The sequence below is a fragment of the Nocardia sp. TBRC8007 genome (assembly GCF_056629435.1).
Genome location: NZ_JBWSOR010000002.1, coordinates 229,917 through 345,259, shown reverse-complemented (window position 1 = coordinate 345,259; position 115,343 = coordinate 229,917). Strand labels below are relative to the sequence as shown.

At 64.0% G+C, this 115,343-nt stretch carries 104 protein-coding genes and 2 tRNA genes (2 of these 106 cut by a window edge); 30 read left to right on the top strand and 76 right to left on the bottom strand.

The genetic code is table 11. The features are described 5' to 3' along the window. A protein-coding gene (gene hrpA, locus ACX4ZE_RS04195) for an ATP-dependent RNA helicase HrpA (protein WP_480271921.1) crosses the window boundary here: on the top strand, positions 1 to 3,537 show its 3' portion. It extends 567 nt beyond the left edge of the window; only the last 3,537 of its 4,104 coding nucleotides appear in the window; its start codon lies off the left edge, out of view; its stop codon occupies positions 3,535 to 3,537. A gap of 1 nt (position 3,538) precedes the next feature. Here the strand turns inward: hrpA and nrdR are convergent, their stop codons facing one another. After that, positions 3,539 to 4,009 carry a transcriptional regulator NrdR gene (gene nrdR, locus ACX4ZE_RS04190; RefSeq protein ID WP_480271920.1) on the bottom strand — a complete coding sequence of 157 codons (471 nt, stop codon included), beginning with the start codon at positions 4,007 to 4,009 and terminating at the stop codon, positions 3,539 to 3,541. A gap of 411 nt (positions 4,010 to 4,420) precedes the next feature. Further along, complete coding sequence (locus tag ACX4ZE_RS04185) at positions 4,421 to 4,930, bottom strand: hypothetical protein (RefSeq protein WP_480271919.1); 510 nt, start codon at positions 4,928 to 4,930, stop codon at positions 4,421 to 4,423. Between the two features lie 293 nt (positions 4,931 to 5,223). On the opposite strand from ACX4ZE_RS04185, the gene lexA reads away from it, so the two are divergent. Next, complete coding sequence (gene lexA, locus ACX4ZE_RS04180; protein ID WP_480271968.1) at positions 5,224 to 5,934, top strand: transcriptional repressor LexA; 711 nt, start codon at positions 5,224 to 5,226, stop codon at positions 5,932 to 5,934. A gap of 72 nt (positions 5,935 to 6,006) precedes the next feature. On the opposite strand, the gene ACX4ZE_RS04175 is transcribed toward lexA, so the two are convergent. The 7 genes from ACX4ZE_RS04175 to ACX4ZE_RS04145 all read right to left on the bottom strand — a co-directional run bounded on the left by ACX4ZE_RS04175 (position 6,007) and on the right by ACX4ZE_RS04145 (position 13,757). After that, entirely contained in the window at positions 6,007 to 7,152 is a 1,146-nt protein-coding gene (locus tag ACX4ZE_RS04175; RefSeq protein ID WP_480271918.1) for an acyl-CoA dehydrogenase family protein, read from the bottom strand. A 337-nt stretch (positions 7,153 to 7,489) separates the two neighbouring features. Then, a complete protein-coding gene (locus tag ACX4ZE_RS04170; protein WP_480271917.1) occupies positions 7,490 to 8,386 on the bottom strand; it encodes a lysophospholipid acyltransferase family protein in 897 nt (298 codons plus the stop codon). 287 nt (positions 8,387 to 8,673) lie between these two features. Next, complete coding sequence (gene hflX, locus ACX4ZE_RS04165) at positions 8,674 to 10,239, bottom strand: GTPase HflX (protein ID WP_480271916.1); 1,566 nt, start codon at positions 10,237 to 10,239, stop codon at positions 8,674 to 8,676. 54 nt (positions 10,240 to 10,293) lie between these two features. Continuing rightward, a complete protein-coding gene (gene dapF, locus ACX4ZE_RS04160) occupies positions 10,294 to 11,184 on the bottom strand; it encodes a diaminopimelate epimerase (RefSeq protein WP_480271967.1) in 891 nt (296 codons plus the stop codon). A 46-nt stretch (positions 11,185 to 11,230) separates the two neighbouring features. After that, positions 11,231 to 12,067, bottom strand: coding sequence for a TrmH family RNA methyltransferase (locus ACX4ZE_RS04155; RefSeq protein ID WP_480271915.1), 837 nt, complete (start codon positions 12,065 to 12,067; stop codon positions 11,231 to 11,233). Next, on the bottom strand, positions 12,064 to 13,023 hold the full coding sequence (gene miaA / locus ACX4ZE_RS04150) for a tRNA (adenosine(37)-N6)-dimethylallyltransferase MiaA (protein ID WP_480271914.1): 960 nt from the start codon (positions 13,021 to 13,023) through the stop codon (positions 12,064 to 12,066). The genes ACX4ZE_RS04155 and miaA overlap by 4 nt, the downstream gene beginning before the upstream one ends. Beyond that, a complete protein-coding gene (locus ACX4ZE_RS04145) occupies positions 12,993 to 13,757 on the bottom strand; it encodes a class III extradiol ring-cleavage dioxygenase family protein (protein WP_480271913.1) in 765 nt (254 codons plus the stop codon). Before ACX4ZE_RS04145 ends, miaA begins: the two co-directional genes overlap by 31 nt. 238 nt (positions 13,758 to 13,995) lie before the next feature. Between ACX4ZE_RS04145 and ACX4ZE_RS04140 the strand changes: the two genes are divergently transcribed. Beyond that, positions 13,996 to 15,372: a DUF349 domain-containing protein gene (locus tag ACX4ZE_RS04140; RefSeq protein ID WP_480271912.1), complete on the top strand. Its 1,377-nt coding sequence runs from the start codon at positions 13,996 to 13,998 to the stop codon at positions 15,370 to 15,372. A 71-nt stretch (positions 15,373 to 15,443) separates the two neighbouring features. Here ACX4ZE_RS04140 and ACX4ZE_RS04135 read toward each other — a convergent pair whose 3' ends face one another. Further along, positions 15,444 to 16,064 carry an Rv2732c family membrane protein gene (locus tag ACX4ZE_RS04135; protein WP_480271966.1) on the bottom strand — a complete coding sequence of 207 codons (621 nt, stop codon included), beginning with the start codon at positions 16,062 to 16,064 and terminating at the stop codon, positions 15,444 to 15,446. A gap of 110 nt (positions 16,065 to 16,174) precedes the next feature. Continuing rightward, on the bottom strand, positions 16,175 to 17,728 hold the full coding sequence (gene miaB / locus ACX4ZE_RS04130; protein ID WP_480271911.1) for a tRNA (N6-isopentenyl adenosine(37)-C2)-methylthiotransferase MiaB: 1,554 nt from the start codon (positions 17,726 to 17,728) through the stop codon (positions 16,175 to 16,177). Between the two features lie 259 nt (positions 17,729 to 17,987). On the opposite strand from miaB, the gene ACX4ZE_RS04125 reads away from it, so the two are divergent. From ACX4ZE_RS04125 to ACX4ZE_RS04110, 4 genes are all read left to right on the top strand, one after another. Then, positions 17,988 to 18,716: an amino acid ABC transporter ATP-binding protein gene (locus ACX4ZE_RS04125; RefSeq protein WP_480271965.1), complete on the top strand. Its 729-nt coding sequence runs from the start codon at positions 17,988 to 17,990 to the stop codon at positions 18,714 to 18,716. A gap of 51 nt (positions 18,717 to 18,767) precedes the next feature. Further along, positions 18,768 to 19,604, top strand: a complete 837-nt coding sequence (locus tag ACX4ZE_RS04120; RefSeq protein ID WP_480271910.1) for a glutamate ABC transporter substrate-binding protein — start codon at positions 18,768 to 18,770, stop codon at positions 19,602 to 19,604. Positions 19,605 to 19,706: 102 nt separating this feature from the next. Further along, a complete protein-coding gene (locus tag ACX4ZE_RS04115) occupies positions 19,707 to 20,387 on the top strand; it encodes an amino acid ABC transporter permease (RefSeq protein ID WP_480271909.1) in 681 nt (226 codons plus the stop codon). Then, positions 20,384 to 21,283: an amino acid ABC transporter permease gene (locus tag ACX4ZE_RS04110; RefSeq protein ID WP_480271908.1), complete on the top strand. Its 900-nt coding sequence runs from the start codon at positions 20,384 to 20,386 to the stop codon at positions 21,281 to 21,283. Before ACX4ZE_RS04115 ends, ACX4ZE_RS04110 begins: the two co-directional genes overlap by 4 nt. A gap of 34 nt (positions 21,284 to 21,317) precedes the next feature. On the opposite strand, the gene ACX4ZE_RS04105 is transcribed toward ACX4ZE_RS04110, so the two are convergent. The 8 genes from ACX4ZE_RS04105 to ACX4ZE_RS04070 form a co-directional block, all read right to left on the bottom strand. Further along, positions 21,318 to 21,842: a regulatory protein RecX gene (locus ACX4ZE_RS04105; RefSeq protein ID WP_480271907.1), complete on the bottom strand. Its 525-nt coding sequence runs from the start codon at positions 21,840 to 21,842 to the stop codon at positions 21,318 to 21,320. A gap of 343 nt (positions 21,843 to 22,185) precedes the next feature. Next, positions 22,186 to 23,229, bottom strand: coding sequence for a recombinase RecA (gene recA / locus ACX4ZE_RS04100; RefSeq protein WP_480271906.1), 1,044 nt, complete (start codon positions 23,227 to 23,229; stop codon positions 22,186 to 22,188). Positions 23,230 to 23,470: 241 nt separating this feature from the next. Then, positions 23,471 to 23,932, bottom strand: a complete 462-nt coding sequence (locus ACX4ZE_RS04095) for a protein kinase family protein (protein ID WP_480271905.1) — start codon at positions 23,930 to 23,932, stop codon at positions 23,471 to 23,473. Positions 23,933 to 24,088: 156 nt separating this feature from the next. Then, positions 24,089 to 24,283, bottom strand: coding sequence for a DUF3046 domain-containing protein (locus ACX4ZE_RS04090; RefSeq protein ID WP_480271904.1), 195 nt, complete (start codon positions 24,281 to 24,283; stop codon positions 24,089 to 24,091). A gap of 102 nt (positions 24,284 to 24,385) precedes the next feature. Further along, on the bottom strand, positions 24,386 to 25,543 hold the full coding sequence (locus tag ACX4ZE_RS04085) for a glycosyltransferase (protein WP_480271903.1): 1,158 nt from the start codon (positions 25,541 to 25,543) through the stop codon (positions 24,386 to 24,388). A gap of 120 nt (positions 25,544 to 25,663) precedes the next feature. After that, positions 25,664 to 25,939, bottom strand: a complete 276-nt coding sequence (locus ACX4ZE_RS04080; protein ID WP_480271971.1) for a hypothetical protein — start codon at positions 25,937 to 25,939, stop codon at positions 25,664 to 25,666. A 110-nt stretch (positions 25,940 to 26,049) separates the two neighbouring features. Continuing rightward, a complete protein-coding gene (locus tag ACX4ZE_RS04075) occupies positions 26,050 to 27,222 on the bottom strand; it encodes an NADH:flavin oxidoreductase (RefSeq protein WP_480271902.1) in 1,173 nt (390 codons plus the stop codon). Next, complete coding sequence (locus ACX4ZE_RS04070) at positions 27,219 to 27,803, bottom strand: TetR/AcrR family transcriptional regulator (protein ID WP_480271901.1); 585 nt, start codon at positions 27,801 to 27,803, stop codon at positions 27,219 to 27,221. Before ACX4ZE_RS04070 ends, ACX4ZE_RS04075 begins: the two co-directional genes overlap by 4 nt. A gap of 212 nt (positions 27,804 to 28,015) precedes the next feature. On the opposite strand from ACX4ZE_RS04070, the gene ACX4ZE_RS04065 reads away from it, so the two are divergent. Next, complete coding sequence (locus ACX4ZE_RS04065) at positions 28,016 to 29,074, top strand: ion channel (protein WP_480271900.1); 1,059 nt, start codon at positions 28,016 to 28,018, stop codon at positions 29,072 to 29,074. A 329-nt stretch (positions 29,075 to 29,403) separates the two neighbouring features. Further along, positions 29,404 to 31,092 carry a PucR family transcriptional regulator gene (locus tag ACX4ZE_RS04060; RefSeq protein WP_480271899.1) on the top strand — a complete coding sequence of 563 codons (1,689 nt, stop codon included), beginning with the start codon at positions 29,404 to 29,406 and terminating at the stop codon, positions 31,090 to 31,092. 181 nt (positions 31,093 to 31,273) lie between these two features. Here ACX4ZE_RS04060 and ACX4ZE_RS04055 read toward each other — a convergent pair whose 3' ends face one another. Together ACX4ZE_RS04055 and ACX4ZE_RS04050 are read right to left on the bottom strand one after the other, a co-directional pair. Further along, a complete protein-coding gene (locus ACX4ZE_RS04055; protein ID WP_480271898.1) occupies positions 31,274 to 31,891 on the bottom strand; it encodes a PRC-barrel domain-containing protein in 618 nt (205 codons plus the stop codon). A 76-nt stretch (positions 31,892 to 31,967) separates the two neighbouring features. Further along, on the bottom strand, positions 31,968 to 32,135 hold the full coding sequence (locus ACX4ZE_RS04050) for a hypothetical protein (protein WP_480271897.1): 168 nt from the start codon (positions 32,133 to 32,135) through the stop codon (positions 31,968 to 31,970). A 406-nt stretch (positions 32,136 to 32,541) separates the two neighbouring features. Here ACX4ZE_RS04050 and ACX4ZE_RS04045 point away from each other — a divergent pair, with 406 nt between their 5' ends. Beyond that, positions 32,542 to 32,742 carry a hypothetical protein gene (locus ACX4ZE_RS04045; protein WP_480271896.1) on the top strand — a complete coding sequence of 67 codons (201 nt, stop codon included), beginning with the start codon at positions 32,542 to 32,544 and terminating at the stop codon, positions 32,740 to 32,742. 10 nt (positions 32,743 to 32,752) lie between these two features. On the opposite strand, the gene pspM is transcribed toward ACX4ZE_RS04045, so the two are convergent. From pspM to pgsA, 5 genes are all read right to left on the bottom strand, one after another. Further along, a complete protein-coding gene (gene pspM, locus ACX4ZE_RS04040) occupies positions 32,753 to 33,580 on the bottom strand; it encodes a phage shock envelope stress response protein PspM (RefSeq protein ID WP_480271895.1) in 828 nt (275 codons plus the stop codon). A gap of 190 nt (positions 33,581 to 33,770) precedes the next feature. Beyond that, positions 33,771 to 34,592 carry a PspA/IM30 family protein gene (locus tag ACX4ZE_RS04035; RefSeq protein ID WP_480271894.1) on the bottom strand — a complete coding sequence of 274 codons (822 nt, stop codon included), beginning with the start codon at positions 34,590 to 34,592 and terminating at the stop codon, positions 33,771 to 33,773. Positions 34,593 to 34,791: 199 nt separating this feature from the next. Beyond that, positions 34,792 to 35,199 (bottom strand): helix-turn-helix domain-containing protein, encoded by a 408-nt coding sequence (locus ACX4ZE_RS04030; protein ID WP_480271893.1) that lies wholly within the window; start codon positions 35,197 to 35,199, stop codon positions 34,792 to 34,794. 110 nt (positions 35,200 to 35,309) lie between these two features. Continuing rightward, a complete protein-coding gene (locus ACX4ZE_RS04025; protein ID WP_480271892.1) occupies positions 35,310 to 35,837 on the bottom strand; it encodes a CinA family protein in 528 nt (175 codons plus the stop codon). Next, complete coding sequence (gene pgsA, locus ACX4ZE_RS04020; protein WP_480271891.1) at positions 35,834 to 36,493, bottom strand: CDP-diacylglycerol--glycerol-3-phosphate 3-phosphatidyltransferase; 660 nt, start codon at positions 36,491 to 36,493, stop codon at positions 35,834 to 35,836. Before pgsA ends, ACX4ZE_RS04025 begins: the two co-directional genes overlap by 4 nt. Before the next feature lie 285 nt (positions 36,494 to 36,778). Here pgsA and ACX4ZE_RS04015 point away from each other — a divergent pair, with 285 nt between their 5' ends. Both ACX4ZE_RS04015 and ACX4ZE_RS04010 read left to right on the top strand, forming a co-directional pair. After that, positions 36,779 to 37,345, top strand: coding sequence for an amino-acid N-acetyltransferase (locus ACX4ZE_RS04015; RefSeq protein ID WP_480271890.1), 567 nt, complete (start codon positions 36,779 to 36,781; stop codon positions 37,343 to 37,345). Positions 37,346 to 37,390: 45 nt separating this feature from the next. Further along, the gene (locus tag ACX4ZE_RS04010; protein WP_480271889.1) at positions 37,391 to 37,705 is read left to right on the top strand and encodes a YciI family protein; all 315 of its coding nucleotides are present in this window, start codon (positions 37,391 to 37,393) and stop codon (positions 37,703 to 37,705) included. A gap of 738 nt (positions 37,706 to 38,443) precedes the next feature. Here ACX4ZE_RS04010 and ACX4ZE_RS04005 read toward each other — a convergent pair. Further along, positions 38,444 to 39,481 carry a TerC family protein gene (locus ACX4ZE_RS04005; RefSeq protein ID WP_480271888.1) on the bottom strand — a complete coding sequence of 346 codons (1,038 nt, stop codon included), beginning with the start codon at positions 39,479 to 39,481 and terminating at the stop codon, positions 38,444 to 38,446. Positions 39,482 to 39,706: 225 nt separating this feature from the next. Between ACX4ZE_RS04005 and ACX4ZE_RS04000 the strand changes: the two genes are divergently transcribed. Both ACX4ZE_RS04000 and ACX4ZE_RS03995 read left to right on the top strand, forming a co-directional pair. Next, positions 39,707 to 40,042, top strand: a complete 336-nt coding sequence (locus tag ACX4ZE_RS04000) for a helix-turn-helix transcriptional regulator (RefSeq protein ID WP_480271887.1) — start codon at positions 39,707 to 39,709, stop codon at positions 40,040 to 40,042. Positions 40,043 to 40,589: 547 nt separating this feature from the next. Further along, positions 40,590 to 40,666 (top strand) — tRNA-Leu (locus tag ACX4ZE_RS03995). Positions 40,667 to 40,772: 106 nt separating this feature from the next. Here ACX4ZE_RS03995 and ACX4ZE_RS03990 read toward each other — a convergent pair. The 4 genes from ACX4ZE_RS03990 to dapA form a co-directional block, all read right to left on the bottom strand. Further along, positions 40,773 to 43,352: a DNA translocase FtsK gene (locus ACX4ZE_RS03990; RefSeq protein WP_480271886.1), complete on the bottom strand. Its 2,580-nt coding sequence runs from the start codon at positions 43,350 to 43,352 to the stop codon at positions 40,773 to 40,775. Between the two features lie 220 nt (positions 43,353 to 43,572). After that, positions 43,573 to 44,196, bottom strand: a complete 624-nt coding sequence (locus ACX4ZE_RS03985; protein WP_480271885.1) for a TIGR03085 family metal-binding protein — start codon at positions 44,194 to 44,196, stop codon at positions 43,573 to 43,575. 246 nt (positions 44,197 to 44,442) lie between these two features. Further along, on the bottom strand, positions 44,443 to 46,413 hold the full coding sequence (locus ACX4ZE_RS03980) for a ribonuclease J (protein ID WP_480271884.1): 1,971 nt from the start codon (positions 46,411 to 46,413) through the stop codon (positions 44,443 to 44,445). After that, a complete protein-coding gene (gene dapA / locus ACX4ZE_RS03975) occupies positions 46,410 to 47,318 on the bottom strand; it encodes a 4-hydroxy-tetrahydrodipicolinate synthase (RefSeq protein ID WP_480271883.1) in 909 nt (302 codons plus the stop codon). Before dapA ends, ACX4ZE_RS03980 begins: the two co-directional genes overlap by 4 nt. 147 nt (positions 47,319 to 47,465) lie before the next feature. Here dapA and ACX4ZE_RS03970 point away from each other — a divergent pair, with 147 nt between their 5' ends. Further along, positions 47,466 to 47,909, top strand: coding sequence for a hypothetical protein (locus ACX4ZE_RS03970; RefSeq protein WP_480271882.1), 444 nt, complete (start codon positions 47,466 to 47,468; stop codon positions 47,907 to 47,909). A gap of 10 nt (positions 47,910 to 47,919) precedes the next feature. On the opposite strand, the gene ACX4ZE_RS03965 is transcribed toward ACX4ZE_RS03970, so the two are convergent. The 11 genes from ACX4ZE_RS03965 to ACX4ZE_RS03915 form a co-directional block, all read right to left on the bottom strand. Beyond that, positions 47,920 to 49,119, bottom strand: coding sequence for a winged helix-turn-helix domain-containing protein (locus tag ACX4ZE_RS03965; protein WP_480271881.1), 1,200 nt, complete (start codon positions 49,117 to 49,119; stop codon positions 47,920 to 47,922). 144 nt (positions 49,120 to 49,263) lie between these two features. Further along, entirely contained in the window at positions 49,264 to 49,668 is a 405-nt protein-coding gene (locus tag ACX4ZE_RS03960) for a flavodoxin family protein (RefSeq protein WP_480271964.1), read from the bottom strand. 88 nt (positions 49,669 to 49,756) lie between these two features. Continuing rightward, on the bottom strand, positions 49,757 to 50,197 hold the full coding sequence (locus tag ACX4ZE_RS03955) for a hypothetical protein (RefSeq protein ID WP_480271963.1): 441 nt from the start codon (positions 50,195 to 50,197) through the stop codon (positions 49,757 to 49,759). A gap of 77 nt (positions 50,198 to 50,274) precedes the next feature. Continuing rightward, entirely contained in the window at positions 50,275 to 51,021 is a 747-nt protein-coding gene (dapB, locus tag ACX4ZE_RS03950) for a 4-hydroxy-tetrahydrodipicolinate reductase (RefSeq protein WP_480271880.1), read from the bottom strand. Between the two features lie 207 nt (positions 51,022 to 51,228). Continuing rightward, a complete protein-coding gene (locus tag ACX4ZE_RS03945) occupies positions 51,229 to 52,341 on the bottom strand; it encodes an alcohol dehydrogenase catalytic domain-containing protein (RefSeq protein WP_480271879.1) in 1,113 nt (370 codons plus the stop codon). 202 nt (positions 52,342 to 52,543) lie between these two features. Continuing rightward, positions 52,544 to 52,619 (bottom strand) — tRNA-Gly (locus tag ACX4ZE_RS03940). Positions 52,620 to 52,816: 197 nt separating this feature from the next. Further along, positions 52,817 to 54,148 (bottom strand): M16 family metallopeptidase, encoded by a 1,332-nt coding sequence (locus ACX4ZE_RS03935; RefSeq protein WP_480271962.1) that lies wholly within the window; start codon positions 54,146 to 54,148, stop codon positions 52,817 to 52,819. Between the two features lie 47 nt (positions 54,149 to 54,195). Beyond that, complete coding sequence (locus ACX4ZE_RS03930) at positions 54,196 to 56,490, bottom strand: polyribonucleotide nucleotidyltransferase (RefSeq protein ID WP_480271878.1); 2,295 nt, start codon at positions 56,488 to 56,490, stop codon at positions 54,196 to 54,198. A 525-nt stretch (positions 56,491 to 57,015) separates the two neighbouring features. Next, positions 57,016 to 57,285, bottom strand: a complete 270-nt coding sequence (rpsO, locus tag ACX4ZE_RS03925; RefSeq protein WP_063021162.1) for a 30S ribosomal protein S15 — start codon at positions 57,283 to 57,285, stop codon at positions 57,016 to 57,018. Between the two features lie 121 nt (positions 57,286 to 57,406). Further along, the gene (locus tag ACX4ZE_RS03920; RefSeq protein WP_480271877.1) at positions 57,407 to 57,538 is read right to left on the bottom strand and encodes a hypothetical protein; all 132 of its coding nucleotides are present in this window, start codon (positions 57,536 to 57,538) and stop codon (positions 57,407 to 57,409) included. Then, positions 57,535 to 58,506: a bifunctional riboflavin kinase/FAD synthetase gene (locus tag ACX4ZE_RS03915; RefSeq protein WP_480271876.1), complete on the bottom strand. Its 972-nt coding sequence runs from the start codon at positions 58,504 to 58,506 to the stop codon at positions 57,535 to 57,537. Before ACX4ZE_RS03915 ends, ACX4ZE_RS03920 begins: the two co-directional genes overlap by 4 nt. A 351-nt stretch (positions 58,507 to 58,857) precedes the next feature. On the opposite strand from ACX4ZE_RS03915, the gene ACX4ZE_RS03910 reads away from it, so the two are divergent. After that, positions 58,858 to 59,526 (top strand): metal-dependent transcriptional regulator, encoded by a 669-nt coding sequence (locus ACX4ZE_RS03910; RefSeq protein ID WP_480271961.1) that lies wholly within the window; start codon positions 58,858 to 58,860, stop codon positions 59,524 to 59,526. Between the two features lie 22 nt (positions 59,527 to 59,548). On the opposite strand, the gene ACX4ZE_RS03905 is transcribed toward ACX4ZE_RS03910, so the two are convergent. Continuing rightward, positions 59,549 to 60,631 carry a tartrate dehydrogenase gene (locus ACX4ZE_RS03905; protein WP_480271875.1) on the bottom strand — a complete coding sequence of 361 codons (1,083 nt, stop codon included), beginning with the start codon at positions 60,629 to 60,631 and terminating at the stop codon, positions 59,549 to 59,551. A gap of 10 nt (positions 60,632 to 60,641) precedes the next feature. Next, entirely contained in the window at positions 60,642 to 62,114 is a 1,473-nt protein-coding gene (locus tag ACX4ZE_RS03900) for an NAD-dependent succinate-semialdehyde dehydrogenase (protein WP_480271874.1), read from the bottom strand. Positions 62,115 to 62,279: 165 nt separating this feature from the next. On the opposite strand from ACX4ZE_RS03900, the gene ACX4ZE_RS03895 reads away from it, so the two are divergent. Beyond that, on the top strand, positions 62,280 to 63,521 hold the full coding sequence (locus ACX4ZE_RS03895; protein ID WP_480271873.1) for an aspartate aminotransferase family protein: 1,242 nt from the start codon (positions 62,280 to 62,282) through the stop codon (positions 63,519 to 63,521). Between the two features lie 98 nt (positions 63,522 to 63,619). Next, a complete protein-coding gene (locus ACX4ZE_RS03890) occupies positions 63,620 to 64,114 on the top strand; it encodes a DUF3830 family protein (RefSeq protein WP_480271872.1) in 495 nt (164 codons plus the stop codon). Between the two features lie 43 nt (positions 64,115 to 64,157). Here the strand turns inward: ACX4ZE_RS03890 and ACX4ZE_RS03885 are convergent, their stop codons facing one another. After that, positions 64,158 to 65,543, bottom strand: a complete 1,386-nt coding sequence (locus ACX4ZE_RS03885; RefSeq protein ID WP_480271960.1) for an amidase — start codon at positions 65,541 to 65,543, stop codon at positions 64,158 to 64,160. A 27-nt stretch (positions 65,544 to 65,570) separates the two neighbouring features. Next, positions 65,571 to 66,536, bottom strand: a complete 966-nt coding sequence (locus tag ACX4ZE_RS03880) for a D-2-hydroxyacid dehydrogenase (RefSeq protein WP_480271871.1) — start codon at positions 66,534 to 66,536, stop codon at positions 65,571 to 65,573. 86 nt (positions 66,537 to 66,622) lie between these two features. Between ACX4ZE_RS03880 and ACX4ZE_RS03875 the strand changes: the two genes are divergently transcribed. Genes ACX4ZE_RS03875 through ACX4ZE_RS03865 form a run of 3 tightly spaced genes read left to right on the top strand, consistent with a single transcriptional unit; the run spans position 66,623 to position 68,788 of the window. Then, positions 66,623 to 67,363 (top strand): maleate cis-trans isomerase family protein, encoded by a 741-nt coding sequence (locus ACX4ZE_RS03875; RefSeq protein WP_480271870.1) that lies wholly within the window; start codon positions 66,623 to 66,625, stop codon positions 67,361 to 67,363. Between the two features lie 41 nt (positions 67,364 to 67,404). Continuing rightward, positions 67,405 to 68,136 (top strand): maleate cis-trans isomerase family protein, encoded by a 732-nt coding sequence (locus ACX4ZE_RS03870; RefSeq protein ID WP_480271869.1) that lies wholly within the window; start codon positions 67,405 to 67,407, stop codon positions 68,134 to 68,136. Continuing rightward, a complete protein-coding gene (locus ACX4ZE_RS03865) occupies positions 68,123 to 68,788 on the top strand; it encodes a GntR family transcriptional regulator (RefSeq protein ID WP_480271868.1) in 666 nt (221 codons plus the stop codon). Before ACX4ZE_RS03870 ends, ACX4ZE_RS03865 begins: the two co-directional genes overlap by 14 nt. 59 nt (positions 68,789 to 68,847) lie before the next feature. On the opposite strand, the gene truB is transcribed toward ACX4ZE_RS03865, so the two are convergent. The 11 genes from truB to rimP form a co-directional block, all read right to left on the bottom strand. After that, positions 68,848 to 69,747, bottom strand: a complete 900-nt coding sequence (gene truB, locus ACX4ZE_RS03860; protein WP_480271867.1) for a tRNA pseudouridine(55) synthase TruB — start codon at positions 69,745 to 69,747, stop codon at positions 68,848 to 68,850. Then, complete coding sequence (gene npt / locus ACX4ZE_RS03855; protein WP_480271866.1) at positions 69,747 to 70,415, bottom strand: 4'-phosphopantetheinyl transferase Npt; 669 nt, start codon at positions 70,413 to 70,415, stop codon at positions 69,747 to 69,749. The genes truB and npt overlap by 1 nt, the downstream gene beginning before the upstream one ends. Before the next feature lie 74 nt (positions 70,416 to 70,489). Continuing rightward, a complete protein-coding gene (locus ACX4ZE_RS03850; RefSeq protein ID WP_480271865.1) occupies positions 70,490 to 71,449 on the bottom strand; it encodes a metallophosphoesterase family protein in 960 nt (319 codons plus the stop codon). Positions 71,450 to 71,505: 56 nt separating this feature from the next. Then, positions 71,506 to 72,906, bottom strand: a complete 1,401-nt coding sequence (locus ACX4ZE_RS03845) for an MATE family efflux transporter (protein ID WP_480271864.1) — start codon at positions 72,904 to 72,906, stop codon at positions 71,506 to 71,508. Positions 72,907 to 73,078: 172 nt separating this feature from the next. Continuing rightward, the gene (locus ACX4ZE_RS03840; protein ID WP_480271863.1) at positions 73,079 to 74,080 is read right to left on the bottom strand and encodes a DHH family phosphoesterase; all 1,002 of its coding nucleotides are present in this window, start codon (positions 74,078 to 74,080) and stop codon (positions 73,079 to 73,081) included. A gap of 12 nt (positions 74,081 to 74,092) precedes the next feature. After that, a complete protein-coding gene (gene rbfA, locus ACX4ZE_RS03835) occupies positions 74,093 to 74,536 on the bottom strand; it encodes a 30S ribosome-binding factor RbfA (RefSeq protein WP_480271862.1) in 444 nt (147 codons plus the stop codon). A gap of 99 nt (positions 74,537 to 74,635) precedes the next feature. Further along, complete coding sequence (locus ACX4ZE_RS03830) at positions 74,636 to 74,926, bottom strand: DUF503 domain-containing protein (RefSeq protein WP_480271861.1); 291 nt, start codon at positions 74,924 to 74,926, stop codon at positions 74,636 to 74,638. Between the two features lie 66 nt (positions 74,927 to 74,992). Beyond that, positions 74,993 to 77,986, bottom strand: a complete 2,994-nt coding sequence (infB, locus tag ACX4ZE_RS03825) for a translation initiation factor IF-2 (protein WP_480271860.1) — start codon at positions 77,984 to 77,986, stop codon at positions 74,993 to 74,995. Between the two features lie 104 nt (positions 77,987 to 78,090). After that, the gene (locus ACX4ZE_RS03820) at positions 78,091 to 78,369 is read right to left on the bottom strand and encodes a YlxR family protein (RefSeq protein ID WP_480271859.1); all 279 of its coding nucleotides are present in this window, start codon (positions 78,367 to 78,369) and stop codon (positions 78,091 to 78,093) included. Between the two features lie 190 nt (positions 78,370 to 78,559). Further along, positions 78,560 to 79,588 (bottom strand): transcription termination factor NusA, encoded by a 1,029-nt coding sequence (nusA, locus tag ACX4ZE_RS03815; RefSeq protein ID WP_480271858.1) that lies wholly within the window; start codon positions 79,586 to 79,588, stop codon positions 78,560 to 78,562. After that, the gene (gene rimP / locus ACX4ZE_RS03810; protein WP_480271857.1) at positions 79,585 to 80,259 is read right to left on the bottom strand and encodes a ribosome maturation factor RimP; all 675 of its coding nucleotides are present in this window, start codon (positions 80,257 to 80,259) and stop codon (positions 79,585 to 79,587) included. Before rimP ends, nusA begins: the two co-directional genes overlap by 4 nt. A gap of 160 nt (positions 80,260 to 80,419) precedes the next feature. On the opposite strand from rimP, the gene ACX4ZE_RS03805 reads away from it, so the two are divergent. Both ACX4ZE_RS03805 and ACX4ZE_RS03800 read left to right on the top strand, forming a co-directional pair. Beyond that, positions 80,420 to 80,998 (top strand): hypothetical protein, encoded by a 579-nt coding sequence (locus ACX4ZE_RS03805; RefSeq protein ID WP_480271856.1) that lies wholly within the window; start codon positions 80,420 to 80,422, stop codon positions 80,996 to 80,998. After that, on the top strand, positions 80,995 to 81,429 hold the full coding sequence (locus tag ACX4ZE_RS03800; protein ID WP_480271855.1) for a ferritin-like domain-containing protein: 435 nt from the start codon (positions 80,995 to 80,997) through the stop codon (positions 81,427 to 81,429). Before ACX4ZE_RS03805 ends, ACX4ZE_RS03800 begins: the two co-directional genes overlap by 4 nt. Before the next feature lie 141 nt (positions 81,430 to 81,570). On the opposite strand, the gene ACX4ZE_RS03795 is transcribed toward ACX4ZE_RS03800, so the two are convergent. Beyond that, positions 81,571 to 82,251 (bottom strand): TetR/AcrR family transcriptional regulator, encoded by a 681-nt coding sequence (locus ACX4ZE_RS03795; RefSeq protein WP_480271854.1) that lies wholly within the window; start codon positions 82,249 to 82,251, stop codon positions 81,571 to 81,573. A gap of 268 nt (positions 82,252 to 82,519) precedes the next feature. Here ACX4ZE_RS03795 and ACX4ZE_RS03790 point away from each other — a divergent pair, with 268 nt between their 5' ends. Continuing rightward, positions 82,520 to 83,446, top strand: a complete 927-nt coding sequence (locus tag ACX4ZE_RS03790; protein WP_480271853.1) for a metal-dependent hydrolase — start codon at positions 82,520 to 82,522, stop codon at positions 83,444 to 83,446. A 13-nt stretch (positions 83,447 to 83,459) separates the two neighbouring features. Beyond that, complete coding sequence (locus ACX4ZE_RS03785) at positions 83,460 to 84,620, top strand: hypothetical protein (protein ID WP_480271852.1); 1,161 nt, start codon at positions 83,460 to 83,462, stop codon at positions 84,618 to 84,620. Positions 84,621 to 84,696: 76 nt separating this feature from the next. Here the strand turns inward: ACX4ZE_RS03785 and ACX4ZE_RS03780 are convergent, their stop codons facing one another. Next, positions 84,697 to 86,448, bottom strand: a complete 1,752-nt coding sequence (locus ACX4ZE_RS03780) for an acyl-CoA dehydrogenase family protein (protein WP_480271851.1) — start codon at positions 86,446 to 86,448, stop codon at positions 84,697 to 84,699. 381 nt (positions 86,449 to 86,829) lie between these two features. After that, positions 86,830 to 88,587: a proline--tRNA ligase gene (locus ACX4ZE_RS03775; RefSeq protein WP_480271850.1), complete on the bottom strand. Its 1,758-nt coding sequence runs from the start codon at positions 88,585 to 88,587 to the stop codon at positions 86,830 to 86,832. A gap of 58 nt (positions 88,588 to 88,645) precedes the next feature. Here ACX4ZE_RS03775 and yaaA point away from each other — a divergent pair, with 58 nt between their 5' ends. Continuing rightward, entirely contained in the window at positions 88,646 to 89,389 is a 744-nt protein-coding gene (yaaA, locus tag ACX4ZE_RS03770; protein ID WP_480271959.1) for a peroxide stress protein YaaA, read from the top strand. On the opposite strand, the gene ACX4ZE_RS03765 is transcribed toward yaaA, so the two are convergent. The 10 genes from ACX4ZE_RS03765 to mqo all read right to left on the bottom strand — a co-directional run bounded on the left by ACX4ZE_RS03765 (position 89,342) and on the right by mqo (position 101,620). Beyond that, the gene (locus tag ACX4ZE_RS03765) at positions 89,342 to 90,028 is read right to left on the bottom strand and encodes an HD domain-containing protein (protein ID WP_480271849.1); all 687 of its coding nucleotides are present in this window, start codon (positions 90,026 to 90,028) and stop codon (positions 89,342 to 89,344) included. The genes yaaA and ACX4ZE_RS03765 overlap by 48 nt on opposite strands. Before the next feature lie 94 nt (positions 90,029 to 90,122). Further along, positions 90,123 to 91,583 carry an MFS transporter gene (locus ACX4ZE_RS03760; protein ID WP_480271848.1) on the bottom strand — a complete coding sequence of 487 codons (1,461 nt, stop codon included), beginning with the start codon at positions 91,581 to 91,583 and terminating at the stop codon, positions 90,123 to 90,125. A gap of 122 nt (positions 91,584 to 91,705) precedes the next feature. Then, the gene (gene cobA / locus ACX4ZE_RS03755; protein WP_480271958.1) at positions 91,706 to 92,968 is read right to left on the bottom strand and encodes a uroporphyrinogen-III C-methyltransferase; all 1,263 of its coding nucleotides are present in this window, start codon (positions 92,966 to 92,968) and stop codon (positions 91,706 to 91,708) included. 202 nt (positions 92,969 to 93,170) lie between these two features. Beyond that, positions 93,171 to 94,538: a DoxX family protein gene (locus tag ACX4ZE_RS03750; protein ID WP_480271847.1), complete on the bottom strand. Its 1,368-nt coding sequence runs from the start codon at positions 94,536 to 94,538 to the stop codon at positions 93,171 to 93,173. Positions 94,539 to 94,860: 322 nt separating this feature from the next. Further along, entirely contained in the window at positions 94,861 to 95,232 is a 372-nt protein-coding gene (locus tag ACX4ZE_RS03745; RefSeq protein WP_480271846.1) for a cobalamin biosynthesis protein, read from the bottom strand. Continuing rightward, positions 95,219 to 96,673 carry a cobyrinic acid a,c-diamide synthase CobB gene (locus ACX4ZE_RS03740; protein WP_480271845.1) on the bottom strand — a complete coding sequence of 485 codons (1,455 nt, stop codon included), beginning with the start codon at positions 96,671 to 96,673 and terminating at the stop codon, positions 95,219 to 95,221. The genes ACX4ZE_RS03745 and ACX4ZE_RS03740 overlap by 14 nt, the downstream gene beginning before the upstream one ends. A 67-nt stretch (positions 96,674 to 96,740) precedes the next feature. Further along, positions 96,741 to 97,355, bottom strand: coding sequence for a cob(I)yrinic acid a,c-diamide adenosyltransferase (gene cobO, locus ACX4ZE_RS03735; protein ID WP_480271844.1), 615 nt, complete (start codon positions 97,353 to 97,355; stop codon positions 96,741 to 96,743). Between the two features lie 118 nt (positions 97,356 to 97,473). Next, positions 97,474 to 99,435 carry a VWA domain-containing protein gene (locus ACX4ZE_RS03730; RefSeq protein WP_480271957.1) on the bottom strand — a complete coding sequence of 654 codons (1,962 nt, stop codon included), beginning with the start codon at positions 99,433 to 99,435 and terminating at the stop codon, positions 97,474 to 97,476. A gap of 200 nt (positions 99,436 to 99,635) precedes the next feature. Then, complete coding sequence (locus ACX4ZE_RS03725) at positions 99,636 to 100,091, bottom strand: GNAT family N-acetyltransferase (protein WP_480271843.1); 456 nt, start codon at positions 100,089 to 100,091, stop codon at positions 99,636 to 99,638. A 41-nt stretch (positions 100,092 to 100,132) separates the two neighbouring features. Then, complete coding sequence (gene mqo, locus ACX4ZE_RS03720; RefSeq protein WP_480271956.1) at positions 100,133 to 101,620, bottom strand: malate dehydrogenase (quinone); 1,488 nt, start codon at positions 101,618 to 101,620, stop codon at positions 100,133 to 100,135. Between the two features lie 300 nt (positions 101,621 to 101,920). Here mqo and ACX4ZE_RS03715 point away from each other — a divergent pair, with 300 nt between their 5' ends. Beyond that, entirely contained in the window at positions 101,921 to 103,009 is a 1,089-nt protein-coding gene (locus ACX4ZE_RS03715) for an alpha/beta hydrolase (protein ID WP_480271842.1), read from the top strand. On the opposite strand, the gene ACX4ZE_RS03710 is transcribed toward ACX4ZE_RS03715, so the two are convergent. The 4 genes from ACX4ZE_RS03710 to ACX4ZE_RS03695 form a co-directional block, all read right to left on the bottom strand. Beyond that, a complete protein-coding gene (locus tag ACX4ZE_RS03710) occupies positions 102,989 to 103,552 on the bottom strand; it encodes an alpha/beta hydrolase (RefSeq protein WP_480271841.1) in 564 nt (187 codons plus the stop codon). The two genes, ACX4ZE_RS03715 and ACX4ZE_RS03710, sit on opposite strands and share 21 nt — an antisense overlap. A gap of 178 nt (positions 103,553 to 103,730) precedes the next feature. Continuing rightward, positions 103,731 to 105,269, bottom strand: a complete 1,539-nt coding sequence (locus ACX4ZE_RS03705) for a cobyric acid synthase (protein WP_480271955.1) — start codon at positions 105,267 to 105,269, stop codon at positions 103,731 to 103,733. 52 nt (positions 105,270 to 105,321) lie between these two features. Further along, complete coding sequence (gene map, locus ACX4ZE_RS03700) at positions 105,322 to 106,185, bottom strand: type I methionyl aminopeptidase (protein WP_480271840.1); 864 nt, start codon at positions 106,183 to 106,185, stop codon at positions 105,322 to 105,324. A gap of 246 nt (positions 106,186 to 106,431) precedes the next feature. Then, positions 106,432 to 106,728, bottom strand: coding sequence for a DUF4254 domain-containing protein (locus tag ACX4ZE_RS03695; RefSeq protein ID WP_480271839.1), 297 nt, complete (start codon positions 106,726 to 106,728; stop codon positions 106,432 to 106,434). 992 nt (positions 106,729 to 107,720) lie between these two features. Here ACX4ZE_RS03695 and ACX4ZE_RS03690 point away from each other — a divergent pair. Next, a complete protein-coding gene (locus ACX4ZE_RS03690; RefSeq protein ID WP_480271838.1) occupies positions 107,721 to 111,137 on the top strand; it encodes a protein kinase domain-containing protein in 3,417 nt (1,138 codons plus the stop codon). A 47-nt stretch (positions 111,138 to 111,184) separates the two neighbouring features. On the opposite strand, the gene ACX4ZE_RS03685 is transcribed toward ACX4ZE_RS03690, so the two are convergent. Together ACX4ZE_RS03685 and ACX4ZE_RS03680 are read right to left on the bottom strand one after the other, a co-directional pair. Next, the gene (locus ACX4ZE_RS03685) at positions 111,185 to 112,486 is read right to left on the bottom strand and encodes a diguanylate cyclase domain-containing protein (RefSeq protein ID WP_480271837.1); all 1,302 of its coding nucleotides are present in this window, start codon (positions 112,484 to 112,486) and stop codon (positions 111,185 to 111,187) included. A gap of 292 nt (positions 112,487 to 112,778) precedes the next feature. Then, positions 112,779 to 113,462: a PAS and ANTAR domain-containing protein gene (locus tag ACX4ZE_RS03680; RefSeq protein ID WP_480271836.1), complete on the bottom strand. Its 684-nt coding sequence runs from the start codon at positions 113,460 to 113,462 to the stop codon at positions 112,779 to 112,781. A 508-nt stretch (positions 113,463 to 113,970) separates the two neighbouring features. Between ACX4ZE_RS03680 and ACX4ZE_RS03675 the strand changes: the two genes are divergently transcribed. Together ACX4ZE_RS03675 and ACX4ZE_RS03670 are read left to right on the top strand one after the other, a co-directional pair. Continuing rightward, complete coding sequence (locus ACX4ZE_RS03675; RefSeq protein ID WP_480271835.1) at positions 113,971 to 114,831, top strand: helix-turn-helix domain-containing protein; 861 nt, start codon at positions 113,971 to 113,973, stop codon at positions 114,829 to 114,831. 124 nt (positions 114,832 to 114,955) lie between these two features. Continuing rightward, positions 114,956 to 115,343 carry the 5' portion of a hypothetical protein gene (locus ACX4ZE_RS03670; RefSeq protein ID WP_480271834.1) on the top strand. The gene runs 110 nt beyond the window's last position, so the window shows 388 of its 498 coding nt (coding positions 1-388); its start codon is at positions 114,956 to 114,958; its stop codon lies off the right edge, out of view.

Sequence of the window (115,343 nt, the reverse complement as noted above, 5' to 3'; positions counted from 1 at the left end):
GAGGCACATGAGCGCAGCCTCACCATCGATTTCCTGCTCGGCTACCTCGGGCAACTGCTCCCCCGCCGACCCGACCTCAAGGTGATCATCACCTCGGCGACCATCGATCCGGAGCGGTTCGCCAGACATTTCGCGGATGAGAAGGGGACTCCGGCACCGATCGTCGAAGTCTCCGGCCGCTCCTACCCGGTGGAGATCCGTTATCGGCCACTCACGCTGGAGCTTCCATCAAGGAAGAACGACAGGACCGACTCAGAAGACCCAGGCGAAGTAGACACCCGGATCGTCGACCGCGACCCGGTGGACGCGATCTGCGACGCAGTGACCGAATTGTTCGCCGCGGGCGAGGGCGACGTGCTGGTGTTCCTGTCCGGCGAACGCGAGATCCGTGATACCGCCGACGCGCTACGCGATCTGCGGCTGCCGCACACCGAAATCCTGCCGCTGTACGCCCGACTGTCCGCAGCCGAGCAGCATCGGGTATTCGCTCCACACACCGGACGGCGGGTAGTACTGGCGACCAATGTGGCGGAGACCTCGCTGACCGTGCCGGGCATCCGGTACGTCGTCGACCCGGGAACCGCACGAATCTCGCGATATTCGATGCGGACCAAAGTGCAGCGGTTACCGATCGAGCCGGTGTCCCAGGCCTCGGCACGGCAACGGTCCGGCCGCTGCGGCCGGGTCGCCGATGGTATCTGCATCCGGTTGTACTCTGAGGAAGACTTCGAATCCCGGCCCGCCTTCACCGAACCCGAGATCCTGCGCACCAACCTTGCTGCGGTCATTCTGCAGATGACCGCGCTCGGACTCGGCGACATCGAGAAATTCCCCTTTGTGGAGCCGCCAGAGCGGCGCGCTATTCGCGACGGCATCGCCCTGCTCGAAGAACTCGGCGCCCTGACGCGCGACGAAGCCGCTCTGACATTGACGCCGCTCGGGCGGGAAATGGCCCAGCTGCCGGTCGATCCGAGGATGGCTCGGATGCTGGTAGAAGCACAGCGCAACGGCTGCCTGGCCGACATGCTGATCATCGTCGCGGCACTGTCGATCCAAGATGTCCGGGAACGACCCGCTGAGCAGCAGCAGGCCGCCGATACCTCGCACGCCCGATTCACCATCGAAGGCTCGGACTTCCTGACCTACTTGCGCCTGTGGGATTATCTCGGTGGGCAACGCGCGTCGTTGTCGTCCAATCAGTTTCGGCGCTTATGCCGCGAAGAGTTCCTGCACTACCTGAGAATCCGAGAGTGGCAGGACCTGCACGGGCAACTGCGCACGATCACCAAAGGACTCGGCTGGTCGGTGCGGACGCGGCAACGAGCCGAGGGCACCGCGCAGTGCCCGGCCGACGCCTCGCGACCGGAGCGCGGAGCAGTAGGAAGAACGCACCAGGGCAAGCCTGCGCGCAGCCGGGACAACAGACAGCACGGTGGGAAAAGCGACCGGTCCGGCACCGACGCGGTAACGGACGACGGTACCGCCTGGGACGCTACCGCGATCCATCAGGCACTGCTGGCAGGCATGCTGTCGCATATCGGAGTCAGGGAGGCGGAGTCCAGGGAGTTCCTCGGCGCCCGCAACGCCAAGTTCATGATCTTCCCTGGTTCGTCGCTGGCGAAAAAACCGCCGCGCTGGGTCATGGCCGCCGAACTGGTCGAGACCTCGCGCCTATGGGGCCGGATCACCGCGAAGATCGAGCCCGAATGGGCCGAGCGACTGGCAGGTGACCTGGTCAAACGAACCTACGCCGAACCACACTGGTCGGCCCGGCGCGGCACGGCGCGCGCCTACGAACGCGTCACGCTGTATGGCATACCGCTGGTCACCGGCAGACCGGTGGACTACAGCCGGATCGATCCCGAACTGTCGCGCGAACTGTTCATCAGACACGCCCTGGTACAGGGCGAATGGCAAACCCGACACCAATTCTTCCATCGCAATCGCGCACTGCTCGACGATGTCGCTGATCTGGAGCACCGGGCGCGTCGCAGGGACATTCTGGTCGACGACGAGGCACTGTACGAGTTCTACGACAAACGTCTGCCCGCCGGTATCATCTCGGTACGACATTTCGACAGCTGGTGGCGCACCGCACGACGCACTGATCCCGCGCTGCTGGATTTCTCGACAACCACTGTGATCAATGAGGGCGCTGCCGCACTCGACCCGTCGGACTTTCCCGGTTCATGGCGACAAGGCGAGCTCAGTTTCCCGCTCACCTATCAGTTCGAACCAGGCAATGACGATGACGGAGTCACGGTGCGGATCCCGGTGGAACAGCTCGCCCACATCCGTGCCGTCGGCTTCGACTGGCTGGTGCCGGGTATGCGTGCTGAGCTGATCTCCGCGCTGATCAAGTCGTTGCCGAAGACGCTGCGCCGCAGCGTCGTTCCCGCACCCGACTTCGCGGCTGCCGCACTGGCCGTGTTGACCCCGCGCGCAGAGCCGCTGCGTACCGGACTGGCGCGCGAGCTGTCCCGCCTGGGTTCGGTCCCGATCGCACCGACCGACTTCGATCCCTCCGCACTATCCGATCACCTGCGGATAACCTTCGCGGTCATCGACAACGACGGTGCCACGTTGGCTCGCGGCAAGAGCCTCACTGCGCTCAAAAACAAGCTGGCCGAGCACGTGTCCGCGGCGGTCGCCCAGGCTGCCGCCGGAGTAGAACGCCCACCTGCCACTGTATGGAGTTCCGAATCGCTCGGCACTATCGCGCCGACAGTGCGCCGAGAAGTGGCCGGGCAGACCGTTACCGGATATCCCGCTCTGGTCGCCGAGCGCGAAGGAGTGGCGGTCCGGGTGCTCAGCACCCCCGCCGAACAGGCCACCGCGATGCGCTCCGGCACAAAGGCACTACTACTGCACGCCCTGCCGGTGTCGCTCCGCGCCCTCACCTCGGGTCTGTCACCTGCGGATCGGCTTGCGCTGAGCCAGAATCCCTACGACTCGCTGGAGGAGCTGCTCGTGGATTGCCGCGCGGCCGCCGCTGACCAACTCCTCGCCGCCGCAGGCGGTCCGGTGCACGACCCGGTAGAGTTCGACAGGCTCGTCGCCCGGATTCGTCCCGACTTCTCCTCCACCACTGCGCGCGTGCTTCGCTCGGTGGTGCCGGTACTCGCCGTCGCCCACCAGGTTTCGGTCGCACTCCCGCAGATCCGCGAGCGCGACATCGCCGATGACGTGCGTGATCAACTCGATAATCTGGTATTCCGTGGCTTCGTCTCCGAATGGGGCGCGACTAGGCTGCGCGAGCTACCCCGCTATCTGCAAGCGGCGCTGCTGCGTCTGCACGCATTGCCCGGCTCGACGGTGCGCGATCGACAAGGAATGGCTGAACTCGATCGGGTACTGGCTTCCTACGATCGTCTGGTCGATTCGCTGCCGGAGCACCGCAGGCATACCCCCGCGATCACCGATATCTGGTGGATGATCGAGGAACTGCGCATCAGCCTGTTCGCGCAGAAACTCGGCACCTCCTTCCCGGTGTCCGCCAAGCGGATCGAGAAGGCGATCGCGTCAGTCCGGCGCTGAGTCAGTCAGCGGCTGACAGTGCCTCGGCACGCGCTCGGCGCATCTGCTGGATCTCTCGTTCGAAGTCCTCGGCGGAGGTGAACGACCGATAGACCGAAGCGAACCGCAGGTAAGCCACCTCGTCCAGGTCGCGCAACGGCCCGAGGATGGCCAGGCCCACCTCGTGACTGGGCACTTCCGGAGCCCCTTTTGCCCGCACTGTGTCTTCCACCTGCTGCGCGAGCAGGTTCAAGGCATCGTCATCGACTTCCCTGCCTTGACAGGATCGCCGCACACCACGAATAACTTTCTCGCGGCTGAACGGCTCGGTGACCCCGCTCCGTTTGACCACGGACAGGATGGAGGTTTCCACCGTGGTGAACCGCCGCCCACACTGTGGGCACGCGCGACGACGGCGGATGGCCGCACCTTCGTCGGCCTCACGCGAATCCACGACCCGGGAGTCCGGGTGTCGGCAGTACGGGCAATGCATCCGAGAAATCCTTCGTCGATGCGCGTGTCTCGCGGCCGAGCCTCCCACCGATCGCGGTGATCGGCCCGGCGAGCACGTGTATCGAGGTCTATACCCTGGCACCGGGTATTCCGTGTAGGACACGCGGAATACCCGCATAACACTTCGAGGATACCCGTCCGAGTACCCGAATCATCTCACTCACCCCGATCACCGTCCGACAGGCACGCTCATCCAGTGATCCGCCGCTGCGTGGCCAGTTCCCACCAAGAGGACCGGTAACAGTGCCACTGATGCTGAAGAAGGCCATACGCCGAGGACCCTCGACATCGTTCACGCAATGGCGAGCGGGCCACTTCGTCAGCACCGAACCAACGGGTTCCGTTGCGGCGTTATGTTATTTCTGCCGAATCCCGATGTTCGACTCCCCGGTCAGCCCACACGCACAGCCCCTGATCCGCCCGCACCATCCACCACCGCGGGGGCAGATCCACCGGGCGCACCACCCCAGTCACCTGCCCGCACATGCGCCACCGCGATCAGTCCCACTACTACCACGGCGGTGAGCAGCGCAGCGACAGCAAGCGCAGCGAAACCGATCTGCGCGTGCTCGATACGGCGCATCGGATCCACAACACAGGCGCGCCGGGGAACAGAAACCCTCGCATTACTGCCATACGCAACGAATCCACTACCGGGCCGCACATCGCGCGGTCGTCGATCAGCTGCGGATCGATGCTCGGATACCAATGCCAACGACCGCACGCCGGTACGCGGCATCCACTGATCGGTACCGCATCCGAACTCTTCTTCCTCCATACGCAGACCAGCGACACGACGAGCGAACTCCGTGTTCACCACACCGATCGGTGGGATGATGCCGTCGGTAGGCAGGGCGGTCTCGCCGCTCAGTGGGGTGATATTGCTGATCGCAGTGCTCATCGGACAAACCTCCGTGGTAGGTGCTCCGTTGCCGTTCGAGCCGATGCTGTTCGTTCGAACTCGCATCCAGCCGACGTTCGATCAAATGTTCGAAGAACTGGTGTTCGATTTCTACCATGCCCAGTTGGCAAAGTCAGCAGAAACGCCCGACATACGTCGAACAGATGTTTGATACATCGGCGCGGGCGGGATAGATTCGAAGCACCCGGACACAGGGGCCATGCGGACACGCGCCGGGTACCGATCGGCCGGATACAGCAGGAAAGGCGGTTGCGGTGAGGCAGACGGGCGATATGAGCGACGAGACCGGCGGCGGCGCCGACTCGGCGGGTACCGGAGCGGATCTCACCGCACGCCAGCGCAAAATACTCGGGGTGATCCACACATCGGTCAGCGGACGCGGCTACCCCCCGAGCATTCGGGAGATCGGCGACGCCGTAGGGCTCACGTCTACATCCTCGGTCGCCCATCAACTGCGCGCCCTCGAACGCAAGGGCTATCTGCGGCGCGATCCGAATCGGCCACGCGCGGTGGATGTCCGAGGCTTGGATGAAGTGGTGCGATCGGTGACCAACCTACCGGTCGCCGCAGTGGAGCACGCCGAGGACACCGTCGATACCGATCGGCCCGCACCCGCATTCGTCCCAGTGCTCGGACGGATCGCTGCCGGTGGCCCGATCCTGGCCGAACAGGCCATCGAAGAAATCTTCCCGCTGCCGCGCGAACTGGTCGGTGACGGTTCGCTGTTCCTGCTGAAAGTAGTCGGCCAGTCCATGGTCGACGCCGCGATCTGTGACGGCGACTGGGTGGTCGTGCGACAGCAGAACGTCGCCGACAACGGCGACATCGTCGCGGCGATGATCGAGGGCGAAGCCACGGTGAAGACCTTCAAGCGCACCGGCAAGGACATCTGGCTGATGCCGCACAATCCGGTCTTCGAGCCGATCCCCGGCAACGAGGCGCAGATCCTGGGCAAAGTCGTCACGGTCATCCGCAAGATCTGACGCCACCGACCCAGTCGCAGCCGGAAGCGACTACTGCGCGGCGTCCTGCCAAATGATGGATCAGGGGATGTGTCAGGAGAGCTTCAAGCTGCGCCCGACGATCTCCTTCATGATCTCGGTGGTACCGCCGTAGATGGTCTGGATGCGAGCGTCCATGTAGGCCTTGGCGATCGGGTATTCCTTCATATAGCCATAGCCTCCGTGTAGCTGCAGGCAGCGGTTGATCAGATCCAGCTCTTCCTCGGTGCTCCACCATTTGGCCATGGCGGCATCCTCGGCGCTGAGCTTGCCCTCATTGTGCAGTTCGATGAACTTGTCGACCATCAAGCGCACCGCAGTAGTCTTGGTGGCCAGCTCGGCGAGCACGAAACGGGTGTTCTGCAGTGCCCCGATAGGCTTGCCGAACGCCTTACGATCACGGACGTACTGGATGGTCATTTCCAGGCAGGACTCCATTGCCGCGGCTGCCATGACGGCAATCGACAACCGTTCCTGCGGCAGATTGTGCATGAGATGGATAAAGCCCATGCCCTCGGTACCGAGCAGATTCTTGCCGGGCACACGTACATCACTGAAACTGAGTTCTGCGGTGTCCTGGGCCTTGAGCCCGAGCTTGTCCAAGTTACGGCCACGCTCGAAGCCGGGCATGCCACGCTCCACCACGAACAAACTGAAGCCCATCGCCCCCTTGTCGGGATCAGTCTGCGCGACCACGGTCACGAGATCAGCATTGATACCGTTGGTAATGAAAGTCTTGGCGCCGTTGAGAATCCAGTCGTCCCCGTCGCGCACCGCACGAGTCTTGACGCCCTGCAGATCCGAACCCGCGCCTGGCTCGGTCATCGCGATCGCGGTGATGATCTCTCCGGCGCAGAAACCAGGTAGCCAGCGTTGCTTCTGTTCGTCGTTGGCCAGGTCCAGTAAATAAGGCGCGATCACATCATTGTGCAATACGAAGCCGAGACCTGAGTACTGGCCGCGCACCGTCTCCTCGGCGATGATGGCGTTGTAGCGGAAATCCTGCACCCCGCCACCACCGTGCTGCTCCGGTATGGCCATACCGAGGAAGCCTTGTTTGCCTGCCCCCAGCCAGACTGCCCGGTCGACGATGCCCTGCTCTTCCCACTGCGCGTGATGCGGTGCGACGTGCTGATCGAGAAACTTGCGAAACGACTCCCGGAACAACTCGTGTTCCGGCTCGAACAATGTGCGCTCCACACCGACCTCCTAGTGACCACACTGGCCGATCCACACCGACCAGTCATGCCCCATAGGGTACCCGGAATGAGAATCCGCGTTCACTTCTATCCCTGACTGCGGAGCTACCCCAGCAAATGCGGCGTCGGCGAACACGGAGACGACCTCAGGTGACGTACTCGCACAGGATGTGGCGCATCGACCCACATCCGGAAGGCCACTACACCGACCGCGATGCGGTCCGAAAGGGCTGCACGAATTCCGTTCGGTGCCTATGGATTCGGAAGGAGAACAACACCGCGCTCGCACCGGAGTCGAATCCGAAAGCTATCGCCCAGGCCGGAAACCGTAGCAGCTGTCAGCGTTTCAACCAGTTGCGCGCACGACCCGCCAAGGTGCGAGCTTCATCGCGCTCCCGCTCGGTGAAGAGGAATTTCATCTCCTCCTCCAGTGCCTTACGCACCACATCGCGAAGCTCCACCGCGGCAGCGTCCACATCGTCGGCGTCGAGCCAAGGGGCCGGTTCGATCGGAGCGCCTACAGAGAAATAGAAACGCTCCGGCCGCGGGATAACGGTGGGGCCGATACCACGGATCAGCGGAGGAGTCAGATCAGGACTGAGTCCGAGCGCCTCCACCGTCCAGCGCAATGGGCGCAGGAAGGGGTGGTCACCATCGACCACGATGTCGTAGGCGTCGTCGATGCCGATCATCGCGACCGGAACAATCGGAGCTCCCGCCTCGATGGCCATGCGCGCGAAACCGCTGCGCCCTTCCCATTTGAGCATGTACTTCTCATTCTTGCGACGCACCGCCTCCCGACCGCCACCGGGGAAAACGAGGACAGCCTCACCGCGCTGGAGCAAGGCCAGACAATTAGGCCTGGTTCCACGCACCGTGCCCAGGCGGTGCAACAGGTGACGCACACCGGGGACGTTGATCAGTACATTCTCGGCGAGACCGCGGATGATACGACCGCGGCGGCGCAGTATCTCGGGGAACAGCAGTGGAGCATCGATACCGCCCATCAGATTATGATTACCGACCAGCAACACCGGCCCATCGGCAGGAATATTCTCCAGGCCGTAGAAACGCGGGCTCGTCCACGCCCGCAGCGGCGCGAGCACGGCGTCGACAAGCCTCAAGTCGGCGTCGGTCAGCGAAACCGCCAGTGGCGCACCGTCGCTGAGTACTGGATCGATGATGTCCCCAGCACTGGAGTGCCGGGTACCGGAATCGGGGCGCACGTCCGACATAAACCCTCCTGCGTCGATTCGACGACAATAGCGTAACGAAATCGACTACGTGGCACCGAATGCGCGCGACGCATGACAAGAGTGCCGCTACAAACCGATCAAGGTGTCCGGCGCGCCGCGAAGGCGGACGCGAACTCGCATGTCATCGCCCCAGCAGGAAACCATACCGTCCGACATGTCATGGTCAAATGTGAAAACGCCCACATCTCATCGAAAAATCACTGGTAGCGAGCAGCGCCCCGGCCTCCACCCCTACCGGATCATCGAGTCGGCACCGACCCACACCGCTAATGCTCGCCGGTCTCCCGCGCGTGGTTCGCGCCCACATGCGCGTACTCCGCCAGGGCGGCAGCAAGGGCGTGCGGGACGCGAGCGCGAACACGAGTGCCGCTCTCTTCGTGGTGGGAACTCAGGATGCGGCCCTCGGCATGGATACGAGCGATCAGGTCGCCGCGCGTGTACGGCAACAGCGCACCGACTTCCACGTCCAACTCGCCGAGCAATTCGGCGAGCCGCGCCCGAAGTGCGTCCATGCCCTGTCCACGGTGTGCGGAAACGAACGACGCGTCCGGCAGGAGCGCGCGCACATGGGTGAGGTCCGTCGGGCCGATCGCATCGATCTTATTGACTACCAGCAATTCCGGCGGAGCGGGTGCACCGGACTCCTTGATCACGTCCGTGACCACCTCACGCACGGCTTTGATCTGTTCGGCGGGTAGCGCATCGGAGCCGTCCACCACATGCAGCAGCAGATCGGCACCAGTGACCTCCTCCAGAGTGGAGCGGAATGCCTCGACCAGCTGAGTCGGCAGATGTCGAACGAAACCGACCGTGTCGGTGAAGACCACCTCGCGCCCGTCCTCCAGCTGGGCCCGGCGGGTAGTCGGATCGAGAGTGGCGAACAACGCGTCCTGCACCAATACTCCGGAGCCGGTGAGAGAGTTCATCAGGCTCGATTTGCCCGCATTGGTATAGCCGATGATCGCCACGGAAGGGGTACCGCTGGAGTACCGGCGCGCCCGCATGGTGTCGCGAGCGGTTTTCATATCGCGAATCTCACGGCGCAGTTTGGCCATACGCTCACGGATGCGCCGACGATCGGTTTCGATCTTGGTCTCGCCCGGACCGCGCAGACCAACGCCACCGTTGCTGCCCGCACGGCCACCGGCCTGCCGGGACATGGATTCACCCCAACCACGCAGACGCGGCAACATGTAGTCCATCTGGGCCAGCGATACCTGCGCCTTGCCCTCGCGAGAGGTCGCGTGCTGGGCGAAGATATCCAGAATCAGCGCGGTCCGGTCGACCACCTTCACTTTGACGACCTTCTCCAGCGCGGTCAACTGCGCCGGGGTCAGTTCACCGTCGCAGATCACGGTGTCGGCACCGGTTTCGAGCACCACACAGCGCAATTCGTCGGCTTTTCCGGAACCGATGTAAGTGGCGGGGTCGGGGCGATCACGGCGTTGGATCAGCGCCTCCAACACTTCCGATCCCGCAGTCTCGGCCAGCGCTGCCAACTCTGCCATGCTCGCCTCCGCCTGTGTAGCGGTCCCCGCGGTCCAGACACCGACCAGCACGACCCGCTCCAGGCGCAACTGTCGGTACTCGACCTCGGTGATATCGGTCAGTTCGGTGGACAGACCCGCGACGCGGCGCAAAGAGCTGCGATCCGCCAGCTGCAGTTCACCTGCGGTCGGGTCGGCCGACCAGCCCGAACGTTCTCGCCGAGCGGCGTGCTCGGCGAGAACGTCCTCGGTCACGATATCCGCCCCCGTTCCCACAGCCACATCTTCGGCCGACTCGACGGAACGATCGGCCGGGGTGAATTCATACGTCTCTGATTTCCTCATACACCATCCATGCTGCCATGACATCATCGCAGGACGCACCCGATTATCCGGCGGTCACGCGGCGCGCAAGCCATCCCACCAAGAATGGGCGAGCCTGCCGGTCGCCACCAGGACTGATGGTCCGCGCAACCACGCCGCGCCGTACTCCAGCGCGACAGTCAGCTCACCACCTGGCACCCGGACACGAACTCGGCTGGCGTCCTCCTCGATACGGAAGCTATCGACAGCCAGCGCGGCGGCGGCCGCGGCCACAGTTCCCGTTCCACACGAACGTGTTTCGCCGACGCCGCGCTCGTAGACCCGCATGTCGACGGAGCATTCGGCGTCCAGTGCGGTAACGATCTCGACATTCACTCCCTGCGGGAACAGGTCGGGATCGAAACCGGGCGATACAGTCAGATCGAGTTTCCTGAGCGCCTCCACGGACATCCCTGGAGCTACGCAAGCAAGATGCGGGTTACCGACGTCGATGCCGATCCCGGACAACGCCCAGCCCGCGACGGTCGCCGTGGATTCGCCGAGCATTCGTACCTGGCCCATACCGACAGTGACGTCCCCATGGACCGCGCCCCCTGTGTGCACAGTGACCGGGCGCGCACCGGCGCGACTTCCGACGATGTAGCTGTCGCGGGCCTCCAGCCCCGACGCCGCCAAATAGTGAGCGAATACCCGCACGCCGTTGCCGCACATCTCGGCGATCGAGCCGTCGGCGTTGCGATAGTCCATGAACCAGTCCTCAGCGCCGACCCCCTCCGGGATCTCGGCGAGCACGCCCTCGGCATGCAGCGCGCCAGCGCGCGCGACCCGCAGCACACCATCTGCACCCAACCCACGCTGACGATCACACAACGCGCTGACCTGCCCGGGAGCCAGCGACAGCATGGCCATAGGGTCGGGCAGCAGCACAAAGTCATTCTGGGTACCGTGCCCCTTGATGAACTCGATGTCCGGCACGTGCGCTGACTTCCTCTCCTCGTCGCTCGGTCTACGGTCACTTGACGAACGTCCGGCGCTGCCGGGAAATTTCATAGAGCGCTACCGCCGCCGCCGAGGGCGCGCCCAGCGAGCTGGCCGTGCCACCCATCGGAATACGCACCGTGTCGCCACAGGCCTCCCGCCAGGCCGCGCTCATCCCGCTGGTCTCGTTACCCACGACCAGAATGGTCGCGTCGGTGAAGTCGTGGTCATAGACGGCACGGCGGCCGTGCTCGTCGGTGCCGACGACTCGAGTCGGAATGCCACGGCGCACCTGCCGGTCGCGGAACTCGAGCACCTGCGCCGGCCCGGCGGCGCGGATCACCGGCACCGCGAACAGCGAACCGGTCGAGGCGCGCACAGCTTGCGGATCGTATTGGTCGGCACCGTGCCCGGTGACGATGACACCGTCTGCACCGAAAGCATCGGCCGAGCGGATCAGCGTCCCCAGATTGCCCGGCGAGTTAGGACGATCGAATACCATGAGCACCGGCGCGCGCTCCCCTGGCTCACCCAGCTCGAAGGACTCCAGCTCCGGCTGCCGCGAAAGCGCGACGGCCACCAATTCCGGGACACCCCTGGATTTTTCGCCGAGCTCAGCCATAAGTTCGGGCACCATCCCGATCTGCGGCACCCCGCTGGTATCCAACAGCCCACGCGCCCAGCTCGACAACTCCGGGCGGCCGAGGCGATACAACAGCGTCTCCAGCGGCCAGTCGTTGGCTACAGCCTGGGTAATCGGACGAACCCCCTGGACCAGGAACCGACCGTCCCGGCGACGTTTGGCGCGATTGTGCAAATACGCTCGCCACACCTGAACGGAGGCATTACGCGTGCGCGCATGGGGGATCACCGCGGAGTCCGTTCCCTCTCTTCGAGCATGGCCAGCACCCGCTCCGCCAGATCGGGCACGGCGCCGTCTACCCACAACACCCGGGGGTCGCGCCGGAACCAGGAGCGCTGCCTGCGAACATAGCGCCTGGTGCCGATCAGGGTGCGCTCCTGCGCGTGGCTCAGGTCGTATTCGTTGTCCAGGTAGGACAAGATTTGTGCGTAACCGATGGCGCGCCGCGCCGTGACGCCCGTACGCAGACCACGCTCGACCAAGTCGCGCACCTCTTCGACCAGACCACCGGCGAACATCGCCGCGGTGCGTCGCTCGATGCGGGTGTCCAATGCGGCGATCTCCCGGTCGACACCGATCACGACCGCTCCCCAGCGCGGTCGCCCGATCACCGGCGCCGAGGCGGCGAACGGGCGACCGGTCAGTTCCACGACCTCCAACGCGCGCACCATACGGCGTCCGTCAGTGGGCAAGATGGTCTGCGCGGCCACCGGATCGACCGCACGCAGCGCCGTGTGCACAACCGCGACCCCCTCCTCTGCCAGTACTGCTTCCCAGCGCGCCCGCACAGCGGGGTCGGTGGCCGGGAATTCCCACTGGTCCAGTAACGACTGGATGTACATCATCGAACCGCCGACGATGACCGGTACCCGTCCACGCTCCATGATCGCGGCGACGTCGGCGCTCGCGGACGTCTGGTAGGCCGCGACGGACGCCGTTTCGGTGACCTCGAGCACATCGAGCTGGTGGTGCGGAATGCCGCGCCGTTGTGGCACGGACAGCTTCGCAGTGCCCACATCCATACCGCGGTAGAGCTGCATCGCATCGATGTTCACGATCTCACCGCCGAGTCGTGCGGCCAGCTCCACGGCAAGATCGGATTTGCCCGCGGCGGTCGGGCCTATCACCGCGATCGGGGTGATACCAGCATCCGTCACGGGGTATCGCCTCCCGCTCGACGCCATAAGCTCACGTGATAGCCGACCCCGAACGGCGCGTCCCGGTAACTTGTCTCGACCACCGGATCAGCGCGGAACAGCCCCGCCAGCACTTGGTAAGCAGGGCGGCCCGCGAGCTCCAATTCAACGCACAATTCCGGATCGAGCGCTCGAAGCCAGGCGCGGTCGCCCGTGCTGAGAGCTAGGTCGAGATCGTCCTGCACCGTTCGGGCGCGTTCGTCGAAGTAACCGGGGGCCGCGGCAGACAAAGTCGCCACACCATCCGCCACCACCAGCACGCCACAGGGTACCGCGGTGCCGTCCATATCGACACGCAACGTCGCCCCGAGTTCATAGCAGTACTGTGGTGACGCGTCCGCGGACACGATGTGCGCCACAGCGGTGACGCTGGGCGCGGCCTGCCCGCGCAGCCATCCCGCAACCAACGCGTCGAGCGGTAGCTCCGGATCTGCTCTGGCCGCCCCGACGACCGCCGCCTCGGAGAAGCCGACTCTGATATCGGCGCCGAATCCACGGAACGTCCCGACAGTCTCCGGACCGAGCGTGCCACCGATGGCGCTGGTACCGATCACCAGCCATTTCTCGGTCATGCCTGCGAAGGTGCGCACAGTAGCTAGCACGGCGGTCCGCAGCGCGGCACGCGGATCGGGACCGCCTGTTCCCGCCGCATCCAGTGCGCCGCCGCATAACTCGGGAACCAGGACGGGCGGTGCGGGAACAAGGGCGGCGATGGCGAACACGTCGTAACCGTAACTGTTACCGAGCGCACTGGTCCTTCCCGGCTTCGAGTGTCTCTGCCGCAAATACTGTCGGGATTGATAATGTTCGAAGAGCTACAACCCAGGTCAGCGAGGGTTGGATCCCCGGGATTTCTCGCGGGAAGGCAAGGATCAATGGTCACAACGGCTCGAACCGGGTTGAATGGGATGAGCTAGTGCGTAGCCAGGCAGCCGTGACGCGCGGCAGGGACGAGGAGAAATGACCGACAGCAACGGAACCGCGAAAGCCGGCCCCGGCAAGATGCCGCGCACTTCCGGTGCCCCGAAACCCGGCAGCTCGATTCAACCGCCCAAGCCGCACGCGGTCAAACCCGCTCCGGGCCCGGCTCAACAACACCCGCATCCCGTCGTCGTGCCCACCGTCTCCGATCCCAGTCGGTGGGGCCGGGTCGACGAGGACGGCACCGCGTGGGTGAAGACCTCCGAGGGCGAACGCCAGGTCGGCTCCTGGCAGGCAGGCGACGCCGCTGAAGGGTTAGCGCATTTCGGTCGCCGCTTCGACGACCTGGCCACCCAGGTCGCCCTGTTGGAGGCGAGGCTGGCCGCCGGCACGGACGCACGCAAGACCAAGGCCGCGGCCGTCGCCCTGGCCGAATCGCTGCCGACCGCCGCCGTGATCGGTGATATCGATGGCCTCGCCAGGCGCCTGCGGGTCATCGCCGAGCACTCCGAAGAAGCGGCGGCGCACGCCAAAGAAGAAAAAGAGCGCGCCCGCCATGAGCACACAGAGCGTAAGGAGGCATTGGCCGCCGAGGCGGAGCTGATCGCCGCTGAGTCCACTCAGTGGAAAGCCGCAGGTGATCGGCTGCGCGAGATCCTCGAGGAGTGGAAATCCATCCGCGGGGTGGATCGCAAGGTCGACGATGCACTGTGGCGGCGCTATTCGAAGGCGCGGGAGGCGTTCAACCGCCGCCGCGGCGCACATTTCGCCGAGCTGGATCGCGAGCGGGCAGCCGCGAAAGCGCGTAAGGAAGAATTATGCGAGCGGGCCGAGGAACTGTCCGGTTCCACCGATTGGGTGGCCACTGCGGGCTTCTTCCGTGAACTCCTCGTGGAATGGAAAGCCGCTGGGCGAGCACCGCGCGAGGCCGACGAGTCGCTGTGGCGGCGCTTCAAGAGCGCGCAAGATGTCTTCTTCGCCGCACGCAACGCCGCGGTCTCCGAGCGGGACGCCGAGTTCGAGCAGAACGCGACCGCGAAGGAGGATCTTTTGAGCGCCTACGCCCATATCGATCCCTCCGCTGACCTGGAAGCGGCGCGTGGCGCGCTCCGTGAGCTCCAGGACAAGTGGGACGCCATCGGCAGAGTGCCCCGCGAACGCGTACAAGAATTGGAAGGCAGGCTGCGCGCCATCGAGAAACGGGTGCGCGAGGCCGCCGATGCGCAGTGGCGACGCACCGACCCCGAGGCAGTGGCCCGTGCCGCCCAATTCAGGGAGCGCGTGAATCAGTTCGAGGAGCAGGCCGCCAAGGCACGGGCCGCGGGCAATGCCCGCGACGCGGAGAAGGCACTGGAACAGGCCAGGCAATGGCGCGAGTGGGCCGAAGCCGCAGAAGGCGCGGTCAGCAACCGCTGATGCCGGGTGACGACCGGTAGCGGGCCTCTTCCAGACGGAAAAGACCTGCTGTCAGCTGCGCTGGGCCGGAATCAGGATTCGCCGGTGAACCGACGTCGATCGTGCTGCTCCGCAGCCGCCGCAGCGTTACGACGCTGCTCTTCGGCGGCCAGGTGCAACGCGGTACGACTCCACACCACGCGGATCCAATGAAAGGTGAGCACGATCGCCACAATGGTGCCGAGGATCAAGCCGATGCCGGGACCAGCACCCCGGTAATCGCCCAGACCAGGGGTTTGGCGATGCCAGATCGACAGGACACCGAACACGCTGGCGACGGCACTACCGGCCACAGCGATCCAGGCCAGCACCCAACGCCGGGTCATCAGAGCTAGCGCCGAGAATCCGATACCGAAGACCATGAGGAACCATACGAAGATCCGCGAAGGAAGCCCGATATGCTCTATACGAGTGACATCGGTGTTCAGCAGCACATCGAAGCCACGCGCCGCGCCCGCATGCGGCAGTGCCAGCGACACCAGCAGCAGGGATACCGCGCCCGCCACGACAATGGCGCGCATGCCCGGATCGATCTCGCTGGCGATCCTGCGCTCGACGGCATCGAGATCAGCACGGAATTGTTCGAAATCACTGGTGCTCTCGACCGAGTTCACTGAATCCTCGTTTCGTTCGTTGTCTGTGCCGAAACTCATGGAGTCCCCCGCCGAGGTTCCCGCGGACATAGCCTGCTCGTCGGCACGGGGCACGGAGTCGGCTTTTCCCGCGCCGCGGGTCGCGTCGCTGTCGTCATCCGGGTCGGTATTCATACGTCGCATCCGGTCGAACAGCCCGCAGCCACCGGTTCCGAGGCGGGCGCACCGATACCGGGCAACCCGAGCCCCACACCGATCGGCGCGGTCGTCGGCGTGATGCCCCGCTCATGGGCGTCACCGGCGCTGGTACGGCGGTGGGTTCCGACCCCGGCGTCGGCAATAAGGTAATGCGGGGCCGCGCCGGTGATATTCACCGTGACCAGATCGCCGGGACGGATCGGCTCGATGTCACCACCAGGACGGAAATGCACCAGTCTGCCGTCACGAGCACGGCCGCTCATCCTGGCGGTCGTGACGTTCTTCTTACCCGCGCCTTCGGCCACGAGCAGTTCCACCTCACTACCGATCAGCTCCTGGTTGGCAGACAGGCAGATCTCCTCCTGCAGCGCGATCAATCGATCGTACCGATCCTGTACCACGGCCTTTGGCAGCTGTCCGGGCATATCAGCGGCGGGAGTACCGGGTCGCTTGGAATACTGAAAAGTGAAAGCGCTGGTGAAGCGCACCCGGCGGACCACGTCCAAGGTTTCCTGGAAGTCTTCCTCGGTCTCACCGGGAAAGCCCACGATGATGTCGGTGGTGATCGCCGCGTGCGGCATCGCGGCGCGCACCTTGTCGATGATCCCGAGATAGCGGACCTTACGGTAGGAGCGGCGCATTGCCTTGAGTACCCGGTCCGACCCGGACTGCAGCGGCATGTGCAGCTGCGGGCAGATATTCGGAGTCGCCGCCATTGCCTCGATCACGTCGTCGGTGAATTCGGCAGGGTGCGGTGAAGTGAAGCGAACCCGCTCCAAACCATCGATACTGCCGCACGCGCGCAACAACTTGGCGAACGCGCCACGGTCGCGAGGTTGGTCCGGGTCGACGAACGAAGCACCGTAGGAATTCACGTTCTGGCCGAGCAACGTCACTTCGAGCACCCCCTGTTCGACCAGCGCTCGGACCTCGGCCAGCACGTCGCCGGGGCGGCGGTCGACCTCCTTGCCGCGCAACGAGGGGACGATACAGAAAGTGCATGTGTTGTTGCAGCCGACCGAAATGGACACCCATCCCGCGTAGGCGGACTCGCGCCGAGCAGGCAGAGTGGACGGGAACGCCTCCAGCGACTCCTGGATCTCCACTTGGGCTGCCTGATTGTGCCGAGCCCGCTCCAACAGCGTCGGCAGCGAACCGAGGTTGTGCGTGCCGAAAACCACATCCACCCACGGTGCCTTGCGCACCACGGTATCGCGGTCCTTCTGCGCCAGGCAGCCACCGACGGCGATCTGCATACCAGGAGTGCTCGCCTTGATCGGGGCCAGATGGCCGAGCGTGCCGTAGAGCTTGTTGTCAGCGTTCTCGCGCACAGCGCAGGTGTTGAACACAATGAGGTCGGCCATCGCGCCTGGCGCGGCCTTCACATATCCCGCGTCCTCCAGCAGACCCGATAGACGTTCGGAATCGTGCACGTTCATCTGGCAACCGAAGGTGCGGACCTCGTAACTGCGTGCTGCGCCCTTGGCGGGCGCGGGAGTCAACACTGCCTGTCCGATCGAATCCACTCGTTCAGGGTACGGGGCCGCATCCGGCGGGCGTCGCGGGTATCGACGCAGGCTCTGAGCAGTCTATTAACGCCCCGAAACCGCGAACAAAAGTTTACACTCATGCGTCAAATCGGCGAGTCGAGTCGGCGTGTCGCGAAAACTAGGGCAAATCCCAGTTTTTTGCCTAAGGTCGATGACCATGACCGACGACGAAGAGCCCGATACAACCGCGGACGCTTCCACCGCAGACGTCGGCGCAGCTACCAGCGTGCCGCCGATGATCTCGATGCGTAATGTACATAAATACTTCGGCGACCTGCATGTACTCGAGGACATCACCCTGGAGGTCCCCCGAGGACAGGTCGTCATTGTTCTGGGTCCCTCGGGTTCCGGTAAATCTACTCTGTGCCGCACCATCAACCGGCTGGAGCCGATCGACTCCGGCGATATCGCCGTCGATGGTGTCCCACTTCCCGCCGAAGGTCGAGCGCTGGCCGCACTGCGCGCCGATGTCGGGATGGTGTTCCAGTCGTTCAACCTGTTCGCGCACAAGACGATCGTGGAGAACGTCATGCTCGCACCGATGAAGGTGCGCAGGACCAAGAAAGACGCGGCGCATACCCGTGCCATAGAATTGCTCGACCGAGTCGGCATCGCCAATCAGGCCGACAAATACCCGGCCCAGCTCTCAGGCGGGCAACAACAGCGCGTCGCGATCGCTCGCGCGCTGGCGATGAGCCCGAAAGTGATGCTGTTCGACGAGCCGACCTCCGCGCTGGACCCGGAGATGGTCAACGAGGTACTCGAGGTCATGGTGTCGCTGGCCAAGGACGGGATGACCATGTTGGTTGTCACGCATGAGATGGGATTCGCCCGCCGCGCCGGAGACCGAGTGCTCTTCATGGCAGACGGCCAAGTGGTAGAAGACGCGCCGCCGGATATCTTCTTCACTGCCCCGAAATCCGAGCGCGCCAAGGATTTCTTGGGCAAGATTTTGAGCCACTGACCTACCGGCCCCAGCTGTGAGTTCACCACCGATAGGAAGAGAAGAAAACTGATGAGGATCAACCGTGCCCTGCGATTCCGAGTCGGGGCGATCGCCCTGGCCCTCACCACCGCCATAGTCACCGGGTGCGGTAGTGGTGATAATAAATCCGCGCTGGAGCACGCCAAGGAAGGCCGGCTCACCATCGGCGTCAAGTTCGACCAGCCTGGTTTGGCCCTGCGCAACAAAGACGGCTCCCTCAGTGGCTTCGATATCGATGTGGCCGAATACATCGCGGGCAAGCTCGGCGTCGAGCCGGGGAACATCACCTGGAAGGAAGCTCCTTCCGGCCAGCGCGAGACGCTGATCGAAAACGGTCAGGTCGACTACATCGTCGCGACGTACTCGATCACTGACCAACGCAAGGAGCGGGTCGATTTCGCGGGTCCATACTATGTCGCAGGACAATCGCTGCTGGTACGAGCCGACAACACCACTATCAACGGCCCGGAGGATCTGAAGGGCAAGAAAGTCTGCTCGGTGAAGGGCTCCACGCCCGCGCAGAATATCGAGAAGAACTTCCCCGACGCCCAGTTGCAGACCAATGACACCTACTCGCTCTGTCTCGAGGGTCTGCGCGCGGGGGCGTGGGATGCGGTGACCACCGACGACATCATCCTGGCGGGCTACGCCGCGCAGAGCAACGGCGCCTTCAAAGTAGTCGGGAAACCGTTCACCACGGAGAACTATGGCGTCGGGCTGAAGAAGGGCGACCAGGAACTCCGCAACAAGATCAACGACGCGATCGAAGAGATGATCACCGACGGCTCCTGGAACAAGGCCTTCGAATCGACGGTCGGCCTCTCGGGATACCACGCCCCACAACCGCCGACCGTGGATCGGTACTGAATTCGCATCGTCTTCGACACGGGCGGCCCGGCTCCGACCGGGCCGGGCCGCCCGTAATGCTTTCCCTGACCATCGAAACCCGATCGGAGGGACACGTCCACCGTGTTCGACCTGTTTTCGAGGTATGACACCGAAATCCTCGAAGCCTTCTGGGTAACCATCGAACTGACCGTGCTGTCGGCTATCGGCGCGTTGATCCTGGGCACTGTGGTAGCCACACTGCGCGTATCCCCTGTGCCGATCGCACGCTTGGCCGCTACCGCCTATGTCACAATCTTTCGCAATACTCCGCTCACACTGATCATCGTATTCATGTCGCTGGGCCTCTACACCACAATGGGTTGGCGACTCGCAGGCGAAGGCCCGAATTCTGTGGCACAGAACAACTTCCGCTTCGCGGTCGTCGGCCTGAGCATCTACACCGCCGCGTTCGTCTGTGAATCACTGCGCGCGGGCATCAACACCGTGCCGATAGGCCAGTCCGAAGCGGGCCGCTCGCTCGGATTCGGCTTCCTGCAGAACCTGCGATTGGTCGTATTACCACAAGCTTTTCGCTCGGTCATCGCGCCTTTGGGCAGTGTGCTGATCGCGCTGACCAAGAATTCGACTATCGCCTCGGCCATCGGTGTCGCCGAAGCGGCGACCCTGATGGCGAAAATGACCGAGACCGAGGCCGCGATTCTGGCGATCGGCACGATCTTCGCGCTCGGATTCGTGCTCCTGACCCTGCCTACCGGCTTGTTCTTCGGCTGGTTGGCCAAGCGATATGAGGTGGTCCGATGAGCACGGGTGCTTCGGTTCTGTTCGACGCACCGGGCCCGAAGGCACGGTGGCGCAACAATATCTACTCGATCCTGGTCGTAATCGCCGTGGTCACGGCAGCGTGGACGCTCTATCGCGGTTTCGCTGACAAGGGGCAGTTCACCGCCGAAAAATGGAAGCCGTTCCTGGATACCGAAGTCTGGTCGACCTACCTGCTCCCCGGACTTCGGGGCACGATTGTCGCCGCGCTGCTGTCGATCGTGTTCGCGCTGATCCTCGGCATGATCTTCGGCGTCTTACGGCTGTCGGATCATCGGATCGTGCGCTGGACGGCAGGCACGATCGTCGAGGTCGCACGCGCGATCCCCGTGCTGATCCTGATGATCTTCCTGTTCGCGGTGTTCTCCGACTACAACCTGTTCAGGTCCGAAGACCTCGCACTCGCCGCAGTGGTCACCGCGCTGACCATCTACAATGGCTCTGTCATCGCGGAAATCGTGCGGGCAGGTATCCGATCGCTCCCTAAAGGGCAGACCGAGGCGGCCGTCGCACTCGGTATGCGCAAGGGACAGTTGATGCGGCTGATCCTGCTACCACAGGCCATTACGGCAATGTTGCCCGCGTTGATCTCACAGATGGTGGTCGCGCTCAAGGATTCGGCACTGGGCTACCAGATCACCTATGTGGAAATCGTGCGCTCAGGACAGCAACTCGGTGCGGCCCAGCAGAACACCGTCCCGTCACTGATCGTCATCGCTATCCTTATGATCGCCCTCAACAGCACGCTGACCTTGGTGGCGACCAAGCTGGAGCAACGGCTACGGACACGCAAGCGCGGTAAGAAGGGAGGCACCGTCGTCGCAGCGGACTCCGTCATCACCGATAGCGCGCCCGGTGTCGATATCGCCAAGCCGTGAGTGTCGACCCAGCCGGAGTTCGTCGCGGCATGGTTCAGTCGATGGGGTCGACAGGCTCGCCGGATACACCGTAATCGGCCAAGGCGGCACCGACCACTCGGTAGATCATGTGCTGGTCATAGCCGCGGCGGGCGAGCATACCGGCAAGGCGACGAAAAGCCCTGTCCCGGTTGAGATCCCGGGGTAGGGAGCGCAGCTTACGGCCGATCAGCTCAGTGGCGCGGGATTCCTCTTCGGCATCGGTGAGAGCGGCCAGGGCGGGCGCGGCATCCGACTGCGCGACGCCTTTATGCCGGAGTTCCCGAGCAAGCGCCTGCCTGCCCTTGCCGGAGAGCCGGTGGTGGGAGTGCACCCATTGCTCCGCGAAAGCGGCGTCGTCCACGAGACCCACTTCGGCCAAACGATCGAGGGCCTGCGCGCTCACCTCAGGTGCGTACCCTTTGGCGGTCAGACGTTGGACCAGCTCGGCGCGGCTGTGCGCACGAACGCTGAGCAGGCGAAGACACACCTGCTTCGCCTGCTCGACCGTTCCGCCATCGACCCGCTCCGCACCACCCACAGCCCCAGCATCTGGAGCTGTCGATCGGGCCGCAAGCCGTTCGAAACCTGGCGATAGCGCGTTCGGGCGCTTACTCGTGCCACGGCTGGGACGGGGCTCGGCCGAACGCACTCGCTGCGGATCGGGCGCGTTCGGCCGAGCTCCCAGGATGTCCGGCGCAACCGAGTCACTTTCGTCGCTCCGGACCAGCTCAATTCTCTGTTCACCGGTCTTGTTCCTGGGCGACCGACCAGAGGTGGGCAGGATTTCTTCCAACCGAAGCCGCATTTCCTGCACAGGGTCGGACCGCGACCCTCCGAACCTGGCCGGACCTGGTTCGGGCGACTGCCTGTTGTTCATCGGCTCAGAAATCAGCGGGGACCTCGCCGCTGCCATCGGCCGTCACATCGGCCCCGATGCCGAGCTTCTCCTTGATCTTCTTCTCGATCTCGTCACGGACGTCGACATTCTCCAACAAGGACCTACGGGCGTTCTCTTTGCCTTGACCGAGCTGATCACCCTCGTAGGTGTACCAGGAGCCGGACTTACGGATGAAGCCGTGTTCGACACCCATGTCGATGAGCGAGCCCTCTTTGGAGATGCCGTGTCCGTAGAGGATGTCGAATTCCGCTTGTTTGAACGGCGGCGAAACCTTGTTCTTCACGACCTTCACGCGGGTGCGATTGCCCACAGCGTCGCTACCATCCTTGAGCGTCTCGATGCGGCGCACGTCCAGACGTACCGAGGCATAGAACTTCAAGGCCTTGCCGCCGGTAGTGGTCTCCGGCGAGCCGAACATCACACCGATCTTCTCGCGCAGCTGGTTGATGAAGATCGCGGTGGTTCCAGAGTTGTTCAGCGCGCTGGTCATCTTACGCAGGGCTTGGCTCATCAGGCGGGCCTGCAAACCGACGTGACTGTCACCCATCTCGCCCTCGATCTCGGCCCGAGGCACCAGCGCTGCCACCGAGTCGATGACGATGATGTCGATGGCGCCGGAGCGCACAAGCATGTCGGCGATCTCCAGTGCCTGCTCACCGGTATCAGGCTGGGAAACCAACAACGCATCGGTATCGACGCCCAGCTTGCGGGCATAATCCGGGTCGAGGGCGTGCTCGGCGTCGATGAACGCCGCCACTCCTCCCGCGGCTTGCGCGTTGGCTACGGCGTGCAGTGCGACAGTGGTCTTACCCGAGGATTCCGGACCGTAGATCTCGACAATGCGGCCGCGTGGCAGACCACCGATCCCCAACGCCACGTCGAGCGCGATCGAACCGGTGGGGATCACCGAAACGGGCTGGCGCACCTCCTCGCCGAGGCGCATGACAGCACCCTTACCGAAGCTCTTCTCCACCTGGGCCAGCGCGAGTTCGAGCGCCTTGTCCCGGTCGTACGCCTGTGGTGCCATGTCCTGATCCCCTCTTCGACGGTTAAGCCTCATGCTGTGGTTGGCGCCTACAGTAGAGCGGGGCACCGACAAGTTCTGAAGACCAGACTAGACGAACAGGTGTTCGAGTCAAGCGACACGCTATGCGCAAAGGATATGAGTCGCGACAGGCTCACAGCTCAGCACAATACGCCGAGCAGCCGGTAGTCCTCCAGGCGAGCCTCATCTGGTTCGGAACCCCCATGAACAGCGAAAAGGGCAGCTATCCGGCTTTGCCGAAGTGACCGCGCACATCGTGCACAGCCGACGCCAGATCGCGGTAGGGTCGGCTGCCCGAACCCATCGGCACCGAGGACAATCTCCCCTCCAGAACACTCCGTAGGGTGAAATCACCGTGCGCTACCAACAGATTCTTCTGTTTCGGGCATTGCGCCGGTAAGCGCGCGAGGACCTCCGCCGGGGACGGCCCTCGGTCGATACCGTCGAAATCAGCCAGATCCACAAGGCATTCGATTACTCGGCGCCGCGCGCGTGTCAAGGCCATATCGAGGCGCGCGGTGATCGGAATACTGCGCAGCCTCTCAGTATCGAACCTATGACGGTACCCGCCGAGCTGGGCTGCCGCGTGCCGGAGCCCGCGCACACAACTGGACTGCCCGTGACCGCGAGCATCAGCTGCGCGATCGAGATGATCCAGCACCTCATCGTAGCGTTCCAGCCGCATCAACTCTATGTCTATGCCGGTCGGTTGGAACCCGCGAAATCGACCGGTGTGCGGGCGCCGACCTGGCAGTCAGCCGCTGCGGATCGTGCGGAATGATCCGCACGCGCTCGCCGAACCCGGACAACGACCCGTCCTGGACGACTCGCTCGGGGACTCTCACCAGCGCACCTTGGGCACATCGAACTCCGCGCACAAGGCGCGCCATACCTCTCGGGGATCGGTTCCCGCAGCTATAGCGTCGGAACCGGTGCGCCCACCCAATGCCGGAATTACATGGTCGGCCAGCAACGCATCACCCCGGACCACACCGAACTCGGTGTGCAACAGTTCATGAAACTCGGTCAACCGCACCGTGCCGAATGTACTCCCCTGCCACGCATCCCGAAGTCAGTGGCACACCGTGAAGTAGGCTGCTGAGCAAGGCCGCAACCGATAGCACTCACCCACCACTGATCAGGGATGAGCGGGCTGGAGAAGTCGATGGCAGATGGCGACAGGGTCCGGCAAGTCGGTCGGGCTCGCGGCCACTCGGGCAGCCTCGGTATAGCCGGGGTCAGCGAGGATCCGCAGGACGGCGGCGCGCAGAGCGGCAGGCGACGAGGGCCGCACAAGGATCGAGCTACCTTGGCGAGCAGCGCGGTTGGCCAGTTCCCATTGGTCGCCTCCACCGGGGACTGTGACGATGGGAACGCCTGCGGACAAAGTTTTGGCGAGCAGGCCGTGACCACCGCCACCCACCACGACAGAGGCGTGGGTAAGCAGTTCGTCCTGGCGACCCAGCCCTGCCGTCGCCCAGGGCGGGAGATCCGTGGGCGGGGTGGCCAACGTCGAGATCGCCACGCGAAGACCGGTAGCCTCCAGGGCTTCCAGGACGGTCTCGGCCATGCCCGCCACACCGATGTGCGCGGTCGAGGGAGCGACCACGACCAACGGTCCATCTCCGGGCGGAAGTTCCAGGATCTCTTCGGTCGGCTCCCATAGCAGCGGGCCGATGACATGGGCGGATTCCGGCCAATCCGGGCGCGGCACCTCGAGCGCAGGCAAGGTGGCGATCAGGCGGGCGGCAGGACCTGGATCAGTGGCCGGGAGACCGATGCTTGCACGTGCCCGCTCCCGCTGATGGCGACCGTGCCGAATGGCGCGGGCGGTCATAGCGCGCAACACACTGTCACGTAACACCCCCCGCAATCCCTCTCCTGGAGCGAGTCCGCTTCCGACGGGCGGTAACGCTTTCGACGGCAAGTACAGCGGATGAGGGGACAACTCCACCCACGGCACGCCCAGCCGCTCCGCGGCCATCCCGCCGCCTGCGGTCAATACATCGGAAACCACCAGCTCGGGCAACATGGCACTCAAGTCGGGCAGGATCTCGGTAGAAATGTGCGCAGCCCGCTCGTGGATGCGCCTGCCCGCGTCGGTGTCATCGTCCGCAGGCCGCGGCGCCAGCCCCTTGAGCCTGCGTACCCCGATTCCAGCCGCGAGTGCGGCGTCGAACCAGTGCGGTCCGGTGAACAGCACCGGCTCGTCACCGGCCGCCAGGAATCTCAAGCACAACGCGATAGCAGGAAAGGCATGCCCAGGATCGGGACCTGCGACGACAGCGACTCGCACTCGTTCAGCCTGCCATACCGGCGGCGCGGCAGATCGCTCCCCCGCCGCGACGCGGCTGATGCCCGGTGCGCGCCGACGGCCATACGGTACTACCGTCGGTCGGCACAGTCCGCTCCTCCGCTACAGTTTGCTCACCGTCGAGTCGCCCGAGCCCGACACCGCCTTGTACAGCAGATAAAGCCCGAACACGATCGCGCTGATGACCAGGATCGGGAAAAGCCCTTTGAGCAGTGCGCCGATGACGGCCAGCGCGATCCAGACGACCGCGACGATGCCGATGATCTTCCACAACATTGATGCCTCCCTCGGGTCCACGTGTGCTCTCCCGAGCATGACATCCGAACCGGTACGAATCAGCAAGCACACCGCGATATCCGGGTGAAGATCAGGGTTCACCCCGATCTCCCCGGCACAGACACTCGGCACCGCACCTGCGGTACGACACTCCGGTCATCGGACCTGGCGCTCGTCCGGATCGATGTAGAGACTCACCACATCGGCTCGGCTCACCGTTCGGGCCGGAATACACACCGGGTCTTGGTGTAAATGCTGGGCATGCATTCATTGCAGTGGGTGCAAGCTGATCGCGTCCCTGGATCGGACCGAATCCGGTGCAGTAGATTCGGCTCACGTAGCAGCGCCCGGCCCATAGCCACAAAATCGAAACCCTCCGCCATCGCCAGCCGCATGGTATCCAGATCGGTCACGCCACCCAGCAGGATCAGTGGCATCGACAACTCACGGCGGAACTGACGCGCCCGCTCGAGCAGATATGCCTCCCGATAAGGGTACTGTTTCAGAAAAACACGGCCCACGATCCGGAAACCCCACCGGGCCGGGACAGGAAGGACTTTCGCGAACGCTCGCCGCGGCGGGTCGCCGTGAAACAACAGCATCGGGTTCAGCAGCGAACTGCCTGCGGTCAGTTCGAGAGCGTGGCAGGCGCCGTCCGCCTCCAGCCACGCGGCCACCTGCAACGACTCCGGCACCGTCAACCCGCCTGGTACACCGTCTTCAGTATTCAGCTTTGCCGTGACCGCAAGTCGATCGCCCACGGCTTCTCGGACAGCGCAGGCGATTTCCCGGGCCAGCCGCGCACGCTTGGCAGGCGAACCACCATAGCTGTCTGTGCGCCTGTTCAACCGTGGACTCAGAAACGCACTCACCAAATAGTTGTGACCGAAATGAATTTCGATTGCGTCGAACCCGGATTGCTCAGCCAGCCGCGCTGCATTGGCATGCGCGGCGATGATCTGTCGGAGTCCGATCTCATCAGGGACTTTCGTGAAGCGCATGCCCAGCGGACTGAATATCCGGCTCGGCGCCAGCGCGGCGGCGCCATTAGAGGCCGCATTGGCCACAGGGCCTGCGTGGCCGATCTGCGCACAGACCGCTGCTCCTTCGGCATGCACGGCATCGGTCAGCTTCCGGAGTCCCGGTACGGCCTCCGGTCGCATCCAGATCTGATGCCGGTCGGTTCGCCCACCAGACGTGACCGCGCAATAGGCGACCGTCGTCATCGCGACCCCACCCGCCGCCTGTTCCCGATGAAATGCGATCAGATCATCAGTGACCAACGCATCAGGTGTACGGCCCTCGAAAGTCGCAGCCTTGATCACTCTGTTGCGCAGCGTGATCGGCCCCAGTTCGGCTGGGGCGAATACCTCTGGCGGGTTCATGATCTGCCTTCCGCCGGGGCGGTCAGTCCAGCCACCACGAAACCCCGAAGCGCGTCAACCGCTTGGTCGGTCATATCTCGCTCCTCAGCTGCCACCGCGCCGAACCGCATGATGATCAGATCGAAGGCCAGCATCCACCGGCGCAGGCCGTCTTGCTCACCGATCTCTGGCAATAGACCGCTCCACGAATCGAGCCGGAACCATCGCTGGGTCCACACCATCCGATGCCTGCCAAGCACCAACGAGGCCAACAACCGCAGGTGTAGGCGGCCGACCGGGTCGGCAGCCAGGTCGACAAAAGGTTCGATCACCGCGTCGACCACCGCGGACACCGAACCGTGCGCAGTGGTCACCTCAATGAGCCGCTCCGCCCACAGTGGACCGAGTCGATCCTCGAGTAACGCTACGACCAGGGCTTGCTTCGATCCGAAATGGTAATGCACCGCTGCTGGATTCACCCCCGCCGCCGCACAGATCCCCCGTATGGACACCTCGTCGTAGGGCTCGGTCAGCAGTAACCGTTCAGCCGCGGCCAGCAAACGCGCACGGGTGCCCGCCGACGCGGCGACACTCTTTCCCATACAGAAAGTGAAACACATACCAAATAACGTTTCAATCATTGATTGACAGCGCAGGTGCGGCCATATCGCTCACCAAAGTTCTCTTGATCAATCGCTGCCACACCACCGAACGGGTGACGAACGATCCGGTGATGCTCATCCAATGGTGGCGCTACCGGTCTCGACCCGTAGAACGCATAGGGTGGGGAGGCAGTCGATACCGATGGAGAAAAGTGCTGTTCGTGCTATCTCGCCTGCTCACCCGCCTGGGTTTGTTGCGGCGCTGGGCGACGCCGATCGTGATCATCGTCTTCGTCTTCCTCACCAGCTGGCCGCTACTGGCCTGGGCCGAGCCCGCGGGCAGCGAACTGGTACAGCCGGCCAATTACTGGTGGTACTTCGTGGTCACCGCGTCCACCGTGGGGTACGGCGACTTATATCCGCAGAGCGGAATGGGCCACGTCGTGGGCTGTTATGTGATTATCGGCGGCATCGTGACGCTGACCACTGTATTCACCAAACTGGCCGCGATATTGGAGGCCGCGAGGGGACGACACATGCAAGGAGCGACCACCACCTCTGCCACCGGACACACTGTTGTGCTCGGCTACTGTCCCGGCCGCACTGAGCGAATCGTCGGCGAGGTACTGGCAGACAACGGCCACCGGATGGTGCTTTGCGCATGGGACGAGGCTGGCACCCATCCCATGCCAGAACGGCACGAGGTGGAATTCGTCCGAGGAGAGCTGACCGACAAGGCCTTGCTCCGGCGCGCCGGCGTGCACCGGGCGCGTGCGGTGTTGGTAGATGCCCGTGACGACAACGAGGCATTGGCGATCTCGGTGGTTGTCACTCACCTCAACCGCACCGCGCATATCGTTGTCTCGCTTCGCGACCTCGGCCGCGCTGATCTGGTCGGATATGTGGACAGTCGTATCCGATGCGTGCAGTGGCATGCGCCGCGAATGGTCACCGAGGAACTGACCTCGCCCGGCATCACCGAAGTCTATGCCGAGCTGATGACCCATGGCGGCGCCAACACCTATTCAGTCGCCTTACCGGAGGCGGTCGGCCCAGTAACGATGGAGCAGTGTCGGATCGCGCTCGGCAGACAACACGGTGCGACCGTACTCGCGATCCGATCGGACAATGAGCTCATGGTCAACCCAGACTGGCGCACAATGTTGCCGCCAGGCAGCACGCTGTACTACATCGCTCCACAGCGTTTGACGAACGAGCAAATCCAGCTGGCCCTGCGCCGAGATCGAACAGCACAGGGCGCATCGCGCTGACGTACAACCGGTCGGCTATCCGAGCAACCCTTCTGGATGGCGGTCGCGAGACACACATAGCTATCGACCGTGAGGCGCGTCCGCCCCTCGAACGGTTCCGGTTCGGCACACACGATCGGACTCTGATCGCCGGATCAGACCTCTGACCGTGTTATCCACCTGCGCGCGCATCGCGCGGTGTAGCGTCAGAAGCTGCGGCAGCGCGTCGGTACGTGATCGAAGCAGGTCACAGCTGCGTGGACAGAAGAATTGGCCACGGGATCACCAACGCGTCGTGACCGCGGTCCGCACTAGCGATACCTGACCTCGACGGTTACGGACCGGAGCCCATGAATCAGCAACTGTTGAGTTCAGATGTCGATGACACGCCGACACCCATATCAGCGGCCGCGCTGCACGCTCTGGGGACTGTATCGGTCCGGTTCTTCACTGCGCATGGCGAAACCGACATCCTGCGCATTGCCGCGGAGTCGGTGTCGGCTGTCGGAAGTTGTCACGCGCTGGGCTGCTACCGCTCATCCACTGACGACTACCTGCTCTGCCCACAGACACAAGCTCCGCCTGCGGGCCTCGACGCGCAGCTGCGCGCGCAACATGGGGAAGGGCATATCCGGCTGCCCGGCCTACGGTGGGGATGGGCGCTTCCCTTACGCAACCGCTCGGACACAATGGGCACACTGGTCGTCGGCGCCGATCATGAGCCGACGCACGAGGAAGTCCTCGCGCTCACTGTGCTCGCCCAGCTCACGGGCACCGCATTGGCGAACTCCACACTGTGTGAACAGACCGAAACTTGCGCCATCGGTCCGGCTCCCGTAGGCGAACAATCGGCCACTGTGCCGTCGCGTGAGCGCCACGCCCGCGTGCGCGAAGCACTCTGCCACGCCGTCTCCCACGGAACCGGTGCGCAGGGCATCACCGATGCCCTGGCTCAGCTGACCAGTTTCCCGGTCGTCGCCGAAGATCCTTCCGGCAAGCTACGAGCCTGGTCCGGACCAGGACGGCCGGATCCCTATCCGAAAGCCCGATCCCCACAGCGTGAACACTTGCTGAGCCTCCTGGCCACCGACAACACGCCGCTGCGCATCCGCGATCGGATCGTCATCTCCGTACGGCCGGGTGCCGAGTTCCTAGGAACACTCGCGCTGATCGCCCCTGAGGGGCAGGTGAACGACGATCAGGTCTTCGCCCTCACCTACGCGGGCACAATGCTCGCCCGAGAGCTGGTACACCAAGAGCTGGTCGAGGCCTTGCTCTCGGGCATCGATGACGACAGCGCTTTCGCCCGCGCCGAGGCACTGGGCCACGATCTACACGGCGAGCATTACGTAGTACTCGCCTACAGCGACGACAGCGCGGTCGCAGATGCGGTCAGCAGGGCGATGACCGAACTCGACTTGCACGTCATTCAGGGACGCTATGCGGATATGGTCGTCCTGATCACCGACCGTCGCCCGGACCCCGTCATCGTGGACCAAGCCATCCGCGAACATCTCGACGTCGCACCGGTGACTATCGGCATCAGCGGCCGTTGTACGCAACCGAGCGATCTCACCCGATCTTTCGACGAGGCACGTCGCGCGATCGACATCCGGCTGCAGTCGCGAATGCCCGACGGCACACCAACAACCACCAAGCAGGGCTTCTATCGCCTGCTCGCTGCTGCCCGAACGAATGGCCAGGTCGAACAGTTCATCCGCGAGTGGCTCGGCGCCTTGCTCGACTACGATCGGGTCCGCCGTGCTGATCTGGTACATACACTGAGTCAGTACCTTGAATGCGGCGGCAATTACGATGCCTCCGCCGCTACATTGCATATTCACCGAAGCACCCTGCGTTACCGCCTGGGGCGGATCCGTGAACTCACCGGATTCGATCTGCGCGACGTCGACACCCGGTTCAACCTGCAGGCCGCGACGCGCGCATGGCAATTCCTGTCGGCCGGCCACGCCGTCCGCCCCAAAGAAGTGATCAGCAGTCTCCGAGGTAACCCACAGCGACCGCGGTCGAGGGCCTGATCACCGACCCGTGCCGCGCCCACAGTGCGACACGGGTCGGGCCCGGAGCGGACTCTGCCTGGCGCGCCCATCCAGCGAGGGTGTGCGCACCAAGCGGCCGCGCACACCACCCTCGCCGGCTGATATCGACGAACCCGTCCGCACCTGTCGAATAGCCTGGCACGGCGGGTCCAGACGAACATCAGGACTGCTGGCGCCCGGGTTCCTGCACTTCTTCGGCGATTCTTTCTCGATAAGGCGTACCGAGATCTGCCGAGTCAACGTACGCATCGGTGATGGGCTCGCGTTCGATGTGCATCCGACCGCCGGTGACAAGCGTCCGGAGCCTCTCGTCTTCACGCCCCGAAGACCCACCCAGCTGGGCCGTATCGATGTCATCGTGCTCCACACCGTTATCCCAGCGCTTCCGCGAACGCATCATCCTGGTATCGGCGTGGGAGTGTGGACCCGACAGCGGATGCTTGTCGTGCTCCTCCAAGGCGGGCTGATCTGGGTCGATCTGATAGTGATCGAACAACTCCTGTTCTGCCTGTGGGCTGATCTGCCCAGCACGATCCAGCTGGGGTGCGGTCTTCACTACTTCCTTCGCGACCTTCACCTGTAATGTGGCGGAGTCAGTGCGATGCTCGGCTCCAGCCAGCGGGACCAACGCATCGGGACTGAACAAGCCTGTGGACACCGCGACCCAGGTAGGCAATCCGGAATTATTGTCGATGTAGACCCGTTTGACCTTGCCGATCTTGACGCCTCCTGGGTCATAGACAGAGCTGCCGATGAGCATTTCCAGCATTTCGGTCATGGATTTCCTCCGCAGTTCGTTCGGTGCGATGCGCAGCCCGACAGAACGCGGCTGTACACCGCGAGCTGAAAGCGATTCAGTCACTTGTCGATGGGCCGGTCTCTTCGAGCCCGGCAACGAGGTGTTGTGTGCTGTGCTCTTGTCGCACCGGATCCTCAATGGATTCACACGCCAGATACCTGCTGATATCCAGCTGCTGCGTGTCCTGGTCGAGCAGCAATCGACGGTAGGAAACATCAAGCATGACGTACTCCTGCCCTGTAGTGCATGTTTCCGGCCTGAACCGGATCGAGTCGATCAGCTACAGGATGGCAACTACCCCTGAATCAGAGAAACAAACCGAGATAGCCACAAATTCGAGCAGCACAAAATTCGAGTAGGTGGCCGAGGACGACCAACGCACCTCGGTTCGCACCCACGAATAGCGGACCACGTCAGCCACAGGAGCCACCATCGTGCTCGTAACGGAGACTCCGATGTCCCGTCGACGATGCCGCGTATAAGCCATACTTCTGATCGGCAGGCGAATGTACTCTGATCTAGAACACGCAGCGGTGTCGAGTGACGACACGGAAAGGAAGATCGATCGATGCGGGCGCACCCTCTGGTACATAGTCATACACCGAAACGCACGTAACGGCACGGACCTGATGCAACACACCAACGAGTTGGCGCAAGAACTCGCAGCAGCGGCACGGCGGCACAGCACAGCCATCGCAGGGATCGTCAGCTCCGCCGCACGCAAAACTTCCTGGGAGATGCTGGATCTCGTGGCCGAGAGCCGTGAACTGATAGGCGCGGCATTCCGCGCCAGGGTCGAAGAGTTTCGCCGCCGCGATCGACCCCGGTAAGCCGGAAAGATCAGAGCGGTGACCGCGCTGCGGCCGCCGATCGGTCAGCGATCTCGGTGAGCGCCTGCGCCCAGCCGTCCAGCCGATCCGAGGCGTGCCGGAGATCGGCGACAATAGTGTCGAAGTTGTACCGCGCCACGATATTCTCCGGAATCGCGAGCACCCGGCCGGCCGCGATGACAATGTGCTCATACTCGGCGACCCCGACATCGAGCCGACCGAGCACATGTCGCACATTCTCGGTGAATGCCACCGCTGCAGGAGAATTCGAGCGCTGCATCGCGGCGAGACCCTGCTCCATCGCAGTGATATCGGCGGCAAGAGCATGCAACGCCGCTGCGCCCGAACCGGCTGTCTCCAACATGTCGGCCAGTTCGTTCTCCGGTAGTCGGCGCGAGTGAGCGATCTGCGCACCCAACCCATGCAATGCCTTCTCCGCCTGTATCAGTCGCGCGATCGGCGGTCGAGTATTCGACCACAGCGGCGGCTGCTTCCGTGGCATGAATGCCGCTTGCGGCAGCGGCGTACCCCGCATGCGCAGATAGCGATGGGTACTGAGCGCCGCACCGGTCACGAGCGCAACGGCACCGCCTCCCATCATGACCAAGGCCCATGCTGGTGCCGAAACAACCATGAGCCCAACGGTTCCCGCAGTAGTGAGACCGGAAACAGCGCCGAGCTGGAAACTGCGGCGGCGAGCCCTGCGGCGACGGCGCAGCTCTCGTTCTCGCGGATCGGCCCAGCGCCGTACCGCGACCAACACGTTCTCCCCTGCTTCGCGAAGGCTGTCCGGCATACTACCCGGCCGCGGCGCAAGTGCGGCTTGTGTCCGAATCATCGCCGATCCCCGCGGGCGCATCGTTTCGAGGTGTCGCTTACGAAAAACACTGCCGCTCATATTCTCTCTCCCACGCGTCACGCACCTGGATCAGGCCGGGCATCGACGTGCCGACCGGGCTGGCCTCTGCCGCCGCCTCACTCGGTCGACCAGTCTCCACCGACACGTCCTCATCGTGCTCGCGCCCGCACTACTGCTGCGCAGCCTGCCCCTTGTTCATCTGTGGCTGCGCCGGATTGGGCTGCGCCTGATCAAGAGTCGGCTGAGCGCCACCAGTGGGCAATTGGTCACCTCGCATAGACGCCCGGATCTGCTCCAGCTTACTGTGCCCGGCCATCTGGATGCTGGCCTGCTGCACCTCCAGCATGCGGCCCTGCACCGAGTTCTGCGCGAGTTCGGCGGCACCAAGCGCATTGGCGTAACGGCGCTCGATCTTCTCCCGCACCGCGTCCAGGCTCGGCGTACTGCCTGGCGCGGACAACGTCGAATCCATCTGCTGTAGCGATGCGGAAACCTGCTCCTGCATCTTGGCCTGCTCCAGCTGACTGAGCAACTTGGTGCGTTCGGCGACCTTCTGCTGCAGCAACATGGCGTTCTGCTCCACGGCCTTCTTCGCCTGGGCAGCTGCTTGCAGCGACTGGTCATGCAGGACCTTCAGGTCCTCGACGGACTGTTCCGCGGTGACCAGTTGCGCGGCGAACGCCTCCGCCGCATTGGTGTACTGGATCGCCTTCCCCGTATCGCCCGCCACAGTAGCTTGGTCGGCGAGCACAACGGCCTGGCGTGCGTTGGCGTTGAGCTTCTCGACCTCGTCCAGTTGCCGGTTCAGCTTCATCTCCAGCTGACGCTGGTTGCCGATAACCGATGCGGCTTGCTGCGAAAGAGCCTGGTGCTGCCGCTGGGCTTCCTCGATAGCCTGCTGAATCTGAACCTTCGGATCCGCGTTCTCCTCGATTTTGGAATCGAAGAGGGCCATCAGATACTTCCAGGCCTTGACGAACGGATTAGCCATCGATTGATCCCGCCTCCATCTGACATGCCGCGCTCCGGCGCGGCTCCCGTGCGCGACCGTCACCCACGGGATATGTGCCTATCCTCCACCATGCGACACCAGAACCGAGCGAACCCGGCCCAACAGACGCCTACCGCGAATCTATCCACTTTCCGCACCGATCCACAGTGTCGCCATAGCGGCCACGACGCGTTCCCGGTCACACGTCCTTTACCAAGACCAGTGTCTCCGATCTCGGCGCAGGAATAACGATTCTGGTGTCCTCGGCCAGCGACAACGCTCGCAAGCGAGCATTCCCCACCGGCTCAATGGCCTGCGCAGGCGCGGCGGTAGCAGGAACAGCAGCGGCAGCATGCGCAGTGGCGGATAATCCTTCCGCGTCCGCCATGATCGTGCTCACATCCCACAGCACCCGCGTCAGCGGTAGATCCAGCGCCTCACAGATGGCGGCAAGCAGTTCGCTCGAGGCTTCCTTACGGCCTCGCTCGACTTCGGAGAGATACCCCAGGCTCACCCTCGCCGATGTGGACACCTCACGCAATGTCCGGTGCTGGGCGAGACGCGCACGCCGCAGACTGTCCCCGATCGCCTCTCGCAGCAGCGTCATCTCGTTCTCCTTCGCTCCCGGTCGCCGGGCCGACGCGATTCGTGACCCCACGCATGCCGTCTTTCTCGCACAACGTCGGAACCGGGCCAGTTGGTTCCCGCCGGAGCATCTCAATCACTCCGCCCGGCACCGCCGGCCAGACCTGTTCCTGCCTTTGTCACCCGCTCCAGTAATACGCGCACTGCCGCGTGTGCTGTGCCGATTCTGATCGTCCACCGGTCACCGGGCAGTCGCAACCGAATCACCTCGGTATCCCCAGGCCAGGCAAGACCGAGGAAGACAGTGCCCACCGGATGCCCATCCTGCTCCTCTGGGCCCGCGACTCCAGTCAGCCCCACACCCCAGTCCGCACCACATCTCGTGCGAGCACCGACGGCCAGCTGCTCGGCAGTACTCGCGGCCACCGGACCATCGGTTGCGAGCACCATGGCATCCACATCCGCGAGACTGCGTTTGAGATCCGTGGCGTATACGATCAACCCACCACGCAACACAGCACTGGCCCCTGGGACACAGGCGACAGTTGCGGCGAATAGTCCAGCAGTCAGCGATTCCGCGGTAGCCATGGTTTGTCGCGCTGTCGCCAAAGCTCGTACGAGCTCAGCGGCGGGCACGCCTACAACGAGTGGATCACTCATCCGCCGTGCACCCGGCCCGACCCACCCGCGAACCACACCCTGGCCGCCTGACCCACATAGTCCAGTCCTGTGGCCATTGTCAGTACGACGGCCAGGTACATCACCCCCATCCCGACCTCGGTATATATGCCCGATAGCGGCAACAACAGCATAGCGACAGCCAGCGCCTGCACCAGTGTCTTGAGCTTGCCTCCGCGCCCGGCGGGAATCACCCCGCGCCGCGCCACCACCAGCCGCAGCAGCGTCACACCGATCTCCCGCCCACAGATGACGATCGTGATCCACCAAGGCAGATCGCCTAGCACGGACAAGCCGATCACTGCCGCGCCGATCAGCGCTTTGTCCGCGATCGGGTCGGCGAGTTTACCGAAATCGGTGACCAGACCATATTTGCGCGCCAGTTGCCCATCGAACCGGTCGGTGATCGAGGCGAGGCCGAACAGTGCGACGGCGACGATCCGCCAGCTGGTCTGATGACCGCCACCCATGAACAGCGCGACGATGAACAAAGGCACGATCGCGATACGCAACATGGTGAGCAGGTTCGCGATGTTCAGCAACGGCGCCCCGACCTCTGCCTTGGCGATCGCGAAATCAGGACGGATCGGGGCAGGCGTGCTCCAGGGACGATCTGCCTCGTCGGGTTGCACGCTCATGCTGTATCTCCTCCCGCATGAGCGGAGCAGCCCTGCGCGGTCACACCACGCTGCCACCTCCGAGCTCGACCGCTCATGCTGTATCTCCTCCCGCATGAGCGGGGCGGCCCTGCGTGGTCACACCGCACTGCCGCCTCCGGGCCTGATCACGCCCACCCCTTCCGCATCCGCGGTCGGCTGAGCCATGGCCGTCTCGTCATCCCGGCGCGATGCGGTGGGGGGAGGCGGGTGGATCTGCGGCACACATTCAGACTATCGGTAGCTGGGCAAGCTACTGTGCACCCCATGACTTCCCGGGGACCGCTAGATGGTTCGACAGGTGACGCACGCTCCGGCTCGGCAGCGGCTGCGCAGTCCCGTGTTCCAGTGGTCCGACGTGCCCGCACCTCCGATGTGCCCGCGATCAAGGATTTGGTCGATACCTACGCAGGCCGCATCCTGCTGGAGAAGAGCCTGGTCACGCTCTATGAGGCAGTCCAGGAGTTCTGGGTCGCCGAACTGAACGGGCGCATCGTCGGCTGCGGCGCGCTACACGTGCTGTGGGCCGACCTCGGTGAGGTGCGCACCGTCTCGGTCCATCCTGACGTCAAGGGTACCGGCGTGGGCGGACTCATCGTGCGGCGACTGATCGCAGTGGCTCGTCACCTCGAGTTGCGGCGGCTGTTCGTGCTGACCTTCGAAGTGGAGTTCTTCGGCAGACACGGATTCGCCGAGATCGATGGTACCCCGGTCACCGCTGAGGTCTACGCGGAAATGTGCCGCTCCTACGACACCGGTGTAGCAGAGTTCCTCGACCTGAGCTTTGTGAAGCCCAACACCCTGGGGAACACTCGAATGCTGCTGACACTCTGAGCCCACCCACCACCCCGCTGCGTCCACCCCGCCAGAAAGCTACCCATGCCGATCTTCGCCGTACACTACCGCTACTCCGAAGCGACCAGCCGAAACCGCGACGCGCACCGACCCCACCACCGGGCCTGGCTGGCCTGCCTGCTCGAGTCCGGCACATTACTGTCCAGCGGACCGTATCCGGACGGGTCCGGCGCGCTGCTCATCTTCCAGGCGGAGAGCACGGTTCAGTTGACGGATCTGCTCACGCAGGACCCGTTTGCCGGACAGAATCTGATCGACGAAGTCCGCGTGGTCGAATGGGCTCCGGTATTGGGTGCCTTCACATCTCGAACTGCCGATATCCACGCATCGAACTCCTGAAGCCGCACGCGGTCACTCGCACCTGTATATCCCAAATCTCCGTTGTACCGGAAAATCTGGACAAAAGCGAAATTCATACGGTTAAGATTGGCTCGGCTGCTCGGGCACGCCCGAGCAGCGATGATACGTGAACCAGGGATTCGGGCCTGCCCACGCTGTCGACGGGCCGAATCCCGGTTCAAGCGAAAGGAAACCCCTATGAATGGTGTCGATATCGGCGCACTGGTTGCCCAGATTCTCGCATTTCTCGGCAACGGCTCTTCTATCAACTATACGCCAGGCGCCTGAGCGACCACGGAAGGAATTCGGACGATGAACACCGGAAGCGCGGGCTTCACCGCACTGCTCGAAGCCCTGGCCATGATGATCAGCAACGGCTCTTCCATCTCGGTAACCCCTGGGAAGTAAAAGTCGAGCGGGGTCGGGGTCGGCGTGCAGCCGGCTCCGACCTATCCGTCGAATCGGCCCCGAGAAACAGCGGCGTACACGACTTCCGCCAACTGCTTCGGTTCAGACCACATCGGCCAGTGGGCGGATCGACCAGTTCCACGTTGGCTCCGACATCTCACTACAGGTAGGCGCCACATCGCTGGCGCCCAGCTAGCAGACCAGCTCGACCGCAATGCCGATGCAATGCGCTGACAACGGAATGCCAAGACACGCAGTCGAATAACCACGCAGTCGAGTAACTCGGAAACGAACCAGGTCCTGTTGACGGACCTGCTCGCCATGGTTCCGTCACGACAGTTCCTCGACGTCGCTGCCGGTTTCTTCGGTAAACCGGTTCGGCGAAGCGGAGTCAGAGGTAGCGGTGACAGTTCCCGCTCGACTGGCGCTGCGCTCTTCCTGGTTCCGGGTGGCGAGCAGAGACCAGGCGACAGACGCGGCAATCGTGGCGGTGATGACGCCGAGGGTGAGTGGGATAGGCAGCTTGCCGACCGGTGTTTCGGACAGGATCAGCTTGATGCCGGCGAAGGCAAGCAGGATGGCGAGTCCATAGTGCAGATAGGCGAAGCGACGCAGCAGCCCGGCGAGACAGAAGTACAGACTGCGCAGCCCAAGGACAGCGAAAGCGTTGGCGGTCCACACCAAGAAGGTGTCGGTGGTGATGGCGAGGATCGCGGCGACGGAGTCGACGGCGAAGATCAGATCGGTGGCCTCCACCGCGACCAGCGCCACGAACAGCAGGGTGGCCACTCGCCGACCGGTGATCTCGACGAAGAACTTGTCACCATGGAAACGTGCGTCGGTCGGGATGACTTTCATCATCGAGCGGACCACGATGTTGCGGTCGGGATGAACCTCTTCGTCCTTGGAAACAGCCATCTTGTAGCCGGTCCAGATCAGGAACCCGCCGAAGAGATAGGCGGTCCAGAAGAACAACTGCAACAGTTCGGCGCCGACAAAGATGAACACCAGCCGGGCAGCCAGCGCTCCGATGACACCCCAGAACAGCACTTTGTGCTGGTAGGCATCCGGAACAGCGAAGAAGGAGAAGACCAACGCGAATACGAAGACGTTGTCGATGGACAGCGCCTTTTCGATCAAGTACCCGGCATAGTAGGTGGAAGCCACGTCGCCGCCCTGCCACACCAGCAGAACCAGTCCGAAGGCAAGACCGATGGCGATCCAGATACCGCTCCACATCGCCGCTTCACGGAAGCCGATCACGTGGTTGTCGCGATGGGCGATCAGATCGATAGCGAGCATGGCGGCGATCACAAGGACAATCGCGGCCCATACCCACAATGGGACAGTGGACGACAGCTCATTCATTGACGATCGACTTTCATAGAGCAAGATCCGAGGTGGTCCTAGAGGTCTTATCGCCGGGCTGGAGTCCGTGTCCGCCCCCTCTTCGGCGCGGTCTGAATGGAGTCCAGGGGCGTATCCAGCTTCGCCGACCCACAAATATACGTCAAGTGTTACGCGAAAAATTTTTCACCATTAATGCATGACATGAAGTTGAACATGCGAATCACGTTTCATACAATTGACTTGATGAGTACGCCCTCCACCAGTGGCGATCGCTGGACCTTCCTGACCAACCACGCGCGGGTCTTGCTCCGCATCGCAGACGAGCCGGACGTACGCCTGCGCGATGTCGCCACAGGAATCGGCATCACCGAACGAGCCGTCCAGCTCATCGTCGCAGACCTCGAAGCCGCTGGGTATCTCACCCGCATCCGAGTGGGGCGCCGCAACCGTTACACTATCGACCCCACTGTCGCCCTACGCCATCCCGCCGAAGCAGACCATCCCGTAGGCGACCTCATCAGCACCTTCCTCCACCGCGAGAACAGCCCCGCTACCCCCGAAACAACAGCGCGCGGCTGAGCTGTACCGACGTCCACACCCTCGACCGGACCCCTCGGTCATGAGAGGGACCCGGTATCCGCAACCAACTGCCTTTGGGCTGTCTGCTTCGGACGCGCGAGAACTGAACCAGACCGGCCGGCATTCACCCGCATTGATGCATTCACCATGGAAATGTGGTACACAACACTGGTCTTGGGTGTTACTTTACTTTCCGAACGAGCCGAAATCACGGAAGGACAGGGGCTATGATCGGGTCGGTGCGGCGACAGAAGTCGCTGAGCAGTGCCCGGCAGTCACACACCCTTGCCGTGCTACCTACCTCGCCCACCCTCGCCGGGCGTATGAGGCGGAGCGGCCCCTGAACGTGTCCTGTGGGCAGATCGTGTGGAAAGGGGCCACTCCACGGCCAATCGCGGCGAATAGCGGCGAAACTCCAAGGAGTGACCCCTTTCTCGTATCAGTTGGAATACGCCCCCGACCAGGGAGAGCGCCGGTCTCCGCAACAGGTGGTCGAGGATTCGGCTCCACCGTCCACGACAGAAATCGCAAGCACGAACCCGACCGATCCCTCGTAGCCCAATCGGTAGAGGCGCCGGATCTAGATTCCGGGAGATGCGAGTTCGAATCTCGCCGAGGGAACCATCACCAGAGAGCGAGCCACTCACACCAGGACTCGGTCACTCGCGACATGTGCTCGCGGGCCGTGAATCACGCTGACACAGTACGGTAGTAGTGAATACGAGCCGAATCACTCCGGTGACTCAGCCGAGTCACCGCCACGAATCGACCACAACAACCCATCCAGCTCGTCAGGTTTGACGAGTACTTCCCTGGCCTTGGAGCCTTCGCTCGGGCCCACCACGCCCCGCGTCTCCATGAGATCCATCAACCGCCCGGCCTTCGCGAAACCGACACGCAGCTTGCGCTGCAACATAGAAGTGGACCCGAACTGTGAGGACACCACGAGCTCTACCGCTTGCAAGAAAATATCGAGATCGTCGCCGATATCGGGATCGACATCCTTCTTCTCGCCGGATTTGGCCGTGGTCACCCCCTCTCGGTATTCGGGCTCAGCTTGATTCTTGGTGAAGTCGACTACGCCGTGGATCTCCTCGTCGCTGATGAACGCACCCTGCAAACGGATCGGCTTGCCCGCACCCATCGGCAGGAACAATCCATCGCCCATACCGATCAGTTTTTCGGCGCCGGGCTGGTCGAGAATCACCCTGGAGTCGGTCAGCGACGAAGTGGCGAAGGCCAACCGGGAAGGCACGTTGGTCTTGATCAAACCGGTCACTACGTCTACCGACGGCCGCTGGGTGGCCAGCACCAAGTGAATACCCGCCGCACGGGCCTTTTGCGTGATGCGAACGATGGCGTCTTCCACATCGCGTGGCGCGGTCATCATCAGATCGGCCAGTTCGTCGACAATGGCCAGGATGTACGGATAGGGTCGGTACACCCGCTCACTGCCCAACGGGGCGGTGATCACACCCGACTTCACTTTCTTGTTGAAGTCGTCGATATGTCGCACCTTGTTTGCCTGCATATCCTGGTAGCGCTGCTCCATCTCTTCGACCAGCCAAGCCAACGCGGCCGCAGCCTTCTTCGGCTGCGTGATGATCGGCGTGATCAGGTGTGGAATGCCCTCATAGGGCGTCAGTTCCACCATCTTCGGGTCGATCAGGATCATCCGGACCTCATCTGGTGTCGCACGCTGTAGCAGCGACACCAGCATCGAATTCACGAAGCTCGACTTACCCGAGCCGGTGGAGCCCGCGACCAGCAGATGCGGCATCTTGGCCAGATTCGCCGAGACGAACTCGCCCTCGATGTTCTTGCCCAGGCCGATCACCAGCGGATGATGGTCATTACGGGTGGACGGCGCCTTGAGCACATCAGCCAGCCGGACCAGTTCGCGGTCAGCGTTGGGCACCTCGATGCCAACGGCGGACTTGCCAGGAATCGGTGCGAGTAACCGAACATTCTCTGTCGCGACGGCATAGGCGATATTGCGAGCCAAGGCGGTGATCTTTTCCACTTTCACGCCAGGCCCTAATTCCACCTCGTATCGGGTGACGGTCGGTCCGCGCACGAACCCAGTGACTGCCGCGTCGATCTTGAACTGCACCAGCACCTCGGTGATCGCCTCGATCATCGACTCGTTGGCGGCACTACGCTTCTTCGGTGGGTCGCCGTCAGTGAGCAACGACAGCGGCGGCAGCGTGTAATCGCCTTCGACTTCACGATCGGTGACGAACTCCAACTGCTGTGGTGGCGGAGTCTGGTCTTCGACTGTTACGGCCGGACGCTTCGGCTTAGGACGCTTCGGCTTCGGACGCGGAGCGGCCTGCTGTCCGGCCACGATCGGCTTGGCATCACGCAGCGGCGGTTCGCCGAGCATTTCAGTGGCTGCCTCGGAGTCGCCGAACTCATCGGGCGGATAATTCTCGGCAGGCGTGCGACCGCGCCGCCCAGTACTGGAGCGATGCACCGGGAAGCCGTCAGCGTCGTAGCCGACCGAGTCGTAGTCCTCGTACTCGCCGTATTCGCTGCCGCCCCGCTCGGTACCGAAGTATCGCCGCAGCACGGCGGGCACCTCGCGCACAGTTGTCCCGGTCATCAGCAGTACACCGAAGACAATGGCCAGCAACAGGATCGGGACCGACAACCAAGCGGTCAGACCATCGGTCAGCGGACCACCCGCTACCGAACCGACGAAACCGGCGGCGCGGGAACGGCTGTGCGCATCAGTGGGGGCGCCAGCCGCGATATGCCACAGGCCTAGTATCGGCAAACCGATCAGCAGTCCACCGAGGACCAGGCGAGGCCGGATCTCCGGGCGCGGTTCGGTACGCATCAGCACGACGGCGATCCCGGAAGCCACGAACGGCAGCCCGGCAGAGGCCGATCCGGATATCGCGCGAATGATATCGCCGACCCAGTGCCCGACCGGGCCACCCGCCGACCACCACACCGCCGCCGCGATCACGGCGCTGAATGCGATCAGAGCCAACGCAATGCCATCACGCCGATGTCCGTGTTCGATCTCCTTGGCCCGGCTCAATGCTCGGGTACTCGCACCGAGCCCGCGGGCCAGCACAGTCCAACCGGTGGAGATGGCGCGCCCGAGCACCGGGAGCGGCGCGGTATTCGAGGTACGACGCGCCGGACGCCGGGTCGGCGTGGTCCGTTTGCGAGGCGCCGATGTCGCGCGGGGTGTCGTCGCACGGGGCGCGGCCGAGCGCGATCGCGCTGTGGTAGTTCTCCCCCGCGTCGATCCCGCCCGCGCCCGAGTCGTCGTGGTGCCGCGGGACTTACCTGCCATGACCATCAGGCTAGCCGTAATCACCCCATCCGGACCATCCGCAACACTGGTATCGCTGGTCTCAGCGGTGCGGAACAATGGTCACCGCGGGTAGGTCGCTACCTCGTTCCGATACCGGATCATGCTGCTGCGGCGTATCTCGAAGGTCGGCAACAGGATCACCCCTCCACCACCGCGAAGACATCCGTTACCGCGGCCCAGCTCTCGCGCGATCGCCGAATCAGATGGAGCGGTCCAGGCCGAGCACCGCGCGCACCGCCTCGGGGGAACCGGTGGCCTCCAACCGGACCTCGTCCCGGCCGAAGGCATGCAACAGCAGTTCCGACGGCATCCCGGTCAGTCTTACAGTGGAGCCGGATACCGAGCGCACCACCGCATGCCTGCTATCCGGAGTCGCCAGCTCGACCCTGACCGGCGCTTTACGGTACGCCATCGATCCGATTCTGCGCACCAGCGACCACAACGCATCCTCATCGGCCTTGGTCAGTTCGCGTGGCTGCCAACCCGGTTCGGCACGGCGCACATCCTCATGGTGGACGAACATTTCCGCACGATTCGCCACCGCGTCGATCGGCCACAGTGGCGACCACCACGGGGGACCGGAATGCACCTGATCCAGCAGCGAAAGGAATGGTTTTCCCGCCACCTCGGCCTGTACCCGGTCGAGATACCCAGCGAAAAGCGGCAACAGGATGCCTGGTGCGGCGTCGGGCCGCCGTTCCCGCACCACCAGATGCGCGGCGAGATCCCGCACCGTCCAGGCGCCGCAGAGTGTCGGCGCATCCGGCCCTGCGGCACGCATCGCCTCGACGAGCCCTCGACGTTCCCGCTGCGCCATTGTCATCCCTCGAACATACCGGCTGGCCAACCGCACGGCACAACACGCGCCGGGCAGCGCGCACCGTGCCACTCCCATGCTCTGCGCGGCAGGCCGCTTACTACCGCGAGAGCAAGCTGCGGGTATCCCACGAACGGAACGCAATACCATTGCTCTGCAGCATGATTCATCACACGGAAAGCACAATGGCGGCAGCGCGCTGCGACCAGCGTCATCGGCCGCACTACTCGATGGTCTCGTTACGGTGGGGAGTCAGACACCGATGACAGTAGGCACGATCATCGGGCGCCTACGGTAGGTCTCGGCTACCCAGCGGCCGACTACCCGGCGCACGCCCTGCGCAATCCTATGGGTATCGGTGACACCTTCGCCCGCGAGCCGCAGCAATTCCGCTTCCACCAATTCCGCCGCATCGAGAAGGGCGGCCGGATCATCGGAGAAACCGCGTCCACTCAGCTCGGGTGCGCTCACCGCCTTACCAGTAGTCTCATCGATCGCGACCGTGATCGCGATGAAACCGCCTTCGCCGAGTACCAGCCGATCCGACAGTGTCGACTCACCGACATCACCTACCGAAAGTCCATCGACGTACACATGCCCCACCGGCACCCGCCCGACGATCGAGGCGATGCCGTCGACCAGATCGACCACCACCCCATCCTCGGCGAGCACCACCCGCTCCTCCGGAACGCCGGTCGCCACAGCCAAGGCCGCGTTCGCGCGCAAATGGCGCCACTCACCGTGCACCGGCATCGCGTTGGTCGGGCGCACCGCGTTGTACAAGTACAGCAATTCTCCCGCGGATGCGTGCCCCGAAACGTGCACCTTGGCGTTCTGCTGGGTGATCACCGCGGCACCTAACCTGGCCAAACCGTTGACCACCGCGAACACCGAGTTCTCGTTGCCTGGAATAAGCGAGGAGGCCAGCACCACGAGATCGTCGGCACGGATGTTGATCTGCCGATGCTCGCCGCGCGCCATCCGAGACAGCGCCGACAACGGCTCGCCCTGCGAACCGGTCGAGATCAGCACCAGGCGGTGACCGGGCAGGGTCGCGGCGACATCGAGATCGACTACCACTCCTTCCGGCACGGTCAGATAACCCAGGTCCTGTGCGATCTGCATATTCCGGACCATCGAGCGACCGATGAAACACACCCGCCGCCCGTACTTCTGGGCTACATCGACCACCTGCTGGATTCGGTGCACATGACTGGCGAACGACGCGACGATCACTCGACCGCTCGCTTTGCCGATCACCGTGTCCAGCGCGCCACCGATCTCCCGCTCCGGCGTGACGAAACCGGGGACCTCGGCATTGGTCGAGTCCACCAGGAACAAGTCGACGCCCTCGTCACCGAGCCGGGAGAACCCGGCCAGATCGGTGAGCCGACGATCCAGCGGAAGCTGATCGAGCTTGATATCACCGGTGTGCAGAACGACACCGGCAGGCGTACGGATCGCAACGGCGATCGCGTCCGGTATGGAGTGGTTGACCGCGAAGTATTCGCAACCGAACGGACCGTGTGTGGTGTGCTGTCCTTCGGACACCTCCACCAACTTCGGATGCTGGCGGTGCTCCCGGCATTTGGCGGCGACCAGCGCGAGGGTGAACTTCGAGCCGACGACCGGGATGTCGGGGCGTAGCCGCAACAGGAACGGCACCGCGCCGATGTGGTCTTCATGCCCGTGAGTGAGCACGAGCGCGACCACGTCGTCCATCCGATGCTCTATGGGCCGGAAGTCCGGCAGGATCAGATCGACGCCAGGTTGCTGGTCCTCCGGGAACAGCACTCCGCAATCGACGATCAGCAACTTGCCGCCGTATTCGAAAACGGTCATGTTGCGACCGATCTCACCGATGCCACCGAGCGCGAAAACGCGTAGACCGTTTTCAGGCAGCGCGGGAGGAACGCCGAGACGATCGTGTACGGCGATCGGATTCGCGGGCGGAGCAGGTGTTTCGCCCCGCCGGAGACCGGATTGCGCGCGTCCGCGGTTCGCTCGCCGAGACGGTGTGTCTCTCGTCCGAGAGTTCTGCCTCGTTCGCGACGGCCTCTGCTGCGCGGCGGGCGCACCGGATTCCACCGCTACCGGAGCCACAGAGGTCGCGGCCTCGGGCGGTTCGACCGACGTCGGCCGCGCGATCGGTACTGGTACCTCGGGTGCCCCGGCGGGACGAGACGCACTGCGGCGGGAACGACGGGCTGATGACTCGTTCACGAAAGCACCCCAGCCGTCCGCAGGTCGTCGGTCAGCGCCGCCAGTTGCTCAGCGGTGGGCATCAACTGCGGCAATCTCGGTTCGCCGACCTCGACACCGAGCAGTCGCAATCCGCCCTTGCTCATCGCGACACCACCCAGCCTGGCCATCGCGGCATGTAACGGCAGCAACGTGGTGTTGATCTCGCGAGCGCGCACTACGTCGCCGGCGGTATAGGCCTCCAGCAACGCACGCAGTCGCTCGGGCGCGAGATGACCGATAACACTGATGAATCCGACCGCGCCGACCGACAGCCAGGGCAGGTTGATCGCGTCGTCGCCGGAGTAGAAGGCCAGTCCGGTGCTCGCGATGAGTTCGGCGCCCATGTTCAGATCACCTTTGGCGTCCTTCACCGCGACGATGCGCGGGTGCTCAGCCAGCGCGCGGATGGTGTCGCCGGCGATCGGAACCACCGATCGGCTCGGGATGTCGTAGAGGGTCACCGGCAGATCAGTGGCATCGGCGATGGCGGTGAAATGCGCGATCAGTCCCTCTTGCGTAGGCCGGGAGTAGTACGGCGTCACGACGAGCAATCCGTGCGCACCGACACGCTGCGCATTACGCGCGAGTTCGATCGAGTGTCCGGTGTCGTAGGTGCCTGCACCAGCGATCACGGTTACGCGATTGCCCACAGCGTCGACAATGGCGCGCAGCAGATCGGTCTTCTCCGATTCGGTCGTGGTCGGCGATTCCCCGGTGGTTCCGGAGATCGCGAGCAAGTCTACGCCGCGGTCGGCCAAGTGGGTCGCGAGCTCGACACCGGCATCGACGTCGAGCTTGCCCTCAGCACTGAAGGGGGTCACCATCGCGACACCTACTGTGCCGGACGCACGCAGCTCCGTTGCCGTCGATTCACCGTTCGTCATGGTCAGAAAGGCTACCCGGTCCGCGTTCCACCCTCGACACCCTTGTCGGCGTTCGGATCGCAACTGGCATATTTCCCCAATCGCGACTCCATTATGACATCGCGACCACGCCTTGCACGACGTCAACGATGACATCACAATGGTGTCATGGATTTGACCCGCTACACCACTCGGCTACAGGAGAGTCTGATCGCCGCCGCAGCGATCGGCGATGAAAAAACCCAGGCCACAGCAGCGGCTCTGGCCACAGCGACGGAAGGACCGGCCCGGTTGGTGCTGCTCGCCGCGCTATCCGATCTGGCCGCGGAGATCAGCTCGACGCTCGGTGATCGCACCGTACATGTATCGGTCGACGGCACCGATGCCTCGGTCGATGTACGCAAACACACATCGACCGAGGAACCCCCGACGGTCGAGGAAATGACTGGAGACATCAGCCGAGTCACGCTCCGGCTGGTCGAGCAGATGAAGGCCCGCGCGGAAGAGGCTGCCGCGCAGAGCGGTCAGTCGCTGAACTCCTGGCTGTCCAGTGCTGTGTACGGTGCGCTACGGGACCAGATGCGCGGGCCTGGGCCGAAACGAGACATTTGAGGCCACCGTGCTACAGCAACGCGGCGAGGTTGCCACGGTCGCCGACCACCACGTCATCGAGTTCGAGCCAATCGGCCAGTTCGCGTAGCGCGCCGATGAGCGCGGCCGCGGTGGCCGGGGTGTCGTGGCCTGGTTCGGCGAACGCGGCAGGTACCGACAACCGGCCGGTCGTCCGGTCCGCACGCAGATCGGCGCGTCCGACGAGTTCGCCATCGAGCAGAAGCGGAAAGACGTAGTAGCCGTGTACCCGTTTGTGCTCCGGAGTATAGATCTCGATGCGGTAGTGGAAATCGAAAATCCGCTCCGTGCGCGCCCGGAAGAAGATCAGCGGATCGAATGGGCACAGCAGCGCGGCGCCTTCGACGCGACGCGGCGTGGTCGCGCCTGCCCGCAGGTAGGCCGGCTTCGCCCAGCCCGCCACCGCCACCGGAATGAGCTCCCCCGCGTCCACCAGATCAGCGATGGCCGGCTCGGTCTGAGAGCGTCGCAAGCGGTAGTAGTCGCGCAGATCGGCCTCCGTGGCGATACCGTGCGCTGTGGCAGCCCGGAGCACCAGCTCACGTATCGCCTCCTGCTCGGGAACGGCGCGCGCAAGCACCTCCGGTGGGATCACCCGCTCCGCCAAGTCGTAGTGCCTGGCGAACCCGACTCGCGTGGCCACAGACAACACCCCGGCGGCGAAGAGCTGCTCGCAGATCAGCTTCGTGTCGCTGAGATTCCACCAAGAGCCCCCCCGCCGAGGCTTGTCCAGCTCCAGATGACGCTCCACCGCACCAGCGGTAGCCGCTCCCACCTCGGTGATCACATCGAGGATGTCCTTACCCAAAGTCGGATTACGCTCCAGCACCGTGCGCATACCGGGCCAACGCCCATGCTCGTACTCCCGCATGCGCCAACGCAGCAACGGCCAGTCCTCGACCGGGATAAGCGCGGCCTCATGCGCCCAGTACTCCACCAGCACACGCGAGCGCCGCGCTCCATCGCGCCACGCGGCCTGGTCGAGCGCGGCGCGATCGTAGGATCCGATCCGACTGAATATCGGCACGTAGTGTGCCCGAACTACCGCCGACACCGAATCCAGTTGTAACAGTTGAGTTCTGTCCAGTACCCCGAGCACCGATCGCCGCGTCACCCGCGTCGGCCTGCGTGCCCCGAAACCCTGCGCCGCCAAAGCTGTTCGCCGCGCAGCCGCCACACCCATCTTCCGCATGCCCGAACCATGTCACAACGCACCGACAGCCTTGCCGCGACTGGATAGTGCCGACACTATGCGCCAGACTCACCCTGACCAAGCATCGACAGGTCGCTCGATCGTGGCTAGATCAGTGGCAGTTCCGCATCATCGGTTGCCAGCTCACTCCGCCATCAGTTGCGCGGCCACCGTGGCCCCTAGCTCCCAGCACGCTTCGAGGTCACTTGCGACCGGCTTGCCCGACACCACCACGTAACCAGCGGCCTGCACCCACCCCAGCCCGGTCGTGATGGAGGTGACACTCCGCTCCGCTCCCTCGGTGCCCTCGTTTCCGTGCAGGTAGAGGCCGAATGGGCGACCGCGTGTCGAATCGAGGCAGGGGTAATAGAACGTGTCGAAGGCGTGCTTGAGCGCACCGCTCATATATCCCAGATTCACCGGGCTCCCCAGCAGGTACCCGTCGGCGGCCAGCACGTCGGACGCGGTGACGGCCAGTGCGGCGCAGCGCACGACCTCCACACCTCCGACCTCGGGGGCGTTGGCCCCGGAGACAACGGCTTCGAACATCGCCTGTGTATACGGGGAGGGGGTGTGATGGATGAGTAGCAACCGTGCCACGGTGCGATAGTATCGGCTGTCCGGACCACGCGGTTGGTCAGGTGTTGTCGCGCTCGTGCCGTTCCAGCGCGACCGCGCGACGCATGGTCTCACGGGCTCTGGCCCGATCTCCTGCGTAGTCGTAGGCGCGAGCGAGGCGGTAGGACACGCGCCAGTTGTCCGGATCGGCCTTCCACTCGGCCTCGACGACGGCGAATAGTTCGTCGGCAGCCGCGCGTTCGATGCGGCCGGACCGGCGGCGCGGCAACTGCGCGATGTCGAGTTCGAGGCCTTCGTCATGAATGCGCCGCGCTAGACGCTGATGCGCCAGTGCCGCGCGGACGGTGGTCACGATGATCCAGACCCCGAGGAATGGCAGGATCAACACACCTGCGCCGATGAGGATTCCCGTCACCTCACCAGATCCCATCAGGATGAACGCGACGCGGCCGAGTAGTACGAAGTAGCAGCAAAGTACCACGAGGAGCGTCGCGAGCATCGCGACGACCTTGACGACTCGCGCGCCACCGTTCGAATCGACCGGTTCGGACTCGCTCACAGGTCGTCCAGACTCACTCACAGGTCGAGGAACGGGTCGAGGCCGATAGTGAGACCAGGACGGTTCGCGATCTCACGTACGCCGAGCAGTACACCGGGAGCGAAAGAGGAACGGTCGATCGAATCGTGTCGGATAGTGAAAGTCTCACCATGGGTGCCGAACATCACTTCCTGGTGCGCGACCAGTCCGGCCAGCCGCACCGAATGCACTCGCACCCCATCCACGTCGGCGCCACGGGCACCCGCCAGCTCAGTGGTCGTCGCGTCAGGACTGTCACGCAGCCCCGCCTTGTCTCTGGCCGCGGCGATCAGACCCGCAGTTCGGTAAGCGGTACCGGATGGCGCATCCGCTTTGTTCGGATGATGCAGCTCGATAACTTCGACCGACTCGAAGAACCGGGCGGCCTGCTCAGCGAAACGCATCGACAGCACCGCTCCGATAGCGAAGTTGGGGGCGATCAGCACGCCGACTTCCTGACGTCCCGCCAGCCAATCCCGCACCTGTGCCAGGCGGTCCTCATCGAATCCGGTGGTACCCACTACCGCGTGAATGCCACGCTCCACCAGGAACCGCAGATTGCCCATCACCACGTCAGGGTGGGTGAAGTCGACAACCACCTGAGTGTTCGCCGCAGTGAACAGGTCGAGTGAATCGTCCTTGTCGACCTGCGCGACCAACTCCAGGTCGTCCGCGGCGGTCACTGCCGCACAGATGGCCTGCCCGACTTTGCCACGCGCTCCGAGCACTCCGACCCGAATAGTCACCGCATCTCCTCGTTCCGTTTCGGTCGCAATCAGCCTAGTAGGCGCTGCCGGCCGAGATCCGTCCACCGCCCGCACCTGGTCGAGCGCAGCTGACCGACTACTTCACTCTTGGGGCGAGTGGAGTGTTTCGGCGGCGCCAGAGCGCTCTTCGGCCACCATTCGACTACCGTCGATAATTCGCGAGAACGACCTAGCGAGTCGGCCTCGTCAGTCGAAGACGATCATCTGTCGCAGGGCATGTCCTGCGGCGAGTTCGTCCATGGCACGGTTGATCTCATCGAGACCGACATGCCCCGAAACAAGCCGCTCCACTGGCAACCGTCCCGACCGCCACATACGGACATATTCGGGAATATCGCGGGTAGGCACAGCGGAACCGAGGTAGCTGCCGACGATCGAACGACCCTGCGCGACCAACGCCAATGGCGAGATACTTGCCATGGCATCGGGTGCGGGCAATCCGACGGTGACCGTAGTACCGCCGGGCGCGGTCGCGGCGATCGCGGTCTCGAAGGCGCGAATGTTGCCCGCGGCTTCGACCACCACGTCGGCCTGTACGCCGAGCTCGGCGATCTCGGAAGGCGTGTACACCGTGTCGGCACCCAGTTCCCTTGCGAGGGTCAGCTTGTCGGGCACGGTATCGACGGCGATGACCTCGTGGCCCGCCACTGCGAGCGAGACCGCGACCAGGACCGCCGCCATGCCGACACCACCGAGACCGATGACCATGATCCGATCCCCGGCGCCCGGCTTCGCTGAATTCAACAGGGCGCCACCGCCGGTCAATACCGCGCAGCCGAGCACAGCCGCGATCTCGGGAGGCACACCGTCGTCGATCGGGACCACCGATCTGCGATCCACCACCGCATACGTGGCGAAAGCGGACACGCCCAGATGGTGGTGTATTTCGGTGCCGTCGCGGAGCAATCGCCTTCCCCCACCGAGCAGTTCGCCCGCATTGTTGGCGATGCTACCGGGCACACAGGGCGTGCGGCCCCCCGCCGCACAGCCCACGCATTCGCCACAACGGGGCAGGAAAGTCATCACGACACGCTGCCCGACCGCGATATCGCCCGCACAGGGGCCGACCCCCTCGACCCGCCCCGCCGCTTCGTGTCCCAGCAGCATCGGCACCGGGCGCACTCGGTTGCCATCCACAACGGACAGATCGGAATGGCATAGTCCCGCCGCTTCGATCCGAACCAGCAACTCCCCCGGTCCGGGGTCACACAGATCCAAGTCACACACCGTAATCGGCATCGATTCGGCGTACGGCGCCTGTGCCGCGATCCGCTCCAGGACCGCACCGCGGATTTTCATTCCGCCCACGTTACCGTGCCGAAAGTACCATGCCTACCGCAGTAGGTATTCGTACTCGGCCTCGCTTCGCACCACACCACGGAATGGACCGATGAACTGGGCTGGACAGCAGCCGCAGGACCGAGGTCCAGCCGTGCCGAGCGAGGAGCGGTTTCACGATCTGTACCTGTGATCCAACCGATTGCGGGGCTCTAGCCGATTGTGGAGCGGATGACGGGATTCGAACCCGCGACCCTCACCTTGGCAAGGTGATGCGCTACCAGCTGCGCTACATCCGCATTCGCACCGTGATGCTGTCCTCGACGCGACATAGAACATTAGCCGACACTCGGCCGGAAAAGCCAATCGCCGTTATCCGGGCTGGTCCTGTTATCCGGACTGATCTCGACGATTGTTCCGGCCACAGGGAGCCTCCTGGCCGGGCGAAGGCACCCTCGGCGGTTATCCGAGCACCCTTGTCGATGTGGAGCGACAATCAGCTCAGCACCAGCCGCCGGACGGCAGCGGGCAGCTCACGAGTGCGTTTGTACGGCCCGGTAACCGATGCGGCGAAGGGCCGCGCCAGCAATGTACGCGCGACTTCTACTACTTCGTCAGTGGTGACGGCGTCGATGCGCGCCAAGGTCTCCGAGACGCTGCGGTGGTTACCGTAGCTGAGTTCGCTCCGGCCGAGCCGGTTCATTCGCGAAGCGGAATCCTCCAGGCCCAGCACCAAACCACCGCGCAACGAACCTTTGGCCCGGGTGCATTCGGTCACACTGATGCCATCCGCGGCCACCTCCTCCAGCACGCCGCGCGCAAGTGCCGCCACTGTACCGAGGTTTTCCGGCTGACAGCCGATGTACACCGAGAATGCACCAGTATCTGCGAAAGTATCGACACCGGAATACACAGAATAGGCCAGTCCGCGCTCTTCTCGGATACGTTGGAACAGACGTGAACTCAACCCGCCGCCGATCACCGTGTTGAGCACCGACAGCGGCCAGCGCTGCTGCCCCTCGTGCCGACCGAAAGCCCGCACCCCGAAGACCAGGTGCGCCTGTTCGCTGTCACGGTGGCTCCAGTGCAGCACCGGCGCGGCCCGCGGGCGGAACCGGCCCTCGCGACGCCGCGCGGGTGTCCCGACGGGGTCCAGCCGGTCGGCGAAAGCGCGGTGCACCAATTCCACAGTGTGATCGTGCTCCACATTGCCCGCGACTGCGACGACCATCCGGTCCGGGCGGTAGCGCCGCACATGGAACGACCGCAACTGGCTAGCCCTCATGGCCTCGATCGAATCGGCAGAGCCGATCACTGGTCGCCCAATCGGGTGATCGCCGAACAACGCGGTCAAGAACGCGTCGCCGACCAGATCCTCGGGGTCGTCGTCGCGCATGGCGATCTCCTCCAACACTACTTGCCGCTCCACGTCGACATCCGAGGACCGACACAGGCCGTTGAGCACTACGTCGGAAACCATATCGACGGCCAGCGGCAGATCCTCGTCGAGAACATGCGCGTAGTAGCAGGTCTGCTCCTTGGCAGTGAACGCGTTGAGCTCGCCACCGACGGCGTCCATAGCCTCGGCGATATCGCGTGCCGACCGCGTCGAGGTCGCCTTGAACAGCAGATGCTCCAGAAAATGCGCGGCACCCGCGACAGTCGGCCCCTCGTCACGCGAACCGACTCCCACCCAGATGCCGATCGATGCCGACCTGACCCCAGGCAACTGCTCGGTAACCACGCGCAATCCGCCAGGCAACACGGTGCGCCGCACTCCGCTGTCGGTGTCTGTGCTCAGCTCGAGTGACGAACCCCCCTGCCCAATGCCGAGCAGAGAGGTTGTCGTCGTTTTCTTCGTCACCGAGACAGGTACTACTCGGTCCCGGCCGAGCCGGCATCGGCAGTGTCGACCGCGTCGACCGAATCAGCACCGGGCTCTTCGGCGTTCTCGTCGACCGGCACCAGCGAGATCTTGCCGCGGTTGTCGATATCGGCGATCTCCACCCGCAACTTGTCACCGACGTTGACCACATCCTCGACCTTCGCCACGCGCTTGCCGTTGCCGAGCTTGGAAATGTGCACCAAACCGTCGCGACCCGGCAGCAACGAGACGAAGGCTCCGAAGGCGGTGGTCTTGACCACCGTGCCGAGGAAGCGCTCGCCGACTTTCGGCAGCTGCGGGTTGGCGATAGCGTTGATCGCATCGATCGCGGCCTGGGCCGAAGGACCGTCGGTCGCGCCGACGAAGACGGTGCCGTCGTCCTCGATCGAAATGTTGGCGCCGGTGTCCTCGGTGATCTGGTTGATCACCTTACCCTTGGGTCCGATCACTTCGCCGATCTTGTCGACCGGGATCTTGATCGCGGTGACGCGCGGCGCGTATGGGCTCATCTCGTCCGGGGTCGCGATGGCCTCGGCCATTACATCCAGGATGGTGGTGCGCGCGTCGCGCGCCTGGCTCAACGCACCGGCCAGCACCTGCGAGGGGATGCCGTCCAGCTTGGTGTCCAACTGCAGCGCGGTGACGAACTCGCGGGTGCCCGCGACCTTGAAGTCCATATCGCCGAAGGCATCCTCGGCGCCGAGGATGTCGGTCAGCGCGACATAGCGGACCTCGTCCTCGCCCTTGTCATTGGTGATGGTGTCCGACACCAGCCCCATGGCGATACCGGCGACCGGCGCCTTCAGTGGCACTCCGGCATTCAGCAGCGACAGAGTGGAGGCACACACCGAACCCATCGATGTGGAACCGTTCGAGCCGAGAGCCTCGGACACCTGGCGGATAGCGTAAGGGAAGTCTTCCTGGCTGGGCAGCACCGGAACCAGCGCCCGCTCTGCCAGCGCACCGTGACCGATCTCGCGACGCTTGGGCGAACCGACCCGGCCGGTCTCACCAGTAGAGAACGGCGGGAAGTTGTAGTGGTGCATGTAGCGCTTGCTGGTCTCCGGGCCGAGCGAGTCGACCTGCTGCGCCATCTTCACCATGTCCAGTGTGGTGACACCGAGGATCTGAGTCTCACCGCGCTCGAACAGCGCCGAGCCGTGCGCGCGCGGCACTACCGCGACCTCGGCCGAAAGCGCACGGATATCCGCCAGACCACGGCCATCGATCCGGAAACCATCGGACAGGATGCGCCGGCGCACCAGCTTCTTGGTGACCGAGCGGAACGCCGCGCCCAGCTCCTTCTCACGCCCGGCGAAATCGTCACCGAGACGATCGAGTACAGCGAGCTTGATCTCGTCGATCTTCTCCTCGCGCTCCTGCTTGCCCGCGATGCTCAACGCCTCACCCAGTTCACGTTCGGCGGTGCCTTCGACCGCCTCGTACACATCCTGGCCATACGGCGGGAAGAGCGGGAACTCCTCGGTGGGCTTGGCGGCCAGCTCGGCGAGGTCATGTTGCGCGCGGCACAGGCGGGCGATGAACGGCTTGGCGGCCTCCAGGCCCTCGGCCACGATCGCCTCCGTCGGCGCTTGCGCGCCCCCCTCGACCAACGCGATGACATTCTCGGTTGCCTCGGCCTCGACCATCATGATGGCCACATCGCCGGATTCGACCACACGGCCCGCGACGACCATGTCGAACACGGCGTCTTCCAGCTGCTCGATAGTCGGGAACGCCACCCATTGACCGGAGATCAATGCGACACGCACCCCGCCGACCGGACCGGAGAAGGGCAGACCCGCAATCTGGGTGGACGCGGACGCGGCATTGATCGCCACCACGTCGTAGAGATCCTTCGGATCCAGGCTCAACACGGTGACCACGACCTGGATCTCGTTGCGCAGTCCGTCGACGAACGACGGACGCAGCGGACGGTCGATCAGCCGACAGGTCAGAATCGCGTCGGTAGTAGGGCGGCCTTCACGGCGGAAGAACGATCCGGGGATACGTCCCGCGGCGTACATCCGTTCCTCGACGTCCACCGTCAGCGGGAAGAAGTCGAACTGGTCCTTGGGCTGCTTACCCGCGGCGGTGGCCGAAAGCAGCATGGTCTCGTCGTCCAGATAGGCGGCGACCGAGCCCGCGGCCTGCCGGGCCAGCCGTCCGGTCTCGAACCGGACGACGCGGGTACCGAAGCTGCCGTTGTCGATCAATGCGACGGATTCGAAAACACCGGGTTCGACCTCGATCGCCGAGGTCTTGCGTTCGGTTGTTTCGGTCATCTCTTCTCTCTCAACCTCTCGTCTTCGCCGACTCGAGCGCCTGTCGGGCAGGCGCGATCCGGCTGTCGTCAGCCGCACCGGGCACGGGCACGCGGTAGCCTTCCCGGCCCACACGTGCACACCCGGCCGGATCCCCTTGGAAACGGCGACGCGGAGGCGGTCATCGATCGAAGCCCGACGACGCGAAGTCGCTGTCGAAAGGCCACTACCGAAGACCGACGCCACGCGGTCGGGTGCATACGGCTGTGCACTGTTGTCGTGCTGCGGGAAAGATCCCTCCCCTGACGCACGAATAGCCAACGAGGAGATTGTACGTCTCCTCGTTGGCCGAGCTGCCCGCTGCCTCGGTTCACCGAGATCCGGTGGACCTCCGTCGCTCGGACAGCCACTGCGACACGCGGTGGGCCCGACTTCGTCGACAGCGAGCTCACCGCCGAGCGCACCCAACCGATCTCGCCCGCGCTAACGCGAGCAGTCACACAGCAACGCCTACGCGGCGCCGCCGGCACGGCGAAGCGAAACCGATCATCGTCGAAGACCGAGGCGCTCGATCAGGGAGCGGTAGCGGTTGATGTCCTTGTCCTGCAGGTACTTCGACAGCCGCTTACGGCGACCGATCAGCGCCATCAGACCGTGGCGGGTGTGATGGTCGTGCTTGTGCTTCTTCAAATGCTCGGTGATATCGGCGATCCGCTTGGACAGCAGCGCGATCTGCGCCTCCGGCGACCCGGTGTCCTTCTCGTGCAGACCGTATTCGGCCAGAATCGCCGACTTCTGTTCAGTGGTCAGTGCCATGGGGCGTCCACTCCTGTTTCTCAGTTCCGCGCGCGAATGTCCGGTTGCCCGGCGTGGGCGCCACCGCGGACCGCAGCAGACCCGAGGATCCACCATACCGGACCTGATACTCCTGCCGAAATCACAACGGATGTCCTTGACCGGCCCGGTCGATCAGGCCGTACCGCGCGTCGACCGGACCGGTCGATCGGGCATGCTGGGTGCGGACGCCACCTGATGCGGCGGCCTGCTCGCACGAGCTCTCGACACTCACCGTTCGCCCGCGGCGGTCAGGATCTTGCGTGCGGTACTCACATCACGGCCCATGGTTTCGATGAGCTCGTCCACCGAATGGAACTTGCGTTGACCGCGTACATGCTCCACGAAATCGACCGCGACGTGCTGGCCATAAAGATCGGCCTCACTGTCGAGCACATACGCCTCGACCGTGCGGGCGCGCCCGGAGAAGGTCGGGTTGGTGCCGACCGAGATGGCAGCCATCGCCCGCTCACCCGGAGTGACGGTACCGATGCGGGGACCAGGACCGAGGACGGTGAACCAGCCCGCGTATACACCGTCGGCTGGAATCGCGGCATGTATCGGCGGAGCGATATTCGCGGTAGGGAATCCGAGTTGCTTGCCACGACCGTCACCGTGCACCACCACCCCCTCGACCCGATGCGGGCGACCGAGTGCCTCTGCCGCGGCCGTCATATCGCCTGCGTCGACGCAGGAGCGGATGTACGTAGAGGAGAAAGTCACCGCGTGTTCACCGAGCAGGGTCACCCCGTCGACTTCGAAGCCGAAGCGCCGGCCGAGTTCACGCATGGTCTCGACCGTGCCCGCGGCCTTCTTTCCGAAGGTGAAATTGTCACCGACTACCACCTCGACCACGTGCAACCGCTCGACCAACAGATCGTGGACATAACGCGCGGCGGTCAGCTTCATGAATTCATGGGTGAAGGGTATGACGCAGAACACGTCGACACCCAATTCCTCGGCCAACTCGGCGCGACGAGGCAGCGTAGTCAACTGCGCCGGATGCGAGCCGGGACGGACCACTTCCATCGGGTGTGGGTCGAAGGTCATCAGCACCGCGGGCACACCACGGGCAGCCGCGGACTTCACGGCCCTGCTGATCAGCTGCGCGTGGCCACGGTGCACGCCGTCGAACACACCGATCGTGAGGACGCAGCGCCCCCAGTCCGCGGGCACTTCGTCGAGGCTTCGCCATCTCTGCACAGTGCGCAGCCTACGCACTTCAGGTAGCGAGCAGTACACTGGCGTGCTGATGCCGCACAACACTTCCCGTACTGGGCCGCTTCAGCCGCTCTGATAGCGGCGGGTACAGGAATCGGCCCCGTGGACCGCTGCGCCGCAACGTTTGCGCCATCCCTGACGCAGGCGCCGACCTGCTGTTCCGCCGGCACCACGCCACTCGCAGGTGAATTCGCGCGAGCGGAACGTCTGGATGTGTATATCAGCGTTATTGTGCTTAAGCTCGAGTATGTGCCCGGTAAACGTGACATAGCCACACGACGTGAGCTGGTCGGCACCGCTGTGCCAGATGAAGCCCGAGGCAGCACCGCGACGATCGCGCCGGTGCTCTCTTCGGTCGCCCAGGACTATCTGAAGGTGATCTGGACCGCGCAGGAGTGGTCCGAGGACAGAGTGTCCACCAAGTTGGTCGCGGAACGGATCGGCGTGTCCGCCTCGACCGTCTCCGAAGCAGTGCGCAAGCTGGCAGACCAAGGGCTGGTAGAGCACGCGCGTTACGGCGCGATCACACTGACATCCGAGGGGCGACGTGCCGCCGTCGCGATGGTGCGCAGGCACCGGCTGATCGAGACTTTCCTGGTGAACGTACTCGGTTACGGCTGGGACGAGGTACACGACGAGGCCGAGATATTGGAGCACGCGGTCTCCGAATTGTTGATGGCGCGTATCGACGCCAAACTCGGCTATCCCGATCGAGATCCACACGGCGACCCGATCCCCTCGGTGGACGGCGCGGTGCCCACCCCACCCGCCAGGCAACTGAGTGGTTTCACTGCGGGCGAATCCGGCCGCGTCGCCCGCATCTCCGACGCTGACCCGGATATGCTGCGCTACTTCGACTCCGTCGGCATCGCCTTGGACACCGCCATCACTGTCGTCGAACGCCGCGATTTCGCGGGCACCATCGCTGTCCGTATCGGCACCACCGAGACGTCCACGGACCTGGGCAATCCCGCCGCCGAAGCCATCTGGCTCATTTCCTGAGCGATTGGAACACCCCAGTCGGTCAACCGGGGTCGACAGTCGTGGGGCGGCGGGTGAGTTCGGCAGCACGGGCAGCGATAGCGCTGCCGAATTCGGCGGTGGTGGCGCCGCCGCCGAGATCCGGGGTACGGACCTCACCCGCGGCAAGCACATCACAGACTGCCTGATCTACCGCGGCGGCCGCAGCGGACTCACCGAGGTGCTCCAGCAACATCGCGCCTGCGAGAATCTCGGCGACCGGATTCGCTATTCCCTGGCCCGCGATATCAGGGGCGCTGCCGTGCACAGCTTCGAACATCGAAGGACCGGTGCGCTCAGGATCTATATTGCCCGATGGCGCCAGACCGAGACCGCCGGTGACCGCAGCGGCGAGATCGGAGAGGATGTCGCCGAACAGATTCGAGCCGACGATCACATCGAGTCGGTCCGGGTTCAGCACCAACTCGGCAGCCAACGCGTCGACATGCATCTGCCGGGTCCGTACCTGCGGATACTCGACCGCGATGCGTTCGAAGACGCTGTCCCAGTATGGCATCGAGTGGATGATCCCGTTCGACTTGGTCGCCGAACACAGCCGCCCGGACCGCTCGGCGGCCCGCTCGAAGGCGTAGCGGATGATCCGCTCACATCCAGTACGGGTGAATACCGATTCCTGGAGCACGAATTCGTCGGGACGGCCCTCGTTGTGTATACCGCCGATCCGGGAATACTCACCCTCGGAGTTCTCCCGCACAATGAGAATATCCAAGTCGACCGCGGTCCGTCCGCGCAGTGCCGACTCCGTCCCCGGCAGCAGGCGTACCGGACGCAGGTTGACGTACTGACCAAAAGCTCGGCGCAACGGAATCAGCAGGCCCCACAGCGAAACATGGTCGGGCACTCCGGGAAAACCGACCGCGCCGAGCAGGATCGCGTCGAAACCCGCGAGCTGCTCGATGCCGTCGGGCGGCATCATCGCCCCGGTGCGCGTGTAGTTCTCACAAGACCAATCGAATTCGGTCCATGCCAAGTCGGGGAGCACGGTATCGAGCACACGTACCGCCTGCGCGGTGACATCGACTCCGATCCCGTCACCCGGAATAGTGGCGAGGCGATATCCACTCACCGGAACTCCTTCACAGTCGCACTCCGATGTATTTGATCTCCAAGAATTCGTCGATACCGGTCGTTCCGCCCTCACGCCCGAGCCCGGATTCCTTGACGCCACCGAACGGCGCGGCCGGATTGGACACCACTCCCTGGTTGAGTCCCACCATCCCGGTCTCCATCGCCTCGCACACCCGCAGGCCACGCCGGAGATTCTCGGTGAAAACGTAGCTCACCAACCCATACGGGGTGTCGTTGGCTCGCCGGATCGCCTCGTCCTCGGTATCGAAAACGCCGATCGCCGCGACCGGACCGAAGATCTCGGTGTGGTGCAGCTCGGCGTCATCGGGCACATCCACCAGAACAGTCGCGGGATAGAAGGTGCCGGGGCCGTCCGATGCGGTGCCACCGGTGAGCACAGTGGCGCCGCGCGCACGCGCGTCATCGACCAAGTGCTGCACCTTCGCGACGGCGTCCGCATCGATCAGCGGGCCGACCACCGTGCCCGGCTCGGTACCCCGCCCCATCGGCAGGGCCGCCATCCGGGCGGCAAGCCGCTGTGCGAACATCTCGGCGATGCCGCGCTGGACGAGGAAACGGTTGGCAGCGGTGCACGCCTGGCCGATATTGCGCATCTTCGCCTCGAGCGCACCTGCTACCGCTTCATCGAGATCGGCGTCGTCGAATACCACCAGCGGAGCATTACCACCGAGTTCCATCGAAGTTCGCATCACTGTCCGCGCGCACTGCTCCAGCAGGAGCTTGCCGACCTCGGTCGACCCAGTGAAAGACAGTTTGCGCGAGCGCTCGTCGCGGATCAGCGGTGTCATCAATGCCGCGGGGTCGGTGGTCGTGACTACGTTGACCGCCCCGGCGGGCAGCCCGGCCGCAGCCATTACCTCGGCCAGCGCCAGCATGGTCAGCGGGGTCTGCTCAGCAGGTTTCACTACGCAGGCGCAGCCGGCGGCAATCGCGGGCGCGATCTTACGTGCGCCCATTGCCATAGGAAAGTTCCATGGCGTGATAAGTAAACTCGGGCCGACCGGCTGCTTGGTCACCAGAAAGCGTGCGCCCCCGGTCGGCGCGGGCATGTAACCACCGTCGATGCGTACAGCCTCCTCGGCGAACCAACGGAAGAACTCCGCAGCATAGACGATCTCACGGCAAGCCTCATCGAGTGGTTTACCCATCTCTAGGGTCATGATCAGGCCGAGCCGCTCGGTCTCGGCCAACAATGCGCGATGCACACGCATGAGCAGATCGCCACGCTCTCGCGGCGGCATACGAGCCAAGATCGGTTGCGCCGCACACGCTGCGTCCAGGGCGGAAAGTCCATCCGACGGATCCGCGTCGGCCACCGTGCACAGCAGCACACCGGTCGCCGGATCGACAACCGGGAATGTTCGGGCGGTCTCCCGCCACTCACCATCAATGAACAAACCGCGCGGCACCGTGCCGATCGCGGTCCGTTCGGCTGTACTCAGGGTGCTATCGGCGAGCATCGGCGGTGACTCCTCTCCACACAGCGCAACAATCGGCCATTGCTGCGATCTGTGCGGTCATGTTATTCATATTGTCAACAATCCGACAATAGGCGATCATGTCAGGCAATCGCGTCGAACGATCGCGTCGGCATCTCATCCCTCTTGCCCGGGAGGCGAACCACTATGACCGAGTTATCGCCCGTTCTGAAACAGGCCACGCCGGTGACTGTCGATCACGGCGCAGGGTGTTATCTCTACGACACCGACGGTCGCCGCTATCTGGATTTCACCGCAGGGATCGGCGTGACCAGCACCGGGCACTGCCACCCTCGAGTGGTCGAGGCAGCACAGGCACAGATCGCCTCGCTGATCCACGGCCAGTACACAACCGTGCTGCACCAGCCATTGCTGAAGCTGACCGAACGGCTCGGCGCAGTACTCCCGGAGGGACTGGACACCCTGTTCTTCGCCAACTCTGGCAGCGAGGCGATCGAGGCGGCGCTACGGCTGGTACGCCAAGCTACCGGTCGGCCGAGCGTCATCGTCTTCCACGGCGGTTTCCACGGCCGCACCGTCGCGGCCGCGACCATGACGACCTCCGGCACCCGGTTCTCAGCCGGGTTCAGCCCGCTCATGTCGGGCGTACATGTCGCCCCCTTCCCCACTGCTTTCCGTTACGGCTGGAGTGAGCAGGAGGCCACCACTTTCGCGCTCCGGGAACTCGACTACCTCTTCGCCACACTCACCTCCCCCGCCGAGACGGCAGCATTCATCGTAGAGCCGGTACTCGGCGAGGGCGGCTACATCCCTGGGAACACCGAATTCTTCCAAGGCCTGCGCGAGCGTGCGGATCGTCACGGCATTCTATTGGTCTTCGACGAGATCCAGACCGGCTTCGGGCGCACCGGAAAGTTCTTCGGGCATCAGCACTTCGGCGTGCGGCCCGATGTGATCACCATCGCGAAAGGGCTGGCCAGCGGGTTCCCGCTCTCAGGTATAGCGGCATCGCGGGAACTCATGGCACGGGCGTGGCCCGGATCCCAAGGCGGCACCTACGGTGGTAATGCGGTATCGTGCGCGGCAGCTGTCGCCACGCTCGAGGTCATCGAGTCCGAAGGGCTGGTCGACAACGCCGCGGCCAGGGGTAGGCAACTACTGAGCGGTCTGCGGGACAGCGCGGGCAAAGCGATCGGCGACGTCCGCGGCCTCGGACTGCTCGCGGGCGCCGAATTCATCACCGCTACCGGCGAACCGGATCCCGCCACCGCCACGGCCGCTCAGCACGCCGCAGTTGCCAAAGGACTGTTGTTGCTGACCTGTGGCGCACATATGAACGTAGTGCGAATGATCCCGCCACTGATCGTAACCGAGACCCAGATCGAGGACGCACTCGCGATCTGGTCCGAGGTCCTGGCCGAGTTGTAATATCCGGCGACCCCGCCGGTGTCGTTATCCGGCGACCCCGCCGGTGTCCCGACCCACCCCTGCTCCCCCGGCGAGCACTGATCAGGAAGCCAGTCCACATGGCCCGCTATATCACCATCACTCTCACCGAAGCCGAGGTGACCTGTCGCGCCCGCCTGCTCGACGCGGAAGCACCCCGTACCTGTGCGGCAGTGTGGGACGCACTACCGCAGGTCGGCGCCGCATTCCATGCCAAGTACGCTCGCAACGAGGTATACACCCTGCTCCCGCGAATCAGCGCGGCGCCGCATCGGGAGAATCCGACAGTCACGCCGATCCCCGGCGATGTGTGCCTATTCGATTTCGAGCCGTGGGAGATCGGCAATCCGGCCTACGGCTACGAGCCGGGCTCCGCGGCCGAGCATGCGCACGGGGCTACCGACCTCGCACTCTTCTACGATCGTAACAATTTACTGATCAATGGTGACCTGGGGTGGGTACCAGGCAATGTCTTCGCCACCGTCGAAGAAGGGCTGGCCGAGATGGCCTCGGCCTGCAATGCCTTGTGGTTACACGGAGTCCGAGGCGAGACACTCGCCTTCGCACGCGCCTGAATCCAACGGACCGACAGTCCGTGCGGCACAGGGCGTCCGAGGTTCAGGATGCCAGCACGAACTCGGCGTAGCGAGCCACCGCCAGCACCAGATCGTCGGAATGGCGTGGACCGATGATCTGCAGTCCCACAGGAAGACCGGCATGGGTGGTGCCGACCGGGATGCTGATCGCAGGCTGCTGGGTGAGGTTGAACGGATAGGTGAACGGCGTCCACTCCGGCCAACTGCGCATGTCGCTGCCCGGCGGTACATCATGGCCCGCCTCGAATGCGGGAATCGGCATCGTCGGGGTGATCAGAACGTCGTAATCGGTATGGAATGCGCCCATCGTGATGCCGATGCGCGCCGCCTCGTTACGCGCAGTCAGGTAATCAACGGCGCTGATGGTTTCACCGCGTTCCCACAGCATGCGCAGCGCGGGTTCGACCCGCCCGCGCGTACCCTCCGGGAAACCGGACAACATGGTGGCCGCACCTGCGGCCCAGAACAGCTCGAATGCCTCGCGCGGATCGTCGAAGCCCGGATCTGCGGCGTCGACCCGCAGTTCGGCCTCGGCGAGCCGCACCACCGCCGCGTCCACAATCGCGGCGACCTCAGGATCGACCTCGACATAACCGAGTGTCGGCGAATACGCCACCCGCAGCCCACGCACATCGCGGTGCATCTCGGCACGGAACGTGGTGACCGTTGGAGCCAGCGCGGTCGGGTCGCGAGGATCGGGCAGCGACAGGATATCCATCAGCAGCGCCGCCTCCTCGACAGTGCGAGACATCGGGCCCGCGTGCGCCAACGGACCGAACGGACTGGCCGGATACATCGGAATCCGGCCATAGGTGGGTTTGAAACCGACGATCCCGCAGAAGGCGGCCGGGATACGCACGCTGCCACCGCCATCGGTGCCCACCGAGACCGGGCCCATACCCGCCGCGACGGCCGCGGCGCTGCCGCCGGAGGACCCGCCCGCAGTGGTGGCCGGGTCGGCCGGGTTGCGCGTGATTCCGGTCAGCGGGCTGTCGGTGACCGCCTTCCACGCGATCTCCGGGGTAGTGGTCTTGCCGAGGAACACCATGCCGTCCTCACGCAGCCGCGCCACTGCGGGACTGTCCACCAACCACGGCCCGACCGGGTCGATCGAGACGGAGCCACGCCGGGTGGACCAACCCTCGGTCAGGAAGATGTCCTTGATCGAGATCGGCACGCCGTCGAGCAGGCCGCGGGCACGTCCGGACTGCCAGCGCGCCTCGGATTCCTTCGCCAGCACCAACGCGCGGTCGGGATCAACGAGGCAGAACGCGTTGATCGTGCTGTCCCGGTCGGTGATCGCCCGCAGGATCGCCTCGGTCGCTTCGACCGGCGACAGGACACCCACGGAGTAGGCGGAGACCAACTCGACCGCTGTCATCACGGTCGGATCAGTGGGATGGTTCATATCGGAGTGACTCATGAATGGGCTCCTTCAACTGGGCACGTACCCCAGCCTTTTATCGACCACGTTGTCCAACGGACGTCCGGCAATCCACTTGTCGAAGTTCTCGGCGAACACTGTGACGATCTCGCTACGCCATCCGATGAAATCAGCGGAATTGTGCGGCGTGATCCGAACATTCGGCAGATCCCACAGCGAGTGACCGACCGGAAGCGGCTCCGGGTCCACCACGTCCAGCGCCGCTCCCGCGATCGCCCCGGCGCGCAAAGCGTCGACGAGATCGTCGGTTACGACGAGTTCCCCGCGACCGACATTGATAAACCTGGCGGAAGACGACATCACGGCAAAAGCCTTGGTGTCGAACATATTTCTGGTCTGTTCGGTCAATGGAGCGATGGCGATGACGTAATCGGCCCCGGCCAGTTCGGAGTACAGATCGGTGGTGACAGTCCCGAAATCCGGGTCCATATCCCTGGCACGCCTGCCAACCGCCCGCACCGACATCCCTACCGCGCGCAACAGACGGGCGATACAGCGGCCGATCGATCCGGTACCCACGATCACCGCTGTCGCCCCCTCGACCCGTTCGGACTCGCGATGGCGCCATTCGTGCCGCTGCTGCAACAGCAACGAGCCGCACGAATCCTTAGCGAAACCGAGAATCTGCCCGAGCACGTATTCGGCCATCGCCGAATCGAAGACACCTCGGGTGTTGGTCACCACCACGTCACTTCTCTGCAACTCGGGAAACATCGCCGAGTCGACACCGGTAGAGCCCATGTGCAGCCAGCGCAGCCGGTCGGCCGCATGCCATGCGCCGGGCAAAGCGCGGGTGCCGAAGTCGTAGACGAACAACACATCCGCCCCACGCAAGGCGCTCGCAAGCCCGTTCGCCTCGGTATAGCGAACGATCGCACTGTCTGCCACACGGACCATGTCCGCACCGTCGGGCACACTGTCACTATGCAGGACGGTGACGATCGGGCCCTGATTCACATTGACACAGTAAGATCACATCGTATGATTGTCAACAATCCGAGCGGGTTCGGAGGTAGTCCCGGCTGAGCACGAGAGGGGCCGTAGTGGATCTGAGCTTTCCTGACCTCGACGGGCCCGTTGCGCAGCGAGGCATCGGCATCATCGCTCCGTTCGATCTCGCACTCGAACGCGAGCTGTGGCGCTGGGCTCCCTTGGAGGTGAGCCTGCACCTGGCCCGCACCCCCTACGAACCGGTCCCGGTGTCACTCGAGATGGCCGAGCTGGTATCCGCTGCCGCGCACCTGACCGCGGCCACCCGTAACGTGCTGCACGTGGAACCCGAAGTAGTCGCCTACCTGTGCACTTCAGGCAGCTTCATCAAAGGCCTGGCCCACGAAAGGTCACTGCGCGAAACCATTTGCCAGGCCGGGGCCCAGACTGCGGTCACCACATCGGGTGCGCTGGTCGAGGCGATCCAGCACCTCAACCTGACTCGGATCTCAGTACTCACTCCCTATGACGAGATCCTCACGCACAAGCTGCACGACTTCCTCGCCGAAGCCGGATGTGCGGTAGTGCGCTCAGATCATCTCGGATTGGGTGGCGGCATATGGAAAGTCGGCTACCGCACCATCGCCGAACGCATCGTCGGCGCCGATGCCCCCGACGCGCAGGCCATCTTCGTCAGCTGCACCAACCTGCCTACCTACGACGTCATCGAGCCGCTGGAAAAGGCGCTCGGCAAACCCGTGCTCACCGCCAACCAGCTCACCATGTGGTCCTGTCTCGGAAGGATGAAATTACCGATGATGGGGCCAGGAAAGTGGTTGCTCAACGTTTTCTGAAAGTCTGGTTTCCCGAAGGTCCCAAAGAGAAAGGACACCATATGCGCGCACCCACCGTCGGCTTCATCTATCCCGATCACGCGGCCGAAGACGACTACCCACTCGCGGCGACGGCACTCGACGCGCATCTACCGGTGGTTCATATCTACGGCACTGATCTGCACGCCGTCCCCGAGCTGCTCGATCTGGGCAACCCCGAGAAACTACGCGACGGCGCGGCGCTGCTTGCCCCGCATCGCCCCGAGGCGATCGTCTGGGCCTGCACCTCAGGCAGTTTCGTCTACGGCCCCGCAGGCGCCCGCGAACAGGTGCACGCGCTGTCCACTGCGGCGGGCGTGCCCGCGACCAGCACCAGTTTCGCTTTCACCGACGCAGTGCACGCGCTCGGCCTGCACACCGTCGCGGTCGCGGCCAGCTATCCTGACGAGGTCGCCCGGCTGTTCGTGGGATTCCTCGCCGATGCGGACATCGACGTCATCTCGATGTCCAGTGCGGGTATCGACACCGCCGCGGAAGTCGGCACCCTTACCCCGGCCCAGGTCCTGCAGCTGGCGATAGACAACGACCACCCCGAAGCGCAAGCGCTGCTCATTCCCGACACCGCCATGCACACTCTCGCAGTGCTGCCCGACTTGGAGGCCAGACTGGGCAAACCAGTGCTGACAGCCAATCAGGTCACCATCTGGACAGGCCTGCGATTGGCTGGCGTCGAACCGACCGCACCTGCGCTCGGCACTCTGTTCGCACACAGGAAGACCGATGTCCTTCGTTGACTTCGAGCCAGTGAATCGGCAATCGACCGCGGAGATGATTGCCGATCGGCTCCGCGAGGCGGTCATGCACGGCAATCTCGCACCTGGTACCCAGCTCGGCGAAACCGATCTGGCCGCGCAATTCGCGGTGTCGCGCGGGCCGGTGCGCGAGGCGATGCAGCGCCTGATATCCGAAGGCTTATTGCACAGTATCCGCCACCGCGGCATCTTCGTCGTCGAACTGGCTCTCGACGACGTCATCGATATCTACCGTGCCAGAACTGTGCTGGAAGGCGGTGCGCTCGAACTGATCCTCGACGGCCGCCGTGCCCTCGCCTACAAGGCCCTGGAACCCAGCGTCGAGGAGATGCTCGCATACGCCGACAAGGGGGACGCGGTAGGCGTATCCAACGCCGACCAAGCCTTCCATCAGACCTTGGTGGAGAGCGCGGCCAGCCCTCGGCTGGTACGTGCGGCCCGCACCCTGTTGATCGAGACCCGGATGTGCCTGGGCGCCTTACAGACCACCTACCCTGATCTGAGCGAACAGGCCCGCGAACACATCGACCTCCGGGAGGCGATCGCCACTGCTCCGTCGGTCCGGGTACGGACCCTGCTCATCGAACACATGGACGACGCAGTGAACCGCCTCCGCCAGCAGGTCGGCGGCTGAGCGGCAACCTCTCCTCGATAGCCTCCACTCCGAAAGCCGATGAAAGCCGCCACGCGTTTCTAGAGGTTGGATGGGCGCACCACCATGACCGACGCTGCCCGTCGGTCGCTTTCCCGCAGCAGCGCGATCACACGCCCAGCCGGGTCGACAGCGGCGTAGACAACAGGTATCCCGACAGGTTCGAGCCAGCGTCCGTTGCGCAGGTCATCGGTCTGTTTCTCGTCGATATCTCGGCACGGGAACGCGATGCGCACCGCAGCGTCGATATCGAGGCTCAGCGGCGACCCATCTGATTCCACGATGGCGGACAGCTCATCCACGGTGCGGGCATGGTCGAGGGTGAACGGACCGACTCTGGTTCGGCGCAACGCGGTCAGATGACCACCTACACCGAGCGCAGCGCCCAGGTCACGGGCCAACGCCCGCACATAGGTACCCGAGGAACACTCGACCAGCACATCCAGATCGAGAAAATCTCCGACCTCACGACGCGCGAGCACATCGAAACACGACACCGTCACCGGACGAGCGGCCAGCTGAACGTCTTCACCAGCACGGTAGCGGGCGTAGGCACGTACACCGTTCACCTTGATCGCGCTCACTGTGGCAGGGACTTGATCGATGTCACCGGTCGATTCGGCGACATGTCTGGCGATATCGGAGTCGGTGAGGTGGCGGGCCGGGGTGGTAGAAAGTACCTCACCCTCGGCGTCGTCGGTATCGGTCGCCTGGCCGAGACGGATTGTCGCGGTGTATGCCTTGGTCGTCAGAGTGAGCAGACCGAGCAGCTTGGTCGCGCGCTCCACACCGAGCACCAGCACACCGGTGGCCATCGGGTCCAGCGTTCCCGCATGTCCGACCTTCTTGGTGTGCAGCAGTTTGCGGCACTTCGCGACGACATCGTGGCTGGTCCGGCCAGCGGGCTTGTCGATAATGAGCAGACCGCCTAGACCGTCCATCAGATGTGCGCGATCGCGGTCAGGATGTATCCATCGACGATCTGCCAACGGCCCTCGAACGAACGCAAGGGAACCCCGCCGTCCGCGGTCTGGCCCGGCACCAGCAACCTGCTGTGGAAACTCCCGTACCCGGAAGCGGCAGCGCGGTCCTCGATCTCGAAAGTGATGTGCGCATCCTCGAAACCCAGCCAGCGCATCGTCAAGGGAAACCACGCCTTGTAGGTGGCCTCTTTGGCGCAGAACAGCAGCCGGTCCAGGTGCAGCTCGGAGTCGGTGGCTTTCAGCCACTGTCGCTCTTGAGGCAGGCTTACCGAGTCGAGTACGCCGTCGGGAAGCGTGGCGTGCGGCTCGGCATCGATGCCGATGGAACGAAACCTCAGCTTATGGCCGAGCGCGGCGGCCCGATAACCGTCGCAGTGGGTCAGACTGCCGACGATCCCGCGTGGCCACACCGGAGCGCCCTGCTCTCCCTTGCCGATCGCGACCGGCGGTTCGCCGAGTTGTTCGAGCGCCAGCCTGGCACAGTGCCTGGCACCGATGAAATCACGACGCCGCTTTTCCACCGACTTGGCGATGAGGTGCTCCTCTGCCGGATACGGCCGCAGATCCTCCGGATAAGCCAGCAGCTCGGCCGAGGCCACACCCGCGGGCAGAATGTTCTCGATCATCACTTACGAGCCTAGTCCAGTACCATCGGCCGGAATACGACGCCACCACCCCACTCGGCTCGCGCAGGCGGAAACTATGCTTGCCCGTGCCGCCGCTGCGCCTTACTACGCATGACGGCGGCAGCGGCTTCCATTTCCGGGGTCACCCTGAAATGACCGCCCCACTTGTTCAGCGTGCCCGGTGGATATAGCGGAGTCGGCAGGATCTGCCGCAACAGTCGGTCGGGCAATCCGCGGCGCTGCCATTCGCGCGGGTAGCCGATCGATACCTCCTCGAACCGGACGCCATCGTAGTGTGATGTGCGCGGGATGTGCAGATGACCGTAGACCGAGCAGACCACGTTGTACCGGGTGTGCCAGTCCGCGGTCAGTTCAGTACCGCACCACAGCGCGAACTCCGGATAGAACAACACCTCGGTCGGCTGACGGACCAGCGGGAAGTGATTGATCAATACGACCGGGGTGCCGGGTGCGAGCGCATCGAGCCTGCGCTTGGTCGCCTGCACGCGAGCATGGCACCACGCCTCCTTGGTCGCGTATGGCTCCGACGAGAGCAGGAACTCATCGGTCGCCACCACATTACGCTTTCTGGCGATGGCCAGTCCCTCTGTCTTGTCGGTGGCACCCGCAGGCAGGAACGAATAGTCGTACAACAGGAACATCGGCACCAGCGTCACCGGTCCGCCGTACTCTTGTGCGCCGGCGCCCTCCCACACCGGGAACGGGTCTTCTGGTGTGAGCACGTCCAGATCGCGACACAGCGCGACCAAGTAGTCGTAGCGCGCCACCCCGGACATCTGCACCGGATCCTTCGCCGTAGTCCACAGCTCATGATTGCCAGGAACCCAGATAACCTTGGCGAACCTGCTACGCAGCAGTTTCAGCGCCCATCGGATGTCCTCGGTTTTCTCCCCCACGTCTCCGGCCACGATAAGCCAGTCTTCCGGCGAGTCCGCCGTGATCTGCTCGACAATCGGCCGATTCCCCTGGTGCCCGACGTGAATATCACTGACCGCCATCAACTTGGGTATCATCACACCTACCTTGACATATCTTTTCCGATCCGCGCATACCAGCGGCCGAGTGCCACTCATCCCGGTATCTCGGTACCGGGGCGGGTCCACCGGCCCGAAAGCGCTCGCCGAGTGACCGCGATCAGCCGCAACATCATGAACGCGGCCAAGCCGGACCAGATTCCGCCCACTCCCCAGCCGAATGCCAGCGACAACCAAACGGCGGGCAGGAAACCCAACAGCGCCGCGGCGAGCGTGGTGGTACGCAAGTAGGCGGCGTCACCCGCACCGAGCAGAACACCGTCCAAGGCGAAGACAACCCCTGCCACCGGAATCAAAGCGACGAAGAACCACCACACCACATGAGTATGGTCGAGCACCTCTTGGTCGTCAGTGAACAGTAATGGGACGACTGCGGCCCCCATCGCGAAAAAAGCGGCGAGAACGAGGCTGAAGAGCTCCGACCACAAGGTTACCCGTCGGGCGATGCCGCGGGCGCCCGTGGCATCGCCCGCACCGAGCGCGGCACCGATAAGCGTCTGCGCGGCGATGGCCAACGCATCCAAGGCGAGCGCGAGAAAATTCCACAGCTGCAGGACCATCTGATGCGCGGCCACCGAAGCGGCACCGAAGCGAGCGGCGACCGCCGCTGCCGAGACGAAGCAGGCCTGGAATGCAGCGCTACGGACAATGAGGTCACGCCCGAGTACGAGCTGCGCACGGATGAGCGACCATCGCGGAAGCAGCGAGACTCGTTCACGGATCAGTGCGGTCGCGAACAGAACCGCGGTGACGAGCTGTCCGGCGAGATTCGCCACCGCCGAACCAGGCAGCTCCAGACGTGGCGCGCCGAGAAGCCCATGCACCAGCATCGGACAGAGGACGGCCGAGACCATGAGCCCGGCAATTACATAGATCAGCGGACGGCGTGTGTGCTGGATACCGCGCAACCATCCGTTGCCTGCCATGGCGATCAGGATCAGCGGCACACCGAAAAGCGCGATGCGTACCCAGGCCAATGCTTCCTCCGCGATATCGCCGCCACCGGCGATGGCGGTGGTCAACGGCACGGCGAACATCTGAGCCAACAGCAGAATCGCGGCGCCGACCACGATGGCGATCCAGGTCGCCTGCACTCCTTCGGTGACCGCGCCCAAGCGGTCCCCCACGCCGTGGCGTCGAGCCGAGCGCGCAGTCGTGCCATAAGACAGGAAGGTCAGTTGTGAACTCGTCTGGGCCAAAATCAGTCCACCGACCGCGAGGCCTGCCAGCGCGAGCGCGTCGAGCCGACCGACAACGGCGATATCGAACAGCAGATAAAGCGGTTCGGCGACCAGTACGCCGAGCGTCGGCACCGCAAGCCCGAAAATACGCCTCGGCCCAACCTCGGCAACCTGGCGAGTGCCGGATATCCGCACCTCGGCTACCTGCGATGCCCGAACTGCGATTTCCATTTCACCGGAGTCATCCGCTGTCATGAGCGCCTACCGCACCAGGCTCGCCCAAGTCTCTCCTGCACTCGGCGCGACGCAGGTCGAGAACGGCGGGCAGGCACGGAGTCGACCGCAGCCCACACTGGTGATTCGAGTCGACGTCCAGCCATAGCGGTCATGGCGACCGTTTCATGTCGGTCGGCGCCGTGGATCCCGCTCACCCTAGCGCGGCCACCAGCGCACCGACCACGTCGTCGGGCGTGCCGTAAGCGGTGTACCCGGCGGCGAAGCGGTGCCCACCACCCCCAAGTCCCGCGGCCACCTCCGACACATCCACCCCGTAGCCCGATCTTGACCCGACAGCGCGCGAGCGAAGCGACACCGTCCACCGGTCCGATGCGGTACGGGATTGCTTGAACACCGCTGCGACCCCTGCCTCTGCGGTCGTGCGCACGACATCGATCACGCTCTCGGCCTCCTCTGGGCACACCTCTCCGGCGTCGTCGTGACGCACGAATACGTATACCAGCCCGACGCCACCGCACACTTCCGGCACGAGCTGCGCCGTAGCGAGCACTCGAGACAACACCGGCAACCAGTCGAACGGGTGAGTATCCAAAAAAATGCGACTGATCTCGACACCGTCGATTCCGGTAGCCAGCAATCGCTCGGCCAGCTCATGGGTACCCGAACGCACCCACCGAAACGAACCGGTATCGGTGACCAGGCCGGCGTAGAGGCAGTGCGCGATATCCGGATCTATCGGCACGCCCCACCTATCGAGTAGCCGCGTGATCAGGCTCGTTGTGGACTCTGCGCCAGGATCGACCACGTTGATCGAACCAAAGAGCGTGTTCGATTGATGGTGGTCGATCACTATCGTTGTCGCGGCGCCGACCAAGCGGTCGGCAAGCGCACCTAGCCGACTCGCGCTACCACAGTCCACCGCGACGAGCAGATCCACCGCAGCACGCACTTCGGTTGGTGCCACCACATGCTGCAGCCCCGGCAGCGAACGTATCGGCACCGGCAACTCGGCTGGTTCGGCGAATGACACCTGTACCGGAATACCGCGCTGGTGCAGGACCAGAGCCAGCGCCAGGCCACTTCCTATAGTGTCCGCGTCGGGCTGCACATGGCAAAGGATCGTCACCGAGCGCGCAGCATCCAGAGCCGCCACGGCGGCAGCAAGACCCGCCGTTTCCCGTATCGCCGTCATCAGTACCTGACGTCACTCATCGGCGGCGCGTTCGACCTTGTAGGGGTCCGCGTCTCCTGCGTGTCTGGCGGTGGCGGCCACCCTGGCGACCGCATCATCCGCGGCCCGTGCCCGAGCGAGCAGCTCCTCCATCTGCCGTGCCGCATCGGGTACCGTATCCAGTACGAACGCCAGGGACGGGGTGAATTTCACCCCGGTACCCGCCCCCACCTTCGAACGCAATACCCCCCTGGCCTTCTCCAGGCCTGCGGCCGCGCCATCGTAATCCGGCTCGACATCGAGAGTTTCACCCATCACGGTGTAGTACACCGTCGCCTCCCGAAGATCACCAGTGACCTTGGCGTCGGTAATGGTCACGAAACGCAGCCGCGGATCTTTCACTTCGTATTCGATCGCGGTCGCCACAATCGAGGAAATCCGCTTGGCGAGTCGGCGTGCCCTGGCTTGATCCACCATGGCCGTTTCCTCCTCACTACTCACTTTGTTCAACAGCCACGGAAACGTGGCGGCGCCGCGGCCGAGATCGCGCAACGATGCCGATCACTGCCGCCGCGCTCAGTCTTCGGGGCCGAAAATCCGGCGGCGCACCGCCAGCAACTGTAACTCCGGGCGAGCCGCGACGTGTCGTTCACATTTGTCCAGCACCTCGGTCAGGTGGTCCATCCCTGCGCTGACCATGGCCACACCCAGCAGCGAACGGCGGTACAGCTCATGCCCTCCGCCCTCGGCAGCACTCACACCGAAGCGCTGTAGCTCTGCCACAATCGGCCGGATCACCGAGCGCTTCTGCTTCAGTGAATGCACATCACCGAGCAATACATCGAACTCCAGTGCACCCAGGTACACCCGTACCCCTCCGATTATCTCGGACGAACGGCCCGGACGCCGCAGCGTCCGGGCCTCGTCTCGCTCTCAGTCGCGCGGCTTCTCGCGCAGCTCGTAGGCCTCGATGACGTCGCCTTCCTTGATATCGGAGTAGGTGACCGTCATACCGCACTCGAAGCCCTCACGAACCTCGGTCACGTCGTCCTTCTCTCGGCGCAACGAGGAGATCGTCATCGTCTCGGCAATCACTACATTGTCGCGGAGCAAGCGCGCCTTGGCATTGCGCTTGATCGAGCCCGAGGTGACCATACAACCGGCGATGGTACCGACCTTCGAAGAGCGGAACAGCGCCCTGATCTCGGCCCGGCCCAACTCGACCTCTTCGTAGATCGGCTTGAGCATGCCCTTGAGAGCCTTCTCGATCTCATCGATGGCCTGGTAGATCACCGAGTAATACCGGATATCGACGCCCTCGCGGTTGGCCAGCTCGGTCGCCTTGCCCTCGGCCCGGACATTGAATCCGATGATGATCGCGTTCGATGCGGAAGCGAGGTTGACATTCGTCTCGGTGACACCGCCGACACCACGATCGATGACCCGCAGCCGCACTTCGTCGTCCACCTGGATGCCGAGCAGAGCCTCTTCAAGCGCCTCGACGGTACCGGAATTGTCGCCCTTGAGAATCAGGTTCAGCTCGCTGGTTTCCTTCAGCGCGGCATCCAGATCTTCGAGGCTGATCCGCTTGCGGCTGCGAGCGGCCAGCGCATTGCGTTTACGTGCGTTGCGCCGGTCTGCGATCTGCCGTGCGATCCGGTCCTCGTCGACCACGAGCAGGTTGTCTCCGGCACCCGGCACCGACGTGAAGCCGATGACCTGAACGGGACGCGACGGCAGCGCCGCCTCGACGTCTTCGCCGTGCTCGTCCACCATGCGGCGCACACGACCATAGGCATCGCCCGCCACGATCGAATCACCGACGCGCAGTGTGCCGCGCTGCACCAGCACCGTGGCCACCGGACCGCGGCCGCGGTCGAGATGGGCCTCGATAGCCACACCCTGGGCGTCCATATCCGGGTTCGCGCGCAGATCGAGGGCAGCGTCCGCGGTAAGCAGAACTGCCTCGAGCAATGCCTCGATATTGGTGCCTTGCTTGGCAGAGATGTCGACGAACATGGTGTCGCCACCATATTCCTCGGAGACCAAGCCGTACTCGGTGAGCTGCTGCCGGATCTTCTGCGGGTTGGCACCCTCCTTATCGATCTTGTTGACTGCCACCACGATCGGCACCTCGGCGGCCTGCGCGTGATTGATTGCCTCTACCGTCTGCGGCATGACACCGTCGTCGGCCGCGATCACGAGGATCGCAATGTCGGTGGCCTTCGCGCCACGGGCACGCATAGCGGTGAACGCCTCGTGGCCCGGAGTGTCGATGAAAGTGATGAGCCGATCCTCGGTACCCAAGTGGGTGAGCACCTGGTAGGCGCCGATGTGCTGGGTGATACCGCCTGCTTCGCCTTCTCGGACGTTCGCTTTACGAATGGTGTCCAGCAATCGGGTCTTACCGTGGTCGACGTGGCCCATAACGGTTACCACCGGCGGACGTTGTTCGAGATCTTCCTCGCCACCCTCGTCCTCGCCGTAGGTGAGGTCGAACGACTCCAGCAGCTCGCGGTCCTCGTCCTCGGGGCTGACCACGTGCACCACGTAGTTCATCTCACCACCGAGCAGCTCTAGCGTCTCGTCGTTCACCGACTGTGTCGCGGTGACCATCTCGCCGAGGTTGAACAGCGCTTGTACCAGTGCGGCCGGGTTGGCATCGATCTTCTCCGCGAAGTCCGACAGTGACGCACCTCGGGCGAGCCGGATGATTTCACCGTTGCCACGGGGCAGCCGCACGCCGCCGACAGCGGGGGCTTGCATCGAGTCGTACTCTTGCCGCTTCTGCCGCTTCGATTTACGACCGCGGCGAGGCGCGCCGCCGGGACGGCCGAATGCGCCCGCCGCGCCGCCACGACCGCCCGGACCACCCGGACGACCGCCGCCCCCGCCGGGACGACCGCGAAAGCCACCGGACGGACCGGCACCGGGCGCTCCCGCTCCCGCGGCACCGCCACCGCCACCGCGGTAGCCGCCACCACCGCCGCCACCAGGACGACCGGCACCACCGCCGGGACGCCCAGGACGCCCCGCGCCGGGACCACCGGAACCTCCCGGACGCGCCGCACGCGACGGCATCGCACCGGGGTTCGGCCGCGGCGGCATCGAACCCGGGCTGGGGCGCGGGCCGCCGGGGCGCGGACCACCCTGACCGGGTGTCGGACGCGCACCCTGGGCCGGCCCCGGACGTGCACCGCCTTGCGCTGGACCGGGCCTCGGTCCGCTTTGCGTGGGCCCTGGGCGCGGACCAGGAGTCGGGCGAGACGCGGGGCGTTCCGGAGCCGACGAGTAGGGGTTGTTACCGACACGTGGCTGCTTCGGGCCCGGCCGCGGACCGGGGGTGGCGCCAGGACGCGGGCCCCCCGGCGTCGGGGCGCTGGAACGTTGCTGGCCAGGCCGCTGCTGACCAGGACGCTGCTGACCAGGACGAGGAGCACCTGGTGTAGGACGGGGACCAGACGGCGCGGGCGCGGAACCCGAGGCCGCGGCAGTAGGCGGCGCGGACGAATCCCGCGCGGCGGGTTTGGGCGCGGGAGTGGGGCCAGGCCGCGTCGGACCCGGCTTCGCGACCGAGGGCTCACTGGTGGGCGCGGCCGGTCGGACAGGAGCGGCTTCCTTGGCGGCTGGCGCCGCTGGAGCCTGCGCAGGCGATGGCCCTGGGCGCGGGCCGGGACGTGGACCATTACCCGTGGGTTTCGCGGCCGGACGGGCCGCTGACGGACCGGGCCGCGCACCCGGCTTGCCACCGTTCGATGGAGCGGATTTCGCCGCGAACGACTCACGCAGCCGACGTGCGACGGGAGCTTCCACCGTCGACGACGCCGACTTCACGAACTCGCCCTGCTCCTTGAGCGTTGCGAGTAGTTCCTTGCTCGTGACTCCGAGTTCTTTTGCCAACTCGTGCACGCGGGCCTTGCCTGCCACTGCTCTCCTCACTGAGAGGTCGAGCAGCGCCACCGTCTTGGGGCGGCCCGCACGACCTCGGGTTATCTCCGATGGACGTTCATCGTTGGTACTTCACGGTGTGCTCATGAGTGCTCGTGCCTGTTCTCGAGGTAATACTCCAGGGCCGAGATATCCAGATGTCCGGACACTCGTAGTGCTCTGCCGATCGCTCGGCGCCGCTCTGCCGCGCTCAGACAAGCCGAAAGGGGGTGCAACCAGGCACCCCGTCCAGGAAGTCTGCGCCGCGAATCGGGGACGATCTCGATGACCCGAGAATTATCTCCGGTCACACGATTCCGAGCCACAATCCGCAACAGATCGACGGTCAGTTCGTGCTTCCGACATCCGATACACGTCCGCACAGGAGCTACCCGGCGCCGAGGCGCCGCATCCTGCTCGGTAGCGCGGTCGGGTACAAGAGCCGAAGGATCGGACTGAACCTTGGAACACTCTACCGCTGAAGCGTTCGGATCGCCGAACCCCTCCCCTGCGGAAGTTATCAATATGTCACCCCCGGCGATGTCACTCCGAGTGCTCCGCGACCGGTTCGGGTCAACTACGGTGTACCTCCGTCCGAACGGAACCGCCCACGTCGGGTGCGGCGTCGCTGCGGATATCGATGCGCCAACCGGTCAATCGCGCAGCGAGACGGGCATTCTGCCCCTCCTTGCCGATGGCCAGCGAAAGCTGGAAATCCGGAACCACGACGCGAGCCGCGCGTGCCTCGGCATCGACAATTGTGACCGAAACCACTTTGGACGGCGAGAGCGCATTCCCGACAAATGCCGCTGGATCGTCGGCGTAATCGATGATATCGATCTTTTCACCGGCCAGCTCACTCATCACATTGCGCACCCGCTGTCCCATCGGACCTATACAAGCGCCCTTGGCGTTGACTCCGGGCACCATGCTGCGCACTGCGATCTTGGAGCGGTGTCCCGCCTCCCTCGCCACAGCAGTGATCTCCACCGAACCATCGGCGATCTCGGGCACTTCCAACGCGAACAGCCGCCGCACCAGATTCGGGTGTGTGCGCGACAGCGTGATCTGCGGCCCGCGCGGACCGCGGGAGACGCCGACGACGTAGCACTTGATCCGGTCACCGTGCTCGTAGTCCTCGCCCGGCACCTGCTCGGCGGGCGGGATCAGCCCCTCCGCGCCGTGTAGCTCGCTGCCGACGTGCACCACGACGGTGCCACGAGCGTTGGCTCGCGCGTCGCGCTGCACTACGCCACCGACGATATCGCCCTCGTGCGTAGAGAAATCGCCGAAGGACTTCTCGTTCTCCGCATCACGTAGCCGCTGCAACACCACCTGCCTGGCGGTGGTCGCCGCGATCCGACCGAATCCCTCAGGAGTGTCGTCCCATTCGGAGATCACGGTGCCATCGGCATCCAACTCACGCGCCATCACCCGGACCACACCGGTCTTCTGATTGATATCGATGCGTGCGTTGAGCTGATGCCCCTCGGTATGCCGGTAAGCGGTGAGCAGCGCCGACTCGATCGCGGAGATCACGGTCTCGATCGAGATCCCCTTATCCGCGACGATCGCACGTAGGGCTTCGATTTCGATGTTCATTCCACGATCCCTTCGATCGGCGAATCAGACGCTGTTACTGGTTCGGGTTGCGCATTCGGGGTTCCGCGCGGCGGGCCGTGCTCCGCGATGTCGTCGACCGCCACCGCCTCTTCCCGGCCAGGGACAGGCCGCCCCGGCACAACCCCACCGGCGAGTTCCAGTTCCCGCAGGCCGGGCGGGGAGAACTCGACCTGAACTACGGCGCAAGCGATATCGGCGAGCGGAACCGTCACCCGATACGGATTTCGCTTACCGCCGAGTACCAGCACCACCGAAGCACCCGCGAGCGTACCGATCCTGGCCTCGAAAGCAGGTGACCCCACGGGCGAACGTACGCCTTCGCACAGCACGACACGCACCTTCCGACCCTGCGCCCGACGCCAGTGCCGGTCTGCGGTGAGCGGGCTGTCGATACCCGGAGTCGAGACTTCCAGCAGATAGGGCGTCTCACCGAAATCTCCCACGTCGTCCAGCAGAGCCGAGAGCTCCGTACTGAGCACGGTGAGGGAGTCCAGATCGGAAGTGTCGCTGTCCACCGTCACTTGCACCCGAGCCTGCGCATCCGCGTGCTTGCTCGCCGTTGAGATCTCGACACCCTCGAGGTCGAATCCTCGACGTTCGACGAGACCAGCTACGAGCTGGCTCACCCTTTCCTCGGTCGGCATCGGCATATGAGCGGCTCCTGGTTCAATTGTGGCGCGGCGGGAATTTCTCTACCGAAGCTCTAGCGTAACGCGCCACGAGAGTGTAATGGACCACCGGGCAAGGAGTACGCGCGCCACAATCGAAGCCTCGTCCGGTGACGTGCCGGGAATCTGGCACGATAGTCCCGTGCCCATCAGCCTCTTCGCCCCGCCGCGTGCCGGGCACACTTCCGGCATCCTTTCCGCCCATCCCGAGTCCCGCTTCTCGGCTCTGGATCGTCGCACCGCACTACGCCTCGCGGGCCGTGGAACGGCAGGCATCCTCGTCCTCGGCGCGTCGACGGGCTGCGCCACCGAGAACACCGCGCGCGAACCAGATCCACTGGCCGCGCCGGAGACGCTGGCCCGCGCCGACGCCGCTGCCGCGACCGCGGCCATCGCGACCGCACCGGAACGGCATGCCGCACTGAGCACCATCGCGGCCGAGCGCACCGCGCACGCCGACGCCTTACGCACCGAGATCGATCGCGCGATCGGCGTCTACGCCGATGGCACCACACCGACGCAGCACACCAACAGCTCGGATGCGGCCGCCGCCGTTACCGGTGATCTCGTCCCGCCGAGCATCGAAGCATTGCGCGCCCAGTTGACCAAGTCCCAGAAATCAGCTGCCGCCCTCGCTCGCGCCCTGTCCGGGTACCGGGCCGGATTACTCGCCTCGATCGGCGCGGCGTGCGCAACTCACACTGGGGTGTTACTGGCATGACCGAGGCCGAACGCCAAGCGCTGAGCGATGCGCTGAACGCCGAATACAGCGCGGTGTACGCCTACGGCGTGATCGCTGCGTACGCCTCCACCGCGCGCACCGAACTGATCGCCGAGTACGCTGCCGCACATCGCGCCCGGCGCGACGCCATTACCGATACCCTCGCCACAGAGGGCGCATCGATACCACCGCCCGATGCCGCCTACACGGCACCGTTCCCGGTCACCGACCCGGTCTCAGCCGCCCGACTCGCCGTGGCGGTCGAGTCCGACACCGCGGCCGCTTGGCGGTCGGTAGTCGAACGCGCTACATCCGCGACAGTTCGCGGTACCGGCGTCGACGCACTCACCGAAGCTGCCGTCCGGCTGGCCACCTGGCAATCGTTCCTCGGTGTGCACCCACCCACCCTCGCGTTCCCTGGCGAGACCTGACCGTCGCATCGACCCGCGGCACCCGGTCTCCGCTGTGAACTGCAGCAGGGCCTCACCCGGAGATCTCGCCGAGTGGACCACCGAGAACAGCTTCCCTCGACGTCACTCGCCGAAGTGAGCTGTCGGCTCAATCCAGTGGCATCAATCCAGTGGCAGCGGTTCATGACTGTCGAAGTTCGCCATATCCCGTTGCACCGCTGACTGAATGCTCTCCGATGGCTTCACCTGAGCAAGAATCGCCGCGCCCATCCAGCGGCGTAGATATCGCCGCAAGTCCTCTTCACCGCGTGGCGGATTCCCTGGGGAGAGAAAGAATGACTGCATTGTGCGCAAAAGGTATTCGACGAGTTCGTGTAGCGCGGCATCGTCGTACCCGTAGCGCTCCCAATCGACGTCGAAACGTTTGATCATCGTCGCTCCGAAGGTTTGCGCCTCCTCGGAAACGATGCCTTCAGGATGGATGTTCGAATACGTACTGGAAAGCAGAATGCCGAGGTGTGGCGTTCGGCGTACCTCGGCGAGCGTGTAGACCACTCCCCCGGTCAGTGCGTCGACCGGGTCTTCGATACCGCGCACGTGCCGTGCCAGCCGATCGAGAAATCCATCGACCGACGCGATCGCCGCCGCCCGCATCAGCGCGTCCGCGCTGGGAAAGTATCGGTACACCGTCTGCCTGATAACGCCTAGCGACTCCGCGACATCAGCGATGCTGATCTCCGAGCCGGTTCGCCCGATCAGATCGACCGCAGCGGCGACAATGCGCTGAGATGCTTCTTCGTCGTTGCTCGGCGGACTTCCGCGCCACCCACGCCTTCCTGCCACTGCCCGCTTTCCTCGGCTCGAACGATGCCTGCGCTTGCGCGATCTCTGAACGGATAGCTCGCCGACTATCCCGATCAAGAGGGCCTATCCAGATCAAGAGAGCGACCCTATCACAGGACAGTACATCGTCCGAGTACCGGTTACTCCCAGCATCTCGATTGTGATCATACATTTTGCAAGCTATGCGTATGATTACTTTCAGCGCAGCTACGGCGGATCCGAATGAGACCACCGGGCCATACGACTTCGAGAAAAGAGGTGCGGCCAAGTGACCCATCTACAAATGCGGAAGATGCGGTTCGCATTCGCGGACTACGGCGTGCCCTTCCTCTGGAACGAAGAGAATCCTGCGTTCTCCTCGATGGCCAATGCGGTGTCTTTCCTCGCAATCGCCTTCGAGAAAATGGTTGTGAACATGATTCGGGAGGTCAAGCCACTGATCACCGACCGAGAGGTGGCAGAGGAAGCCGATGCGTTCGTACATCAGGAGGGGCAACATTCCACAGCCCACCGCCAACATGTCAATGCCCTGATCAAGCAGTACCCCGGACTACAGGAGACGCTCAACGAAGTGATCGGAGAGTTCGACCGACTCACCGTGAACACTTCCGTCGAGTACCGGCTCGCCTACACCGCAGATCTGGAGGCGACCTTCACCCCCGTGTTCAAGCTGATGCTCGATAACGACGCATTTCTCTTCCGGCCGGGAGACGACCGGGTCGCTTCGCTGTTCATCTGGCACTTCGTCGAAGAAGTCGAACATCGCAGTTCCGCGCTCATCATCTTCGATTCTGTCGTCGGAAGCGATGTGTACCGGATGCGTATGGCGCCATCGATCTTCCGCCATGTGATGCGGGTCATCAGGGTGGCCTGCGAGGGATTCAACACGCATGTACCACTGGAGGATCGGAAGATCGACGCACTGGCGATGTTCGCCTCGTATCGGAGTAAGCAGAAGTTGCGCACGTGGTTTCCGCTGCTGAACACGCAAGACAACGGCCCGATGTCGCGCGCGTTCGACGACCTGCCACGCCGCGAGCAACTCATCGCATTGGTCGGCATCATCCGCAGTCAGCTACCCAAGCACAACCCGGCTCACGAGAAATTACCCGCACTTGCCGACCTGTGGTTCAACCGCTACGAGGCCGGATACGACGTCACACACTGGTATACCGCGGGTACCACCGCTTCGTAGGAGTTCTGAACTGATGGCTGATCACTGCGCACCCACCTTCGAGCGGCTCGCGACCACACTCGGCTTCTCCTGCGACGAGGCCGGTGGACTCGTCGAGGTGCGGAACCCTTTCGCATTGGAGAACTGGACACTGCCGATCCTGGAATTCACGATCATTCTGGGAGCGGTACTCACGCTGATCTACGCGATCACACGTTTGCGTCGTCACGGTGATCCCACCAATCTGGTGCTCTGGTTCGGCGCGACCGCCTATTTGTTCGTTATCGAGCCACCTTTGTACTTCCCGGCAGCCTTCGGCATCGACGCACACGTCGACACGATGTTCGCACACAACGTGTTCACCGTGGATTTCCTGTGGGGTCGGCTTCCGCTGTACATCGTCGCCGCCTATCCGTTCATGGCCACAATGGCTTTCGAGATCGTCAGGATGCTGGGTGTATTCCGCCGGTACGGAGTCGCGCTCGGCGCAGTCTGTGTAGGCTTCGTCCACCACGCCTTCTATGAGATCTTCGACCATCTCGGCCCACAACTGCGCTGGTGGGCGTGGGCTACCGAACATCCGATCAATCAACCGATGTTCGATTCGGTGCCGCTGCCGAGCGTGGTCGTCTTCGGCGCGTTGTGGCCGATATCTCTCGCGTTCTGTGCTCAACTTTTCGTCGGACGCCACGTCGACGCGGGGCGAGCCTTCTCCGGACCGCAGCTGGTGTGGCGGACCGTGGTCATCGGACTGCTCGCTTCCGTGGGAACAGCGGTATTGCCACTTCCAGCAACGCTGTTCGGCATGGGGAGCACCACAGTACGCGGATTCCTCTATGCGGCCGAGCTGGTTGTCGTCACCATCGTCGCCGCGCTGATCCTGACCCGGCAGTGGCAGCGGCTACGACACGGCCAGGCCGACACTCCGCAGTACACGAACAAGCTCATCCAGGTCTACAGCCTGGTTTACCTGGGCGTCATGGCGTTACTCTGGGCGACCGCACTACCGGACTTCTTTACCGCCTCGGATGGTGTGACAAACAACGGCGACCCGGTGGGGAACCTCTGGTATACCCTGGCCTGTTTCGCCGTAGCGATACTCTGCGTGATCGCCACGCTCACCATCCCACGTCGGAAGGCCGGAGAGAGCGGCACTACCACCACGGGCGACCAAGCAGTGGCGCATACGGCGTAGCCCAGGTCCACACAGGGCGGCCGAGTGCCCGAGCACCGGCCGCCCCGAACCGGGAAATCCCACGGAACGGCGAATACTACGGCCGCATCTCGTAGGCGCCGTCGTAAGCCGCTACCTCGGCCCACACCCGGTCGAAGCGCAGACGGTCGGCCACCGGCGGTCGAAGCGCAGAGGCAGCCCAACTCTGTTGGCCCGCAGTGGCCGACGGCTTGCCATACAGCGCGGTGGCGTAACCATTGAAGTCGCGGATCTGGAAGTCGAAGATCTGGTCGATCAGATCCCGGTCCAGCCCGGTAATCGCTGCCTGCTCCAGAATCAGCTGGCCATAGACCACCAAGGAGAACAAGTGGCCGATGGTCAGCATGAAGTCCAGATCCTGCTGCTGCTCGGTATCGGGTGCCGCCGTGGTCAGCAGCGTACGCAGCGCCTGTGCCTGCTCGTAGAACCGGCCCACATTGGGGATGTCGGCATGCTTGTCGTAGCTCGGGGTCCAGTCGGCGAACTGCACCTTGCCCGCACCTCGCGCCGGGCCCTGCCGCCAGAAGAACGCATCGTCAGCCGCGTCCTGCCTGGTACCGATCTCCGGATAGTCCTTCGGGTTGAACAAGTAGTTCGGCATGAACTTCAGAATCTGCCCGACATTCACGTGCACCGTGCCCTCCAATCGGGGCAGGGTGGTGATCAGCCGTTGCACTTCGGCGAAGTAGGTGTTCTTCTCGAATCCCTTGGCGGCCAGCACATCCAGTAGCAACGTCATGACGGTCTCGCCCTCGGAGGTCACCTTCGACTTCGTCATCGGGTTGAACAGCAGGTAGCGGCGATCATCCAGGCTCGCACTACGGAAGTAGTCGACAGCGCGGTCGCTGAACAGCTTCATCGCGATAATGCGCGCGTACGCGTCGACGAAGTTCGTGCGCACGTGCGGGAAGTCGGTGACCGGGTTGCCGTAGAGGATGCGGTTGTCGGCGTGCGTGATCGCCTCGTAGAAGGCGTGCTCGACCATGCCGATGCCACCGTGGCAGAGGTTGAACTTGCCCACGTTGACCGTATTCAGCGCCGCGGAGAACGCCTCGGGGCCAGTGTGCAGGATGTCCTCGGCCCGGACCGGATAGTTCTCCAGACGGAAAGTACTGACGTACATCTGCGCATGCACGACATTGCCGAGCAGACGATAGTTCTCATGGCGGGAATCGGCGACGAACCAGACGTAGGCGTCAGCACCGTCGAGGTCAGCGCGCCGGGAGAACACCGACACCATGCTGGCCACGTTGCCATTGCCGATGTAGTACTTCTCGCCATTGGCGCGGAACAGAATGCCTGCCTCGGCGTCCGCGCTGCCGGGCTCGGTGGGGGTCAGCACCAGATCGGTGTTGTAGATGTCGGCGCCGTGCGACTGTTCGGACAGCGCGAAGGCCATCACCTCGCCCGCGGACAGATCGGCGGCCGCGCGCTTCTTGGCCGCCTCGTTGTCGCTTTGCCAGATCGGGCCGAGACCGAGGATGGTCACCTGCTCGGCATACCAGTACGCCAGGCCATAGAAGCCGAAGATCTCCGACAGCGCGGCATTACGCGCTGCATCCCAGCGCCGGTCCTGGTCACCATCGGCGTATGCCGCGGGAGTCAGGAAGGTGGCGAACAACTTCTCCTTCTTCACGAAGTCGAGGAAGTCGGCCGTCCACACCGCGTTCAGGTCGTCGGCGAGCAGACGCTGTTTGCCCCGGCTTTCGAACCACTCGATGGTGGCGCGCAACAGCCGCCGGGTCTCGGCGTCGAACTGCTGCGGATCATAGCTGGCGGGGTTGAACAACCGCGCGTCGATATTTGTCATGACGGTTAACTTACCAGCGAGTAATCGCAGCGTGTCCCAGGTATACGAAGTACTGGCCGGCAAATTCAGGTTACGATTCCGTAAGTACCGATAGTTCGGTTCCGGTTCGTCGAATATCTCCCGCTGCCGATGGACGGCGCCACGTCGTCGACCTCGTGCTCCACCGCACCGCCGGTCAACTCCCCGCCTACTTCTACGCGCTGGACCTCGGCCGCGAAATCAACAAACCACGCGCGCCGGCGAAGTTGGTCACCGTGCGGTAGACGAAATACCGTTGCCGAGCACGTGCGTGCCCGAATACGAGAGGATTCCGCACTTGCCTGCGTATCCCGTCCGCCGCAGGCTCCTGGACCGAGCCGTCAGAGCCTGCGGCGAACAAGGTCAGTGGCGGACCTTGGCCACCACCATGTCCACTGCCGAGGCGACGGGGAGTTCTTCGGTCTCACCGGCGAACCGATCGCGCAGTTCCACCGTACCCGCGGCCCACCCGCGGCCGATCACCAACACTAGCGGCATACCGAGCAGCTCGGCGTCTTTGAACTTCACCCCCGGTGAGACCGTGCGATCGTCGAAGAGCACATCCACACCCCTGGCATGGAGTCCGGCCACCACATCCTCGGCACCCGCACGAGCCGTGTCGTCCTTGTTCGCGATGACCACATGCACGTCATAGGGCGCGACTGAAGCCGGCCAGCGCAGTCCTTTGTCGTCGTGCTGCTGTTCAGCTATCACCGCGACCATACGCGAGACGCCGATACCGTAGGACCCCATGGTCAACCGTACCGGTTTGCCGTTCTCGCCGAGTACGTCCACCTCGAACGCATCGGTGTATTTGTTGCCGAGCTGGAAGATATGCCCGATCTCGATACCACGTGCCGAAACCAACCGACCGCGTCCATCGGGCGAGGGGTCACCATCACAGACCTCGGCGGCCTCGATGGTGCCGTCAGGCGTGAAGTCCCGGCCCGCGACCAAACCGACAACATGTTTGCCCGGTGCGTCGGCACCGGTGATCCAGCTGGTCCCGCTGACCACGCGCGGATCGACCAGATAACGAACGCCATTGGCTTGCAGCGCCTTCGGACCGATATATCCCTTCACGAGAAACGGGTTCTCGGCGAAGTCCGCATCGGTGAGCAGTTCCACCTCGGCCGGCTCGACCGATGCTCCGAGGCGCTTGTCGTCGACCTCGCGGTCACCAGGAATGCCGATGCCGAGGATCTCGGACTTGCCGTCCGGGTGACGCAGCTTGACCATGACGTTCTTCAAGGTGTCGGCCGCCGTGATCGGACGCCCATAGTGCTCAGCCAAGCCTGCCCCATTGGCCCAGTCCACCAGTGTCGCGATGGTCGGGGTACCAGGGGTGTCGGATACGACGGCCTCAGGTTGTTCCGCGATCGGCAGCGGGTCTGGAGCGGATGTGACCACTGCCTCCACATTGGCCGCGTAGCCGGATTCCAGGCAACGAACGTAGGTGTCCTCACCGACCGGGCTGTCGGCGAGGAATTCCTCCGACGCGCTGCCGCCCATCGCGCCCGAAGTGGCCGCGACGATAACGTACTCGACCCGTAGCCGGTCGAAGATACGCTGATAGGCCCCCCGGTGCGCGGCATAGCTGGCTTTAAGGCCGTCCTCGTCCAGATCGAAAGAGTAGGAGTCCTTCATCACGAATTCACGGCCGCGCAGCAGACCCGCACGTGGGCGCTCCTCGTCTCGGTACTTGGTCTGGATCTGGTACAGCGTGACCGGAAGATCTTTATAGGAGCTGTACTCGCCTTTGACAGTGATCGCGAAGAGTTCCTCGTGGGTCGGGCCGAGTAAATAGTCCGTTCCCTTACGATCCTGCAATCGGAACAGACCGTCCCCGTACTCGGTCCACCGATTGGTGGTCTCGTATGGATCGCGCGGCAACAGCGCGGGGAGCGAGATCTCCTGTGCACCGATCGCATCCATTTCCTCGCGCACAATGCCCTCGACCTTGCGCAGTACACGCAAGCCCAGCGGCAGCCACGAGTAGACGCCAGGGGCGACTCGGCGCACGTAGCCGGCACGGACCAAGAGTTTGTGGCTGGGCACCTCCGCATCAGCGGGATCGTCGCGCAGGGTTCGCAGGAACAGTCGGGAGAGGCGGGTGATCACGGATGCACAGGGTAGTCGCCGACCGGACGCCGGTCACAGCGCATTACCGTATTCGTTCGTGCTGGTGTTGCTCCCTCCTTCCGAAACCAAGTCCGATGGCGGTGCCGGAGCGCCACTTGCCTTGGAGTCACTGGCGATGCCGCAGCTCACCTCGGTGCGCGAGCGGCTGATCGACGAGGTAATACGCTTGGCGGCCGACCCGCAACGCGCGAGCACTGTGCTGGGACTCGGCAAAGGCGCCGCCACCGAGATCGCACGCAATGCCGCATTACGGACTGCGCCGACCCGGCCCGCCCTGGAGCGCTACACCGGTGTGCTCTACGAGGCGCTCGACGCGCGCTCGTTCACGAAGATCCAGCGAGCCAAGGCATACGCTCGGCTCGGTGTCTGCTCAGCCCTGTTCGGCGCGGTTCGCGCCGGCGACCCGATTCCCGCCTACCGGCTCTCCGGAGGCAGCAAACTGCCCGGACTACCGCCCCTTCCCGCGCTGTGGCGCGAAGAGCTGGCTGCGGCGCTGCGCACTGAAGCCGCCGGAGAACTCGTCGTCGACCTGCGCTCGGGCAGCTATCAGCAACTGGGACGGATGTCCGATGCGGTGACCGCGACCGTGCTCACCGAGCACCCGGACGGCTCGCGCACCGTGGTGAGTCATTTCAACAAGCACCACAAAGGCCTGCTCGCTCGGGCACTCGTGCTCACCAGGGCCGAACCGACCGATATCCGCGGGGTGGCGCGGGTGGCGGCCAAAGCCGGGCTACGCACCGAGATCGCCTCCGCTACCCAACTCGTGCTCCTTACCTGAGCGCGCCGGCTGTCCCGTCGACATAGTGAGCTCGTTCAGCTCGGCCGCGAGATTGGCCCGCGCGGCGGATTCGTAGCGGCGTCGGGCAGCCTGGGTGTGGTACACGTATGGCTGCTCGGCGAGCTTCCGCAGTACCGCCGCGCGTCCGGCGCGGAACAACTCGTCCGGAACGTGCTCGTACTCCGCGCGCACAGCCTGGGTATACGCGGCGTAGCCGGAGACATCCGCGGCGAGGACCGCCAAGTCCGCATCGCAGAGCACAGCGCCGTCATGGTCGCCTGGTTCGGGGGCATGGGTCGCGGTGAGTCGGACCAATCTGCCGACCTCACTGATCAGCTCCGGTGTCGCCCCCAGCTCGGACAGCATCGTTTCGGCAAGTTCGGCACTGCGCTCTTCGCTGTCCGGCCTATCGACCGCGTAGACCGCGTCGTGGAAGAAAGCCGCGTAGCGCACAGCGGCGAGATCCACCGCGGCAGCGGCCAGCTCGTCGATGACCTCCAGCATGCTCGCCAGATGACGCACGGTGTGATAGCGACGATGCGGCTCGCTGTAACGCCGTACCAGATCTACACCCACATCTGCGGCCTGCTCCCCTGCCAGCTCGATCCACTGGGTCAACAGGTCTTCCTCCACCACCATCCGCACAGTATCGCGAAGGCCGCGGCACCGGACAAGGTTACGTTCACCATCCGGCGCCCGGCTGCGGTGCGCACGCAACCAGGTCGAGACCGGTTCAGGCTTGCTGGGCCTCTTCCTGCGCGTGCTGCGCCTGTGCCAGCTGCTGTGGGGTGAACCGTAGGGTCAGCGCGACCAGCGCGGCCCCGAACGCGAGCAGTGCACAGACGAGAAGCACCAGGGTGTAGCCACTGCCGAGCGCGGCGATCTCGTCGGGGGTCATCTCGGCGGCTCGCCCAGTGCGCCCACCGAGCGATAGCGTACGAGAGGCGGCGATCGGGGTGAGCAATCCGACGGCGATCGGCGTCGCCAGGTTCATGAACATCTGCCCGACCGCAGCCAGTGGACCGATATCGGTCGGCGGCACACCGACCAGCACGCACAGCGGAGCAAGCACCATAGCGACACCGACTCCGAGACCGATCACGATCAACAACGGCAGCAGTATGGAGACGTAGGTCACCTCGTCGTCGAGGGTGGAGCCGAACAGCAAACCGATGCCGAGTACCATGCCCGCACCCATGAGCAGCCAGCGCGGAGCGATGAACAGCGCCGCTTTAGAGGCCATCGCACCACCGATACCGATGCCGATGGTGAACGGAATGGCCGCGACGCCCGCCTGAAGCGGACCGTACCCGATCACATTCTGCATGAACTGGGCGACAAAGAAGGTCATCGCACCGAGCACCCCACCGGCCAGGAAGATCAGCAGGAAAGTGGCGATACGATCGCGACTGTCGAACAATGACCACGGCAGCAGCGGATCTTCCACCCGGCGCTCCAGGGCCACGAAGACGAGCAACAGCGCGATACCTGCGATCAACGAGCCCATGATGGCCGGATGTCCCCAGCCCAGCTCGGGTCCTTCGGTCGCGCCGAACACGATGGACGCGCAGGCCAGGGTACCGAGCACCGCGCCGGGTATATCCAGCGCCGCTCGGTGATGCTCGGTGTCGGCGAGCTTGTAGAACGCGCCGAGGATGATCAGCGCTCCGATCGGGACGTTGATCAGGAAGATCCACCGCCACGACAACTGGGTCAACGCACCTCCGACCACCAGTCCGCCGACCGAGCCGATACCTACCATCGATCCGACAATCGCGATCGCCTGATTACGTGCCTTGCCCGGTGCGAACGTCGTGGCCACAAGGGCGAAAGCGGTCGGCGCCGCGACAGCAGCGCCCGCGCCCTGAAAGGCGCGCGCCGCGAGCAACATGGCCTCGTTCTGCGCCAGCCCGCACAACAGCGAAGCCACGGTGAATACCGACACCCCGGCGATCAGCATGCGTTTACGGCCGAAGGCATCGCCCAGCCGGCCCCCGAGCAGCATCAGCCCCGCGAAGGTGAGTCCATAGGATGTCACCGTCCACGCGCCACCCGCGCTGGACAGCCCCATCTCTTCTTGCAGCCGAGGCAGCGCGAAGATCACCACTGTGCCGTCGAGCACGACCATGAGCTGTAGCCCGCTCAAGACTAGGACCGCGAGCCCGAAGGCCCGCTGCGTCACTGGGTACTGCATCGTCGCAGCGGGATTCCGAAGCACAGTGAGCCACTGTAATTGATGTCGCCCAACCTCCTTAGCCGAACCTATCCGGGTGAATCGCGACACCCGTATTCACAACGACTCCGGAAGCTCGCGCCCTATCCGGTCGCGAAGCCGGACTCCAGCGCGGAGGAGAATCCCGCGGTCGGGCCGATCACCACGATCGCGGGTGGACGGATGCCCTCCGCGCGCACTCGCGCAGCGATGGTACCGAGGTCGGCACGCAGCACGCGCTGGGTGCGCAGCGTGCCCTCCTGGATGACCGTAGCGGGTGTGTCGGCCTGGCGCCCGCCGGCCAGCAGCGCGGCAGCGAATTGCTCGATCCGCTCCACCGCCATCATCAACACCAACGTGCCACGCAATCGGGCCAGCGCGGGCCAATCCACCAGCGAGTCGGGATGATCCGGCGTAACATGCCCGCTCACCACCACGAACTCATGCGTGACACCGCGGTGCGTCACCGGGATCCCCGCGGCGGCGGGCACAGCGATGGGACTGGTGACGCCGGGCACCACCGTGACCGGCACACCGGCCGCGACGCAAGCCTCCAACTCCTCGTAACCACGCCCGAATACATAGGGGTCGCCGCCCTTGAGCCGCACCACGAACTTTCCCGCCTTCACGCCTTCGATCAGCGCGGCATTGATCGCCTCCTGCACCATCGCCCGCCCATACGGGATCTTCGCAGCATCGACCACTTCGACTTCCGGCCCGAGCTCGGCAAGCAACTCCGGCGGGGCGAGCCGGTCGGCGACCACCAGATTCGCTCTGGCCAACAGCCTCCTGCCGCGCACCGTGATCAGATCGGGATCGCCCGGTCCGCCACCGATCAGCGCGACACCCGGCGTGATCGGCGTGGAGTCGTCGCTGACCACACCGGATTGCAGCGCCTCCAGCAGAGCGGTACGCACTGCCGCCGAGCGCCGGTGCTGCCCGCTTGCCAACACGCCGAGACTCAGCCCGTCGTAGCGCGCGGTGGCCGGAGTCACCGCAGTGCCCAACCGCGCGATATCGGCTCGCACACAGAAGATTCGCCGCCGAGTTGCCTCGGCGACCACCGCCGCGTTGGTCTCGGGCTCGTCGGTACACGCGATCACATACCAAGCGCCCTCGAGATCGCCGTCGACGTAATCGCGCAGCGCGATTGTGATCCGCCCCGACGTCGCCATTCCTTCGACAGCGGGCGTGACCTCCCGGCTGACCACATGCACGTGCGCACCGGAGGCGATCAGCAGGCCCAACCTGCGCTGCGCTACGCTGCCCCCGCCTACCACGACGACACGCCGTCCGTGCAGATCGATCCCGACCAGATAGTTCGGGTCGCCGGTCGGTCGGTCCTGCGGAGCGTTCAAGGTGTTCAGCACAAGTTTCGAGCCTACGGCTTCAGATCTCGGCGCAGGCAGTCGCCCAGAGACGTCCGCGATCACGCCTGCCCGCTCTCGATCGGAGTATGGCTACCCGGCCGCTCGCGGAGCACAGGGGAACGCTCGGATCAAGCCTGCCGTGGCACGATTTCGACGTACCGAGATCAACGTCGGATCACTCAACGGAAGGTCGGATCACTCAACGGAAGAACGGATAGTCCTGCACCCAGTGGAAACCGCGGCTACGTAAGGGGAAAGAGTCCGGGTCCACCCGGTCGAGCGACAGCGTCACCGGCGTCCCGTTCAGCTCCCCCGTCAACAGCAACCTGTCCGAGGTGGGTCGAACGACGGTGAAGGTCGCCATAGACGCGGGCGATGCGTCCATGGACTGCGGCGGCTCCGACAGGGCGAGGGTATGCGCGGCCTCGTCGACTGTCGCCACCACAGGCAGAAACGAATCGTCCATTTTCTGCACCGCCGTGCCATGCCGATCGAAGATGATCCGGCGCCAGCGGTCCTCATGGGTGACCAGTGGCGGTATCGGATGCCCCTCCCTGGTGAATTCACCGACGGTCCAGATGCCATAGAGCGGCGGCTCCGGTATCCCGCTGCCCGCCTTACTCCATGCTTCCCAGGCGTACTGCGTGGAACCGATCAACACCCACAGCCCCAGCGCGACCTGCGCTACCGCGGCGATCCGATTCGGGCGCCGGGAAGCGAACACCGTGGGCTGGGTAGCCGGCTCGGCGGGACGCTCCAGTACAAGGATATTCGCAAGTCGCCCGGCCTGCGGCGCCAGCACTACCAGGCTCAGCACCAGCAAATGGAACGAGAGGATCTTCACCGGCACGTCGTAGGTCATGTTCAACACGAAAACCTGAGCCATGCTCACCAGGCTGAGCAGCGCACCTATCGTCGCGGTGCGCGGTATGAACAGCAGCAGTCCACCCAGCACTTCGGCCACGCCGAGCAGGATCTGGTAGGCCGGTGCGGCCCCCACGTAGTTCCATAGCACCGAAGCCGGGCTCATCGTCCCGTACGGTTGCAATAGCGCGATCAGCGACGGCTCTGGCATCTGCGCTGGAATAACCTTGGCCATCCCGTAGAAAAGCATCTGACCACCCAGACACAGCCGGATGAACAGCACGAACCACGCACCGAGAGTGACATACTCGCGACGGCGCCGATCGAGAATCGACCAGACGAGGGTGACCACCCCGGCCACGACGAGTTCGCAACAGATCAATATCCAGATGACGGTTTGATCACCACTGCCAGAATCCTCGTGCAGAACAGCGTCGATACCGAATACGTGGTCGCCTACCCAGCTGGCGATCCAGCTCACCGCACGCATCTGCCACAAGATCGCGGAGTCCGGCAGCCAGCTGGCCGCTGCTCCGGCGAATACGAAGAGGATCTGCGCGAACAGCACACAAAACAGCACCAGGTAGACGAAAACGAAGCGGAATCCGATCCGCGCGGGTCGGCTCCAGGGCTGTCGCCGTACATCCGGAGGCGCGGTAGCCTTCGATGGTTCCGAGTGATCCGTTCCGGCCGTGGTCACCATGCCCCCTCGTTCATCGATGTTTCCCGCGCATCGAACATATCGGAACCGATCATGGAAAAACCTCGGGAAGAACCCCGGATTTCCCAGTACGCCGCACGGCCCATACGCCTGCTCACCTGTACACCGGATGGCTGCTCACCTATACACCGAACGGCGTACCCGCAGGGGTAAATGTCCGGACATACCCAGCTCCTCGAGCCCGATTTCCGCCCATGAGTCGACTAGAACGCATTACACGCACTGGACCGGCACATCGCGGGCGGTGCAGCCGAGACGTACGTGCCAGGAGACAATCGTGCCAGGAGACAATGTCGGCCGATGCTCAGCGAATGAGGGCCGCGGCGATCACCACTGCGTGGATCATGGTCTTGGAAATCACCAGCGGGCCGCGGCCGGCCAGCACGGCAGCCGCTTCCGCGACACTCGCAGTGCCGAGCGTGCTCGCGATGCGCGCGGACGGATTCGGCACCCGCACGCTGGCGAGTTCGCGAGCGGTATAAGAGCGGATCGGCACTTCCAAGACCGTAGCGACCGCTCGGAGGCCTGGTTCGGCAGCACGCCGGTCGACCGTCGCCAAGCAGGCGATGGTGGCCTCGACATCCTCGCCTAGCACTCCGCATAATGCCGCGCGAATACTTTCTTGACCCGTACCAGGGCGAATGCCGATGCCGACGGCCAGTTCAGGCCGGGACACGCGCTCGGGCATATGCCGCGGCCGCCACGACGAAGCGACGCATCGCTTCCGGGTTCCCGACTGGATGAGTATGCAGGTAAGAGGCATGCACGTGGCCGAAGAGCGCACCTTCGCGAACTCCAGCACCGGCGCTGTCGCGCCACCCCCATGCCGGCGGCGCCGAAGGCGCCGACACCAGACGGGTGCGATGGAACTCATGCCCGCGGACCCGTTCCCCTGTCATCCACAAGGGAGAGCCGGCAAGGGCCACAGCATCTCGGTAGCCGAGGGTCAGGTGCGCACCGAACTCGGCGACGGCGTCGACCACTCCCGCCATCGGATGTCCGTCGAGCGATCGGGTGAGATACAACAGCCCCGCACATTCAGCGTGTACCGGCATCCCCTGCCCAGCGGCCTGCTGCACAGCCCGCAGCAGTCCGATATTGTCCGACAGCTGCGCGGCATACTCCTCCGGAAAGCCGCCGGGCAGTACCAACCCCGCTGTCTCCACCGGCAGGTCATCGCGCAATGGGTCGAATACCGCCACCTGCGCGCCCGCCGCCGACAATAACTCCCGATGTTCGGCATATCCGAAGGTGAACGCCGCGCCACCGGCCAGCGCGATCAGTGGTGGGCTGGAACGGGCGGCAACGCTGTCGGAGCCGACCGAGTCGAAGCAGGCCCCGGCAGCGGACTCGACACCATCGACTCGATCATGACCACGCACCGCCGCGGCCGGATCCCAGGCCGGTCCGGTGACCGATGCGCGAGCCAGTGCCGTAATCGCTGGCAGGTCCACGTGAGCGGCAACAAGATCTGCCATTGCCGTCACCGCCGCCACTGCGGCAGCACCGTGTTCCACGGCGGGAATCAGACCGAGATGCCGGGACGGTAGCTCCAGTTCGACCAGCCGAGGCAACGAACCGAGCACCGGTAATCCGACCCGATCGCACGCCGCGCGCAATACTTGCTCATGTCGTCGGCTGCCGACCCTGTTCAGGATCACTCCGCCTAGCCGGACACCACTGTCGAATGTGGCGAAGCCGTGCAGCAGCGCCGCCAAGCTCTGGCTGTGCCCGCGTGCGTCCACGACCAACACCACCGGCATCCCGAGGAGTTTCGCGACCTGCGCGGTCGACCCCTCTGCCACCGGGCCGGAGCGGTACTCATCGATCCGACCGTCGAACAATCCCATCACGCCCTCGACCACCGCGAGGTCGCAGCCGCGCACACCGTACTGATACAGCGGCACCACGTGCTCCGCACCCACCAACACAGGGTCCAGGTTGCGCCCGGGTCTGCCCGCCGCCAGACCGTGGTAGCCGGGATCGATGTAGTCCGGCCCTACTTTGAAGGGCGCCACGCGATGTCCCGCTCGCCGCAGCGCTCCCATCAATCCGGTAGCCACCGTGGTCTTGCCGCTCCCCGACGCGGGGGCTGCGATCACGACACCCACACTCATACCCACCCTCCTGCTGGGATCGGCACAGCAGGCACGATATGAGCGGTGTGCCGTGAGAGTGCAGTCCTCACCATTCGATACCCCGCTGCCCTTTACGTCCCGCATCCATAGGGTGCTTGACCTTGGTCATCGCTGTGACCAGATCTGCGGCATCGATCAGCGGTTGCGGCGCATGGCGGCCGGTGATGACGACATGTTGCTTGCCGGGACGATTACGGAGGGTTTCGACTACTTCGGCCACATCCACCCAACCCCACTCGAGCGGATAAGTGAATTCGTCGAGAACGTAGAAACGGTGCTGTTCGGCACGCAGGCGACGGCTGATCTCCTGCCAGCCCGCACGCGCGGCCGCGGCGTGATCCTGTTCGGTTCCCTGCTTCCTCGCCCAGGACCAGCCTTCACCCATCTTGTGCCATTCGATCGGCCCGCCCGCCCCAGTCTGCTCGTGCAGCGTGCCGAGAGCACGGAATGCAGCCTCCTCACCCACTTTCCATTTGGCGCTCTTCACGAACTGGAACACCGCGATATCGAAGCCCTGATTCCAGGCCCGCAGCGCCATCCCGAACGCGGCCGTCGATTTGCCTTTGCCCGGTCCGGTATGTACTGCCAGGACCGGCTGATCGCGTCGCTGCCGTGTGGTCAGCCCGTCGTCGGGCACTATCGCCGGGACACCCCTTGGCATCGAATCTCCTTGTTCTCTCGGCTCATTCCGGTCCAGACTCCGGACTATGCGTCATGCCTGGACTGCGCGTCCGAGCAGACGCACCCCGCGTCGAGCCGCGCAGCGTGACAACAACTGGTCAAGCCGCTCGCACCGGTCTGCCACGTACGCCTCCGGAGTTCACGCGGACGACATCCGCGACCGACTCTCCACTCAGTTCGGCCAGGCCCAGATAGCCGCCGCGCAGGTCGCGGGCCAACTCTGCGGCGAGGCCCAAGCGGACCACGCCGCGTTCACAATCCACCACGACCGAAGTGACCGCGTCCTTGGCAAGCAAAGCCGCGGCGGCGCGAGCACGTGGGACCGGATCGATGCCGCCAGTGGCACGACCATCGGTCAGCAACACCAGCAGTGGCCTGCGGCGTGGGTCACGCACCCGCTCGCGCCGCACTACTTCACGCGCCTTCAGCAAGCCTGCCGCGAGTGGGGTCTTTCCGCCGGTGCGCATTCCGGACAACCGGCGCACCGCTATGTCCACCGACGAAGTGGGCGGCAGAACGAGATCGGCCTCCGTACCGCGCACGACGACGACGGCGACTTTGTCTCGGCGCTGGTAGGCATCACGCAGCAAAGCGACCACCGCGCCGGTGACGGCCGACAGCCGGTCCCGCGCGGCCATCGAGCCGGATGCGTCGACCACGAACACGACCAGGTTGCCTTCCAACCCTTCCCGATGCGCACCGCGCAGATCACCTGCGACGAGCCGCAGCGGCCCCTCGACGCACCCGCTGGACAGTTGCCGGGCTGCTGCGGCAAAAAGTGTGCCCATCATATGCAGCCCAGAAGAGATATCGGGCATGGAACGCACGACTCGCCCCTGCCGCGACTCGGCGCGGGAACGCCGACCCGAGGCACCGGCACCGACGCCGGGCACCTCCCAGCGTGGCACTGCGGACGCACCGGAAACCGGTGTTCCACTGCGTTCTTCGCGGGACCCACCGTTACCGGGACCGTCCGGCGGCGTCGGGTCCTCCTCCGGCCCGCCACCCGGACCAGCCGACGACGAGGCTTCCGGATCGCCTCCGCGGCTTTCGGGTTCTGGACCCGACCGCGCGGACTCCTCCGCCGGAGCAGGTGATCGCTCGTCATCCCGCGCCTGCTCCGCGGCGGCACGCATCGCGTCGTCCAGTTGTCGCTCGTCGATACCGGGCTCGTCGAACGGATCACGCCTGCGCCGATGGGGCAGCGCCAGTTCCGCCGCCACCCGCACGTCGTCCTCGGTCACTGTCGTGCCGCCGCGCCATGCGGCATGTGCGGTCGCGGCGCGGGCCACGACCAGATCCGCCCGCATCCCGTCGACATCGAACGCGGCGCACAGAGCGGCGATCCGTCGCAGCTCCACATCATCGAGCAGCACTTGGCCGACCTGTGCTCGGGCGGCGAGGATCCGCTCGGCCACCTCGCGGTCGGCCTCGGCATAACACGCGGCGAACCCGACCGGGTCAGCCTCGTAGTCCAGTCTGCGGCGCACCACCGCCATGCGCACGTCAACTTCCCGCGAGGCCGCCACATCCACGGTCAGCCCGAATCGGTCCAGCAGCTGTGGGCGCAGTTCCCCCTCTTCCGGGTTCATGGTGCCGACCAGAACGAAGCGCGCGGGATGTGAGTGCGAGACACCGTCTCGTTCGATGTGTACCCGGCCCATCGCCGAAGCATCGAGCAAAACGTCCACCAGATGATCGTGCAGCAGGTTCACCTCGTCGACATAGAGCACGCCGTGGTGTGCGGCCGCCAGCAGTCCGGGACGGAAGGCGTGCTCCCCATCGCGCAGCACACGCTCCAGATCCAGGGAGCCGACGACACGATCCTCGGTCGCGCCTACCGGCAACTCCACCAGCCGGGCAGGCCGCGCCCCGGTCTCGTCCACCACCGGTGGCAACAGCTGGGCGAATGCGCGCACCACGGTCGACTTGGCGGTGCCCTTCTCACCACGCACCAACACCCCACCGACGCCGGGATGCACCGCACAGAGGATCAGTGCCAGTTGCAGCTGTTGCTGTCCCACAACGGCCGAGAAGGGGAAACCGGACTCTCCCTCCAGGCTCGGATGCGGTCGGCTGTGTCGGTCGGACGGCGATACGGTTTCGGCATGGGACAAAGACACGCCTCAACTCTAAGCACGTCACATTCGAGCATCCGACGGCACCCTTCGATCCGCTCCCTGGCGATAGCGCCCTACCCGCACCCGCACCCGTGACGGAAAGCGTCCGGAACGGATACGCGGGAGCGCGAATCTTGCGCTCAGACCCCGCCCTTGCGCATCGGCACGTGCATGATGCCGTCCTCTTCGAACTCCTCGCCGTCGACCTTGAAGCCGTGCTTGCGATACAGATCGACCAGGTAGCTCTGCGCGTTCAACCGCACCGGTGTCGAACCGGCTTCGGCCAGCGCCGCCTGTAACAACCTGGTGGTGTAGCCGTGGCCGCGTGCGGGCATTGCGGTACAAAGCCTGCCGATGCGGAAGCTCTTCACACCGTCATGGTGCTCCTCGCACAACCGCAGCGTAGCGATGACCTCACCCTCGTCGTCGAGCCAGAAGTGCCGGGTTTCCGGAAGCAGATCCATGCCGTCCAGTTCCGGGTAGGCGCACTTCTGCTCGACGACAAAGACTTCGACGCGAAGTTTCAACAGCTGATAGAGCGTAGTGGTGTCGAGGTCCTGTGCCCATGACCGTTTGAGTACAACAGTTGACATCATCGAGTCTTGCTATCACACCCAGCCGTTCGCCGCGACCCCACCTACCTCGGCGTGTTGTCACCGCCGCCGAGATTCAGCGCCTTGGTAGTCCAATCCCACACTTCACGGAACAACGCCGGGTCGTCCGAGAGCCGCATCCCCAGCGAAGGCACCATTTCCTTCAACTTGGATGTCCACTGATCGTACTCGGACGGAAAGCACCGCTGTAGGACGTCGAGCATGGCTGTCACACAGGTCGAGGCACCGGGTGACGCGCCGAGCAGGCCTGCGATGCTGCCGTCCTGTGCGGAGATCACCGCGGTGCCGAACTCGAGCACCCCGCCTATGCCCTTACGGCGGATCACCTGCACACGCTGACCCGCGGTGATCAGCTCCCAATCCCTGGCCTCGGCACGCGGGACGAACTCCGACAATGTGATCACCTTGCCGGCTTCCGACTTGAGTAGCTCGCTGACCAAGTATTTGGTCAGCCCCAACTCGGTGACACCGACACCGAGCAGCGAGAAGATATTGTTCGGCCGCACCGATTTGAACAGGTCGGTGGTCTTGCCGTCCTTGAGGAACTTCGGCGTCCAGCCCGCGTACGGGCCGAACAGCAGCCCCGGCTCACCCTTGATCACCCGAGTATCCAAATGCGGCACCGACATCGGCGGCGCACCAACCGCGGCCTTACCGTACACTTTGGCCCCGTGCTGGTTGATCAGCGCCGGGTTGACACACCGGAAGAACTGACCACTGACCGGAAACCCACCGAATCCCTTGACCTCCGTGATGTTCGCCTTCTGCAGCAACGGCAGCGCGCCGCCCCCCGCGCCGACGAACACGAATTTACTGATCAGCCCTCTGGTTTCACGGGTACGGACATTACGCACCGTGACCAGCCAGGATCCATCGGATCGCTGGGACAGATCTCGCACCTCATGACCGAAAGCCAGATCCGCGCCGGAGGCGCCGAGATAGGCGAGCAGTTCCTTGGTGAGCGCGCCGAAATCGATATCGGTACCGCCATCAGACCAGTTCAACGCGATCGGCTCGGAGAAGTCCCTGCCACGCGCCATCAACGGCAGACGCCGGGCGAACTCGTCGGGGGTGTCGATGTACTCCATGCCCTCGAACAGCGGGTGCGCAGCCAGGGCCTCATACCGCTTACGCAAGTAAGACACACTGTCGGCACCGTGCACGAAACTGACATGCGGTATCGGGTTGATGAACGTGGACGGATCGCCGAGAATCCCGTTCTCCACGGCATAAGACCAGAACTGGCGAGAGACTTGGAATCGCTCATTGATATCGACGGCTTTGGTGATGTCCACCGAGCCGTCGGGGTTCTGCGGGCTGTAATTCAGCTCGCACAATGCGGAGTGCCCCGTGCCCGCGTTGTTCCACGGGTCACTACTCTCCGCTGCGGCAGCGTCGAGCCGCTCGAACAGGGAGATCGACCAGTCCGGCTGCAGCTGCCGCAGCAGCGCGCCGAGAGTGGCACTCATGATCCCCGCACCGATGAGTACTACATCGGTCTTTTCAGTCATGGCAGCGTTCGGCACGAGTAGATCGACTTCCTTGTCCTTTTGCGCGGGCCCACCGGGCGAATGGACCTGCCTGGGCACGGTGTTTGGTTGTGCTCCGGGTCCGGCGGCCGCCGTTCCCGAACAGCGTGGCGGGAGTCAGGTTACCCGCTGTTCACTCAAGCCCAATTGTGCACCTCGCTACCCCACCTCGATACAGTCAGCCCGCCGAGCGTGCGGAATGTGACAGAGATCGTCGCCACTTCGGCGTAGAGAGACGGTCGCGGTCGGCCTGCTCGTCACCGCATCCCATAGATTGATCGTGTGACGAACGAACAACCGCTTGCCGGGCCGGTCCATGCCCCCTCGGATGGCGGGAAATGGCGCCCCGATGTCCTGGGCCCGCATTATCAGCAACGCATACTCTCGCTGGGTCTCGATCCCGACGGCGAAGGCGAGGCGGTCGCCACACTGGTGCGCTATATACCCAACGGTGATGTCGAACACACCGCAGGCGCGGTGCTCTATGTCCACGGATTCACCGATTACTTCTTCCAAGAACACCTCGCCGAGCACTTCGCCGCGCGCGGATTCCAGTTCTATGCGCTTGATCTGCGTAAATGTGGCCGATCGCGACGCCAGGGACACACCCCGCACTATGCGACAGATCTTGCGTTCTACGATCAAGAGCTGGACGAGTCACTGCGGATCATCCGGGCCGAGACCGGCGCGCCGGTGGTGCTCAACGGACACTCCACCGGTGGTCTGGTCATATCGCTGTGGCTGGATCGATTGAATCGCACCCAGGGAGCGACCACTGCGGGGATCACCGGACTGGTGCTCAACAGTCCGTGGTTCGATCTGCAGGGTCCGCCGCTCTATCGGGGCATCGGAACATCGATCATCAAGGCGATCGGGCGAGTTCGAGGTACGATCCAGCTACCCGGCACCAAGATCAGCACATACGGCGACAGCCTGCACCACTCGGCAGCTGGCGAGTGGGACTACAATCTGGACTGGAAACCGCTGCACGGCTTCCCGATCCGGTTCGGATGGCTGAGCGCCATCCGTAAGGGACACTTGCGATTACAAGAGGGCCTCGAGGTCGGGGTGCCTACTTTGATCCTGCGCTCCCGGATTACCAAGTTCGCCAAGAAGTACGGCCCGGCCGTGGCTGTCGCCGACGCGGTGCTCGATGTCAAACAGATCCAGCGCTGGTCGGGCTGTCTGGGCGATCGCACCAACATCGTGCCGATCGACGGCGCCAAGCACGACGTGTTCCTGTCCGGTCCGGAGCCGCTGGCCCAAGCGTTCGCCGAGTTGGACAGCTGGCTGGACTGGCTGGCGGATTACCGAACTGGTGGTGATCGCAGCCGAGCCGAGCACCAAAACTCACCAGAAGCTGGTGCGTAGCACGATCTCCGTGGCCAGTTCGTGGCCTGCTTCGGTGGCCACGTCGGCACCATCGACCTCGACCACCCGGAATTCGCCGTAGACGAACCGCCCGGAGGCGTCGGCGACCGAACGCGGCAGTTTTTTGGTGATCAGCAACGTGGTCGGCACCTCAACCGGACCGGTGGACGCGTCCAGCACCGTGCCGTCGGCACCGGGCACGGCTGGATGCCCTTGATCGGCGACGACCAGGCTCTGGAAACGGCCGAATCCGCGCGCACAGGCTCGCCAGGCCAACACCGCACCCAGACCGCACCCGGCGACGTTCACCCAGGGCAACTCCAATTCGTCCAGAATCGTGGTCACGCCGACCGAGTCCAGGCCCTCGACCGATTCCACCACGAAAGTGCGCAGATCCGAAGTGTGCAGCCGGGCGCACACCTGGTCGTAGACGCCCGGCATGTCATCCGCCGCGGGCAGCAGCAACACGCTGTGCCGGGACTCCGGCCCATCGATCCGCACGGTCCACGCCCGGTCGCCCACCGTGATCTGCCGAGATCTCATGCCGAATCACGCTACACGGATCGTTGAGACCGAGTGACGGAACACGAGCCGACTCCGGCGAGTACGCACATCACGGCCCGCTCGCTTCCCCTCGCTCACGTCCGCACTCGCTCCTGCTCTCACGCCGCTATCGATCCATCTACCCCCATCCGGCCGGTGCGGCGCTGGAGCGCCGACGTCAACCGCGACTCGCATCGGTGGATACGGCGTCGGCGACCACGGTCGGCAGGCCGGCGGGGGCTCCCGCGCTGAGCAAGCGCTCGATCGCCGCGACGTCGAGGTGGTCTTCCACTAGATCAGCCAAGAGGTCGAGTTGCGCGGCACGCACCGCGGTGACCGAAACATCGTCGACGACGACAAAACCTGATCGTCCCGCAGCTGCGGCGACCGTACGCAGCCAGGTGCGGCGCAACTGATCCGACTCCAGCAATCCATGCAGATGAGTGCCCCATACCGCGCCGCGGATACTGCCCTCCGGCTCGCCCTCGACTGTGAGCCATGCCGAGTCACCGCGGTGTATGACACGACCATGATGGATCTCATAGCCGTGCACAGCGATCCCCGCGGCGTGCCCTTCGCTGCGGCGCAAGACCTTGGTTTCAGCGAATTCGATGGTCAGATCGAGTAGTCCGAGCCCTTCGACCTCCCCTTCACCGGACTCGATGTGATCAAGGATGCGGGCACCGAGCATCTGATACCCCCCGCAGATGCCCAAGATCGGCGCGCCCGCGGCAGCGCGCGAGCGCAAGGCGTCGGCGATCCCGGTGCGACGTAACCAACGCAGGTCCGACACCGTCGCCTTGCTTCCTGGTACGACCACTAGATCTACCTCCGCCAGCCGGGACGGTTCGCTCACCCAGCGCACCGCGACGCCCGGCTCGCAAGCCAGTGCCTCCACATCGGTGGAGTTGGAGACGCGCGGCAGCCGAACCGCGGCGACGGTCAGCCATTCGGCGCCCACCGGAGGGCGAGGACGGCCGACCGGGGCATCGGAGAGAGTGCCGAGCGAATCCTCCGCGTCGATCCAGAGTTCCTCGGCATAAGGGAGTACCCCTAGAGTCGGGCGACCGGTGAGCTCGGTGAGCCTGTCCAGACCTGGTCGCAGCAACTCACGCGCGCCGCGGAACTTGTTGATCACAAAGCCCGAGATCAAATGCTGATCTTCGGGCTCCAGGATCGCGAGGGTACCGAACAAGTGAGCGAGCACACCGCCGCGATCGATGTCACCGACCAGCAACACCGGCAGCCGCGCGGCACGGGCGAGGCCCATATTCGCCAGATCCGTGGCACGCAGGTTGATCTCGGCGGGCGAACCGGCGCCCTCGCAGATCACCACATCGAATTCGGCTCGCAACGCCGCGAGTTCGGTCGTCACGACAGCGCGCAGCTTCTGTCGATGTCGAACGTAGTCCGCGGCGCCGACGGTACCGACCGCGCTCCCCCGCACCACCAACTGCGAGCGCCGGTCGCTGCCCGGCTTGAGCAGTATCGGGTTGAACCGCACACTCGGTTCCAGGCCGCATGCCCGCGCCTGTAAGGCCTGCGCCCTGCCTATCTCTCCGCCGTCCAGGGTGACCACAGAGTTATTGGACATGTTCTGCGCTTTGAACGGCGCGACGCGCACGCCACGCCGGGCCAGCATCCGGCAGATCCCGGCCACTACAACGCTCTTGCCCGCATCCGAAGTCGTGCCTGCGACCAGCAGTGCGCCCTTCATCGCGAGCAAGCCTCGATCCCGCCCGAAAGCATCCCGACGGCCAGATCTCCGATCACGGCAGGGTCAGGATCTCGGCCCCCGATTCGGTGACGACCAGAGTGTGCTCGAACTGCGCAGTCCATTTGCGGTCTTTGGTGACCACAGTCCAGCCATCGTCCCAGATCTCGTAGTCGACACCGCCGAGATTGATCATCGGCTCGATGGTGAACGTCATACCCGGTTCGAGGATGGTCTGCACCGCAGGCTGGTCGTAGTGCAGGACGACCAGGCCGCTGTGGAACGTGGGACCCACACCATGGCCGGTGAAGTCGCGCACCACTCCATAACCGAAGCGGTTGGCGAAAGATTCGATTACCCGGCCGATCACATTGAGCGCCCGGCCCGGCCGGACCGCCTTGATAGCCCGGCTGGTGGCTTCCTCGGTCCGCTCCACAAGCAGGCGCGCCCGTTCGTCGACGGCACCGGCGAGGAAGGTCTTGTTGGTATCACCGTGCACACCGTGGATGTAGGCGGTGACATCGATATTGACGATGTCACCGTCCTCGATCACAGTGGAATCCGGGATGCCGTGGCAGATCACCTCGTTCAGGGAAGTGCAGCAGGATTTCGGAAAGCCCTTGTAACCAAGGGTCGACGGGTACGCGCCGTGGTCGCACATGTACTCATGCGCGATACGGTCCAGCTCGTCGGTGGAGACGCCGGGCGCGACGGCGCTACCCGCCTCTTCCAGCGCCCGCGCGGCGATCTTGCCCGCGATCCGCATCTTTTCGATAGTCTCCGCGCTCTGCACCCAGGGCTCGTGCCCCTCGTCGGCGGTCTTCTTCCACACATATTCCGGACGCTCGATGGCGCGCGGAACTTCACGAATAGGCGACAGCGTGCCGGGAACGAGCGGCTTACGAGTGCGGACAGACATAGCGAACAGCGTAATCGGACGACCGGGCCGGTGCCGAGACCAGCCGGAACCGCACCGGACCATGGTCCGATCGCGGTATCCAGCAAGCTCACCACAGCGAGCTACCGCGCCCGCCCGGCTCCGACACTATCGGTGCCCCACTCACTATCCGTGCCCCACTGCCGACTACGCACCGAGACTACGGCAGACACGCCACGGCTGGTCCGCCACATGGCACACCGGACCAGGCGCCGCACTGCGACGCGGTCATCGCTCGGGCAAACGGCGGCGACCACCGGCTACATCGATAACTAGATCGGTATATCCATCCACGAGTTCGGCCAGTTGATACCAATACTTATGGGTATTGTCACTGCGCGCGCCTTCGTCATGAATGACCCGATTCGCATGCACCCAACTGCGCGCCATCCGGTCCACCACCGCACCGAGGCTTTCGGTATGCAGCGAAGCCCCCTGCCGATGCTGCGGTAGTTCCTGTGCGACCCACTCATTGATCTCATCGATGAGTTCGCCACATCGACAGTCTATTTCGGTAATCATCATGATATTCCTCGCCTGCGTGCGATGTTGATGCAGTACGGCGAGAGTATGTGCGAACCGCAGAAGTTCCTGATCTTGGAAACGACGTCCCTGGAAAGCACATAATAATTGCGGTGCCGTCGGCAGCGTGCCGACTGTCGGCGCGCTCACCGCCCCGCCTCTGGTTTACCCGACACCAACGCTCTTTGTACCAACATAATTGGCTCTCGATTCGGTTGTCCCGGTCATCGTATCGGTTGTCGCAACTAGGCTAACTGGATAATGCGCGCGCTGATGGCAGAACGCAAGATTGCGTCCGCATTTTGCCGTCAAGGCCTCCTGATAGCACGCAGAGGCCCAGAGCATACCGGCCGCAATCGATTACAGCTCCGCTACTGGTCTCGACAGCGGCGGTCACGATCATCGAACACCGCGCAGTCAGCTCGGCTCCCACTCGCTACCATCATGTTTCACTCTCGCAGCAGCGACAAATCTTGCAAAATAAAGTCTTTCAACGCGATATATCCGCCTGCTCGTAACGCACTATGAGAATACGAGCGACCAATCGGATTCCCCCAGACGGCTCGATGCGATCGAAAACAACAGCGCGAGCATGCGTCCATACCGACGGCCCCGGCCACAAGGGCCATGACGATCCGGGTCATACGCTCTCCGCGCAGGAGAGACAATATCGTGATGGACACCGCCGAACGCACATCACGCAGATCGCGGGCGAGGTCACGATGCCAACCGCCACAGTTCCAATCGGCACAGTGAGTAATCACGAAATATTGTAAGTGATGTAAATCATATTACTAATCGGTAATCTTGCGACCATATGTTCATCCATGGCCCGATAGCGCACCCGCTCCTGTCATAGCGACGGCAACGGTCGAACCGGCCGAAACGTACGAAATTCTCTGATGAGAAGGGTCGCACGCATCCAACGCGGAATGCTTCGGGCATAAACTAGGTGTCTATCGCAGGACCGTAGCCACCCGACGCAGAGCAGGGCCATGACTGGTTGGGACCCGTTCACAACACAGCAAGATCGGCCTCCAGGGATCGAGCTGGAGGGCGAAGGGCTCGACAACCCCGAAACGATCGGCAGAGGTGGATTCGGGGTAGTTTACCGCTGTTGGCAGCGCGCGCTGAATCGCAGCGTCGCGGTCAAGATCCTCACCACACAGCCGGATCTGGAACCGGAGAATGTCGAGCGATTCCTGCGTGAGCAGCAGGCGATGGGCGTACTGTCCGGACATCCGAATATCGTGCCGATCCTTCAAGTGGGTGTCACCGGGAGCGGACGCCCGTACTTGGTGATGCCCTACCATTCGCGTGGTTCTCTGGACAACCACATCCGCCGAGAGGGCTTTCTACCAGTGCCCGAGGCGATCGGCATCACTATCAAACTGGCAGGCGCCCTGGAGACCGCGCATCGAGCCGGGATACTGCATCGCGATATCAAACCAGGCAATGTCCTACTCACCGATTATGGCGAGCCACAACTGTCCGACTTCGGGATCGCTCGCATCGAAGGTGGTTTCGAAACCACCACCGGAGTGGTTACCGGTTCCCCCGCCTTCACCGCGCCTGAAGTGCTGCGCTCGGACATTCCATCGGCGGCTTCCGATGTGTACGGCCTCGGCGCGACCCTGTTCGCCATGATCACCGGCCACGCGGCATATGAACGCCACTCCGGCGAGCAGATCGTCGCCCAGTTCCTCCGGATCTCTACCGACCCGCTCCCTGATTTACGATCCGATGGCATCCCCACCGAAGTCTGCGCTGCCATCGAGGCCAGTATGTCGCGTAATCCGGCGGATCGTCCGCCCTCAGCCGCCGCATTCGGGGAGTTGTTGCGTGATATCCAGCGCCGTAACGATATGCCGGTCGAGAGCATGTCCTTGCCTGTCACCGATCACCAGTCACTTCCTGGACTCGATACGCGTCCATCGACCGCCGCCTCACGATCTCCCTCGGCTCGCCTCAGGACGCCGCCCGCACCCGAAACGAAGTTCCGCCCGGCGATGTCCACCCGCCCCCTGGTCCATCGTGATCGGCTGATCGCCGCCCTGCACGCCGAGCCACAGCCACGGCTCGCTGTCATCCATGCTCCTGCCGGGTTCGGCAAGAGCACGCTGGCCGCCCAATGGGCCAAGCATCTCACCGAGACCGGTGATGTCACCGTGGCCTGGATGAATGCCGATCCAGACGACAACAATGTCGTCTGGTTGCTCACCCACTTGATCGAGGCATTCGACCGGGCCGATCCGACGTTGGCACCCGACCTCGCGCCCATGCTCGAAGAAGGCGATGACACTGCCGCACGCTATGTGCTCACCACGCTGATCAATACCATTCACGAGCGTGGCGAACGGTTCGCCCTCGTCATCGACGACTGGGACCGAATCTCCGGCCCCGCTGCCGTCACCGCCTTGAACTTCCTGATGGAGCGAGGCTGCCACCACCTGCAAATCATCGTGACCAGCCGCTCCCTGGGGAGTTTGCCACTCGCCACCATGCGGGTTCGACATGAAATCGTCGAAATCGATGCCACCGCATTGCGCTTCGATGCCGAAGAAGCACGTTCGTTTCTCGCCGCACAAAGCGGCCTCACCCTGGACGAACAGGAAAGCATCGAGCTGCGCGACTGCACCGAAGGCTGGGCCGCCGCACTGCAACTGGCTTCGCTGTCTCTACGCGAGCATCGCGACCCCGCTGAGCTGATCACCCACCTGTCCGGGCGCCATCACACCATCGCGGAGTACTTGACCGAAAATGTACTCGACACCGTCGAGCCGCAACTACTCGATATCATGCTCAAAACCTCACTTCCCGAACAAATCTCCGGCAGCTTGACCACCGCACTGACCGGCATGCCGAACGGGCAGACACTGCTGGAGAATCTCGAACGCCGCAATCTTTTCCTGCGCCGGACCGACGACAGCGGCGAATGGTTCCACTACCACCATCTGTTCGCAGATTTCCTCCGGCAACGCCTCGAACGCGACCAGCCCGAGCACGTACCCGAACTACACCGTGCTGCCGCCACCTGGTTCGCCGACCACGGAATGCTCAGCGAGGCGATAGACCATGCGCTGGCCTGCGGAGACAGCGAAAAGGCTGTTGACATGGTCGAAGCGAGGACCAGGGAAATGGTGCAAGAGGCCCAGCTCGCGACATTTCTAGGACTAGTTGCCAAACTTCCACCGGCGGTTGCTTGCGCACGCCCACGGCTGCAGATCGGGGTCGCTTGGGCAAACGCCCTACTGCGGCAGTCCACCGAACTACACGCTGCACTGCGAATGGCCCGGGCATCGCTCGACCAGTCCACGACGACCGGCTCTGATCTCGCGGTAGAGGCCGACCTCATCGAGGAAGTGGAGCGGGTGTTCGCCGATCACGTGGAAGGAGTGGACACCGTGGTCACCGAATGCCTGGAGCGAGCCGACACCCTGGGACCATGGTCGCTGTGTACGGCTGCCAATCTGGCCGCGTTCTCCGCGTTATGCCGGTTCGACTACGATAGAGCACGCGAATGGCACGATTGGGCCACCCGCTATCATCGGGAAACCCGCAGCTCATTCATTCTGATGTACAGCCACTGCATGGTCGGCATTGCCGCCATGGAAGAGCTTGACATCCCTACGGCAGAACACAGCTTCCGCACTGCGGTGCAGATCGCCACTCCCGCTTCGGGCCCGAAATCCTATTCCGCGCGCTTGGCGGGTGCTTTACTCGGCGAGCTGCTCTACGAGCAGGACTGCCTTCCTATAGCTGAAGAGCTGCTGAACGAGGCCGGACAACTCGGCACCGAGGGTGGCCCGGTCTCGTTCCTGATGGCCGGCTACGCCACCGCCGCTCGGCTCGAGGCCTTACGCGGCGACCTCGAAGCCGCCGCCCGACGCCTGGAAGAAGGCGCCGAGACCGCGCGTACCTTGAGACTGCCGCGACTGGCCGCCAGGGTAGCCAATGAGCAGGTTCGGCTCGGGCTCACCCCCACCTACCTCACCGAACCCACGGCCGGAGAAGACGGTATCGCGACAATGACTGCGGAGCTGCAAGAAGATTCCGCGATCCGGATGCTCTTACGCTCCGGAACCAGGGCACAGATCGCCGCCGCCACCACCCGCGCCGAGCAGCTGCACGACTCCATCGACGCAGCTCGACGCCCGCGCAGCGCAGCGCGGGCACAGACGCTGCTCGCATCCTGTCTCACGGCAGCAGAGCAGACCGACGCCGCGAAGGAAGCCCTCGTACCGGTGCTGGCCGCCTACGCTGACGTCGGACTCATCCGCCCGCTGCTCGACGAAGGCCCGTGGATCATCACGCTGTTGCGGTCGCTCGACCACGATTTCCAGAAGGGCAGCTGGAAAGAAGACTGGCCGATCGTCCCACCGGCTTTTCTGCACCGGTTACTCAGCGGCTGAACGAAACACCACAGAACTTTCCTACCCGCACAGTGGCACGCCTCGGCTCACAACACAGGCTGTGGTCCACAAGTGGTGTCGGTATCGGGAATGTGTAATACCCACCGGCCTTTGCCATCGGCCTTCGCACGGTAGAGACACATGTCGGCGGCATCGAGCAACGACTCGGCATCCACATCAGCGACCGGGGTCAGGACCGCACCGATGCTGATGGACATGCGCAGTCGCCGGTTGCCGACGATGATCGGCTCGATCAACGATTCGAGCAGGCTATTGGCCACAGTGGCCACTCGGTGATCGCTCGCAGGTGGCGGAATCAGCACGACGAACTCGTCACCGCCGATCCGGGCGATCAAGCAACTCGCACTGCGCACGCTGTCTTGTAAACGAGTGGCGACCGCAGTGAGGATCTGGTCACCCGTGCCGTGACCATAATGGTCGTTGACGTGCTTGAAACGATCGATATCGACAAAACACAGCCCTACGCGGTCGCCGCAGTGAGCACCTGAGATCATCGCGTCGATTCGTTCGATGAGATGTCTACGGTTCGGTAACCCGGTGAGCGGATCGTGTCGGGCCTGCCGGTGCAGCTCTTCCCGCATCCGGTGCTGCTCGGTAACGTCTTCACCGACCGCGAGCAGGTAGTCGTTCTGCCCTGTATCACCCTTGACAAAGGTGATCGCGAAAGCGGCCCATCTGTAGCTGTGGTCCGCACGCCGAATTCGCTGTTCCAGCTTGACCGTGCCTGCTCCGGCCGGGACCAGCTTCTCGTACACCAGCGTACGGATGGCATCCCTGTCACTCGGGTGCGCGAAATCGTAGACCGATATCCCCCGGAGCGTTTCGATCGGGACCCCGACCATCTCGGCCAGTCCACGATTGGCATCCAGTAGCGTCCCATCGGTGTCACCGATACCGATCGCGATCGCGGCGTTGTCGAAGACGACACGGAAACGTTCGCTCCCTGCTCGGTTCGCCTCACGCACTGTCTCCAACCGCCGCCCCCCATGGGCGTACATTCGCATTTCGTATCCTTGCCCGACCTCGGCGAGTAGCGCGGCGAGCCTTCGACCCGCGCGCGGGTTCTCACTTCGTTCGGCCAAGCAATACAGTACCTGCGCGGATGCGCTCAGCACGGCCGGGCCGACTATACCTATGGAGACCAGCACAGCCCCTACTCGAGCACCGATACTCGCGTCGAACAGTTCTGCTTCGATACCCAATACCAGATCCTCGATAAGCCCTAGGAGCACTGCTTCCGGGTCTTTGACGGTCACCTGGTCGTCAGTGACCGCCTGCAATGCGCGCCACCACGCGTTTGCCAGGGTGACGAGCTCGACCTTTTCCACGTAACCTCCTCACCATTCAGGTCGGAGATATCCCCCGAGGCATCGTATCCACACATACCCTAGAACGTCGAGTATTTCCGCTTGGAAGTACTCGACGGAGCGGACAACGAGCGAGCGGTTACCGGATCAGAGGAGCCGGTAACCGCTCGCTTATCGAAACGACTGTGCCGCGCGGCACCTCGATTGTCCGAATCTCAACTTCCTCGCCAGAACGGTCGGGCCAGGATTCAGCCGATCGGAATGCGCGACAGTAACCGACATTTCCTGATCGGCCCCGCAGCCTGGCTCACTTTCACTCCGCGGCCACGGCACTGCCGTGCATAGTCAGCAGCAGGTGGTCGAATCGGGCACGCTGAGAAGCCGGAGCTCCACCCATAGCGAGGATCTCGGTGACCAATTTCTGCGCCAAAGCGCGCAACTTGATATTGGTTTCCTGTGAACGCCATTGCAGTACTCGGAACGCCTGCTCAGCCTTGATGCCGTAGACAACCATGAGCACGCCTTTGGCCTGCTCGATCACCGCGCGTGATTCGACCAGCTCGGGCAGGGTGTCATCGAGGATCTCCTGACGATTCTCTTCGAGAGTGTCGGATACATCGACGAAATAGCCGGTCACACCGACCAGCATGTCCCACTCGTCGAGCATACGGTCGGCAATCACGATGACGTGATGTACGCGCCCAGCGGTATCGATGACACGATGGCGAACCCGGAACGGACCGCCGGTCCGAATGACGGCGGCGACGACCTGGGTGACCAATGTGCGGTCGTCTGGATGCTTGTGCTCCAGCAGCAACTCGGTGCTTGGTTGCACGCTCCCGGCGTAGCCGTAGAGCGCGGCGGCTTCATCCGACCATTCCCATCGCTGATCTGTCGGCCAGAAGCGGAAGCTACCCACTCTCTGCGGTGCACCCGCTAAGACGCCGTCAACCGCGGCGACGCTCATCGGCGACGCGAGGTGATCTATCCTCGTCACGCGGTCATTATCTACTGTCACTCATGCGAAGCAGCGTGGAACACGAGCCTATGCCAAACCGTAGCAAACATTTCGCAATCTTACGTAAACCGCACTTATTCCTGGTAAATACCAGATCACTCCCCCGTCTACATCAGGAGAGCAAATTATTGGCAATGTCTCACTTCTCAGAGCGCGGCACTGCCGATTCCCCGATGCACGGCACCCCTGCTTCGCGCCCCCGCACGTGGTTCCCGTTCCAGCCCGCGGGGCGACACGACGCACCGGACGGCGCACTGCGCCGCCATGCGGGTCCGGCCGATATCCGGCTTGGTTTGCCGTGCAGGTGCCGACTCTGGGGCATTTCCTCTTTCTCTCCTGGAAAGCATTGAACATAACGTGGATCACTGGAGGTAGTCTCTGTTGCTGTGCCTACACGGTCGTCGCGGATTCACTGCACGAGGACCGTATTCAGGTGCGAACGCTGTAACGCGTTCCAGCAAGTGCGCGGACCGAAGGGGTTGTTCTGATGGCAGGCAAGCGCACCGTCCTGACCGTCCGGTTGCGGCGGCTGGCGGCGATGCTGCATGAGATGCGCGAAAACGCCCAGCTCAGCAAAGAAGAGGTCAGCGCGAAGACCGGGATCAATGTCACCACGCTGTATCGGATCGAGACCGCGCAGGCCCGCCCGCAGCGACGCACCCTCATGGCGATGCTCGACCTGTACGGCATCGGCGACGTTCAACGTGAGGATGCGCTGGCATTGTTGGCGGATGCGTTGAAACCCGGTATGGCACGTGCCTACGAAGGCAGCGTGACGGAGGTATACGCCGCCTATATCAACTTCGAGGCAGAGGCCCGGTCGGCCCGCCACTACCAAAGCTCGATCATCCCAGGGCTTTTGCAGACTTATGAGTACACAACCGCGGTAATCAGCACCTCCATGCCCGTGCTGGCGGCATCGGTTATGGAGAGCAGAGCGAAAGCCAGGATGGATCGTGCCGCCAATCTGTCCAAAGAAAAACCGCTCGAGCTCTGGGTGGTCATGGACGAGGCCGCGATCCGGCGCATTGTCGGCGGCCCCGCGGTGATGCGCGGCCAACTCGAACGACTACTGCAGGAAACCAAGCGCAAGAACGTGATCCTACAGATCATGCCGTTCGACGCGGGCGCGCATCCTGGCATGGCCGGCCCCTTCACTCTGCTGGACTTCCCCGAGCCCGCCGACCCCGAATTGGTCTACGTGGAAGGCATCGCGGGCGACGAACTGATCGAGGGACATGCTGAGATCCGCCGTTTCGGCGTCATCTTCGACCAATTGCGCGCCATGGCGTTGAGCCCTAGGGATTCCGTCGCCATGATCGTGGATGCCGCACGCCGGATGGACTAGGCGTGGTCCATCCACCAACTGCCCGCGGCATGACCGCGTCTATGGTCCGCCGAAGGTTCGTCGACTACTGGCGCCCCGGCGCCACAGATGACCGGCCACCGTCCTATGGGTAAGGTGGGCCCCGATGACCAGCATGGAATCCCGTTTCGGAGCCGCGATCCGGACCGTGCCCCTCCCCAGCCCGTGGAATCTGACCGCGTATCTGGCTGCGGTGGCCACGTACCGCGGCCGTTCGATCAGCCTGCACCCCGTTCCCAAGGCAACCTTGACCGACAGCGGCTGCCGCGGCAGCGGTCTGTGGGTAGCACGCAAACACGACGACATCATCGTGTACGACACCACGACGTCCAGTCATCATGCCGACCACATCATCGTGCACGAAATCGGCCACATGCTGCTGGACCATCACACAGACCGCGAGCGCGACCAGCCGACGCCGCCCACGGTGTCCGTCATCCCGCCCTCGATCTCACCGTACTCGATCGAACATGTGCTCGGTCGCGCCGAATTCG

Coding starts and splice junctions, on each gene's coding strand:
- nrdR (WP_480271920.1), bottom strand. CDS start 4,009: ATGCATTGCCCGTACTGCCGACACCCGGACTCCCGGGTCGTGGATTCG.
- ACX4ZE_RS04185 (WP_480271919.1), bottom strand. CDS start 4,930: ATGAGCACTGCGATCAGCAATATCACCCCACTGAGCGGCGAGACCGCC.
- lexA (WP_480271968.1), top strand. CDS start 5,224: ATGAGCGACGAGACCGGCGGCGGCGCCGACTCGGCGGGTACCGGAGCG.
- ACX4ZE_RS04170 (WP_480271917.1), bottom strand. CDS start 8,386: ATGTCGGACGTGCGCCCCGATTCCGGTACCCGGCACTCCAGTGCTGGG.
- hflX (WP_480271916.1), bottom strand. CDS start 10,239: ATGAGGAAATCAGAGACGTATGAATTCACCCCGGCCGATCGTTCCGTC.
- miaA (WP_480271914.1), bottom strand. CDS start 13,023: ATGGCGTCGAGCGGGAGGCGATACCCCGTGACGGATGCTGGTATCACC.
- ACX4ZE_RS04140 (WP_480271912.1), top strand. CDS start 13,996: ATGACCGACAGCAACGGAACCGCGAAAGCCGGCCCCGGCAAGATGCCG.
- ACX4ZE_RS04135 (WP_480271966.1), bottom strand. CDS start 16,064: ATGAGTTTCGGCACAGACAACGAACGAAACGAGGATTCAGTGAACTCG.
- ACX4ZE_RS04125 (WP_480271965.1), top strand. CDS start 17,988: ATGATCTCGATGCGTAATGTACATAAATACTTCGGCGACCTGCATGTA.
- ACX4ZE_RS04120 (WP_480271910.1), top strand. CDS start 18,768: ATGAGGATCAACCGTGCCCTGCGATTCCGAGTCGGGGCGATCGCCCTG.
- ACX4ZE_RS04110 (WP_480271908.1), top strand. CDS start 20,384: ATGAGCACGGGTGCTTCGGTTCTGTTCGACGCACCGGGCCCGAAGGCA.
- recA (WP_480271906.1), bottom strand. CDS start 23,229: ATGGCACCACAGGCGTACGACCGGGACAAGGCGCTCGAACTCGCGCTG.
- ACX4ZE_RS04095 (WP_480271905.1), bottom strand. CDS start 23,932: ATGCGGCTGGAACGCTACGATGAGGTGCTGGATCATCTCGATCGCGCA.
- ACX4ZE_RS04075 (WP_480271902.1), bottom strand. CDS start 27,222: ATGAACCCGCCAGAGGTATTCGCCCCAGCCGAACTGGGGCCGATCACG.
- ACX4ZE_RS04070 (WP_480271901.1), bottom strand. CDS start 27,803: ATGGGAAAGAGTGTCGCCGCGTCGGCGGGCACCCGTGCGCGTTTGCTG.
- ACX4ZE_RS04060 (WP_480271899.1), top strand. CDS start 29,404: ATGAATCAGCAACTGTTGAGTTCAGATGTCGATGACACGCCGACACCC.
- ACX4ZE_RS04055 (WP_480271898.1), bottom strand. CDS start 31,891: ATGACCGAAATGCTGGAAATGCTCATCGGCAGCTCTGTCTATGACCCA.
- ACX4ZE_RS04050 (WP_480271897.1), bottom strand. CDS start 32,135: ATGCTTGATGTTTCCTACCGTCGATTGCTGCTCGACCAGGACACGCAG.
- ACX4ZE_RS04045 (WP_480271896.1), top strand. CDS start 32,542: ATGCAACACACCAACGAGTTGGCGCAAGAACTCGCAGCAGCGGCACGG.
- pspM (WP_480271895.1), bottom strand. CDS start 33,580: ATGATTCGGACACAAGCCGCACTTGCGCCGCGGCCGGGTAGTATGCCG.
- ACX4ZE_RS04035 (WP_480271894.1), bottom strand. CDS start 34,592: ATGGCTAATCCGTTCGTCAAGGCCTGGAAGTATCTGATGGCCCTCTTC.
- ACX4ZE_RS04030 (WP_480271893.1), bottom strand. CDS start 35,199: ATGACGCTGCTGCGAGAGGCGATCGGGGACAGTCTGCGGCGTGCGCGT.
- ACX4ZE_RS04025 (WP_480271892.1), bottom strand. CDS start 35,837: ATGAGTGATCCACTCGTTGTAGGCGTGCCCGCCGCTGAGCTCGTACGA.
- pgsA (WP_480271891.1), bottom strand. CDS start 36,493: ATGAGCGTGCAACCCGACGAGGCAGATCGTCCCTGGAGCACGCCTGCC.
- ACX4ZE_RS04015 (WP_480271890.1), top strand. CDS start 36,779: ATGACTTCCCGGGGACCGCTAGATGGTTCGACAGGTGACGCACGCTCC.
- ACX4ZE_RS04010 (WP_480271889.1), top strand. CDS start 37,391: ATGCCGATCTTCGCCGTACACTACCGCTACTCCGAAGCGACCAGCCGA.
- ACX4ZE_RS04005 (WP_480271888.1), bottom strand. CDS start 39,481: ATGAATGAGCTGTCGTCCACTGTCCCATTGTGGGTATGGGCCGCGATT.
- ACX4ZE_RS04000 (WP_480271887.1), top strand. CDS start 39,707: ATGAGTACGCCCTCCACCAGTGGCGATCGCTGGACCTTCCTGACCAAC.
- ACX4ZE_RS03990 (WP_480271886.1), bottom strand. CDS start 43,352: ATGGCAGGTAAGTCCCGCGGCACCACGACGACTCGGGCGCGGGCGGGA.
- ACX4ZE_RS03985 (WP_480271885.1), bottom strand. CDS start 44,196: ATGACAATGGCGCAGCGGGAACGTCGAGGGCTCGTCGAGGCGATGCGT.
- dapA (WP_480271883.1), bottom strand. CDS start 47,318: ATGACGAACGGTGAATCGACGGCAACGGAGCTGCGTGCGTCCGGCACA.
- ACX4ZE_RS03970 (WP_480271882.1), top strand. CDS start 47,466: ATGGATTTGACCCGCTACACCACTCGGCTACAGGAGAGTCTGATCGCC.
- ACX4ZE_RS03965 (WP_480271881.1), bottom strand. CDS start 49,119: ATGCGGAAGATGGGTGTGGCGGCTGCGCGGCGAACAGCTTTGGCGGCG.
- ACX4ZE_RS03960 (WP_480271964.1), bottom strand. CDS start 49,668: ATGTTCGAAGCCGTTGTCTCCGGGGCCAACGCCCCCGAGGTCGGAGGT.
- ACX4ZE_RS03955 (WP_480271963.1), bottom strand. CDS start 50,197: ATGCTCGCGACGCTCCTCGTGGTACTTTGCTGCTACTTCGTACTACTC.
- ACX4ZE_RS03945 (WP_480271879.1), bottom strand. CDS start 52,341: ATGAAAATCCGCGGTGCGGTCCTGGAGCGGATCGCGGCACAGGCGCCG.
- ACX4ZE_RS03930 (WP_480271878.1), bottom strand. CDS start 56,490: ATGACCGAAACAACCGAACGCAAGACCTCGGCGATCGAGGTCGAACCC.
- rpsO (WP_063021162.1), bottom strand. CDS start 57,285: ATGGCACTGACCACTGAACAGAAGTCGGCGATTCTGGCCGAATACGGT.
- ACX4ZE_RS03900 (WP_480271874.1), bottom strand. CDS start 62,114: ATGCTCGCCGATAGCACCCTGAGTACAGCCGAACGGACCGCGATCGGC.
- ACX4ZE_RS03895 (WP_480271873.1), top strand. CDS start 62,280: ATGACCGAGTTATCGCCCGTTCTGAAACAGGCCACGCCGGTGACTGTC.
- ACX4ZE_RS03890 (WP_480271872.1), top strand. CDS start 63,620: ATGGCCCGCTATATCACCATCACTCTCACCGAAGCCGAGGTGACCTGT.
- ACX4ZE_RS03885 (WP_480271960.1), bottom strand. CDS start 65,543: ATGAACCATCCCACTGATCCGACCGTGATGACAGCGGTCGAGTTGGTC.
- ACX4ZE_RS03870 (WP_480271869.1), top strand. CDS start 67,405: ATGCGCGCACCCACCGTCGGCTTCATCTATCCCGATCACGCGGCCGAA.
- ACX4ZE_RS03865 (WP_480271868.1), top strand. CDS start 68,123: ATGTCCTTCGTTGACTTCGAGCCAGTGAATCGGCAATCGACCGCGGAG.
- truB (WP_480271867.1), bottom strand. CDS start 69,747: ATGGACGGTCTAGGCGGTCTGCTCATTATCGACAAGCCCGCTGGCCGG.
- npt (WP_480271866.1), bottom strand. CDS start 70,415: ATGATCGAGAACATTCTGCCCGCGGGTGTGGCCTCGGCCGAGCTGCTG.
- ACX4ZE_RS03850 (WP_480271865.1), bottom strand. CDS start 71,449: ATGATACCCAAGTTGATGGCGGTCAGTGATATTCACGTCGGGCACCAG.
- ACX4ZE_RS03845 (WP_480271864.1), bottom strand. CDS start 72,906: ATGACAGCGGATGACTCCGGTGAAATGGAAATCGCAGTTCGGGCATCG.
- ACX4ZE_RS03840 (WP_480271863.1), bottom strand. CDS start 74,080: ATGACGGCGATACGGGAAACGGCGGGTCTTGCTGCCGCCGTGGCGGCT.
- rbfA (WP_480271862.1), bottom strand. CDS start 74,536: ATGGTGGATCAAGCCAGGGCACGCCGACTCGCCAAGCGGATTTCCTCG.
- nusA (WP_480271858.1), bottom strand. CDS start 79,588: ATGAACATCGAAATCGAAGCCCTACGTGCGATCGTCGCGGATAAGGGG.
- rimP (WP_480271857.1), bottom strand. CDS start 80,259: ATGCCGATGCCGACCGAGGAAAGGGTGAGCCAGCTCGTAGCTGGTCTC.
- ACX4ZE_RS03800 (WP_480271855.1), top strand. CDS start 80,995: ATGACCGAGGCCGAACGCCAAGCGCTGAGCGATGCGCTGAACGCCGAA.
- ACX4ZE_RS03785 (WP_480271852.1), top strand. CDS start 83,460: ATGGCTGATCACTGCGCACCCACCTTCGAGCGGCTCGCGACCACACTC.
- ACX4ZE_RS03780 (WP_480271851.1), bottom strand. CDS start 86,448: ATGACAAATATCGACGCGCGGTTGTTCAACCCCGCCAGCTATGATCCG.
- ACX4ZE_RS03765 (WP_480271849.1), bottom strand. CDS start 90,028: ATGGTGGTGGAGGAAGACCTGTTGACCCAGTGGATCGAGCTGGCAGGG.
- ACX4ZE_RS03760 (WP_480271848.1), bottom strand. CDS start 91,583: ATGCAGTACCCAGTGACGCAGCGGGCCTTCGGGCTCGCGGTCCTAGTC.
- ACX4ZE_RS03750 (WP_480271847.1), bottom strand. CDS start 94,538: ATGGTGACCACGGCCGGAACGGATCACTCGGAACCATCGAAGGCTACC.
- ACX4ZE_RS03740 (WP_480271845.1), bottom strand. CDS start 96,673: ATGAGTGTGGGTGTCGTGATCGCAGCCCCCGCGTCGGGGAGCGGCAAG.
- cobO (WP_480271844.1), bottom strand. CDS start 97,355: ATGCCAAGGGGTGTCCCGGCGATAGTGCCCGACGACGGGCTGACCACA.
- ACX4ZE_RS03725 (WP_480271843.1), bottom strand. CDS start 100,091: ATGATGTCAACTGTTGTACTCAAACGGTCATGGGCACAGGACCTCGAC.
- mqo (WP_480271956.1), bottom strand. CDS start 101,620: ATGACTGAAAAGACCGATGTAGTACTCATCGGTGCGGGGATCATGAGT.
- ACX4ZE_RS03710 (WP_480271841.1), bottom strand. CDS start 103,552: ATGAGATCTCGGCAGATCACGGTGGGCGACCGGGCGTGGACCGTGCGG.
- ACX4ZE_RS03705 (WP_480271955.1), bottom strand. CDS start 105,269: ATGAAGGGCGCACTGCTGGTCGCAGGCACGACTTCGGATGCGGGCAAG.
- map (WP_480271840.1), bottom strand. CDS start 106,185: ATGTCTGTCCGCACTCGTAAGCCGCTCGTTCCCGGCACGCTGTCGCCT.
- ACX4ZE_RS03695 (WP_480271839.1), bottom strand. CDS start 106,728: ATGATGATTACCGAAATAGACTGTCGATGTGGCGAACTCATCGATGAG.
- ACX4ZE_RS03690 (WP_480271838.1), top strand. CDS start 107,721: ATGACTGGTTGGGACCCGTTCACAACACAGCAAGATCGGCCTCCAGGG.
- ACX4ZE_RS03675 (WP_480271835.1), top strand. CDS start 113,971: ATGGCAGGCAAGCGCACCGTCCTGACCGTCCGGTTGCGGCGGCTGGCG.